Origin of the sequence: Stenotrophomonas sp. OVS01A (assembly GCF_019969775.1) — a bacterium.
GTDB classification, from domain to species: Bacteria; Pseudomonadota; Gammaproteobacteria; order Xanthomonadales; family Xanthomonadaceae; genus Stenotrophomonas; species Stenotrophomonas indicatrix.
This window is the reverse complement of sequence record NZ_JAHXYV010000002.1, coordinates 686,261-801,603: the sequence shown is the minus strand read 5'-3', so window position 1 is coordinate 801,603 and position 115,343 is coordinate 686,261. Positions and strand designations below refer to the sequence as shown.

General features: G+C 66.2%; 100 protein-coding genes (2 of these 100 running past the window's edge). 49 read left to right on the top strand and 51 right to left on the bottom strand.

The window, feature by feature from the left end; genetic code table 11:
- Positions 1–561: the 3' portion of a restriction endonuclease gene (locus LC407_RS12455; RefSeq protein WP_025876983.1), read on the top strand. Its footprint begins 456 nt before the window's first position; only the last 561 of its 1,017 coding nucleotides appear in the window; its start codon lies off the left edge, out of view; the stop codon is at positions 559–561.
- Between the two features lie 131 nt (positions 562–692).
- Here the strand turns inward: LC407_RS12455 and hutC are convergent, their stop codons facing one another.
- Both hutC and LC407_RS12445 read right to left on the bottom strand, forming a co-directional pair.
- Positions 693–1,421, bottom strand: coding sequence for a histidine utilization repressor (gene hutC, locus LC407_RS12450; RefSeq protein WP_059064582.1), 729 nt, complete (start codon positions 1,419–1,421; stop codon positions 693–695).
- 28 nt (positions 1,422–1,449) lie between these two features.
- Positions 1,450–2,820: a formimidoylglutamate deiminase gene (locus LC407_RS12445; protein WP_223482901.1), complete on the bottom strand. Its 1,371-nt coding sequence runs from the start codon at positions 2,818–2,820 to the stop codon at positions 1,450–1,452.
- A 67-nt stretch (positions 2,821–2,887) separates the two neighbouring features.
- Between LC407_RS12445 and hutI the strand changes: the two genes are divergently transcribed.
- From hutI to LC407_RS12410, 7 genes are all read left to right on the top strand, one after another.
- Complete coding sequence (hutI, locus tag LC407_RS12440; protein ID WP_025876976.1) at positions 2,888–4,111, top strand: imidazolonepropionase; 1,224 nt, start codon at positions 2,888–2,890, stop codon at positions 4,109–4,111.
- Positions 4,108–5,649: a histidine ammonia-lyase gene (hutH, locus tag LC407_RS12435; RefSeq protein ID WP_223482900.1), complete on the top strand. Its 1,542-nt coding sequence runs from the start codon at positions 4,108–4,110 to the stop codon at positions 5,647–5,649. Before hutI ends, hutH begins: the two co-directional genes overlap by 4 nt.
- Positions 5,646–6,500 (top strand): N-formylglutamate deformylase, encoded by an 855-nt coding sequence (gene hutG, locus LC407_RS12430; protein ID WP_032976262.1) that lies wholly within the window; start codon positions 5,646–5,648, stop codon positions 6,498–6,500. Before hutH ends, hutG begins: the two co-directional genes overlap by 4 nt.
- The gene (hutU, locus tag LC407_RS12425; protein WP_223482899.1) at positions 6,497–8,164 is read left to right on the top strand and encodes a urocanate hydratase; all 1,668 of its coding nucleotides are present in this window, start codon (positions 6,497–6,499) and stop codon (positions 8,162–8,164) included. The genes hutG and hutU overlap by 4 nt, the downstream gene beginning before the upstream one ends.
- A gap of 151 nt (positions 8,165–8,315) precedes the next feature.
- Positions 8,316–9,752 carry a serine hydrolase domain-containing protein gene (locus LC407_RS12420; RefSeq protein WP_223482898.1) on the top strand — a complete coding sequence of 479 codons (1,437 nt, stop codon included), beginning with the start codon at positions 8,316–8,318 and terminating at the stop codon, positions 9,750–9,752.
- A gap of 96 nt (positions 9,753–9,848) precedes the next feature.
- Positions 9,849–10,649 carry a restriction endonuclease gene (locus tag LC407_RS12415; RefSeq protein ID WP_223482897.1) on the top strand — a complete coding sequence of 267 codons (801 nt, stop codon included), beginning with the start codon at positions 9,849–9,851 and terminating at the stop codon, positions 10,647–10,649.
- Positions 10,650–10,707: 58 nt separating this feature from the next.
- Positions 10,708–12,816 carry a TonB-dependent receptor gene (locus LC407_RS12410; RefSeq protein WP_223482896.1) on the top strand — a complete coding sequence of 703 codons (2,109 nt, stop codon included), beginning with the start codon at positions 10,708–10,710 and terminating at the stop codon, positions 12,814–12,816.
- Between the two features lie 41 nt (positions 12,817–12,857).
- On the opposite strand, the gene LC407_RS12405 is transcribed toward LC407_RS12410, so the two are convergent.
- Genes LC407_RS12405 through LC407_RS12395 form a run of 3 tightly spaced genes read right to left on the bottom strand, consistent with a single transcriptional unit; the run spans position 12,858 to position 14,545 of the window.
- Positions 12,858–13,373 (bottom strand): hypothetical protein, encoded by a 516-nt coding sequence (locus LC407_RS12405; RefSeq protein ID WP_223482895.1) that lies wholly within the window; start codon positions 13,371–13,373, stop codon positions 12,858–12,860.
- A 48-nt stretch (positions 13,374–13,421) separates the two neighbouring features.
- The gene (locus LC407_RS12400; RefSeq protein ID WP_025876966.1) at positions 13,422–14,171 is read right to left on the bottom strand and encodes a hypothetical protein; all 750 of its coding nucleotides are present in this window, start codon (positions 14,169–14,171) and stop codon (positions 13,422–13,424) included.
- Positions 14,168–14,545 carry a VOC family protein gene (locus LC407_RS12395; protein WP_223482894.1) on the bottom strand — a complete coding sequence of 126 codons (378 nt, stop codon included), beginning with the start codon at positions 14,543–14,545 and terminating at the stop codon, positions 14,168–14,170. Before LC407_RS12395 ends, LC407_RS12400 begins: the two co-directional genes overlap by 4 nt.
- A gap of 166 nt (positions 14,546–14,711) precedes the next feature.
- On the opposite strand from LC407_RS12395, the gene LC407_RS12390 reads away from it, so the two are divergent.
- Positions 14,712–15,020, top strand: coding sequence for a hypothetical protein (locus LC407_RS12390; RefSeq protein ID WP_223482893.1), 309 nt, complete (start codon positions 14,712–14,714; stop codon positions 15,018–15,020).
- A gap of 12 nt (positions 15,021–15,032) precedes the next feature.
- Here LC407_RS12390 and LC407_RS12385 read toward each other — a convergent pair whose 3' ends face one another.
- Positions 15,033–15,611: a TetR/AcrR family transcriptional regulator gene (locus LC407_RS12385; RefSeq protein WP_032976272.1), complete on the bottom strand. Its 579-nt coding sequence runs from the start codon at positions 15,609–15,611 to the stop codon at positions 15,033–15,035.
- Between the two features lie 69 nt (positions 15,612–15,680).
- Between LC407_RS12385 and LC407_RS12380 the strand changes: the two genes are divergently transcribed.
- Positions 15,681–16,226, top strand: coding sequence for a thioesterase family protein (locus tag LC407_RS12380; RefSeq protein ID WP_223482892.1), 546 nt, complete (start codon positions 15,681–15,683; stop codon positions 16,224–16,226).
- Between the two features lie 15 nt (positions 16,227–16,241).
- Here LC407_RS12380 and LC407_RS12375 read toward each other — a convergent pair whose 3' ends face one another.
- The 3 genes from LC407_RS12375 to LC407_RS12365 form a co-directional block, all read right to left on the bottom strand.
- Positions 16,242–16,961 (bottom strand): hypothetical protein, encoded by a 720-nt coding sequence (locus LC407_RS12375; RefSeq protein WP_223482891.1) that lies wholly within the window; start codon positions 16,959–16,961, stop codon positions 16,242–16,244.
- 202 nt (positions 16,962–17,163) lie between these two features.
- Positions 17,164–17,910, bottom strand: coding sequence for an SGNH/GDSL hydrolase family protein (locus LC407_RS12370; RefSeq protein ID WP_223482954.1), 747 nt, complete (start codon positions 17,908–17,910; stop codon positions 17,164–17,166).
- Positions 17,911–18,004: 94 nt separating this feature from the next.
- Entirely contained in the window at positions 18,005–18,973 is a 969-nt protein-coding gene (locus LC407_RS12365; protein ID WP_059064593.1) for a DUF2268 domain-containing putative Zn-dependent protease, read from the bottom strand.
- A 140-nt stretch (positions 18,974–19,113) separates the two neighbouring features.
- Between LC407_RS12365 and LC407_RS12360 the strand changes: the two genes are divergently transcribed.
- Complete coding sequence (locus LC407_RS12360; RefSeq protein ID WP_223482890.1) at positions 19,114–20,097, top strand: hypothetical protein; 984 nt, start codon at positions 19,114–19,116, stop codon at positions 20,095–20,097.
- Between the two features lie 13 nt (positions 20,098–20,110).
- On the opposite strand, the gene LC407_RS12355 is transcribed toward LC407_RS12360, so the two are convergent.
- From LC407_RS12355 to LC407_RS12345, 3 genes are all read right to left on the bottom strand, one after another.
- The gene (locus tag LC407_RS12355) at positions 20,111–20,434 is read right to left on the bottom strand and encodes a hypothetical protein (protein ID WP_033831482.1); all 324 of its coding nucleotides are present in this window, start codon (positions 20,432–20,434) and stop codon (positions 20,111–20,113) included.
- A gap of 155 nt (positions 20,435–20,589) precedes the next feature.
- Complete coding sequence (locus LC407_RS12350; protein WP_223482889.1) at positions 20,590–23,052, bottom strand: prolyl oligopeptidase family serine peptidase; 2,463 nt, start codon at positions 23,050–23,052, stop codon at positions 20,590–20,592.
- 155 nt (positions 23,053–23,207) lie between these two features.
- Positions 23,208–23,543: a hypothetical protein gene (locus tag LC407_RS12345; protein WP_025876944.1), complete on the bottom strand. Its 336-nt coding sequence runs from the start codon at positions 23,541–23,543 to the stop codon at positions 23,208–23,210.
- 760 nt (positions 23,544–24,303) lie between these two features.
- On the opposite strand from LC407_RS12345, the gene LC407_RS12340 reads away from it, so the two are divergent.
- From LC407_RS12340 to LC407_RS12325, 4 genes are all read left to right on the top strand, one after another.
- Positions 24,304–24,810 carry a hypothetical protein gene (locus LC407_RS12340; protein WP_223482888.1) on the top strand — a complete coding sequence of 169 codons (507 nt, stop codon included), beginning with the start codon at positions 24,304–24,306 and terminating at the stop codon, positions 24,808–24,810.
- 13 nt (positions 24,811–24,823) lie between these two features.
- Positions 24,824–26,254, top strand: a complete 1,431-nt coding sequence (locus LC407_RS12335; protein WP_154880821.1) for an XVIPCD domain-containing protein — start codon at positions 24,824–24,826, stop codon at positions 26,252–26,254.
- A 64-nt stretch (positions 26,255–26,318) separates the two neighbouring features.
- Positions 26,319–27,095: a HipA family kinase gene (locus tag LC407_RS12330; protein WP_032976287.1), complete on the top strand. Its 777-nt coding sequence runs from the start codon at positions 26,319–26,321 to the stop codon at positions 27,093–27,095.
- Positions 27,073–27,465 (top strand): DUF3037 domain-containing protein, encoded by a 393-nt coding sequence (locus LC407_RS12325; RefSeq protein WP_223482887.1) that lies wholly within the window; start codon positions 27,073–27,075, stop codon positions 27,463–27,465. Before LC407_RS12330 ends, LC407_RS12325 begins: the two co-directional genes overlap by 23 nt.
- 4 nt (positions 27,466–27,469) lie before the next feature.
- Here LC407_RS12325 and LC407_RS12320 read toward each other — a convergent pair whose 3' ends face one another.
- The 11 genes from LC407_RS12320 to ligA all read right to left on the bottom strand — a co-directional run bounded on the left by LC407_RS12320 (position 27,470) and on the right by ligA (position 42,979).
- Positions 27,470–27,853: an energy transducer TonB gene (locus LC407_RS12320; RefSeq protein WP_033831490.1), complete on the bottom strand. Its 384-nt coding sequence runs from the start codon at positions 27,851–27,853 to the stop codon at positions 27,470–27,472.
- 46 nt (positions 27,854–27,899) lie between these two features.
- Positions 27,900–28,523 carry a DUF4952 domain-containing protein gene (locus LC407_RS12315; protein WP_223482886.1) on the bottom strand — a complete coding sequence of 208 codons (624 nt, stop codon included), beginning with the start codon at positions 28,521–28,523 and terminating at the stop codon, positions 27,900–27,902.
- Between the two features lie 24 nt (positions 28,524–28,547).
- Positions 28,548–30,179, bottom strand: coding sequence for a peptidoglycan-binding protein (locus LC407_RS12310; RefSeq protein WP_080148465.1), 1,632 nt, complete (start codon positions 30,177–30,179; stop codon positions 28,548–28,550).
- Positions 30,180–30,226: 47 nt separating this feature from the next.
- Positions 30,227–31,315: a lysozyme inhibitor LprI family protein gene (locus tag LC407_RS12305; RefSeq protein ID WP_223482885.1), complete on the bottom strand. Its 1,089-nt coding sequence runs from the start codon at positions 31,313–31,315 to the stop codon at positions 30,227–30,229.
- A 120-nt stretch (positions 31,316–31,435) separates the two neighbouring features.
- Complete coding sequence (locus LC407_RS12300) at positions 31,436–33,961, bottom strand: membrane-bound PQQ-dependent dehydrogenase, glucose/quinate/shikimate family (RefSeq protein ID WP_223482884.1); 2,526 nt, start codon at positions 33,959–33,961, stop codon at positions 31,436–31,438.
- 130 nt (positions 33,962–34,091) lie between these two features.
- A complete protein-coding gene (gyrA, locus tag LC407_RS12295) occupies positions 34,092–36,806 on the bottom strand; it encodes a DNA gyrase subunit A (protein ID WP_223482883.1) in 2,715 nt (904 codons plus the stop codon).
- 233 nt (positions 36,807–37,039) lie between these two features.
- The gene (gene mtnA, locus LC407_RS12290; protein WP_059064602.1) at positions 37,040–38,104 is read right to left on the bottom strand and encodes an S-methyl-5-thioribose-1-phosphate isomerase; all 1,065 of its coding nucleotides are present in this window, start codon (positions 38,102–38,104) and stop codon (positions 37,040–37,042) included.
- 47 nt (positions 38,105–38,151) lie between these two features.
- On the bottom strand, positions 38,152–38,883 hold the full coding sequence (locus tag LC407_RS12285; protein ID WP_223482953.1) for a DUF3011 domain-containing protein: 732 nt from the start codon (positions 38,881–38,883) through the stop codon (positions 38,152–38,154).
- 134 nt (positions 38,884–39,017) lie between these two features.
- Positions 39,018–39,974: an EF-P lysine aminoacylase EpmA gene (gene epmA, locus LC407_RS12280; protein WP_025876919.1), complete on the bottom strand. Its 957-nt coding sequence runs from the start codon at positions 39,972–39,974 to the stop codon at positions 39,018–39,020.
- Positions 39,971–40,456 carry a GNAT family N-acetyltransferase gene (locus LC407_RS12275; RefSeq protein WP_025876917.1) on the bottom strand — a complete coding sequence of 162 codons (486 nt, stop codon included), beginning with the start codon at positions 40,454–40,456 and terminating at the stop codon, positions 39,971–39,973. The genes epmA and LC407_RS12275 overlap by 4 nt, the downstream gene beginning before the upstream one ends.
- Positions 40,457–40,507: 51 nt before the next feature.
- Positions 40,508–42,979 carry an NAD-dependent DNA ligase LigA gene (gene ligA, locus LC407_RS12270; RefSeq protein ID WP_223482952.1) on the bottom strand — a complete coding sequence of 824 codons (2,472 nt, stop codon included), beginning with the start codon at positions 42,977–42,979 and terminating at the stop codon, positions 40,508–40,510.
- A 180-nt stretch (positions 42,980–43,159) separates the two neighbouring features.
- Here ligA and LC407_RS12265 point away from each other — a divergent pair, with 180 nt between their 5' ends.
- Positions 43,160–44,284 carry a pyridoxal phosphate-dependent aminotransferase gene (locus LC407_RS12265; RefSeq protein WP_223482882.1) on the top strand — a complete coding sequence of 375 codons (1,125 nt, stop codon included), beginning with the start codon at positions 43,160–43,162 and terminating at the stop codon, positions 44,282–44,284.
- A 73-nt stretch (positions 44,285–44,357) separates the two neighbouring features.
- Here LC407_RS12265 and zipA read toward each other — a convergent pair whose 3' ends face one another.
- The 7 genes from zipA to LC407_RS12230 all read right to left on the bottom strand — a co-directional run bounded on the left by zipA (position 44,358) and on the right by LC407_RS12230 (position 51,459).
- Positions 44,358–45,095 (bottom strand): cell division protein ZipA, encoded by a 738-nt coding sequence (zipA, locus tag LC407_RS12260; protein ID WP_025876911.1) that lies wholly within the window; start codon positions 45,093–45,095, stop codon positions 44,358–44,360.
- Positions 45,096–45,141: 46 nt separating this feature from the next.
- A complete protein-coding gene (gene smc / locus LC407_RS12255) occupies positions 45,142–48,645 on the bottom strand; it encodes a chromosome segregation protein SMC (RefSeq protein ID WP_025876909.1) in 3,504 nt (1,167 codons plus the stop codon).
- Between the two features lie 400 nt (positions 48,646–49,045).
- Complete coding sequence (gene rplI / locus LC407_RS12250) at positions 49,046–49,498, bottom strand: 50S ribosomal protein L9 (protein ID WP_025876905.1); 453 nt, start codon at positions 49,496–49,498, stop codon at positions 49,046–49,048.
- Between the two features lie 105 nt (positions 49,499–49,603).
- A complete protein-coding gene (rpsR, locus tag LC407_RS12245; protein ID WP_002804494.1) occupies positions 49,604–49,834 on the bottom strand; it encodes a 30S ribosomal protein S18 in 231 nt (76 codons plus the stop codon).
- Between the two features lie 11 nt (positions 49,835–49,845).
- Positions 49,846–50,283, bottom strand: coding sequence for a 30S ribosomal protein S6 (rpsF, locus tag LC407_RS12240; protein ID WP_025876882.1), 438 nt, complete (start codon positions 50,281–50,283; stop codon positions 49,846–49,848).
- Positions 50,284–50,484: 201 nt separating this feature from the next.
- Positions 50,485–51,027: a CbrC family protein gene (locus tag LC407_RS12235; protein WP_154880831.1), complete on the bottom strand. Its 543-nt coding sequence runs from the start codon at positions 51,025–51,027 to the stop codon at positions 50,485–50,487.
- Between the two features lie 93 nt (positions 51,028–51,120).
- Positions 51,121–51,459: an iron-sulfur cluster assembly accessory protein gene (locus LC407_RS12230; protein ID WP_088101683.1), complete on the bottom strand. Its 339-nt coding sequence runs from the start codon at positions 51,457–51,459 to the stop codon at positions 51,121–51,123.
- A 130-nt stretch (positions 51,460–51,589) separates the two neighbouring features.
- Between LC407_RS12230 and asnS the strand changes: the two genes are divergently transcribed.
- From asnS to LC407_RS12170, 12 genes are all read left to right on the top strand, one after another.
- Complete coding sequence (gene asnS / locus LC407_RS12225; RefSeq protein ID WP_012511556.1) at positions 51,590–52,984, top strand: asparagine--tRNA ligase; 1,395 nt, start codon at positions 51,590–51,592, stop codon at positions 52,982–52,984.
- Between the two features lie 33 nt (positions 52,985–53,017).
- A complete protein-coding gene (locus LC407_RS12220) occupies positions 53,018–53,317 on the top strand; it encodes a hypothetical protein (protein ID WP_006376524.1) in 300 nt (99 codons plus the stop codon).
- A 7-nt stretch (positions 53,318–53,324) separates the two neighbouring features.
- Complete coding sequence (locus tag LC407_RS12215) at positions 53,325–53,639, top strand: hypothetical protein (protein WP_025876872.1); 315 nt, start codon at positions 53,325–53,327, stop codon at positions 53,637–53,639.
- Positions 53,640–53,648: 9 nt separating this feature from the next.
- Positions 53,649–54,287: an FMN-binding negative transcriptional regulator gene (locus tag LC407_RS12210; protein ID WP_223482881.1), complete on the top strand. Its 639-nt coding sequence runs from the start codon at positions 53,649–53,651 to the stop codon at positions 54,285–54,287.
- Positions 54,288–54,360: 73 nt separating this feature from the next.
- Positions 54,361–55,023, top strand: coding sequence for a carbonate dehydratase (gene can / locus LC407_RS12205; RefSeq protein WP_006376530.1), 663 nt, complete (start codon positions 54,361–54,363; stop codon positions 55,021–55,023).
- Between the two features lie 21 nt (positions 55,024–55,044).
- Positions 55,045–55,563, top strand: a complete 519-nt coding sequence (locus LC407_RS12200) for a 3-hydroxyanthranilate 3,4-dioxygenase (protein WP_033831501.1) — start codon at positions 55,045–55,047, stop codon at positions 55,561–55,563.
- A 141-nt stretch (positions 55,564–55,704) separates the two neighbouring features.
- Positions 55,705–56,979 (top strand): kynureninase, encoded by a 1,275-nt coding sequence (gene kynU / locus LC407_RS12195; protein ID WP_093819065.1) that lies wholly within the window; start codon positions 55,705–55,707, stop codon positions 56,977–56,979.
- 29 nt (positions 56,980–57,008) lie between these two features.
- A complete protein-coding gene (locus LC407_RS12190) occupies positions 57,009–58,376 on the top strand; it encodes an NAD(P)/FAD-dependent oxidoreductase (protein WP_105164349.1) in 1,368 nt (455 codons plus the stop codon).
- Complete coding sequence (sbcB, locus tag LC407_RS12185) at positions 58,376–59,815, top strand: exodeoxyribonuclease I (RefSeq protein WP_223482880.1); 1,440 nt, start codon at positions 58,376–58,378, stop codon at positions 59,813–59,815. The genes LC407_RS12190 and sbcB overlap by 1 nt, the downstream gene beginning before the upstream one ends.
- The gene (locus LC407_RS12180; protein WP_223482879.1) at positions 59,812–60,498 is read left to right on the top strand and encodes a DUF2461 domain-containing protein; all 687 of its coding nucleotides are present in this window, start codon (positions 59,812–59,814) and stop codon (positions 60,496–60,498) included. Before sbcB ends, LC407_RS12180 begins: the two co-directional genes overlap by 4 nt.
- The gene (locus LC407_RS12175) at positions 60,498–61,478 is read left to right on the top strand and encodes an aldo/keto reductase (RefSeq protein ID WP_025876856.1); all 981 of its coding nucleotides are present in this window, start codon (positions 60,498–60,500) and stop codon (positions 61,476–61,478) included. Before LC407_RS12180 ends, LC407_RS12175 begins: the two co-directional genes overlap by 1 nt.
- Before the next feature lie 42 nt (positions 61,479–61,520).
- Complete coding sequence (locus tag LC407_RS12170) at positions 61,521–62,072, top strand: DUF2939 domain-containing protein (RefSeq protein ID WP_223482878.1); 552 nt, start codon at positions 61,521–61,523, stop codon at positions 62,070–62,072.
- A gap of 74 nt (positions 62,073–62,146) precedes the next feature.
- Here LC407_RS12170 and LC407_RS12165 read toward each other — a convergent pair whose 3' ends face one another.
- From LC407_RS12165 to LC407_RS12155, 3 genes are all read right to left on the bottom strand, one after another.
- A complete protein-coding gene (locus tag LC407_RS12165) occupies positions 62,147–63,091 on the bottom strand; it encodes a 5'-nucleotidase (protein ID WP_025876852.1) in 945 nt (314 codons plus the stop codon).
- A gap of 46 nt (positions 63,092–63,137) precedes the next feature.
- Complete coding sequence (locus LC407_RS12160) at positions 63,138–63,911, bottom strand: NAD kinase (RefSeq protein ID WP_025876850.1); 774 nt, start codon at positions 63,909–63,911, stop codon at positions 63,138–63,140.
- 199 nt (positions 63,912–64,110) lie between these two features.
- On the bottom strand, positions 64,111–69,087 hold the full coding sequence (locus LC407_RS12155; protein WP_080148452.1) for an NAD-glutamate dehydrogenase domain-containing protein: 4,977 nt from the start codon (positions 69,085–69,087) through the stop codon (positions 64,111–64,113).
- Between the two features lie 250 nt (positions 69,088–69,337).
- On the opposite strand from LC407_RS12155, the gene LC407_RS12150 reads away from it, so the two are divergent.
- Genes LC407_RS12150 through LC407_RS12140 form a run of 3 tightly spaced genes read left to right on the top strand, consistent with a single transcriptional unit; the run spans position 69,338 to position 74,447 of the window.
- The gene (locus tag LC407_RS12150; RefSeq protein WP_223482877.1) at positions 69,338–69,994 is read left to right on the top strand and encodes a TetR/AcrR family transcriptional regulator; all 657 of its coding nucleotides are present in this window, start codon (positions 69,338–69,340) and stop codon (positions 69,992–69,994) included.
- Complete coding sequence (locus LC407_RS12145) at positions 69,994–71,259, top strand: efflux RND transporter periplasmic adaptor subunit (protein WP_025876844.1); 1,266 nt, start codon at positions 69,994–69,996, stop codon at positions 71,257–71,259. The genes LC407_RS12150 and LC407_RS12145 overlap by 1 nt, the downstream gene beginning before the upstream one ends.
- A 14-nt stretch (positions 71,260–71,273) precedes the next feature.
- Positions 71,274–74,447: a multidrug efflux RND transporter permease subunit gene (locus LC407_RS12140; protein WP_025876842.1), complete on the top strand. Its 3,174-nt coding sequence runs from the start codon at positions 71,274–71,276 to the stop codon at positions 74,445–74,447.
- Positions 74,448–74,601: 154 nt separating this feature from the next.
- Here the strand turns inward: LC407_RS12140 and LC407_RS12135 are convergent, their stop codons facing one another.
- Together LC407_RS12135 and LC407_RS12130 are read right to left on the bottom strand one after the other, a co-directional pair.
- On the bottom strand, positions 74,602–74,889 hold the full coding sequence (locus tag LC407_RS12135; protein ID WP_059064613.1) for a hypothetical protein: 288 nt from the start codon (positions 74,887–74,889) through the stop codon (positions 74,602–74,604).
- 144 nt (positions 74,890–75,033) lie between these two features.
- Positions 75,034–76,182: an acyl-CoA dehydrogenase family protein gene (locus tag LC407_RS12130; RefSeq protein ID WP_223482876.1), complete on the bottom strand. Its 1,149-nt coding sequence runs from the start codon at positions 76,180–76,182 to the stop codon at positions 75,034–75,036.
- A gap of 135 nt (positions 76,183–76,317) precedes the next feature.
- On the opposite strand from LC407_RS12130, the gene LC407_RS12125 reads away from it, so the two are divergent.
- From LC407_RS12125 to metH, 3 genes are read left to right on the top strand one after another with little or no spacing between them, the layout of a single operon-like run.
- Positions 76,318–77,247 carry a metalloregulator ArsR/SmtB family transcription factor gene (locus LC407_RS12125; RefSeq protein ID WP_025876836.1) on the top strand — a complete coding sequence of 310 codons (930 nt, stop codon included), beginning with the start codon at positions 76,318–76,320 and terminating at the stop codon, positions 77,245–77,247.
- Between the two features lie 7 nt (positions 77,248–77,254).
- The gene (locus tag LC407_RS12120; RefSeq protein ID WP_059064614.1) at positions 77,255–78,349 is read left to right on the top strand and encodes a homocysteine S-methyltransferase family protein; all 1,095 of its coding nucleotides are present in this window, start codon (positions 77,255–77,257) and stop codon (positions 78,347–78,349) included.
- 54 nt (positions 78,350–78,403) lie between these two features.
- A complete protein-coding gene (gene metH, locus LC407_RS12115) occupies positions 78,404–81,088 on the top strand; it encodes a methionine synthase (RefSeq protein WP_025876832.1) in 2,685 nt (894 codons plus the stop codon).
- Between the two features lie 70 nt (positions 81,089–81,158).
- Here metH and LC407_RS12110 read toward each other — a convergent pair whose 3' ends face one another.
- From LC407_RS12110 to LC407_RS12085, 6 genes are all read right to left on the bottom strand, one after another.
- On the bottom strand, positions 81,159–83,231 hold the full coding sequence (locus LC407_RS12110) for an acyltransferase family protein (RefSeq protein WP_223482875.1): 2,073 nt from the start codon (positions 83,229–83,231) through the stop codon (positions 81,159–81,161).
- Positions 83,232–83,282: 51 nt separating this feature from the next.
- Positions 83,283–83,966 carry a DUF2058 family protein gene (locus tag LC407_RS12105; RefSeq protein WP_025876829.1) on the bottom strand — a complete coding sequence of 228 codons (684 nt, stop codon included), beginning with the start codon at positions 83,964–83,966 and terminating at the stop codon, positions 83,283–83,285.
- 10 nt (positions 83,967–83,976) lie between these two features.
- Positions 83,977–84,216 (bottom strand): SlyX family protein, encoded by a 240-nt coding sequence (locus LC407_RS12100; protein ID WP_025876828.1) that lies wholly within the window; start codon positions 84,214–84,216, stop codon positions 83,977–83,979.
- Positions 84,209–85,558 carry a UDP-glucose/GDP-mannose dehydrogenase family protein gene (locus tag LC407_RS12095; protein WP_025876827.1) on the bottom strand — a complete coding sequence of 450 codons (1,350 nt, stop codon included), beginning with the start codon at positions 85,556–85,558 and terminating at the stop codon, positions 84,209–84,211. Before LC407_RS12095 ends, LC407_RS12100 begins: the two co-directional genes overlap by 8 nt.
- 23 nt (positions 85,559–85,581) lie before the next feature.
- The gene (locus LC407_RS12090; RefSeq protein WP_025876825.1) at positions 85,582–86,559 is read right to left on the bottom strand and encodes an FKBP-type peptidyl-prolyl cis-trans isomerase; all 978 of its coding nucleotides are present in this window, start codon (positions 86,557–86,559) and stop codon (positions 85,582–85,584) included.
- A 96-nt stretch (positions 86,560–86,655) separates the two neighbouring features.
- Positions 86,656–87,243, bottom strand: a complete 588-nt coding sequence (locus LC407_RS12085; protein WP_025876823.1) for a glutathione peroxidase — start codon at positions 87,241–87,243, stop codon at positions 86,656–86,658.
- Between the two features lie 623 nt (positions 87,244–87,866).
- Here LC407_RS12085 and LC407_RS12080 point away from each other — a divergent pair.
- The 6 genes from LC407_RS12080 to LC407_RS12055 all read left to right on the top strand — a co-directional run bounded on the left by LC407_RS12080 (position 87,867) and on the right by LC407_RS12055 (position 92,212).
- A complete protein-coding gene (locus LC407_RS12080) occupies positions 87,867–88,226 on the top strand; it encodes a GntR family transcriptional regulator (protein ID WP_012511573.1) in 360 nt (119 codons plus the stop codon).
- Positions 88,226–89,116 carry an ABC transporter ATP-binding protein gene (locus tag LC407_RS12075; protein WP_025876817.1) on the top strand — a complete coding sequence of 297 codons (891 nt, stop codon included), beginning with the start codon at positions 88,226–88,228 and terminating at the stop codon, positions 89,114–89,116. Before LC407_RS12080 ends, LC407_RS12075 begins: the two co-directional genes overlap by 1 nt.
- A complete protein-coding gene (locus tag LC407_RS12070; protein WP_025876815.1) occupies positions 89,113–90,138 on the top strand; it encodes a hypothetical protein in 1,026 nt (341 codons plus the stop codon). The genes LC407_RS12075 and LC407_RS12070 overlap by 4 nt, the downstream gene beginning before the upstream one ends.
- A gap of 23 nt (positions 90,139–90,161) precedes the next feature.
- Positions 90,162–91,046 (top strand): DUF2807 domain-containing protein, encoded by an 885-nt coding sequence (locus tag LC407_RS12065; RefSeq protein ID WP_223482874.1) that lies wholly within the window; start codon positions 90,162–90,164, stop codon positions 91,044–91,046.
- A 30-nt stretch (positions 91,047–91,076) separates the two neighbouring features.
- Complete coding sequence (locus LC407_RS12060) at positions 91,077–91,679, top strand: DUF2884 family protein (RefSeq protein ID WP_059064617.1); 603 nt, start codon at positions 91,077–91,079, stop codon at positions 91,677–91,679.
- Between the two features lie 107 nt (positions 91,680–91,786).
- Entirely contained in the window at positions 91,787–92,212 is a 426-nt protein-coding gene (locus tag LC407_RS12055; protein WP_032951937.1) for a hypothetical protein, read from the top strand.
- A gap of 81 nt (positions 92,213–92,293) precedes the next feature.
- On the opposite strand, the gene LC407_RS12050 is transcribed toward LC407_RS12055, so the two are convergent.
- Complete coding sequence (locus LC407_RS12050; protein ID WP_080148444.1) at positions 92,294–93,733, bottom strand: class II fumarate hydratase; 1,440 nt, start codon at positions 93,731–93,733, stop codon at positions 92,294–92,296.
- A gap of 289 nt (positions 93,734–94,022) precedes the next feature.
- On the opposite strand from LC407_RS12050, the gene purB reads away from it, so the two are divergent.
- The 7 genes from purB to LC407_RS12015 all read left to right on the top strand — a co-directional run bounded on the left by purB (position 94,023) and on the right by LC407_RS12015 (position 104,688).
- The gene (purB, locus tag LC407_RS12045) at positions 94,023–95,390 is read left to right on the top strand and encodes an adenylosuccinate lyase (RefSeq protein ID WP_080148443.1); all 1,368 of its coding nucleotides are present in this window, start codon (positions 94,023–94,025) and stop codon (positions 95,388–95,390) included.
- A gap of 663 nt (positions 95,391–96,053) precedes the next feature.
- Positions 96,054–97,451 (top strand): cupin domain-containing protein, encoded by a 1,398-nt coding sequence (locus LC407_RS12040; RefSeq protein ID WP_223482873.1) that lies wholly within the window; start codon positions 96,054–96,056, stop codon positions 97,449–97,451.
- A 3-nt stretch (positions 97,452–97,454) separates the two neighbouring features.
- Positions 97,455–98,357 (top strand): GNAT family N-acetyltransferase, encoded by a 903-nt coding sequence (locus LC407_RS12035; RefSeq protein ID WP_223482872.1) that lies wholly within the window; start codon positions 97,455–97,457, stop codon positions 98,355–98,357.
- Between the two features lie 186 nt (positions 98,358–98,543).
- Entirely contained in the window at positions 98,544–101,375 is a 2,832-nt protein-coding gene (locus LC407_RS12030; RefSeq protein ID WP_032978870.1) for a 2-oxoglutarate dehydrogenase E1 component, read from the top strand.
- A gap of 39 nt (positions 101,376–101,414) precedes the next feature.
- Positions 101,415–102,614: a dihydrolipoyllysine-residue succinyltransferase gene (sucB, locus tag LC407_RS12025; RefSeq protein WP_025876796.1), complete on the top strand. Its 1,200-nt coding sequence runs from the start codon at positions 101,415–101,417 to the stop codon at positions 102,612–102,614.
- Between the two features lie 63 nt (positions 102,615–102,677).
- The gene (gene lpdA, locus LC407_RS12020; protein WP_032951934.1) at positions 102,678–104,114 is read left to right on the top strand and encodes a dihydrolipoyl dehydrogenase; all 1,437 of its coding nucleotides are present in this window, start codon (positions 102,678–102,680) and stop codon (positions 104,112–104,114) included.
- A gap of 163 nt (positions 104,115–104,277) precedes the next feature.
- Positions 104,278–104,688, top strand: a complete 411-nt coding sequence (locus LC407_RS12015) for a hypothetical protein (protein ID WP_025876792.1) — start codon at positions 104,278–104,280, stop codon at positions 104,686–104,688.
- 28 nt (positions 104,689–104,716) lie between these two features.
- On the opposite strand, the gene LC407_RS12010 is transcribed toward LC407_RS12015, so the two are convergent.
- From LC407_RS12010 to LC407_RS11970, 9 genes are all read right to left on the bottom strand, one after another.
- Positions 104,717–104,956: a hypothetical protein gene (locus LC407_RS12010; RefSeq protein ID WP_193601113.1), complete on the bottom strand. Its 240-nt coding sequence runs from the start codon at positions 104,954–104,956 to the stop codon at positions 104,717–104,719.
- Between the two features lie 17 nt (positions 104,957–104,973).
- The gene (locus LC407_RS12005) at positions 104,974–105,186 is read right to left on the bottom strand and encodes a hypothetical protein (RefSeq protein ID WP_025876788.1); all 213 of its coding nucleotides are present in this window, start codon (positions 105,184–105,186) and stop codon (positions 104,974–104,976) included.
- A gap of 163 nt (positions 105,187–105,349) precedes the next feature.
- On the bottom strand, positions 105,350–106,780 hold the full coding sequence (locus LC407_RS12000) for a replicative DNA helicase (protein ID WP_025876786.1): 1,431 nt from the start codon (positions 106,778–106,780) through the stop codon (positions 105,350–105,352).
- Between the two features lie 213 nt (positions 106,781–106,993).
- Positions 106,994–107,554 carry an NAD(P)H-dependent oxidoreductase gene (locus tag LC407_RS11995; protein ID WP_033831525.1) on the bottom strand — a complete coding sequence of 187 codons (561 nt, stop codon included), beginning with the start codon at positions 107,552–107,554 and terminating at the stop codon, positions 106,994–106,996.
- 66 nt (positions 107,555–107,620) lie between these two features.
- Positions 107,621–109,564 carry an asparagine synthase (glutamine-hydrolyzing) gene (asnB, locus tag LC407_RS11990; protein ID WP_105164358.1) on the bottom strand — a complete coding sequence of 648 codons (1,944 nt, stop codon included), beginning with the start codon at positions 109,562–109,564 and terminating at the stop codon, positions 107,621–107,623.
- Positions 109,565–109,567: 3 nt separating this feature from the next.
- On the bottom strand, positions 109,568–111,847 hold the full coding sequence (locus LC407_RS11985) for a thiamine pyrophosphate-dependent enzyme (protein ID WP_223482871.1): 2,280 nt from the start codon (positions 111,845–111,847) through the stop codon (positions 109,568–109,570).
- 89 nt (positions 111,848–111,936) lie between these two features.
- Positions 111,937–112,596, bottom strand: coding sequence for a glutathione S-transferase family protein (locus LC407_RS11980; protein ID WP_025876778.1), 660 nt, complete (start codon positions 112,594–112,596; stop codon positions 111,937–111,939).
- Positions 112,597–112,774: 178 nt separating this feature from the next.
- Positions 112,775–113,317, bottom strand: a complete 543-nt coding sequence (locus LC407_RS11975; RefSeq protein ID WP_105164360.1) for a GNAT family N-acetyltransferase — start codon at positions 113,315–113,317, stop codon at positions 112,775–112,777.
- Positions 113,318–113,415: 98 nt separating this feature from the next.
- On the bottom strand, positions 113,416–114,255 hold the full coding sequence (locus LC407_RS11970; protein WP_025876774.1) for a glycine zipper 2TM domain-containing protein: 840 nt from the start codon (positions 114,253–114,255) through the stop codon (positions 113,416–113,418).
- A gap of 163 nt (positions 114,256–114,418) precedes the next feature.
- Here LC407_RS11970 and LC407_RS11965 point away from each other — a divergent pair, with 163 nt between their 5' ends.
- Together LC407_RS11965 and LC407_RS11960 are read left to right on the top strand one after the other, a co-directional pair.
- A complete protein-coding gene (locus tag LC407_RS11965; RefSeq protein ID WP_080148438.1) occupies positions 114,419–114,634 on the top strand; it encodes a DUF6116 family protein in 216 nt (71 codons plus the stop codon).
- Positions 114,631–115,343, top strand: the 5' portion of a protein-coding gene (locus LC407_RS11960; protein ID WP_223482870.1) for a TatD family hydrolase. Its footprint extends 58 nt past the window's final position; 713 of the gene's 771 nt are visible here — the first part of the coding sequence; it begins with the start codon at positions 114,631–114,633; its stop codon lies beyond the right edge, outside the window. Before LC407_RS11965 ends, LC407_RS11960 begins: the two co-directional genes overlap by 4 nt.

Below are 115,343 nucleotides of genomic sequence, written 5' to 3'. Positions count from 1 at the left end.
CAGCCCTACCTGCCGGCCGATGTTGAGACCCGCGTGCGCGCGATCGCCCGCCATGAGGCGCTGCGCCGCATCGCCATTGCCGCACTGGCCTCAGTGACGCTGGGCCTGCTGGTCGGACTTGGCCTGCAGGGCCTGCGCCCGGAACAGGCGGACTCGGTCCCAGCACCGGCCGTTGCACCTGTAGCGCCGCCGGCTGCACGTCCTGTGCCGACGCCCGCCGCGCCGGAAAGCGCCGCGAATGCGCCCGCTCCCATGGTCGCCGCAGCCGCGGCGCAGAATGGCGACGACACGCGCAGCAATCCCAACCCGGACGCTGCCACGCTGGACCGCTACCAGGCCGAACTGGCCCGCGCGCTGGCGGGGCAATCCGGTATCGCCAGCGGCGTCTGGCTGACCCGGCAGACGCTGGCCATCAACCGCACCGGTGAACTGGAAACGGTGTGGCCACGCGTGTGCCAGGAAGTGCTGCGCTACCCCGCCCTGCGCAACGTGCGCGTGCAGCTCAACGCCCGCCCCGGTGTGGATGAGCCGGTGCGCTGGCGGCAGTGCGCGACGTATTGATGGACTGAGGCGTGATGGTGCCGAGCTCGGCTGCTCGGCACCACATCCACGCATGGCGTGGATCTACTCACGGCGATTCATTCCCGCTTGGCTGAAAGCGCCCAGGGAAGAAGCCGAGCGTGGGTTCGCCCCTATCGCGCCCCAGGCGCGAAACGGGCGACCAGGTCCCAGGCATCGCCCAGGAACATCTGTCGCACGCGGGTGATCGGCTGTTCGCCGCGCCAGGTCAGGCGCTCGATCACCAGGCAGGCGGTACCGGGCTTCACGTCCAGCAGCTTGGCGGTGGGCGCATCGGCGCCCCAGGCGCTGATGCGGTGCTGGGCGCGCGTCCACGACACGTTCTGCAGCAGCCAGCTGCCCGGCGCGGTGGTACTGAAATCCACCTCCAGCACCTCGGGCACGCCGACCGGGCTGATCAGGCGATGCTCCAGCGCCAGCGGCCGGCCATCGGCCAGATGCAGGCAGCGCATCGCCAGCAACTGCTCACTGCCGGCCAGTTCCACTTCGCCGGCATTGGCTGCCTCGGCCAGGCGCAGTTCACGCTGCAGCAGCCGGTAGCCGTACTGATGTCCGCGCGATCCGACCTCCATTGCGATGTCAGGGATCTCCAGCGCCACCTGCTCCAGATGCGGTGGCTGCCGAGCCACGAAGGAGCCCGCTCGGCGGCGGCGCTCGATCATGCCGCTCTCGGCCAGCGCCGTCAGCACCTTGTTCACCGTCATCCGCGAGCAACCGTACTGCTCCATCAGTTCGTGCTCGTACGGGATACGGAAGCCCGGCGCCCACTCTCCGCTGAGGATGCGGCTTTCCAGGTCGCTGCGGATGCGCTGGTTGAGCGTGGCGGACTTGCTGGCCTTCACGTGGTGGAGTCTCGATGGTGGGAGGCGATCAGCCCAGCACGCCACGCAGGGCAGCGGCGAAGGCGCTGGTGATGGCCTCGCGCTGCAGGTGGCGGCCCTCGGCCACGTACTGGCGGCCATGGCGCCAGACCGATCGCAGCGCGCCATTACGTGCGGCGAACACCCAGCTGTCAAGCCATGCGTCACCGTGTCGCGCCTGCAACGCGGGGTGCGCGGCGTCCAGTTCAACCATGTCTGCGCTGGCACCTACCTGCAGGCCGGCGGCCACACCCAGCGCCTGGGCACCGCCCTGCAGCGCACCCTCGAACAGGAAGCGCCCGGTGCTGCGGCCGGCATCCGGGGCCAACACGTTGCGACCCCGCAGGGTCAGCCGCTGGCCGTACTCCAGCAGGCGCAGCTCTTCTGCGGCATCGATCAGCACGTTGGAATCGGAGCCCACGCCGAAGCGCCCGCCCTCGCGCGCGAAGGCCTGCATCGGGAACAGGCCGTCGCCCAGGTTGGCCTCGGTGATCGGGCACAGCCCGGCCACGACCTTGCTGGCGACCATCTGCTCGCGCTCGTCGTCGGTGATGTGGGTGGCGTGCACCAGGCACCAGCGCGCATCGACCGGGGCATGCTCGTACAGCCACTGCACCGGTCGCCGGCCACTCCACGCCAGGCAGGCCTCGACCTCGCGCACCTGCTCGGCGATATGGATGTGTATCGGGCCATCGGTCAGCGGCAGCAGTGCGCTCAGCTCCTCGCCCGTCACCGCGCGCAGGCTGTGCGGGGCGATGCCCAGCACCGCATCGGGCAACGTGGCCAGCGCGGTGCGGGCGCCATCAAGCAGCTGCGCGAACCCGTCTACGTCATGGATGAGGCGGCGCTGTGCCGGGTTCGGCGGCGCCCCACCAAAATCGGCGTGGGCGTAGAACACCGGCAGCAGGGTCAGGCCGATGCCGGTCTGCGCGGCCGCAGCAGCGATCTGCACACTCATCTCGGCGCGATCGGCGTAGGGGCGGCCATCGGCATCGTGGTGCAGGTAGTGGAATTCGCCGACACGGGTGAAGCCGCTTTCCAGCATTTCCATGTAGGCCTGGGCGGCGATGGCCTGCACTGCGTCCGGGCGCAGATGGGCCAGGAAGCGGTACATCAGTTCGCGCCAGCTCCAGAAACTGTCGCCGTCGCCGCCACCGATCTCGGTCAGGCCGGCCATGCCGCGCTGGAAGGCGTGGCTGTGCAGGTTCGGCAGGCCCGGCACCAGGATGCCCACGCGGGTATCACCCTGCTGCGCAGCCTGCCCACGCGTGACCTCGGCGATGCGCCCGTCCTGCACCTGCAGGCGGACGTCGGCGGCCCAGCCGTCGGCCAGCAGGGCGTGGGCGGCATGGAAGGAGTGCGCGGAACGCGAATCGGACATGGCTGGACAACCCGAATTGGACGCCTATATTGTATAGACATATAAACACAGCCGCGTTGTGGATGCCATGCACGTCGATACCCTCTGGTCCAACGTCCACCTGATGACCCTCGATGGCGAGGGCCTGGGTGTCCTGCGCGATGCCGTACTGGCCGCCACCGATGGCCGCATCGTGCACGTCGGCCCCGCCGGCAGCGATGCCCATCTGCAGCCGACCACCCGCATCGACGGCGAAGGCCGATGGATCTCGCCTGGTCTGATCGATTGCCACACCCACCTGGTCTACGCCGGCAACCGCGCCAACGAATTCGAGCAGCGCCTGCAGGGCGTGAGCTATGCCGAGATCGCCCGTGCTGGTGGCGGTATCGTCTCTACGGTGCGCGCCACCCGTGCTGCCTCGCCAGAGCAGTTGGCACGCGAGAGCCGGCCGCGCCTGCTGGCGATGCGCGCCGAAGGCGTAACCACCATCGAGATCAAGTCCGGCTACGGCCTGACCCTGCAGGACGAGCGCAAGCAGTTGCAGGTGGCCCGCGCGCTGGGCGAGGAATGCCGGGTGAACGTGGTGCCGACCTTCCTCGGTGCGCACGCGGTGCCGCCCGGTCGCGAGGCGCAGGAATACACCGATGAGGTGTGCGAGGTGATGATTCCGGCCATCGCTGCAGAAGGCCTGGCTGAGGCCGTGGACATCTTCTGCGAGAACATCGCGTTCTCGCCGGCGCAGGCCCGCCAGGTATTCGACGCTGCGCGTGCGCATGGGCTGGCGATCAAGATCCATGCCGAACAGCTGAGCAACCAGCATGGCGCCGAACTGGCGGCCGGTTTCGGTGCGCTGTCGGCCGACCATATCGAACACCTGGACGACGCCGGCATTGCCGCGATGGCCGCCGCCGGTACCGTCGCCGTGCTGCTGCCGGGCGCGTTCTACTTCACCCGCGATACCACCCTGCCGCCGATCGCTGCGCTGCGCGCGGCCGGTGTGCCGTTGGCACTGGCCACCGACAGCAACCCCGGCACTTCACCGCTGACCAGCCCGCTGCTGGCAATGAACATGGGCGCCACCCTGTTCCGCCTGACCGTGGACGAGTGCATCGCCGGCTTCACCCGTGAAGCGGCGCGTGCGCTGGGCCATGGCGAGCGCATCGGCCGCCTGGCCGTCGGCATGGACTGCGACCTGGCGATCTGGGACATCGACGCCCCCGCCGACCTGGTCTATCGCATTGGATTCAACCCGCTGCACGCGCGCGTGGTGCGCGGACAGCCCGACCTGCCTGCCTCCTGGAGCAACACATGAGCAACACCCTGGTTCTTCGCCCCGGTCATGTCACCCTCGCCCAGTGGCGGCAGGCGTATCGCGGTGCGCCGCTGTCGCTTGACCCGGCCGCGTTGCCGGCGGTGCGTGCCAGTGCCGCAACGGTGGCTGCCATCGTCGCCAAGGGCGCACCGGTGTATGGCATCAACACCGGTTTCGGCAAGCTGGCCAGCGTGCGCATCGAACGCGAGGACCTGGCCACCCTGCAGCGGAACATCGTGCTCTCGCATGCCGCGGGCGTGGGCGAGCCGATGCCGGCGAATGTGGTGCGGCTGATGATGGCGTTGAAGCTGGTCAGCCTGGCCCAGGGTGCTTCCGGCGTGCGCGAGGAAACGCTGCTGCTGCTGGAAGCAATGCTGGTGAAGGGCGTGCTGCCGGTGGTGCCGGCGCAGGGCTCGGTCGGTGCCTCGGGCGACCTGGCACCGCTCTCGCATCTGGCCAGCGTGATGATCGGCGTCGGCGAGGCCTTCGTCGGCGAAGAACGCCTGCCCGCCATGGACGCACTGGCTCGCGCCGGCCTGCAGCCGGTGGAACTGGGCGCGAAGGAAGGCCTGGCCCTGCTCAACGGCACCCAGTTCTCCACCGCGTACGCACTGGCCGGCCTGTTTGAGATCGAAACCGTGTTCCAGGCCGCACTGGTCACCGGCGCGCTGTCGGTGGAAGCGGCCAAGGGCTCGGATACGCCGTTCGATCCGCGTATCCATGCGCTGCGTGGCCAGCATGGGCAGATCGCCACCGCCGCCACCCTGCGCACGCTGATGCAGGATTCGGACATCCGCGAATCGCACCGCGACAACGACGTGCGGGTGCAGGACCCGTACTGCCTGCGTTGCCAGCCGCAGGTGATGGGCGCGGCGCTGGACATCCTGCGCCAGGCTGCGACCACGCTGGAAATCGAAGCCAACGGCGTGTCCGACAACCCGCTGGTGTTCACCGATACCGGTGAGGCGCTGTCCGGCGGCAACTTCCACGCCGAGCCGGTGGCCTTCGCCGCCGACATGCTGGCGATGGCCGTGTGCGAGATCGGCTCGATCAGCGAGCGCCGCTTGGCGATGCTGGTCGACCCTGCGCTGTCCGGTCTGCCAGCCTTCCTGACCCCGCGCCCGGGCTTGAACTCCGGCTTCATGATTCCGCAGGTGACCGCCGCTGCGCTGGTCTCGGAAAACAAGCAGCGCGCCTACCCCGCCAGCGTCGATTCGATTCCCACCTCGGCCAACCAGGAAGACCACGTGTCGATGGCCGCGCACGGTGCGCGCCGCCTGATGCAGATGGCCGAGAACGCGGCCAACGTGATCGGCATCGAGCTGCTGGCCGCTGCGCAGGGCTGCGACTTCCATGCGCCGCTGCGCTCCAGCAAGGCACTGGAAAGCGTGCGCGCCACGCTGCGTGCACAGGTGCCGATGCTGCAGGACGATCGCTATTTCCACCCGGACATGGTGATCGCAACCGATCTGGTCCGCAGCGGCGCATTGGCCAAGGGTCTGGCCGAGCTGTTGCCCACGGTGGAACCGCAGGCATGAACGGCCATCCCGAATGGCTGACCGTGCACGAAGGCGACGCGCCGCTGATCGTCAGCTTCCCGCACACCGGCAGCGAGCTGCCGCATGACCTGATCGGCGATTTCCACTCGCCGTGGCTGGCGCGCCGCGATGCCGACTGGTGGGTGCATGAGCTGTACGACTTCGCACGCGGCATGGGCGCGACCACCGTGCGCTCGGCAATCTCGCGTTCGGTGATCGACCTCAACCGCGACCCCAGCGGCGTGTCGCTGTACCCGGGGCAAAACACCACCGGCCTGTGCCCGCTGACCACCTTCGACAACCAGCCGCTGTACCACGCCGGCCGCGAGCCGGACGACGCTGAGATTGCCCGGCGCCGCGACACGTATTTCGCGCCGTACCACAACGCACTGGCCACGCAGATCGCACGCCTGCGTGCACGCCACGGCACCGTGGTGGTGTACGACGCGCATTCGATCCGTTCGCACATCCCGCACCTGTTCGAGGGCGAGTTGCCGCAGTTCAATCTCGGCACCGCCGGGCCGTCCGGTGCACCGGACACCTCCTGCGACAACGCACTGAGCGATGTGGTGGAGAACCTGCTGGCGCTCAGCGGCATGAGCCAGGTGCGCAACGGCCGCTTCAAGGGCGGCTGGATCACCCGCCACTACAGCAGCATTGCCGGTGGTGTGCACAGCCTGCAGATGGAACTGGCCTGCCGCGGCTACATGCACGAACCACTACCCGACCAGGTGGACGAGCACAGCTGGCCCACCCCGCTCGACCCCGAACACGCCGCACCGCTGCGCCACACCCTGGCGCAGGTGCTCAATGCCTGCCTTGAATTCGCTACGAACCGGAGCGCCGCATGACCCGCAACGACCCGTCCCGCACCATTGCCGCACCGACCGGCACCACGCTCACCGCCAAGAGCTGGCTCACCGAAGCGCCGCTGCGCATGCTGATGAACAACCTGCACCCGGACGTGGCCGAGCGGCCGCAGGAGCTGGTGGTGTACGGCGGCATCGGCCGTGCCGCACGCGATTGGGAGAGCTTCGACGCCATCGTCGAAACCCTCAAGCGCCTGGACGATGACCAGACGCTGCTGGTGCAGTCGGGCAAGCCGGTGGGCGTGTTCCGCACCCATGCCGATGCACCGCGCGTGCTGATCGCCAACTCCAACCTGGTGCCGCGCTGGGCCAACTGGGATCACTTCAACGAGCTGGATAAGAAAGGCCTGGCGATGTATGGCCAGATGACTGCCGGCAGCTGGATCTACATCGGCGCGCAGGGCATCGTCCAGGGCACCTACGAAACCTTCGTGGAAATGGGCCGCCAGCATTACAACGGCAGCCTGGCCGGCAAGTGGCTGTTCACCGGCGGGCTGGGCGGCATGGGTGGCGCGCAGCCGCTGGCCGCGGTGATGGCCGGCGCCTCCTGCCTGGCGGTGGAATGCCGCAAGAGCAGCATCGAGATGCGCCTGCGCACCGGCTACCTGGATACCTGGACCGACGATCTGGATGAGGCCCTGCGCCTGATCGAAGAATCGTGCACCGCCAAAAAGCCGCTGTCGGTGGGCCTGCTCGGTAACGTTGCCGACGTGCTGGACGAACTGCTGATCCGCGGCGTGAAGCCGGACCTGCTGACCGACCAGACCTCCGCCCACGACCCGGTGAACGGTTACCTGCCGCAGAGCTGGACGGTGGAAGAATGGGATGCCAAGCGCGTGACCGCTCCGAAGGAAGTGGAAAAGGCCGCGCGTGCGTCGATGGCCAACCACATCCGCGCCATGCTCGGTTTCCACTCGCTGGGCGTGCCTACCGTGGATTACGGCAACAACCTGCGGCAGATGGCGCTGGAAGAAGGTGTCGAGGACGCGTTCGATTTCCCGGGCTTCGTGCCGGCCTACATCCGGCCGCTGTTCTGCCGTGGCATCGGCCCGTTCCGTTGGGCGGCGCTGAGCGGCGACCCGGAAGACATCGCCAAGACCGATGCCAAGGTGAAGGAGCTGATTCCGGACAACCCGCACCTGCACCGCTGGCTGGACATGGCCGCCGAGAAGATCAAGTTCCAGGGCCTGCCGGCGCGCATCTGCTGGGTCGGTCTGGGCGATCGTGATCGACTGGGCCTGGCCTTCAACGAGATGGTGGCCAACGGTGAACTGAAGGCGCCGGTGGTGATCGGCCGCGACCATCTGGACAGCGGCAGCGTGGCCTCGCCGAACCGCGAAACCGAAGCGATGGCCGACGGCTCCGATGCTGTGTCCGACTGGCCGCTGCTGAATGCCCTGCTCAACACCGCCAGTGGCGCGACGTGGGTGTCACTGCACCATGGCGGCGGCGTGGGCATGGGCTTCTCGCAGCACGCCGGCATGGTGATCGTCTGCGATGGCACTGAAGCGGCGGCCAAGCGCATTGCACGCGTGCTGTGGAACGACCCGGCCACCGGCGTGATGCGCCATGCCGATGCGGGGTATGAGATCGCGATTGAGTGCGCGAAGGAGAAGGGTCTGGATCTGCCGGGAATCCTCGGCTGACCCAGCACCCGGGTAGTGCCGGCCGCTGGCCGGCACCGCCCGATGCGCTTTGGCTCTGGTAGATGCCGACCTTGGTCGGCACAACCCTCCTGGCTTGACCCTATCCCCCGCCGTGACCAAGATGCGCCATCGCCGCTGACGGATCACCGCGATGTACCGCACGCTCGCTGCTGCATTGCTCTGCGCCCTGTTCGCCACCCCGTTCGCTTCGGCGCGGGATGTTCCGCCAGATCTTGCTTCCCAGCTCAACAGCCAGCTCCAGGCCAACCGCGAACGCTACGGCATCGCCGGCCAGGCGGTGCTGGTCGCACACAACGGCCAGGTGCTCTACCAAGGCGCCAGCGGTGAGCGCGACCCGGCCACCCACGCGCCCACCACCGTCGATACCATCTTCGCTGCTCAGTCGATGGCCAAGCTTCTGACCAGCACGCTGGTGATGCAGCTGGTCGACCAGGGCAAGGTGGATCTGGATGCCCCCGCCAGTCGTTATGTGCCGGACCTGCCGACCGCGTGGCAGGCCATCCACGTGCGCGACTTCCTCAACCACAGCTCTGGCATCGGCGAATACTACGACCGCGTGGACAACCGCTGGGTGAGCAAAGGCTACCCGGGCGTGGCACCCGATCTTGCTGCTGCGTTGAAGGTGGCCGGTTCGGCGCCGCTGCAGTTCAGAACCGGCAGTCGCGTGCAGTACACGCAGGCCAACTACCTGGTGCTGACTGCGTTGCTGGAGGCGCAGTACCGCCAGCCCTATCCGGTCATTGCACGCGAACGCATCCTGCAGCCGCTGAAAATGACCAATACCTCGTGGGGAGCAGCCAGCGTGCCGGCGCAGCGCGCGGCAATGCCGTACATCGGCAAGGACGGCCAGCTGCAGCCGGCCAATGAAGATCCATGGCCGAACTACGGTTGGGGCCACGCCGATCTGCAGACCACCGTGGGCGACATGAACCGTTTCCTGCAGGCACTGGCGACCGGCAAGCTGGTGCGCACTGCCACGCTGGAAGCGCTGTGGCAGCCACAGACACTGACCGGCGGTGGCAGCAACTTCTTCTCCACCGGCTGGGATACGACCCGCAGCGATGGCTACACACAGGTCGGCCACGACGGTGGCACCCGCGTGCGCGCGCGGCTGGCCTTCAAGGGCACGCTGGCCAGCGGCTACTGGGTGTTCGTGTACCTGACCAATGGCAGCGCCCGCAATGCCTGGTCGAGCACGCTGGTGGAAAGCACGATGGCAGTGGCTGCGCCAGGCGAGTTTCCGCATGCAGCACTGTCCGAACGTTTGATCGGCTATGCCTTGACCGGCGACAGCAGCAGTGAAAGCAGCCTGCGTGCGTGGCTGAGCGAAAGCAGTGGCATTGCATCCGACGAACTGGAGCGGGCCATCAATGCAACCGGCTACGCGATCCGCAACAATCTGGGCAACCGGCCCGCGCTCAAGGTCTTCGCCCTCAATACTGCCCTGTATCCCACCTCGGCCAATGCCTGGGACAGCCTTGCCGAATGCCATGCTGCGCTCGGTAACGCTGAGATGGCCAAAACGCTATACGCCAAATCAAAAGCACTGGTGAAATCCGCTTTGTAGAGTCGAGCCTCTTCTACTGGAATTTGCTGTGGGGCACACCGGAAAACCAATCGGAAGGCTCGACTGAACAATGGCGAGCACGTCGGAGAAAAATGCATGGGACGCAGGCGCAACAGTCTTCTGGATGTCATGGCCACATGGCCGTGGTACATCAACGCAGCGGTGGGCGGGCTCGGCTTCGCCACTCTGCGCTGGTTGTTACCGGCTTGGCGCCAACCTGTCACTGCCGCCACTGGCGACATCCTCCTTCAGGTTCTTGCCCAACCGGTATTTGCCGGGGCCTGGTTGGCGATCTGCATGCTTGCCACCTTGTTTTCCTTGGCTGGCGCCTATAAGCGACGCCAGCTGCTGGATACCCGAACCGGGTTGGAAAGCCTGGCCACGACGGGCTGGCGAAACTTCGAGCTTCTTGTCGGCGAAGCCTTCCGGCGCCAAGGCTATGCAGTCGAAGAAACCGGACTGGGCGGCGCGGACGGTGGCATCGACCTGATCCTGCGACGCAACGGCAAGCGCACGCTGGTGCAATGCAAGCAATGGCGACGGCAGCAGGTAGGCGTGGCGGTCGTGCGCGAGATGTACGGGCTGCTCGCGCACCACAAGGCGGACGCGGCAATGGTTGTCAGCTCGGGCAAGTTCAGCCGTGATGCCCAAGCCTTCGTGGCGGGCAAACCCGTCGCATTGGTGCCCGGCGCCGAGCTACTGCGGATGATCCGCGAAGTGCAGACTCGGCCGATCACCGAACCGTTGGAACGGCTGGAGCCAACCCTGGCAACGCCCACGGAAGCCGCAACTGCCGCAACCTGCCGGAAGTGCGCTGCGCCGCTGGTTGAGCGCAAGAACCGGACTACTGGCGAGTTGTTCATGGGATGTAGCCGATTCCCGGCCTGCCGGGGGTGACGTACGGCATCTGACCTGTTAACTTTCGCGCCTGTTTTGTGGTTTACAGACTCTCCGCATGCCCTTCCTGCCGCACCGCCCCGCCCCCTCCCTGCTGTCGCTGGCCATCCTGCTTGGCCTTTCCACCACCGCCCACGCCGCCCCACAGGCCACCACGCTGGACGCGGTGCAGGTCACTGCCGCCGACGCCAGCATGCAGGCGCGCGAGGCGCTGAAGCGCGTGCCGGGCGCCAGCAACGTGATCGACGTGGCCAAGGCGGACAGCCGCCTGTCCAGCAGCGCCGACGTGTTGGCCTACCAGCCCGGCATCAGCGCGCAGTCGCCGGGCAACGAAGGCACCAAGGTGTCGATTCGCGGCTCGGGCATCAACCGCGGCCCGGGTGCACACGCTTCCGGCATCGCGGTGTCGATCGACGGCCTTCCACTGACCGGCCCGGGCGGCACACCTTACGAACTGCTGGAACCGTTGTGGCTGTCGCGCGTGGAAGTGCTGCGCGGTGCCAACGGCTTCGAACGCGGCGCGCTGGCACTGGGCGGAGCCATCGACTACATCAGCCGCAGCGGTCGCGACTCGGCGGGCGTGCAGCTGCACTACGAAGCCGGCAGCCGCGGTTACCAGAAGCGCGGGATCAGCTGGGGCGGCGTCAGCGGCGATGTCGATTACTTCCTGGCCTATACCGATACCGAATTCGATGGCTACCAGCGCCATGCGGCCGGCGATGGCAAGGGCGCGATGGCCAACATCGGCTGGCAGATCACCCCCGATCTGCAGACCCGCTTCTTCGTGCGCTATCGCGAAACCAACCACGAGACACCCGGGCGCCTGACCCGCGAGCAGATCCGCAATGATCCGCGCGCCGCGAACGCGGCCAACCTGGCCATCGATGCGCGCCGCCCGCAGCCGGGCAGCACCTGGGTGGGCAATCTCACCACCCTGCAGATCGACGAGGATTCCTCGCTGCAGGCCGGGCTGGTCTATCACAAATACCCGATGGACTTGAACGAGAGCCTGTACCGCCAGCAGCTGGACTACGCCAATCTCAATGCCACGCTGGACTACCGTCGCCGGCACACGCTGTTCGGTTTGGACAGCGAGACCACCATCGGGCTGCGCATTACCCACGACCTGGATGCCGATGTGCGCGAGTCGCTGCGCTTTGCCAACAACGGTTATGCCGCCGGCACCCGCACGCGCGACTTCCGCCACCACGGCACCGACAGCACGCTGCACATCGGCAACAACTTGGCCGTGAATGATCGCCTGCGCGTACAGACCGGTTTTGCACTGATCAACACCCGCCGCGATGTGCAGGTCACGTGGCCGAGCAGCGGCGGCCGCCTGCGCGACCACGACTGGGATTACGCGCCGCGGCTGGGCTTCACCTGGCAGCAGACGCCGCAGACGCAGTGGTTCGGCAACCTCAGCCGCTCGGTGGAAGCGCCACATCCGTGGTCGATGATCTGGGGCTCGAACCAGTACTTCGGCGCGGGCAATGGTCCGTCCACCGGCCGCCAGCGCGCGCCGGTGCCGATGCAGAACCAGACCGCCACCACGCTGGAACTGGGTGCACGCGGTGAAGCGGCCCTGGGTCATTGGGAATTGACCGGCTACTACGCGCACGTGAACCACGAGCTGCTGAGCGTGGAACTACAGCCGGTGCCGAACCTGTTCATCGCCGAGAACAACGCCAGCCCCACCGTGCACCGTGGCATCGAGGCCGGGTTGGACAGCACCTTGTGGCATGCCGCACCGGGTCGTTTGTCGCTGCGCCAGGCGTATACCTTCAGCGACTTCCGCTACCGCCACGATGCACGTTTTGGCAGCAACCGCCTGCCCGGCCTGCCGCGCCACGCTTACCAAGCCGAACTGCGCTTCGACCACGCCTCGGGCCTGTATGCCGCACTGAACACCGGGTACGCCTCACGCATCGCGGTGGACTACGCCAACAGCTATTGGGCGGACAGCCACGTCATCTTCGGCAGTCGCATTGGTTACGACGCACCGGGCGGCCGCTGGCAGCTGTGGGCGGAGATGCGCAACATCGCTGACCGCCATTACGCCGCCACCGTCACCCCCGGTTACAACGATGCCGGCAAGGACGTGGCGCGCTCGACGCCCGGTGAAGGCCGCGGCGTGTATGCAGGCGTGCGCTGGCGCTTCGACTGATTGATAAGGGGAGCGCCGGGCATCGCCCGGCGCCCCATGGATCATGCAATGCGCCAGGACGGCAGGCGCTCGCTGCGCCGCCACACGGTTGGCGCGAAACCAATCATCAACAGCCCTGCCAGCCACTTCGGCGACGTGCTGAGCAGGGTAGAGGCCAACGCGGCATCCAGCGGAGCGGCGTGCTCCTGCCACGGGTTATAGCCCAGGTAGATGATGCTGCCCGCCCACCACAGCAGGGCCACCCCGATGCCCACCAGCAGCAGGGCCATCGTGCGGCAGGTCCAGCGCTGCGAGGTCGTCCCCCATTCGCGGGAAATGGCCACCAGCAGGCCGACCACCAGCAGCGACACCAAGGCCACCAGGCCGATGTCGACCTTGTGCCCGATGCGTTCATAGGTGCAGGCGCGGCACTGGGCTTCTTCGGCGGCCGCATCTGTTGTAGGCGGGGTGGCCGTAGGCCCGGACTGGGCCAGCACCGCGAAGGGCATCAACAGGGCGAACATCGCCACCATCAGCCAACGAACGAACTTCCTGTTCCTGCGTGCAGCGACATCCATGCGCTTCTCCTTGCGTGTGATTGATATTAAACGTCGTGGCAGATCCTGTTACAACGCCTTGAATACCTGCATCAGGCTGACCGCATCCGGCGCCAACTGCTGCGCAAGCCAGCCCAGCCCGGCGAAAAACACCAGCAGGCCCAGCAGCGGCCAGATCGTATGGGACAGGCACAGCCGCCACCACCCCTGCGCCTGCATGCCCTGCATCCGCTTGTACAGCCCCCCGGCGATGGCCGCATCCACCAGCAGCTCGGCCATCAGCACCGGCGCCGACCAGACCACCCAGGCACTGGCCACGAGCACTGTAGCCACCAGCGCCATGATGCCGAGAATGGCCAGCAACGGCAGGCCTGCCTCGCCGTCGGCCACGTCCAGCAACGATGCGCTGTCGGCGCTCGCGCTGGAGGACGCTGCGGCTTCACCCCAGGAAGCGGACGCGCCACCACCGCCGGAATGCCCGCCGCTGCCGGTCCACGGCGATGCCTGGCTGTCACCGCCGCCGGGCGCGGAACCCAAGCCATCGGCCACCGCATCCCAGCGCCACCGGATCCAGACCCACATCAGCAGCAGGAACACGCCATAGGCGATCAGCACGGCCAGCGGATAGCGCAGCAGCATCGCGTCCATGCCTGCCAGGCGCAGCACGTGCGAGGCGAGGAATCCGGCGGCACCGGTCAGCACGACAATCACGGCCATCTGCAGCCGCGGCCAGCCACGATGCTGCAGCTGCCGACGTGCACGCATCGCTTCGCTGCTGCGGCTGCCCGTCATCGAAACGCGCTGGCGTGCGTGTTTCATTCCGCCGCCTTGGTCACCGCCTCGATGCGATGGCCATCTGGATCGATCACGAACGCAGCGTAGTAGCGCTCGCCATAGTCCGGGCGCAGACCGGCAGGTCCGTTGTCCTGGCCTCCGGTGGCCAAGGCAGCACGATGGAAGGTATCAACGGCCGCACGCGTAGTTGCCGTCAACGCCAGATGGAAGCCAGGTCCCGGCGCAACCGCATCGTCGCGCAGTTTCAGGCACAACAGGTCTTCATCCTCGACCAGGCCATAGCCGATCGCGGTGTCGTCTTCGAAAACGCGGCGGTAACCGAGTGCTGCAAGAACGGCATCGTAAAAGCGACCTGCACGCTCGAGATCGCGGACACCCAACGAGAGGTGGTGCAGCATGCAGACATCCTTGCCAAGCACGCGCGGGCTGCGCTGGCCGGATTCTACCCTGCCGTGGCGCCGCGTCTACAGGTCACGTCCCGTCCAGTTCCCGGCCGATCCACGGCAACCGCAGTCCGGTGTGGATCCTATATTCTGGGCAGCCACGGAACGGATCGGCTCCTGCATGCAAGCGTCCCAGTTCACCCGCCCTGTTGCCATCGTCATGTTCCTGCCGATGATCGGCCTGGCAGGCTGGGGGTCGTGGTTCGCGACCTATTGCATGAGTGACGGCTGCCTGGGCGTGTTTGCGCTTTGGCTTGGCGCAATGGCGGCCTTGTTCCTGCAGGCCCTGCTGGTCTTGCCTCTGCATGCCTGGACACTGAAACGGCAAGGGGCCGATGCGGCCAGCCGCTATGTACGCTGGCTGGTGGCATCCAGTATCGCTGTGATGGTGCCCATGTTTGCCGGGTGGGTCTACATGTTCTTCAAGTAGTCCGCGCGCCGCTCAAGCAGGCGGTGCGGCTGCCTTCAACAGCTGCGCAGCCACCTGGTCGAACGGGGCGATGTCCTGCAGTGCGCGGCTCATCGCCACTGCGCCTTCCACACTGGCAATCACCAGGCTGGCCAGGCCGGTCGCCTGGGCAGGCGCGTGCCCATCGGCGACGAACGCCTCAGCCAGGTGCCCCTGCCAGCGGGCAAACACCTCGGCGGCCGCCGCACGTGGCTGGCTCGGCAGGGCCTCCACCGGCTCCTCGACGGCTGCCGCCAGCACCGGGCAGCCGGCACGAAAACCGGTGCGCAGCAGGCGCTCGCGCCACAGCGCCAGGAACTGCTGCAACCCCTGCACCGCGCCGCCCTTCAGCAGTTCGATCAGCAGCGCCTCCACCTTGTCGCCGGCCATCGTGGTGGCCCGTGCCAACAATTCCTGCTTGCCGCCCGGGAAGTGGTGATACGTGGACCCGAGCGGCGCATCAGCCAGTTTGGTCACTTCGCGGATGCTGGTCGCGTTGAGGCCCACCCGCGCGAGCATCTGCGCTGCGGCATCGATCACACGCTGGGGGGCATCGGACGATCGCGGGCTCACGGCCGGCTCCTTGCTAAGACAGTCGTCATAGACTAGCGTATCGCCCGTTCTATAACAGTCGTCATAACCATGAATCTCTGGTTCCGCCTGCTCCACCTGCTGCTGTGCAGCCTGTTCCGGCTGAAGCTGGACGCCCCGTTCGGCGTCTCCCGCCTGCAGTTCCGGGTGCTGCCCAACGACCTGGACAGCAACCTGCACATGACCAACGGCCGCTACTGGAACATCTTCGACCTGGGCCGGCTGGACCTGATCCTGCGCATGGGCCTGGGCAAGGTGGCGCTGCGTGAGAAGTGGGCGCCGATTGTTGGCGCCGGCACCATCCAGTTCCGGCGCGAGCTGAAGCCGTTCCAGCGCTTCACCCTGGAAACGCGACTGGTCGGCTGGGTCGGCACACGCGGCATCATGGAGCAGCGCGTACTGATCGGCCCGGAGCAGAAAACCGCCACGCGTGCACTGCTGATCACCGGCATCTACGATCGCCGCGCACGTCAGTTCGTCGGCATGCCACAGATGATGGAATCGATCGGCGTGGTTGCTCCGCCCTCGCCGGCCCTGAGTGCGGCAGCCGAGGCGCTGCTGGCTGCCGATCTGGCGTTGAAGCAGGACCATGATTGACCCCTGCCACGCAGATCAGGGGGCAGACGCCTCCACCATCATGGGGGTCACGAAGGTGATCTGCGTGCGGCCACCCACATGCAGCACATACTCGAAGGTCTGCCGCATCTGGCTGTACGCGCCACCTTCGGGCGCGCCATAGTTGGCGCCGACGCTCACGGTGTGCCGACCGGGCGTCAGTGGCTTGAGCATCAGCCAGTAGCCGTCGGCTGCAGCCAATCTCGAGTCGTCGTCATCCGGATCCATGCGGAAGCAACCTTCGCTCTTCACCCGGTGCAGGCGCATGTCACCCAACGGCTGCCCGTCCAGCAGCACCACAGCGCTGACAAGATGGTCGTTGTTGATCGCCGCGCCGGCCTGCAGCTCCTCGCAGGAGACGTCTTCCCCGGTCTGGTAGCTGGCCATGTTGATGATGGGCAGCAACAGGTGCCTGCCTTCGGGCACCACGCACTGCCTGCGTGGCTGGAAGCGGCCATTGGTTCCTGCCAGGTTCCAGACCGGCCCCTCCTGGCCCAGTTCGCACAGGCGACCATCGGGATCCAGGTAAGGCGCAACTCTCTGCTCGTCAGCCCAGCGCCACCAACGCGCTGTCCATTCGCTCAGGGAAATGCCGGCCACCGCCTCACGTGTGACCGGTGACGCTGCAGGCGCGGCAATGGCGCTCGCCTGACCTGCAAACATCAGTACCGTGGCCACGCCGGCCAAGCGCAGCCTGCTGCCGATTCCGTTCTGCATTCCCTGCCTCGTCGTCCCTGGCGGCCACCGTGCGCGGCCGGCTCGGTGGACACTCTATCGCAGCGGCGCCGCGTCCGTTGGTGATGCGTTTCTGTGAGTGGCTTCTGGCGGAACTGGCGATAGGGTAGTGCCGGCCGCTGGCCGGCAATCCGTTCGGCATGCAGATCGAGGTTGCCGGCCAGCGGCCGGCACTAACCCAATCTCAGCGCTTGGGCGCGTTCGCCTGCGCGCGCTTGATCGCCGCCTCGGCCAGCGGCGCCATCAGCGCATAACCCTTCGCCGTCGGATGCACGCCATCGGTTGCCAACTGCGCATCCAGTCCGCCGGCACGGTTGGCCATCGGCGTGTGGTAGTCCAGATAGACCAGCCCGCGCGCATCGGCCTGCCGCTTCAACGCAGCATTCAATGCACGCACCTTGGGCGCAGGTGCTATGCCCGGGATCCACGGGTACTCGCTGACCGGCAACACCGACGCCAGCACCACCGCAATGCCATGCGCTTTGGCCAGATCCAGCATGGCCCGCAGGTTGTCCTCGATCATCGCCTGCGTGGTCGGGCCGGTGTTCCCGGCGATGTCATTGGTGCCGGCCAGGATCACCACCACATTCGGGCGCAGCGCCAGCACATCCTGCGAAAAGCGCACCAGCATCTGTGCGGTGGTCTGCCCGCTGATGCCGCGATTGAGGTAACCCTTGCCGGGGAAGAACGTGCTGCTGCCTTCCTTGCCCCAACCTTCGGTGATCGAATCGCCGAAGAACACCACACGTGACTGGCCGGCCCGTGGCGCGGGCAAAGCAGCATTGGCTGCGCGGTACTTCTGCAGTTGCGGCCAATCGGACAGACGCTGCTGCATGAAGCGCACTTCGTCTGGCTGCACCTGCTCCACTGGCTTGGTCAGCAATGGATTGCTGGCCGCCTGCACCAACACTGGCGTGGCCAGCCCCGCCATGAGCGATCCGGCCAGCAGCCAGGCCAGTGAAGTCCTCCTGCGCATGAGCATCCTCCGTTGTCGACCTGGGCAGTCTAGCGCGGCCTGCCAATGGTCACTTGGCCGATGCAGCCGCCCTTGCCGCCACACCCGTCACCTTCGCCGGCATCCACATCCCTGGCGTCCAGCCGCTGGCCTGCAGGATCGCCTTCGGGTTGTCCTGCTGGATCAGTGCGCGCACGGCATCGCGCTTGTTGCCGGCCTGCAGGTAATACGCCTTGGCGATGCGGTAGCCCACCCAGTAACCCAGATCGTAGGGCTCCTGCGACCCCGGCGTGTAGTTGTACAGCCAGGGCGTCAGATCGGTGCTGTCCACGTCCAGCGCGAAGGCACTTTCGATATGCACTTCCCTGCCCCGCGTCCAGCCGGCATGCCGGCCATTGCCAACGTTGCCGGAAATCAGCTCGGCGATGAACTCGGCGATCCCCTCGCCCAGCGACTCGCGGAGCACCGTCGCCCGCGGGTCGCCTGCTTCGTACTCGCTCACGCCGGTCTGCTGGATATGCACGTACTCATGCGCGATCACGTGCACGAAGCGGTCCTGCGCGTTGGCGTTCATGAAATCGGCCGCGCACAGTGCTTCCAGGCCGATCACCACGCCATCGGGGTACGTCATGCCCACCGGCTTGCCGCGCCCCACCACGATCGCCACCGGCGGAAACTTCGCCTGCGGATAGATCGCCTGCAGATTAGCGAACACCTGCACCAGTCGCTGCCGCACCGCCGGCAACTCCGCCAGGCAGGCCCGTCCATTGGCGTACAGCGCAGGGTCGCGCGCCATCGCTTCGGCCATGCGCTGGGCGGTCACCCGGCGCAGCTTGGCGAACTGGGCCAGGCTCGGCGTGCCCTGTGCCAGGTACTGCTCAAGCTGGGCCACGCTGGGCTTGCCGCCAGCGGCCTCGTACAGCGCGTAGAAACGGGTGGCATCAGCGGTCAGGATTTCCGGTCCCGGCGCGGCCGCCTGGGCAGTGCCGATCACCCCGCCGAGGGCCAGGACAAGCAGGCAACGCAATGACACGAACATGGCTCCGTCCTTGGTGGAGTGCACGCGAAGCGCGCAATCTACCACCGCGTCGGCGCATGCGCTGCCGTATCGTGCAACGCACTCTGCGGCTGTGCCAGACTCGTGCCGACCGGCTGCCAGGGAAGCGAGGGGAATACAGGATGATGATCGTTCCAGCGTACTGGGCCGAAGCCCGCCTGCAGGACAGGTACAAGGGACGCCCGCTGGTGGTACGCCGGTTCGGCTGGTCCGACGACGACCAGGACGCCGCGCAGGCCCACGCCGATGCACGTGCACGCGAAGCGCTTGATGCCATCCTCAGTGGCCAGTCCGTGCCGCGTCGCGAGCGACGGACCAACTACGGTGTCGAAGGCATCCCGATCCGCGAGCAGATCGTGCAGCGCAGCGATGACGTCATCGTTACCCGCAACAGCTACGGCGCGCTGTGCCTGAACACCCCGGACGTACTGTTTGCGGATATCGACCACGTGTCCACTCCGTCAGGCTGCGCATTGCCGCTGCTCGGTGCGCTGGGGCTGCTGGCGGCCGGTGCGCTGATCGGCGGTGCGCTGGGCAACTTCAACATCGGCCTGGCCGCCGGCGGCATTACGATGGTGGTGGTCAACCAGGTCCTGTCGTGGCGGCGCAATCGACGGCTGGCCCGGTCCGGCGGCGTCGAAGGCATCGCACTGCAGCGCGTGCAGGCATTCGTCGAGCACCACCCCGACTGGCACCTGCGCGCTTACCGCACCCCGGCCGGGCTGCGCATACTGGCGATGCATGCCACGTTCGAACCACAGGATGCGCAGGTGCATGCCTTCTTCAAGGCATTGGGCACCGACACGTTGTATGCACGCATGTGCACGCTGCAGCATTGCTTCCGTGCGCGGCTGACACCCAAACCGTGGCGGCTTGGCATCATCACGCACATCCGTCCGCCGGTGGCGGCCTGGTCGGCCGAGCAGGCCAGCAACCCCGACCGCCTGGCGTGGGTCGCCGACTACGAAAGGGAAAGCGCCGGCTTCGCTGCATGCGCCTATGTCCGCAGCTTCGGCGATGAGCGCCGCGTGCATGCCAAGGCCGAACGCGTGCGCGACCTGCATGATCGGATGTCGCGTGCGCTGGAGAACCTGCCGCTGGGCTGAGTGCCCGTCGTGCTCAGCGGCCGCCCTGCACGAAGGGTTGGCCCGCCAGCGTGGTTCCCACCTGCAGAGCGACCTGCTGCCCATCCTTGGCGAAAGTGCTGCTGCAATTGTTGCCGCCCTTTTGGCAGCCCACTTCCGGAAAACCGTCCAACACTTCCGGCGCATCGCGTGGCGGGCTGGCCTGCCACCCTGCGGCATCAAGAAGGCGCTTGGCCTTGCTGTAGGGCATGCCGGCAGTGATGCCCAACGCTGCCAGCTCGGCCGGCAGCGGCTGGGCGAATGCAATGCCCGGGACAACGGAAATCGACAGCGATACGGCGAGGATGAAGGCCTTCATGGAGCGAACCCGTAGCGGACATCAGATGCGCAGCGTACCGCAGCTTTGTGGCCGATCCATGCCTGCATCACAGATGGTTACGCAACACCCACAAGGGGATACCTGGACTGGATGCCTGAACCAGAAAGGCCGCCCCGGAGGGCGGCCTTGCCGGATTACTTCGCGTTCTTCACGTAGGTGTCGAACCAGTTGAGCATTTCCGACACCAGCTGCTCGTTCGATTCCAGCGCGGTATACCAGTGCGGTTCGTTGGGCAGCATCACCAGGCGGGTGGTACCACCATTGCCGCGGATCGCCTGGTACAGCTTGCGCGACTGGAACGGCTCGGTGCCCGGGTTGGCGTCGTCCTCGCCGTGGACCAGCAGCAGCGGCAGCTTGATCTTGTCGGCGTAGAAGAACGGCGAGGCCTTCAGGTACACATCCTGCGCCTGCCATACCGAGCGACGCTCGTTCTGGAAGCCGAACGGGGTGAAGGTCTTGTTGTACGAGCCACTGGTCGCCACGCCGGCCTTGAACAGGTTGGTGTGGGCGATCAGGTTGGCGGTCATCAGGCCACCATGGCTGTGGCCGGTCACGCCGATACGGTTGCGGTCGACCACGCCCAGCTCCACGGCCTTGTCCACCGCCGCCTTGGCGTCGGCTTCCAGCTGTTCCAGATAGGTGTCGTAGGCGTTCTTCGGGTCACCCACAATCGGGAACGAGGCGTTGTCGATGATCGCGTAGCCGGCCAGCAGCATCAGGCGGTACGGCTGCAGACGGGTGAACGTCTGCTGCGAACCGGAGACTTGGCCGGCCTGTGCGGCATTGGCGAAGTCGGCTGGGTAGGCATACAGGATCGCCGGCACGCGCTGGCCTTCCTTGTAGCCCGGCGGCGTGTACAGGGTGAACGACAGGTCCACGCCATCGGCGCGCTTGTAGGTCACCAGGCGCTTCTGGATCTGCCGCACTTCCGGGGCCGGGTCGACCAGCTTGGTCAACGCAGCAGGCTTGGACTGGAACTGTGCCTCGCCGGCCTTGGCATCGTTGATGCGCTCACCGAGCAGACGCACGAATGCGTTCGGCGGGTCCATCACCGACTGGTGCCAGGTCAGGAAGCGACCCGGTGTATTGCTGAACCCCAGGAACTGCTCGTACGCATCGGCATCACTGCGGAACAGGCGTTCGCTCTTCAACGTAGCCAGATCGAGCGCATCCAGGAACGGACGGTCGCCCTGCGGCGACGCCCCCTGCCCGCGCAGGAACACGGTGTTGCCCTCCTGGCGCACCACCGGCGCACCGCTGGGCAGGCGCTTGAACACCAGGTTGCCCGGGTTGCCGTACAGCTCATCGCTGGACATGTCCCACAGCAGGCGACCTTCCTTCTTCGGCTGGTCCACATCGACGATGCGGGCCTGCATCCAGTGGCGGTTCTCGTCGTTCTCGAACTGGAACGACACGGCCGGGTCGGCCGACCACGCAAACCCCTCGAAGCGCTGTGCAGTGCGGGCGATTTCCACCGGCTTGCCGGTGAACGGGGCCTTCAGCATCAGCACGCGATCGCGATGCGGGACGCTCACCTTCCAGTCGCCCTTGTCCAGCGCTTCGGCATAGACCAGGGTGGCCGGATCGGTGGAGCGCCAGTCGTAACCCCGCGGACCTTCCGGCACACCGTGTACCGGCACGCGATCGGCCAGCGGCAGGCTCGCCAGAACCGTATTGCGGCCATTGGCCAAGTCCAGCACCGCCACATCATTGGCGAAGCGCTGGTAGGTCACCGCATGCGAGAACGGCGCCTTCAGGGTCTCGGTCAGCACATGCACGCCATCGGGTGCGGCGTTGACGTCGTTGTACAGCGCCGGCTGGCCAACCGGGCGCACGCTGCCGACAGCGGCATCGACCACCGCCAGCTGCGAGGCACCGTAATAGGCGAACAGCTTTTCATCGTGCACGCTGGTCAGCGTGTCACGCGCTTCATAGGTGCTGCTCTCGCCACTGCTGCCCAGCGACTCCTGCGCGTCCGGACCGGTGGGCGTACCGCCGTTGGACGGCGCCGGCCCCTGGTTGGCCGGCACCAGCTTCACCAGCAGGTTCTGGCTGCCGCCCAGCCACTGTACCGTGCTGCCGAAGATGGGGTTCAACTGCACGTTCGGCACCTGCTTCACCTGGCCGGTGGCGGCGTCGCCCACCCACAGCTGCACGCTGGTATCGACGGCATTCTGGAAGGCGAAACGGCTGCCATCGGCTGACCACTGTGCGCCACCTGCGCACCCCTGCGGCAGGTTCACCTTGGTGCTCTTGCCGCTGACGATCTCGACCAGGGTGAAGTCGGCCACACAGGCCGGAATGCCATAGCCACCGGGGGTGTCGTGGCGGCTGCGGTTCTTCGGTTCCAGGCGCACGCCAGCCAGCTTCAGGTACGGCTGGGCGACGCGGGTGATGGACGGATAGGTCTGTGCGGTGGTCAGCAGCAGGCGCTGGCCGCTGGGGTCGATGTTCGGTGCCGGCGGCGGCGGCGCCTTGAGCACCTTGAGCAGGTGTTCCGGCGGCTTGGCGTAGTCGGCGAAGGCCGGGCCGGCGGCCAACAGGCCGAGCGTGGCAACGGCAACGGCCGCCGCCAGAGAGGTACGACGGATGAGCATCCTTTTCCCCTGGGGTGTGAGTTGGGTACCCGCACGGCGGGCATGGGCCGAATCTAACACCCCCTGCGCACCGGGAAATGGGCCGGAAGGGCTAGTCGCCCCATCCTGCAAAGCGTGGCTCTGCCTGGACCGGCCCCTCTCTGGATGCCCTTCGCCTACTGCCGCGCGTGCAGTTCCCAGGTGGACAGATAATCGGGATCGATCACCGTCACCCCGCTGGACCGCAACTGGTACTCGCCTGGCGCGGCCGGCAGATACTGGTCCAGCATGGGCGGCAGGTAGCGCTCATGGCCGTCATCGCCATCGGCCAGCACCAGTCCTTCTTCGGCACTGACTCTCAGCACGGTGCCGGCAAACTGCTCCAGCCCCTGCACCTGGCCATCGCCACCAAAACGGGTAACGCCCACCAGCACCAGCTTGCCAATCATCTGCGCGGCCTTGGCATCATCCAGATCCAGGGGCGGCAGGGCTCCTCTCGATTCGTTGCTCATCGTGCACCTCGGAAGCCTGCGTGGACATCGTGGACGAGATGCGCGCCCAGTGCTGCGAACGAAGCAGCGCCATGGGGCGACTCGCATGCATGTAGTGGCTCTGCGCATTGCGGGATGCAGAGCCAACCATCGGTGCTCAACTCACGGAAGAATTCTGTCTGAGGCTGCATGAACCGCAGCAACGTCTTCAGCATGTCTGCCAACACCAGCGCACGCTGCCTGCGCGATAGGCTGGTTGCTGATGCGGTAGGTATACGCGTGAACAGGACTGTGCATCGCGGGCCTCCTTGCCGAGGGGAGTGGCCTCGCAGGACCACGTTCAACGCTGCGCAAATGTGCCGGAAACAAGCTGGCGGGTGTCGGTCGCGGGAAAACGGCAGGGAGGCCCGCAATTCAAGGCCACGCCAGTGCTTGATCGACTCACGGCTGGATGCTGCCACCTCTCAAGGAATGAGGAAGTGAAGAAAATTCCATGGCATCCAGAGCCGACTGCGCGCCGCCAGGGAGAGCCCGGCGGTGGCAACTCCGCTTGCAGCAAACACCTGAGGTCCGAAGCGCCCGGCCCCGGTGCCAGCAATCGTCAATTGCATTTAACCTGTGATTCACCTGGCCCACTTTAGGGTCAGCGCTCAACATGCAGGGAACGCTTATGCTTGGGTACGCATTCACACGGCCGTGGACAATCGTCCTAAGTGCGGCCTCGCTCTGCGCCTGCGCACACGCGACTGACCATTCGTCGACTTCTCAAGGACCCGCTCCCATGGCATCGACTGCCTCCGACGCCGCAACGCCGTCTGCGCTCACCGCAGATCAGCTTCTTTTGCGCCTGCTGGATCTGATCAAGGACACCACCTCCACCCGTGAACTGACCCTTGAACGGGTATCGCAGGCCATGCAGGCGCCCGCGCAGAGTTTCGGCCCGGGTCATTTCGGCTACGGCGGCACGCTGACGCCGGAATGGAGCTACGGCCTCGAAATCAAGACGGCTGGCGCTGCCGATACGCGTCTCGATCTCAATTTCATCGACACCACTGCCGAGCGCAAAGCCAACGCATCGGCGATCTGCCAGGTCGACTTCGATCAGTTCGCCTCGGGTCTGCAGGCCGCGGGCTTCAAGCGTGAAACCATCCGCGGCGAGCACGGCCGCGTCATCCATGACCGTTTCGATCGCCCGAACCTGAGCATCAAGGTCGACACGATGGCTGAGAATCCGACCCCGTCTGGCGAGCCGGCACATGCCTGCGTCCGCCTTGTCACCGTGCAGTAAGGAGCAGCGCACCATGCCTACGCTTTCAGCGGATACGGAACGCCTGCTGACCGAATTTGCAGGAAAACCCGATGTAACGACCGATCAGGTCGACAACCTTCGCAGGGCCATCGCCAACTCTCCGGCGCTGGCAACCCAGGTCGACTCGGCCATCGCTGCCGGTCATCTGCAGCGCTTTGAGCTGCTGCCTGCCGACAGCAGTGTGGGCGGCGAGTACGACGGCGGCGCAAAGACGATCAGCCTGCCGGCATCCAGTCTGTCCACACCAGCGGGGGACAGGCACGACGCTGCAGAGCTGACCTTCGTACTGGGCCATGAGCTGCAGCATGGGTTCAATGATGCAGCGACCGAACGGGCCTATAAGCAGTTTGATTCCGATATTGCAGACATTGCCGCACGCGATTCGACCCACGACTACACCCAGGCCATCGGCACCCTGCTCGCAGCCAACCGGCGCGACGAGGCATCGGCGAACATCGAGGGCTGGAATGCGCTGGTCGGCATGGTCAAGACCGCCAAACCGGACGCCACGCTGGAAGATCTCTACAAAGCAAGTACCCGTGCAGAGGAGTTCGTGCGCGTGCAGCCCGGCCCGCCGATGACCTATGCCGCGCATCCGGACCTGACGCTCAATGCAGACCTGAGCATGACCGCCACTGCCGCCAACATCGAGGGCATGGGCAAGCACTACTACGACGAAGGTGTGTCGTCGCGGCTGGGTCCCAACGGCAATTCGGATTACCAGAACTACTACGCCACCGATGCCATCGGCCGCGCCTGCAAGGAAGAAGCCAAGAACCCCGCACCCGATGGCATCAGCCGGATGTCGGTGAACATGGCACAGCTCGGCCTGCAGGAAAGCCTGCTGGAACAGAACGGTCTCTCTCTGGGTAAAGGCACGCCACCACGGCAGCCCTACTTCGATACCAGCACCTCGCCGTCCACGCTGCACTATTTCGACCACACCGAGGGCACCTACGCCCACGTGCCCATCACTGCACAGGCAACCACACCCGTGCCGACCGAAGCGCAGGCTGCGCCGTTGGCGGGTGGCAACGACCGTGCCCTGCACGATCAGATCCGCGGCAAGGTGGCAGAGCTGGATGCCGCCAACGGCCGCAGCTTCGACGCCTCCAGTGAACGACTGAGCGCAAGCCTGCTGGTACTGGCCCGCGAGAACGGCCTGGACCGCGTGGATCATGTGGTGCTCAGCCGGCAGGCAGGCGATGTCGCTGCGGCGCAGAACGTGTTCGTGGTGAAGGGCGCGCTGGATGATCCTGCGTCGCTGCGTGCATCGGCAGCCACGGCCGAAGCCGCGCAGCGGCCGGTGCAGGAAAGCCTGGACAGCCTCGCTATCGTCAACCAGCGCCAGGCCGACCACGCCTCGCAGGAACAGACGCGCCAGCAGGTGCAGGAACAGCAGCGCAGCGCGTTGTCGCACTGACGTCAGGGACAGCGCCGGGCACCACCCGGCGCAACCCAAGCATGGGCCACGCTAGAATGCACCCATGCGTACCGTCCATGCCCTCCGTTATATAACCCCCTTGCGGGAAGGTGGCTCGCTGCCTGCCGTGGTCGAGACCGACGACGACGGTATGGCGGTGCTCAAGTTCCGGGGCGCTGGCCAGGGGCCCAAGGCGCTGATCGCCGAGCTGATCGCAGGCGAGATGGCACGCGCGGTGGGCCTGCCGATTCCGGAGATCCTGTTCGTCGAGCTGGACAGCGAGTTCGCGCGGACCGAGCCGGACCCGGAGATCCAGGACCTGATCCGCGCCAGCGAGGGCCTGAACCTGGGTCTGGATTACCTGCCCGGCGCGATCAACTACGACCCGGCGGCGATGCCGGTGGACGCTGACCTGGCCTCGCGCATCGTCTGGTTCGATGCGTTCACCAGCAACGTCGACCGCACCACGCGCAATCCGAACCTGATGGTGTGGCATCGCAAGCTGTATCTGATCGACCACGGTGCGGCGATGTACTTCCATCACGACTGGGCCAACGCCGGCGATGCCTGCGAGAAGCCGTTCGTGTTGATCCGTGACCACGTGCTGCTGTCATTCGCCAGCCGCATCGCCGAGGTGGATGCCGAGCTGGCCGCGCGCCTGCCTGATGCGGAGATCGAGCGCATCGTCGGCCTGGTGCCGGACAGCTGGCTGGTCGATGAGCCGGCCTTCGACAGCCCGCAGGCTTACCGGCAGGGCTACATCAACTACCTGAAGCATCGCCTGAAGGTGCGTGCGGTGTTCGTGCAGGAGGCCATCCGTGCCCACGCTGCACACGTATGACTATGCCGTCATCCGCGTAGTACCGCGCGTGGAGCGCGAGGAGTTCATCAACGTCGGTGTGATCGTGTCCTGCCCGGGTGCACGGCACCTGGAAGCGGCAATCGAGATCGATGCCGCGCGCCTGCACGCCTTCGCGCCGGCGCTGGATATTGAAGCGCTGCAGCCGTGGCTGGATGCCATCGTGGCGATCTGCCGGGGCGATGCCGGCGCCGGCCCGATCGCGCAGCTGCCTGCGCGCGCGCGCTTCCATTTCCTGACCGCCAAGCGCAGCTCGGTGGTGCAGATGTCCAGCACACACGTAGGCCGCACGGCGGACCCGGCGGGCGTGGTCGAACACCTGATGGCAAAGATGGTTCGGGTACCTACCTAGCGCACTACTTGCCACCGCCCCAGCGTGCAGTCATTTCGCTGCGGATCGGCGTGCGCTCGGTGTTGCTGTCCGTTGCCGTGAAGCGCATCGCCTTGACCGCATTCAACGCCCAGCCACTGAAGGCCGTCGACGGCTTGGCCTCCACCACCTTTACGTCATACGTCCGGCCGCGCTTGTTGACCGAATAGGCCACGGTCACCTCCTCCGCGAACGGCACACGGCCGGGGTCGACATTGAGTTGTGGGCGGAAGGTTCCCTCCACCGGCTTCCAGTACGTCAACGCTTCGGCCTGCGGCAGCTGCAGCGGCTCGGGAGATGCGGCGGCGGCGGCCTGGCTCAGTGCCAGGGCAAGCGTGATGGCAGCAACACGGAGCAGCATCGGGGGCATGGTTGTCATTCCTTGTACGCCAGTGGTTGGTTTCAAGCGTACGCCATCAAGGGCCTTTGCGGTTCACCGCAACGGTTACCGTGAAGTAGGGAATCGCGCTCCACTGCGTGCGCGGATGGTGCAGCGATTCCACGCCCATGCCGATCTGGTACTTCACGCTGCCCGGCTGCTCATGCCAGAAATAGGGCGCGCCGCTGCTCCAGCCACAACATACATATGTCAATGACGGCATGCCAAAGGTCTGCTGCAGATAGGCTTCGATCTTCGCCGCCGAGGCGCCGCTGACGCGATACCGCGCTTCCATCGGCTGGATGTAGGAATCGTCGTCCTGCGTGCAGCCCACGTATTCCAGCTCGGCTGGTTTTCGTCCCATCGCCTGCAGGAAGTCCTGGCAGACGGTGTCGGGGCGGGCCAGGCCTTCGGAGCGGCCGTGCAGTTCCCATTCTGCGATCGCACTGGTAGGCGCCTGCGCGCTGGCAGTGACGGCGCTGCCGATCAGAAGCAGCAGCCCAGCACTGCTTCCGAGGCGGACGAAACAGGAGGCAGACAGACGCAACAGGGTGATGGCAGATCCTCCGTGGGCGTGACGACATGCCATCGTAATCGACTGGCGCAGCCACCCGGTGCGAACGCTTCGATCAACGCTCCCCCACAGCAGCGACGGACCCACAACGGGCACGTCGCTGTTGTCGGCTCAGGCCAATGAAGGCCCGCGGTTCTCGTGCTGGCGGCTGTCGAGGGCGAGTTGCTGCTCACGCTGCCGATGGTCACCGGCCAGATCGCGCACCATGTCGTCCATCGAGCGCGCGGGCTGCGCCGTATCCACACTGGCGCGCTCACCGGGAATCAAGCCGGCGACCCACAGGCGATCTCCGGCCATCATGACCCGGTCGACGCGCCCGGCATCGTCGATACCGTTGCGCTTGGACTCCAGCACGGCCTGCATGACGTGCTCATCGCCGATGGTTCCGGGTACTCCCTGGCGGATGCGCTCGAACAGCGCTGCATCCCTGGGCGACAGCGAATCCACGCCACTGTGCTGTGGCAGCGGTTCCTGCGTGGCCGGGCCAGCGACCGGTGAATTCGCCGCAGCCTGCTGCCGCGCCTGTACCTGCTCCGGCTGGAACTCCGCCCGCGTATAGGGCGGACGCTGTGGCGGCCAGTTCTCTGCTCGGTCGAATTCGGTGGTGGGGGCAAACTCGCGCGCCACCGCTGCATCGTTCAACTGCCGGCGCGCATCTTCATCGATGGTGTTGCCCGGGCGCAGGGGCAGGCCGTAGTCCTGCTGGAAACTGCGCATGGCCGCCTGCATGCCGGCATCAAACGTGCGCGCCTCGCGCTCGGCACGTGGGTTCGGTTCGGCAAGGTACCCCAGCTCCTCCAGCTGGCGGCGCATCTCGAACACCGGCTCGCCCTTCTCACCTGGGCGCAGGTTACCGTCGGCCAGCGGCCCGGTCAGATCGGTCACCGTCCGGCGCTTGAAGTCCGGATCGACCGCCAGCGTGTCGGTGCGCATGCGCTCCAGCAATGCATCGTCGATGCGACCATTGGCCGGACTGATGCCCCGCTCGGTCTGGAAGCGGCGCACGGCCTGCTCGGTGGAAGAACCGAAGTCCCCATCGGGCTTGATCGCGGCATTGGCGTTGTTGCGGATGTCCAGCCGCTGCAGGTACTGCTGTGCTTCCAGCACCTTCTGGTTGGCATCACCACGGTGCAGGTCCATCGTCCCAGCGGGCCCCTGCTGGATCGGCACCGGCATCTGGAAGCCCGGCTGCTGAACGCGCTGGACCAGGCCGGCGACCTGCGATTCCCATCCGGTGGCCAGCGTGGCGATGGCGTCCGGATAGGGACTGTCGTTGTTCAACTCACCTCCATTGACCGAGGCTCTCGCCTGTCGGTAGTCGACATGGCTGGCGTTGACGTTGTCGGACAGCCGCGCGCCGAACATGCCATCGCGCATCCCCACCACCAGCACCTTGGTGGCGATTTCCGCTTCGGCCGCCCGCTCCGGGTGCTCGACCAGCTCGCGGCCCATTCCCAGCGCCTCGCCCAGCCGCTCGTAGTTGTTGACGTGGGTAAGGTGGGCAAAACCCCGGCCGAAATACTCTTCACCGCCGAAGTAGCGCAGATCCACCGCCTGCTTCCTGCCCCAGTCTTCCTCGGGCGCGGCGAAATTGCGCGATTCGTGCTGCGCCGTGGCCAGCACGTAAGCAATCTGCCGGTGGTCGGTAACGCCATTGTCGATACAGGTGCGGACGATCATCTCGACCGACTGGTCCCGGGTCAGGCCGAAGCCTGACCCACCCTTTCCATAGCCTTCGCTCATCCTTCAGCTCTCCAGTTCCGGAACGCATCCATTCGTCAGGGAAGGACCTACTTCAGCAGGTCCGATTCAGTAGGGACCTGACCCTTGCAGGTGTCATAGCGGCGCATCAGCAACGTGCGTGGTTCGGTTCCGCGCAGTTGGATGACCTTGTCTTCCCGCTCGCACGGGCTTGCCTTGCCGCGCAGTACGAACCGGCCGTTGTCGATATGGTCGATGTCACGTCCACCGATGGCCGCTTCCAATGCCTTGGCACGCACATAGCGGTTGCCCTTGGCATCAAACAGGTAGAACGCGTGGACGGGAGCGTTGTAGACACCGTTGTTGTCCTGCCATACCTGCAGGTCTGGCAAGCCATCGCCGTTGAAGTCGGAAGCGGTCAGCAGCACGGCGGCCGCAGCATGGGCATTGGCACCGGCGCGGGTCAGGCGTGGCTGCACGTCCGTGACGGCCACCTTGCGGCCGCCACGGGTCACGCCCATGCTCCGCACCTGACAGGTCATCACGTTATCGGTGCCGCTGCAGTCGGCCACCTGGAAGACCACCTGCAGCGCAGGCGTGATCCTGCCCTCGCCGGGCTGCAGGACGATCCTGCCCTGCCTATCGGGTTCGCCATCTGCGGTATGAGCGGCGACCTGCGTGGGTGCCGGGGCCGCCTTGGCTTCAGCAACCAGGGCCGCCGCACCACCGCCCTGCAGCTGGCGGGCACGCAGCAGAGTCATGTGTGTACGGCACTGCTGCGAATCCAGTTGGGCAGCGGCATTGCCACCTTCCGGGCAACGACGGTCACGCTGGCGCAGCCATTGCCGCTGCAGATCGCGCAGTACCTGCTGATCATTGGCCGTCATCGTGGAGCGCGCCGCGCTGTAGGCGGCGTTGAGCGCATCGTCGTGCGCCTTGAATTCAGCGTCGACACAGCGACGACGAGCGTCCAGCGCCGTGCCCGCATTGGCCATGCACGGCGCATAGGCGGGGCTCAGGTAACGCACATCGCCGGCGATCAGTTCGGCACCGCTGGGCAGCTTGCGTACGGTGGGCGGGGGCGAGGCCTGTGCCGATGCCCACAGGCAAGGGCCAAGCAGAAGCAGCCCAGCCAGCAACCGGGTGGCACGCCCCGGCAGGCGTTCTGAGTTCAGCATGCGATTCCTTCCGTGGGGCTTGGCCAGCCCCGTCCTGTTCCGATGATGGATCCTGCACGCTCACCCACGCAACTTCAGCGACAGCGGTCACATCCCGCATGCCGGCCTCGGAGCCGGACGCTATTCCGGCAACGCATACGCCATCACGTAATCCCCGGCCGGCGTCTCCATGAAATGGTGCCCGCCAGCCATGATGACCACGTATTGCCGCCCGCCCTGCTCGTACACCATCGGGTTGGCCTGGCCACCGGCTGGCAGTTTGGTGTGCCACAGCTCCTTGCCGGTCTTCAGGTCGATGGCACGCAGCAGGTCGTCGGTCGCTGCGGCGATGAAGATCAGGCCGCTGGCAGTCACCACCGAACCGCCATTGTTCGGCGTGCCGATTTCAATGGGCAGGCCGGAGCGGATGCCGAAGGGGCCGTTGCCACGCGCGCTGCCGAACGGCCGGTCCCACAGCAGCTTGCCGCTGCGCAGGTCGATCGCACGGATACCGCCATAGGGCGGCTGCTTGCACAGCAAGCCAGTGAACGGCAGCCGCCAACCGGCGTTGACGTCGATGCCATAGGGCGTGCCGACCTGCGGATCCCCTGCGCCTTCGGCACCGCCCTTGTCGGCGCGCATCTGCTCGCGCGGCAGCCAGCCCTTGCGGTCGGCTTCGGCGCGCGGCACCAGCCGGTTGTAGTTGGGCATGTCGTTGTAGTTGGCCACGATCACGCCACGCCGCGTATCGATGGCCACGCTGCCCCAGTCCGAGCCACCGTTGTAGCCGGGGTATTCGATGGAGTGGTGATCGCTGCTGGGCGGTGTGTAGAACCCTTCGTAATGTGCCTTGCGGAACTGGATTCGGCAGACCAGCTGGTCGATGGGGGTGATGCCCCACATGTCGCGCTCGGTCAGCGCGTCGTCGCGCCGCAGCGTGTGGTACAGCGAGAACAGCTGGGTGGCGGCACGCTGCTCGGGCTCCACGCCGCCCTGTGGCACCTTGCGCTCCTCGGCCGGGGTCAGCAGCTGGCCATTGCGACGGTCGAGGATGTACATGTCGCCCTGCTTGGTGGGCAGCAGGATCGCCGGCACCTTTCCCGATGCCGTCGGGTAGTCGATCAGGCTGGCCTGCGAACCCAGGTCGTAGTCCCAGACGTCATTGCGCACGGCCTGGAAGTGCCAGACCGGCTTGCCGGTAGCCACATCGATGGCGACCAGCGAGGTCGCGTACCTGTTCTGGTTTTCGGTGCGCGAGCCACTCCAGTAGTCGCCTGCGGAATTGCCCATCGGCAGGTACACCAGGCCCAGTGCTTCATCGCCGGTAGCGGTGGTCCACATGTTCGGTGTGCCACGTGTATAGGTCTGCTCGCGCGGTGGCAGGCCGCTGCGCTCGGGCTGGTCCATGTCCCACGCCCAGCGCAGCTTGCCGCTGATCGCGTCGTAGGCCTGGATGACGCCGGAGGGCGCGTCGCGGCGCTGGCCGTCCAGTACCTGGTGGCCGGTGACGATGACACCGCGGACGATCGCCGGCGGCGAGGTGATCGATACGTAACCCGGCGGCACCTCGCCCATGCCCAGGGTGATGTCGACCTGGCCGTTGTTGCCGAAATTCGCGCAGGGGCGACCGCTGTCGGCGTCCACCGCGATCAGGCGGCCGTCCAGCGTGCCTTCGATGATGCGTGCGCTGCAGGCTGAGCGGCTCCCTGGCGCCGCGCTCTGGTGGGTGCGGGTCGGCGGCGGTGCGGGCAGCGCGAGATCGGCAGCCACGTCAGCCAGTGCGGCATCGGCAAGGGTGGGCGCGCTGCGCAGCTCGTAATAGGACACGCCACGGCAGGCGGCCGTGTACGGGATCGACGCATCCTTCACCTTCGGGTCGAAACGCCATAGCTCCTTGCCGCTGCCGGCATCGAGGGCGATCAACTGATTGCGTGCGGTGCACAGGTACAACCGATCACCGATCTTCAGTGGCGTGGTTTCCGCACCCCAGCGCTTCTTCGGCAGGTCGCCCGTGCGGAACTGCCACGCCAGTTGCAGGGTTCCCACGTTTTCCGGGGTGACCTGCTGCAGGGGCGAATAACGGGTGGCGGCATTGCTGCGCCCCCATGCCGGCCAGTCACCCTCGGCCGGCTGGTCGGCAGGCTGCAGGCCGGTGGTGTCACGGGTGGGATCAAGCCCGGCGCTGACCGCCGGCTCGGGGAACGGCTGATGCCCGTCGACCACGCCATGCGGGGTGAACGCGAGGCCGAAGGCGGCCACGAAGACCAGCATCAGTACAGCGGCCACGCTGCGCGACAGCCGCCTGGGCACCGGCGCCTGCAGGGTCGGCGCCAGCAATGCCAGGACGATGCCGAGGGCGGTCACTAGGCCCAGCCGCGGTACCCAGCGCCAGTAATCGCTGCCCGACTCCCACCAGGTCCACAGCAGGCTGCCGATGAACACCAGTGCGTACAGCAGTGCACCGCTACGCCGATTGCCCCACAACAGGATGCCGCAGACCAGCAGGCCCAAGCCGGCGATGGCGTAGTACCAGGAGCCACCGAGGCTGAGCAGCCACGCACCAAGGCCGCCGATGACCAGGCCGAGCACGATCAGCAACAGGGCCAGCACGGTAACCAGAGGATGGCGGGGCGGAGGCGCGGAAGCAGACTGCGGCGTGGCGGACATCGTCGATCTCCGGGGGCAGCATGCGCCCTTATGCCACCGTCACCGTGAAGTGCGTGCGTATTTTCGACTGCAGGCACGACGACGCCGGCACAAGGCCGGCGTCGTCGGGTACCTCAGCATCGCGGCAGGATCACTCCTGCGCGGCGTCCTCGCTGCTGGCAGCAGCCGGTGCGCCGTCGGTCGCGGCCGGGGCGGCGGCGGCCACCTCGTCCTCGTCCTCGTCGATCGAGGCATCCATGCGCTCCACCGCCTGCAGCTTCTCGTCCTTGGACAGGCGGATCAGGGTCACGCCCTGGGTGTTGCGGCCGACGCGGCTGATTTCCGAGCCACGGGTACGCACCAGGGTGCCGCCGTCGGAGATCAGCAGGACTTCATCGTCGGTACCCATCAGCACCGCGGCAACCAGCTTGCCATTGCGCTCGGTGGTCTGGATGCCGATGACGCCCTGCGTGCCACGACCCTTGCGCGGGTAGTCCGGCAGCGGGGTGCGCTTGCCGTAGCCGTTTTCGGTGGCGGTGAGGATGTAACGCAGGTTGGCGTCGTCGGCACCTTCGATCAGCGCATCGCCCGTGGCGATGGCCTCCTCGACACCGTTGTCGTCCTCGTTCTCGTCCTCGATGCCGCCAGCACTCTCGGCCACGATCAGGCTGACCACTTCCTCGCCGGCCGGCATCCTGATGCCGCGCACGCCGGTAGCGGTACGACCCATTGAGCGGACCTTGTCTTCACCGAAGCGCACGGTCTTGCCGTTGGAGGCGAACAGCAGGATGTCGCGCTCGCCATCGGTCAGGCCGACGCCGACCAGGGCATCGCCCTCGTCAAGGTTGATCGCGATCTTGCCGCGGGCCAGACGGAAGGCGAACTCGCCCAGCGGGGTCTTCTTGACCGTACCGCTCTTGGTGGCGAAGAACACGAACTGGCCATCGGCGTACTCGCGCACCGGCAGCACGGCCTGCACGCGTTCGCCCGGCTCCAGCGGGATCCAGTTGATGATCGGACGACCGCGGGCATTGGAACCGGCTTCAGGCAGCTGGTACACCGGCAGCCAGAACACCTTGCCCGAACTGGTGAAGGTCAGCAGCGTGTCGTGCGTGTTGACCAGCCACAGCTGCTCGATGAAATCCTCTTCCTTGGTCGACGCCGCGCTGCGGCCACGGCCGCCTCGACGCTGGGCGCGATAGGCGCTGACCGGCTGGCGCTTCACGTAACCGGCATGCGACAGGGTGACCACCACGTCTTCCGGGGCGATCAGGTCGAGGATGTCCAGGTCTTCTTCGCTGTGGCGGATCTCGGTACGGCGCTCGTCACCGAACTCTGCGCGCACGTTGATCAGCTCTTCGCGGATCACCTGCAGCAGGCGATCGGGATCTTCCAGGATATGGATGAGCCCGGCGATCAATTCCAGCAGCTGCTTGTATTCCTCGGTCAAGCGGTCCTGCTCCAGCCCGGTCAGGCGATGCAGGCGCATTTCCAGGATCTGCGTCGCCTGGATCTCGGTCAGCTGGTAGCCGCCTTCGATCAGGCCCACGCCCTTGGGCAGGTCATCGGGACGCGAGGCTTCGGCACCGGCGGCGCCGAGCATCGAACCGACCAGGCCCGGTTCCCACAGGCGCGCAAGCATGCGCTCGCGTGCCTCGGTGGGGTTCGGCGAGGTCTTGATCAGTTCGATCATCTCGTCGATGTTGGCCAGCGCAACGGTCAGGCCTTCCAGCACGTGGGCACGGGCGCGCGCCTTGCGCAGCTCGAACACGGTGCGGCGGGTAACCACTTCGCGGCGGTGGCGGACGAAGGCCTCCAGCATCTGCTTGAGGTTCATCAACTGCGGGCGGCCGTCGACCAGCGCCACCATGTTGATGCCGAACACCGACTCCATCTGGGTCTGCTGGTAGAGGTTGTTGAGCACAACCTCGGCCGACTCGCCGCGCTTGATTTCGATGTAGATGCGCATGCCGTCCTTGTCGGACTCATCGCGCAGCTCGCTGATGCCTTCGATCTTCTTTTCCTTGACCAGCTCGGCGATCTTCTCGATCAGACGCGCCTTGTTCACCTGGTAAGGAATTTCAGTGACGATGATCGATTCGCGGCCGTTGTCGGCCACTTCGACATCCGCCTTGGCACGGATGCGCACGCGGCCACGGCCGGTGCGGTAACCGGCGATGATGCCGGCGGTGCCGTTGATGATGCCCGCAGTCGGGAAATCCGGGCCCGGGATGAACTCCATCAGGCCGTCGATATCGATTTCCGGATTGTCGATCAGCGCAATGCAGGCATTGATCGATTCGGTGAGGTTGTGCGGCGGAATGTTGGTCGCCATGCCCACCGCGATACCGGCCGAACCATTGACCAGCAGGTTCGGGAACCGGGTCGGCATGACCGTCGGCTCCAGTTCCTTTTCGTCGTAGTTGGGCTGGAAATCGACGGTTTCCTTGTCGATGTCCGCCATCAGCTCATGCGCGAGCCGCGACATGCGCGCCTCGGTGTATCGCATCGCCGCGGCGGAGTCGCCGTCGACCGAACCGAAGTTACCCTGGCCATCGACCAGCATGTAGCGCAGCGAGAACGGCTGTGCCAATCGCACCAGCGTGTCGTACACCGACTGGTCGCCATGCGGGTGGTACTTACCGATGACGTCACCGACGATACGTGCCGACTTGAAGTAGGGCTTGTTGCTGTGCGCGTTGAGTTCATTCATCGCAAACAGCACACGACGATGCACCGGCTTGAGGCCATCGCGCGCATCTGGCAGCGCGCGCCCCACGATCACGCTCATGGCGTAATCGAGGTAGCTCTTGCGCATCTCGTCTTCCAGGTTGACCTGGATGATTTCCTTGGCGGTTTCTGCCATTCGGGTTCCGTTGTCTGGTAGCGGTCCAGTCCGGCGCATCCACCCGGGGGTGGTCGTGCCGGAACCTCGATTCAACCGCTGAATTCTACCACACGGGGCCGTTTTCCGCCTGCCTTTACGGTGATTTTACCGGCACAAATCAGGAACTTAGGGGGTTGCCGGCCAGCGGCCGGCACTACCGGACGCCGGGGTCGGAGCCCTTTCCAGCGGAAAGGCACCCGCCCCTGCCCGCGTCAACCGCCGAAGGCGGTACGCATGTTCTCCGCGGTCGGGTTCAGGATCACCCCCCGCTCGGTCACGATGGCATCGATCAGCTCGCCCGGGGTGACATCGAACACCGGGTTCCAGGCGGCGATGCCCTCGGCCACGGTGCGGGTGCCGCCCACGCCGTATAGTTCGCCCGGGTCGCGCTGCTCGATCTCGATCTGGCTGCCGTCCACGGTATCCATGTCCACCGTCGAGGACGGCGCCACGACCATGAACTTCACCCCGTGGTGGCGGGCCGCGATGGCCAGCTGGTAGGTGCCGATCTTGTTGGCCGTATCGCCATTGGCGCAGATGCGGTCAGCGCCTACGATCACCCACTGCACCGCACCGGTCTTCATCAGGTGCGAGGCGGCCGAGTCGGCGATCAGCGTCGCGTCGATGCCGTCCTGCTGCAGCTCCCACACGGTCAGGCGCGCACCCTGCAACCACGGCCGGGTCTCACCTGCAAACACACGGGCGATGCGGTCCTGGGCCATGCCGGCGCGGATCACGCCCAGCGCCGTACCGAAGCCGGCGGTGGCCAGCGAGCCGGTATTGCAATGGGTCAACACGCCGCTGCCGGCCTCGATCAGGCCGGCACCGAGTGCGCCCATGTGGCGGTTCGCGGCCAGGTCTTCTTCGGCGATCGCTTGCGCTTCAGCCTCCAGCAGCGCCTTCCAGTCGGCACCGGCAGCGCTCAGGCAACGTCGCATGCGTGCCAGCGCCCAGGCCAGGTTCACCGCGGTCGGGCGAGAGGCATTCAACCGCTGCAGCGCCGGTTCCAGCTGCTGCAGGGCATGCGCGCCATCGGCCGCCTGCACATCACGCGCGGCCAGCACCACACCCCAGGCGGCAGCGATGCCAATGGCCGGCGCACCGCGCACGGTCAGGGCGTGGATGGCCGCGGCCACCTCATCGCTGTCATGGCAGGCCACATGCTCGACCACGAACGGCAGCTTGCGCTGGTCGAGCAGTTGCAGGGCATCGCCGGTCCACAGGATCGGGCGGATGTGGTCGTAGCGGGCGTAGTCGAGGTCGGTGGCGGTATTCATGGCCCCATTGTAGGGCCACGCCACGCACGGATGGACCCCGTCCGGGATCAGTTCACCGAGAATTCTGCGCGGCAGCCGCCGTCGACCCAGATGCCGTTGCGATTCCAGCCCCAGGTGCTGCCTTCCTCGCACGGGGTGCTGGAAAGCTGGTTGGACAGGGTGGCGTTGGTGGAGATGCTGGCGCCACAGAAGCGGCGCTTTTTGGACTTGGATTCGCAGGTCAGCCGGCGCGGCATGTCGACGAAACGGCCCTGCTCGTCGGCCACCTCGAAGTCACCCTGGCAACCCCGGGTGGTCCACACCTCATTGCGCTTGTAGCCCCAGCCCTGCCCTTCCCGGCACGGCAGCACCGACAGCTGCCGCAGCAACCGTACCGGCGCGCCGTCCAGGCGTACCGGGCAGCTCTGCGGGCGGCCATTGGACTCACAGCGCACTACCCGCCGCACCAGTCGCTTGCGGCCCTCGGCCGAGGGCACGGCATCAGTCTCTGCACCGCGCGCGCGGAACTCGGCGCGGCAGCCCAAGGTCACCCACACGCCACTGCGGTCGGTGCCCCACTCGCTGCCACGGATGCAGCTGTTGCTGGACAACTGGCGGATCAGGTCAACGCCGTTGCTGACATCGATGTCGCAATGCACCCAACCCATGTCGCGGGATTCGCAGGTCACCACTTCGCTGTCATAGCCAAGCGACTGCGCCGATGCGGTCGACGGAAGCAGGCCACCCCATATCGCCACGGAGTACATCGGTGCCGCTACGACCGCAAACCACTTGACCAAAGCCTTCCCCATGAATGGATGAACCACGACGCAAGTGTGCGGTATCGGCTGTGATAAGAGCATCATCGTGCTTGCTGAATCAAGCGCGCAGACGCGTGTTTTCGTTCAGCCTGCCAGGTGCAGGGGAAATCGGCTCATGCGTGGGCGAAATCGAATGCAAGCACGTCGGCGATGCGCGGTGTGCGGTGCATCGCCATCAGCAGGCGATCAATGCCAACGGCAACACCGGCACAGGCGGGCATTGCAGGCAGTGCATGCAACAACGCTTCATCCAGCGCGGGCTGTACCTGCCCCCGTGCATGGCGACGCTGCAGGTCATGCTGGAAACGCGCGCGCTGTTCAGCCGCATCGTTCAGTTCGTTATAGCCATTGGCCAGCTCCACCGCGCCCAGGTACAGCTCGAAACGCTCGGCCAGCGGCGGTGTGCCGGGGCGGATGCGCGCCAGTGCCGCCTGGCTGGCGGGCCAGTCGTGGACCACGGTCATGACCGTGTCATCGAAGTGCGGTTGGATACGGTGGGTCATCAACAGATCCAGCCAATCATCGCGGGTCAGGCCTACCGGATCGATGTGCACCTCGCCCAGCGCAGCGCGCAGTTGGCCCTCATCGGCATCGAACGGGTCCACGCCGGCCTGTTGCTGGAACAGTTCGCGATAGCTCAGCACGCGCAGCGTCGCGCTGCGGCCAACCAGCGCCAACGCCTGCCCCACCAGTTCCGCGGTTTCCTGCAGCAACCGATGGTGGTCCCAGCCAACCCGATACCACTCCAGCATGGTGAACTCGGGATTGTGGCGGCCACCGGCTTCGCCATTGCGGAACACCCGGCCCAGCTCATAGCAGTCGCCCACGCCGGCAGCGAGCAGGCGCTTGAGCGGGAACTCCGGCGAGGTGCGCAGCCAGCGGCGGCGTCCGCCCGCATCGACGTGGCCGCTGAAATCGGTGTGGAAGCTGTCGATGTTCGGCTCGGTGTTGCCGGCCACGGAAAGGATCGGCGTTTCCACTTCCAGCACGCCACGCTCGGCAAAGAAGCGTCGCACCAGCGCATTGAGGCTGGCGCGCTGTTGAAGGCTGCGCAGCAGTGCCTCGCTCACAGGATGCCCTCCGGGCGCGGATGGTCCAGCGGCAGGGTCAGCAGATCGCGCGTGTCATCGATGTAGCCACTGGCCAGGTACAGGCGGCGCGCCAGTTCGTTGTGATGGTTCACCTCCAGCCGCAGCCGGCTGACCCCGCGCCCGCGCGCGCGTTGTTCGCAGATGGCCAGTGCCCGCTTGCCACGGCCACGGCCACGCGCGCGGTGGCTGAGGTAGAGCTCGTCGAGCAGCATGAAATGGCCGCCCTGCTCCAGGCTGAAGCCCATCGCGATGACCGCATAGCCAACGACGGCCGCGGCCTCGTCCAGCCACAGCAGCACTTCCCCGTTGCGCGGATCGGCCAGCAGCGCATCGACACCACGGCGCACGCGCGCATCGTCGAATTCGATCTTGTCTTCGGCGTAGAAATCGCGCATCAGCGCGATCAGCAGTTCCTCGTCGGCACGGGTGGCCAGGCGGAAATCCAGCGGAGCGGTCTGCATCAGTGTTCCTTTGCGGTTGCGTGCCGGGTGCCTGCGCACCCGGCCGGTTCATCACTCGTGTTCGGCCAGGTAGGCCAGCAGGCGCTCTTCATCCCACACCGGAACGCCCAGCGATTGCGCCTTGTCCAGCTTTGAACCCGCTTCGGTGCCGGCCACCACGAAACTGGTCTTCTTCGACACGCTGCCCGACACCTTGGCGCCCAGCGCCTCCAGGCGCTCCTTGGCGGTATCGCGATTGAGCTGGGCCAGCGTGCCGGTAAGCACCACCGTCTGCCCGTCCAGCGGGCCGGCCACCACTTCGGCCAGGGCCGGCGCACTGGACAGGATGTGCTTCATCTCCACTTCGGCGGCCAGCAACATCGCGCCATGGCCCTCGCTGTCCAGCCAGTCAGCGACGCCGCGCGCAGTGTCATCGGGCAGGCCGGCGTTGACGAACTGGCCGTGCTCGGCGTCCAGCACCGCCTGCGCGCTGGGCAGTACTGCGACCAGTTTTTCGGCGCGCAGGCGGGTAATGCCGGGAATCTCCGCTTCGACCAGCAGCTGGGCAAGGTCCAGCCCCTCGCGCAGCTTCGCACTTGGCGGGTGCACGTCGCTGATGCGCACCTGCCCCACCTGCAGCAGCGCGTCGATGGCCTGCTGGTTGCCTTCCTGTTCGAAGAAGTGGCCCAGCGAGCGCGCCACTTCGCCACCGATATCCGGCACGCGCTTGAACAACGGCCACGGCAGGCGGCGGATCAACGCCAGATCGCCAAACCACTGTGCCAGTGCCTTGGCGGTGCTCTCGCCGACGTGCTCGATGCCCAGTGCGAACAGCAGTCGCTCCAGCGTCGCATCACGGCTGGCATCGATCGCTGCGATCAGGTTGTCAGCCCACTTGGTGGCGATCTTCTTCGTGTTCCATTCGAAGGCTGCCGGCTGCGCCAATGCCTGCGCGCGCCACCCCGCATCGTTGCCATCCAGTTTCAACACAGCGTTGAGCACCGCGCCGCTGCCTTCGGCCGGCAGGTGCAGTTTCAGGCTGGCCGCGAGCGCGGAAGGATCTTCTGCGTCCAACACCAGCTTCAGGTGCAGCAGCTGGTCGCGGGTGAGGCGGTACAGATCAGCCACGCTCCTGACGATGCCGGCGTCCACCAGGGTTTCGATGTACTTGTCGCCGAGACCGTCGATATCCATCGCCCGTCGCGAGGCGAAGTGGGCGATGGCCTCCTTGCGCTGCGCCGGGCAGGACAGCTCACCGGAACAACGCCAGGCAGCAGCCCCTTCCTCGCGCACGATTTCCGAGCCGCACACCGGGCAGCTCGTCGGCATCTGCCAGGGTGTGGTGCCGGCGGGACGACGGTCGAGAATGACGCTGACCACTTCCGGAATCACATCGCCGGCACGGCGCACGATCACGCTGTCGCCCACGCGCACATCCAGGCGCGCGATCTGGTCGGCGTTGTGCAGGGTGGCATTGGAGACGATCACACCGGCCACCGCGACCGGCGCAAGGCGCGCCACCGGGGTGGCAGCACCGGTGCGGCCGATCTGGATTTCGATGGCCTCCAGCGTAGTGCTCTGTTCCTGCGCCGGGAACTTGTGCGCGATGGCCCAGCGTGGTGCGCGCGACACGAAGCCCATGGCCTGCTGGCCGGCGCGGTCATCGAGCTTGTAGACCACGCCATCAATGTCGAATGCCAGGCCGTCGCGACGCTCGCCGATGTCACGGTAGTACGCCAGCAGGCCGTCGCTGCCTTCCACCACCTTGCACAGGTCGCTGACCGGGAAACCCCAGTCGCGCAGCTGCGCCAGCGTGCCCGAGTGCGTATCGGGCAGCTCACCGCCCTGCACTTCACCGGTACCGTAGGTGAAGAAACTGAGCCTGCGCTGCGCGCTGATCTTCGGGTCAAGCTGGCGCAGCGAACCGGCCGCGGCATTGCGCGGATTGGCCAGCACCTTGCCACCGTGCAGGCGCGCGCGCTCGTTGTAGGCCTCGAAGTCGGCGCGGGCCATGTAGACCTCACCGCGCACTTCCAGCACATCCGGCCAGTCCCTGCCTTTCAGGCGCTTGGGAATGTCGCCGATCTCGCGCAGGTTGGCAGTCACGTCCTCACCGGTGCTGCCATCGCCCCGGGTGGCGCCCAGCACGAAATGACCGTCCTCATAACGCAGGCTGATCGCCAGGCCGTCCATCTTCGGTTCGGCGGAAAAACGCAGGGTGCCGCGGCGCAGGCGCTCATCGATGCGGCGCACGAAGTCGGCCACTTCCTCATCGCTGAAGGCGTTGGACAGCGACAGCATCGGTACCGCATGGGTGACTTCGGCGAAGCGGCCGGACGGGCGTGCCCCGACCTGCTGGGTCGGGCTGTCGGCACGGGCGAGCTCCGGATGCTCGCGCTCCAGCGCCTCCAGCTCGCGCACCAGGCGGTCGTAGTCGACGTCAGGGATCTCCGGCGCATCCAGCTCGTGATAGGCGCGATTGGCCTGGGCGATCTGCCGGCGCAGGTCTTCGGCACGTTCGGCGGGGCTGGGGCTCATCGGAATCCGCGGGTTCTGGGATGGCCGTGAATTCTACCGCGCCTGCGCGCAGCACCTTGTAGAGCCGGGCCATGCGGGACTGGCGGCGAGCAACGGTCGCGCATGATTGGAGACGCTGCGCACCCCCTTGCCCGCGCTGACCACCAGCGCTAGCGTGCGTCGGTCGCCCTTCCGGAACCGCCCCCTGTGACCTTGCCTGCCTCCCGTCGCCACTTCCTGCAGCTGGCCGGTGCCGGTCTCGCCCTCGCCAGCAGCGGCCTGCCCCGGTCGGCCCAGGCACAGCCGGCGACCATTGCGCCGCCACCCGCCGATGCGGGCGCGGTGCTACTGAACTTCAACGAATGCCCCTATGGCCCCTCGCCGGCCGCCCAGCAGGCGGCGCGCGACAGCATCGCCAGCTGCGGCCGTTACCGCTTCGCCCTGGCCGGTGAGGTGCGCGACGCATTCATCGCCCAGGCCGGCATTCCCGCCGACCACGTGCGCCTGTATCCGGGCTCCAGCGAACCGCTGAACCGTGCGGCGACACTGTGGACCGGCCCGCAGGCGGGCCTGGTGGTGGCCGACCCGACCTTCGAGACGCTGGGCGAGATGGCAGCTGCGCGCGGCGCCCATGTGCAGAAGGTACCGCTGCGCGGCGATGGAGCGCACGACCTGCGCGCGATGGCGGCCGCCGCGCACGCGCGACCGACCGGCCTGCTGTACGTGTGCAATCCCAACAACCCCACCGGCTCGATCAGCCCGGCCAACGAGCTGGCCTGGCTGCTGGCCAACAAGCCCGCAGGTACCCGGGTGCTGCTGGACGAGGCCTATCTGCAGTACAGCGAACAGCCCAGCCTGATTGCACAGGTGGCCCAGCGCGATGACCTGATCGTGCTGCGCACCTTCTCCAAGCTGTACGGCATGGCCGGCCTGCGTCTTGGCGTGGCTGCAGCGCATCCGGAGCGCCTGCGCGAGCTGGCGAGCCTGGGCGAGAACCCGCTGCCGGTGCCCGCCCTTGCAGCGGCACTGGCCAGCCTGCGCGACCCGCAGTTGATCCCGCAGCGACGTCTGCAGAACGCCAAGGTCCGGCAGGCCACCATCGCCTGGCTGGGCAAGCGTGGTTTCGACTGCCTGCCGACCGAAGCGAACTGCTTCGTGGTGGATGTGCAGCGCGACGGCGCGGCCTTTGCCAAGGCGATGGCGGACAACGGCGTGGTGATCGGCCGCAGCTGGCCGATCTGGCCGCAGCGCGTGCGCGTGACCGTGGGCACCGAGGAAGAGATGGCGCGCTTCCGCAGCGCGTTCGCGAAGGTAGCCGGCGTACCGGCCTGACCCTATCCACGCATGGCGTGGATCTACTGTTGTGGGTGCCGACCGTTGGTCGGCACGCCAGGACCTGCCGCGCTTACCAGCGCGGGGTCTTGGTCAGCGGCGGCGCCTGGTGCTGGCGGTCATAGGCGCGCAGCTCATCACGGATGTGGGCGATGCGCTGGCGGCCGAGCGCGTTGCGGCTGTCATCCAGCACCACGCCATCGAGCAGTTCAGCCATGCGCTGCACGGTCGGCAGCATCTTCTCCCAGGCGTCCAGCGCGGTCAGCGGTGCCGGCAGGGTCAGGAAGAAGGCGATGGCCGGGGTTTCCATGGCGCGGATGTTGCCCATGTCGAAACTGCCCGGCTTCATGATGCTGGCCATCGAGAAAATCGGGCCTCGTTCGGGATGCCCCTCCACCAGCCGGTGGAAGACATTCATGTGGCCAAACACCAGGCCGGTCTTCTCCGCTGCCACGACGATGTCTTCGCCGCGCAGCTGCTCACCGGCGCGGGCGGCCACGAACAGCGAAACGATCTTGTCGAAATCCTGCGTCGCGCGCTTGCCCAGGTCGCTGGCCGCGCCATCGACATCGGGCAACCCCAGTTCGGCCTGCTCGACCGTCTCGCCCATGCCAGGCTCGACGCGGTCGCCGGCCACAGGCACGCCATCCTCGCCCAGCACCGGCTCGCGACGCTCGCCGCTGGTCGGTTCGGCGCTATCGAGGCGACGGCCCTGGGGCTTCTTTTTCGGGCGGCCAAACAGGAAGATCGCAGCGACCAACAGCAGGCCGGCGGCCAGGATGCCGATGCGCAACAGTGCCGTGTCGGACATTCGTTAGGTTCTCCGGCTAGTTCATTCAGGTAACTAGGATGGCACGTCAGGCCGCGCCCGCCAATCGCGCGGCTTCTTCCAGGTCCACGCTGACCAGGCGGCTGACTCCCGGCTCGCGCATCGTCACGCCCGACAACTGGTGCGCCGCTTCCATCGTGGCCTTGTTGTGGCTGACGAACAGGAACTGCACCTTCTCGCTCATTTCCTTGACCATGTTGGCCAGGCGGCCGACGTTGGCTTCATCCAGCGGCGCGTCCACCTCGTCCAGCAGGCAGAACGGTGCCGGGTTGAGCTGGAAGATCGCAAACACCAGCGCCACGGCGGTCATCGCCTTTTCGCCGCCGGACAGCAGCGAGATGCTCGACACGCGCTTGCCCGGGGGACGGGCCATGATGGTCACGCCGGTATCGAGAAGGTCTTCGCCGGTCAGCTCCAGGTAGGCGTGGCCGCCACCGAACAGGCGCGGATACAGCGCCTGCACACCGGCGTTGACACGGTCGAAGGTGTCCTTGAAGCGGCCCCGGGTTTCGCGGTCGATCTTGCGGATCGCATCTTCCAGGGTCTCCAGCGCGGTGGTCAGGTCCACGTGCTGCGCATCCAGATACTCCGAGCGCTGCGAGGCTTCGCCATACTCGTGGATCGCGGCCAGGTTGACCGGCTCCAGCCGGCGCATGCGACCGTCGATCTGGTGCACCGCCTGCTCCCAGTCGCCCAGGCGGGCCTCTTCGGGCAGCGCGTTGATTACATCCTGCAGCACGAAACCGGCCTTCTCCACTGCGCCCTGCAGGGTTTCGGCACTGAGTACCAGCGCCTGCTGGTCCAGCTTGCGCTGCGAGATGCGCTCGCGCTGGGACAGCGCCTGCTCGTCGCGCTGGTGGCGGGTCTGCTCGTAGTTGCGCAGTTCGGCATCGATGCCATCCAGCAACGTGCGCGCTTCGGTCAGCACGCGATCGGCACGGACACGCTCTTCCAGCGCGTTCTGGTGCTCGGCCTGCAGCGATTCGACCGGGGTATCGCCTTCGTCCAGCTGCGAATGCAGTTCGCCCAGGCGTGCATCAAGCTGGCCACGCTGCGTACTCATGCGTTCCAGCGCCTGGCTCAACGACGCCACCTGGGCGCGCTGTGATTCCAGGGTCAGGGCCAACGCGTGCGAGCGCTCGCGCACCGCACGGGCGGCGTCGCGGGCCAGATCACGCGCCTCGGTCAACTGACGGCGTTCGCCCTCCAGGCCCTGCCGGTTCGACTCCAGGTCACCCATGCTGTTGACCGCATTCTCCAACCGCGCACGCGCTTCACGCGCCTGCTCGCGATTGATGTCCAAGGTCTCCAGCAACTGGCTGAGCTCGCCTTCGATACGGTCGATGCGCGTACGTGCCGCCTCCACCTTGCCCTGCTGGCCCTGCAGCTGGCCGGCCAGTTCGGACACCGCGCGGTGCGCCAGGTACAGCGCACGCTGCGCATCCTCGCGCTGCTGTTCGGCGGCCAACAGGTGCTCGCGGAAACCGGCCAGCTGTTCTTCCAGTTCGGCTTCGCGCGATTGCAGCTGCTCGATCTGCTCGCGCAGTTCGTTGATTTCGCGTTCGCGCAGCAGCGCGCCCTGCTTGGCGGCGCCGGAGCGCGACACGCGCACCCAGCCCTCGCCCAGGCGTTCACCGCCCTGGGTGATGATGGAATCGCCCTCGGGCAGGCTGGCCTGCAGTGCATTGGCTTCGGCAAGGTCACGCGCGCCGTGCAGGCGCGCAAGCAGGCGCCGGATCGGCGCTGGTCCACGCACACGTGCAGCCAGCGAGGTCGGCGCGACCTTCAGGTCCGCACCGTCATTGGCAACCAGCGCGATGCGGCCTTCGCCCAGCTCACCCAACGCATCGACCAGGCTGGCCGGGTCGTCGACCAGCACGCCTTCGATCAATTGACCGAGCGCGCTTTCCACTGCGTTTTCCCAACCCGCATCAACATCCAGGCGCTCACCTACGCGCGCGGCCGAATCCAGCCCACGCGACTTCAGCCACGCCACCGCCGCGCCCTGCTCCTGGCCGAGTGCAGCCTGCTGCAGGGTTTCCAGCGAAGACAGGCGCCCGCGCAGGCCATTGACCTGCTTGCGCAGCTCGGCCAGCTCGTTCTGCCCGTTGCGCTGCTGCTCCTGCACGGCGGCGACACCGTGCTTGCGCTCCTCGACCTGCTCGGTCAGCTCATCCAGCGCGGTCTTCTGCGTATCGTGCTGCAGGTGCAGCTGCTCGAAGACTTCATCCAGTGCATCCACGTCCAGCCCGGCACGTTCGGCCGCCAGCGCTTCGCGGCGGCGATCGGCATCAAGGATCTGCTTGTCCAGGTAGTCCACGCGGGTGCGCTCGACCTCGCCGGCGCGCGAGGCTTCCGAGCTCTGCGAGGTGTGCTGCTCCCAACGCTGCTGCCAATCGGACAATCGCGCTTCAGCCTCACGCAGGCCTTCCTGCTTGATCTCGTTTTCTTCCTGCAGCGCTTCCAGCTGCGGGGTGGCCGCATCGACCGCTTCGCGCAGCACCATCAGCTTGGCCTCGTCGCCGCTGATGTGCTGGCCCAGTTCGGCCAGTGCCTGGCGGGTTTCATCGCGCGCCTTGTGCAGGCGCTGCGACAGTTCGCGCTGGTGCTGGATCTGCTGTTCGAGGCGGGCCAGCGTGCTGCCCACCTGGTAGACCTCGGCCTGCGCGGCATTGAGCGCGTCGGCAGCCTCCTCGCGGCGCACGCGGGAAGTCTCGATCCGCGCCTCAGCGTCGCGCTGGTCGGCAATCAGCTGCTGCAGCTTGGTTTCTTCCTGCGACAGCCCTTCGCGCAGCTTGGACAGGCGACCATCCAGGCCACGGTATTCCAGCGCCTTCCACTCCGCATCCTTGACCCGCCGCTCTTCCTGCAACGCCTGGTACTGCTCGGCCTGCTTGGCCTGCCGCTTGAGGTGCTCGAGCTGCTTGGTGATTTCCTCGCGCAGGTCGCCAAGGCGGTCCAGGTTCTCGCGGGTGTGGCGGATGCGGGTCTCGGTTTCCTTGCGGCGCTCCTTGTACTTGGAGATGCCGGCGGCCTCTTCCAGGTACACGCGCAGGTCTTCCGGGCGCGCTTCGATGATCTGGCTGATCATGCCCTGCTCGATGATCGAGTAGCTGCGCGGGCCCAGGCCGGTGCCGAGGAACAGGTCGGTGATGTCGCGACGGCGGCACTTGGTGCCGTTGAGGTAATAGTTGCTGCTGCCGTCACGGCTGACGGTACGCTTGACCGAGATCTCGTTGAACGAGGCGTACTCGCCGGAGATCGTGTGGTCGGAGTTGTCGAAGATCAGCTCGACGGTGGCCTGCGAGACCGGCTTGCGGGCATTGGAACCGGAGAAGATCACGTCGGTGAGCGAGTCACCACGCAGGCGGCTGGCCGAACTTTCGCCCATGACCCAACGCACCGCGTCGATGATGTTCGACTTGCCGCAGCCATTGGGGCCCACCACGCCGGTCATGTTGGTCGGCAGGTGCAGGGTGGTCGGATCGACGAAGGACTTGAAGCCGGACAGCTTGATCGTGGAAAGACGCATGGCGTGATTGGGTTCCGGGCAAGGGCCTTACGGCCGCCACCATAGTGGATGTCAGGTCAGCCAGCACCTCAAGCCCTTGATTTCAAAAGAATTCAACAAGGACAAGGGTGACGCAATGGAATGAGTATAGCGGGGCCAATGTTCCACGGGCGGGATGACCGTGGGAGGAGGCTCAGCGCTCACGCCCGCTCGTGCTTCCCGGCTCTGCCGGGGGCCGCCCCGTAAACCGACCCGGGTCCGGAAAATGAGGCCAACGCATTGATCTTCATGGATTCATCCAGGATCTGTCGGCACGGGCGCAGCAGGCCAAGCACCGGCCCGGCCGGACGGGCCGCCCCAAAACAAAACGGGCACCCTTGCGGGCGCCCGTTCTGGTGATACCAGGCCTTGCGGCGTGGGATCAGGCCTTTTCGGCTTCAACCACGACCTTGACGGTGGTCTCGACGTCCGCGTGCAGGTGCACCAGGACTTCGTACTCGCCAATGTTGCGGAAGGCGCCTTCGCCCAGGATGACTTCGCTCTTGCTCAGCGCCAGACCGGCAGCGGTGAAGGCATCGGCGATTTCGCGCGCGCCGACCGAGCCGTACAGCTTGCCTTCGGTCGAAGCGTTGGCGGCGACGGTCACGCTCGCGCCTTCCAGCTTGGCCTTGCGGGCTTCGGCTTCAGCGTGGATGGACTGGGCCTTGGCTTCGTAATCAGCGCGCTTGGCTTCGAACTCGGCCTTGTTGCTCTCGGTGGCCGGAACGGCCTTGCCCTGCGGCACGAGGAAGTTACGGCCGTAGCCCGGCTTCACGTCGACCAGGTCGCCCAGGTTGCCGAGGTTGGTGACTTTCTGCAGGAGGATCAGCTGCATGGTATTGCTCCAGATAAGTTATTCGTTAGCGAGGCGCGGGCCCCGCAACAAAGGCTGTCCGAATAGCTGGCACAGCGGGGGCAGCGCGAAGCTGCCCCGCCGGCATCAGACGTCGTGGTTGTCGGTGTACGGAATCAGGGCCAGGAAGCGAGCGCGCTTGACGGCGGTCGCCAGCTGACGCTGGTACTTCGACTTGGTACCGGTGACGCGGCTCGGCACGATCTTGCCGTTCTCGGTCAGGTACTGGCGCAGGGTGTTGAGATCCTTGTAGTCGATCTCCTTGACACCTTCGGCCGTGAACTTGCAGAACTTGCGGCGACGGAAGAACTTGGACATGTCAGTGCTCCTTAGGCGGCCGAAGCGGCGTCGTCGCCGGCATCGTTGTCAGCGGCGGGGGTGGTTTCGCCTTCTTCGTCATCACGACGACGACGCTCACCACGCTCGGGCTTGTCGCCCTTCTCGTCCTTGCTCTTCATGATCAGCGACTGCTCGGTGTCAGCCTCGTCACGCTTGATGACCAGGTTGCGCAGGACGGCGTCGTTGAAGCGGAAGCTTTCGGTCAGCTCGGTCAGCACGGCCTGGTCGACTTCGATGTTCAGCAGCACGTAGTGCGCCTTCACCAGGTTCTGGATCGGGTACGCCAGCTGGCGGCGGCCCCAGTCTTCCAGACGGTGGATGGTGCCGTTGCCGTTCTCGACCAGCGACTTGTAGCGCTCGATCATGGCCGGGACCTGCTCGCTCTGGTCCGGGTGGACCATGAACACGATTTCGTAATGACGACTCATGTTTTTCTACCTTTCGGATGTGGCCTTGCGGCCGGACAGCCCCCCGCCGTTGATACCGCGGTGGGGCAAGGGATCCTGCCAGGGAGGCAGGAAGCCGCGCATTATGGCGCAGATGGGGCTGCCGGGCAACCGGCGAGCCGCAGAGCGACCTGAACCTGGTAGCGCCGGGCCATGCCCGGCGAACGCGGAAACCGCCCCGGGCTACCCCAGGTCCACATGCAGGCGGTGCTGGCCGCATTGCAGGCACTGGAACAGGCAGCCAACCATCTCCCCGTCCCGGCTCAGGTGTTCCAGCAACCAGTCGGCGTCGCGCGGGTTGACCTCGGCCACGTCCGGCCGGACCTGGTCGAGGATGGGCAGGAGGTCCTCGCTGCCGGCAAAGCCGAGGAAGGCGCAGGGCCGTTCACAATGGCTCAGCCAGACCGATTGCTGCCAGGACGAGTAACCCGGGGTGCGCTCGCAGATCTCCAGCAACTGCCCGCGGGGAATGGTCGGTGGCGGATCGGCCGGGTCCGGCGACACCCCCTCGATATCGCTCCAGCCGGTGAATTCACCCTCGTAACTGGCCGCTGCCCTGCCATCGGCGATACACCAGGGGCACAGGTAATCGGGACGCAGAGGTGTGTAGAACGGCCCCCGGTAACGAAGCGTCCGCGACTGACCGCAGCAGTCACAGATCCCGTCGACCTCTTCGAAGGAGAGGGCGTAGGCGTTGGGGTGATAAATGAAAAGCGGTCGTTCCATCCGTGGATCCCTTCCCTGCCGACCAAGGTCGGCATCTACCAGAGCAGGTTCCGATAGCGCCGGACCACGTCCGGCGGACGCCAGAACCGGCCGTCAGGCCTTGTCGGCGTCGGTGGTGAAGCTCTCGCCGCAGCCGCACTCGGCGGTGGCATTCGGGTTGCTGAACGTGAAGGTCTCGCTCAGGCCGTGCTTGCCGAAGTCGATCACGGTGCCGTCCACCAGGGCCAGGCTCTTGGCATCGACATAGATCTTTACCCCGTCCTGGTCGAACACGGTGTCGTCCACGCGCTCCTCGCGGGCCAGGTCGGTGATGTGGCCCCAGCCCGAGCAGCCGGTCTTGGTCACGCCAAAACGCAGGCCCAGCGCGCCGGGGGTCTGGGCGACGAAGCGCTGCACGCGCTCGAAGGCAATAGGGGTCAGGCTGACAGCCATGGTGGATCACTCCAGAGGTACCGGGACATTATAGGGAGCCGATGACCGCAGAAATGCCTCGCAAGCAGAACGCTGCAACCGGTAAACTCCCGTGTTCATAGATCGAGTCGATCAGCAGAGGATTCAAGTCATGACGGTGGTCAGCGTTGAACATGCGCTTGCCGGGAAGATCCCGGAAGGTGGCGAAGTCACGGTACGCGGTTGGGTGCGCACGGTGCGCGGTTCAGCAAATCTGGCTTTCGTGAATGTGACCGACGGCTCCTGCTTCGCCCCGATCCAGGTCGTGGCCGGCGACGCGCTGGCCAACTTCGACGAGATCAAGCGCCTGACCACCGGCTGCTCGCTGGTGGCCACCGGCACGCTGGTGAAGTCGCAGGGCAAGGGCCAGTCGTTCGAGATCCAGGCCAGCGCGGTCGAGGTGGTCGGCTGGGTCGAAGACCCGCTCACCTACCCGATCCAGCCCAAGCCGATGACGCCGGAGTTCCTGCGTGAAGTGGCGCACCTGCGCCCGCGCACCAACCTGTTCGGCGCGGTCACCCGCATCCGCAACTGCCTGGCCCAGGCTGTGCACCGCTTCTTCCACGAGAACGGCTTCAACTGGATCAGCACCCCGATCATCACCACCTCCGACGCCGAAGGCGCCGGCCAGATGTTCCGCGTATCCACCCTGGACATGGTGAACCTGCCGCGTGACGCCCAGGGCGGGATCGACTTCAGCCGCGACTTCTTCGGCAAGGAAACCTTCCTGACCGTGTCCGGCCAGCTGAACGTCGAGGCCTACTGCCTGGCGCTGAGCAAGGTGTACACCTTCGGCCCGACCTTCCGCGCCGAGAACAGCCACACCACCCGCCACCTGGCGGAGTTCTGGATGATCGAGCCGGAAATCGCCTTCGCCGACCTGGCCGAAGACGCACGCCTGGCCGAGGAATTCCTGAAGTACCTGTTCCGCGCGGTGCTCAACGAGCGCGGCGACGACCTGGCCTTCATCGCCGAGCGCGTGGACAAGAACGCGATCACCAAGCTGGAAGACTTCATCAACGCGCCGTTCGAACGCATCGATTACACCGATGCGGTCAGCCTGCTGCAGAAGTCCGGAAAGAAGTTCGACTTCCCGGTCGAATGGGGCCTGGACCTGCAGACCGAGCACGAGCGCTGGCTGACCGAGGAACACGTCGGTCGCCCGGTGGTGGTGACCAACTACCCCGAGCACATCAAGGCCTTCTACATGCGCCTGAACGATGACGGCAAGACCGTCGCGGCAATGGACGTGCTGGCCCCGGGCATCGGCGAGATCATCGGTGGCAGCCAGCGCGAAGAGCGCCTGGACGTGCTGGATGCACGCATGGCGCAGTTCGGCCTGGATCGCGAGCACTACAGCTGGTACCGCGATTTCCGCCGCTACGGCTCGGTACCGCACGCTGGCTTCGGCCTGGGCTTCGAGCGCCTGGTGGTGTACGTCTGCGGTCTGTCCAACATCCGCGATGCGATCCCCTACCCGCGCGCCCCGGGCAGCGCGGACTTCTAAGCCCACACGCACGACCACGGAGGTACTGCCCCCATGACCCTGTTCTTCGCCCTGTGTTTCGTCGGCGTTGCAGTGGCCGGGTTCAGTGCCTTCGTGATTTTCTGGCCGCTGACCCTGGTGCATGTGCGCGATCGCCATCCGGCGCTGGCGCAGCGCTTCGGCAGTGGCGCCTTCCTCAAGCCCGATGCGCTGGGCTGGCTGCTGCGGCGCGAATACCGCACCCAGCCGGACCGCTCGCTGTCCGGGCTGGCGACGCCCGCCTGGGTATCGCTGCTGACCCTGCTGGCCGGACTGGGCATGGCTGCCCTGCTCTGGCTGGCCTCGCTCTGGTAAGACACACATGAACGACCTTTCCCACGTCCGCGACAGCTGGTGGCTGGCCAGCCTCGGCAACACCCTGATCTGGGCACGCCTGCGCATCCGCGAGGCCGGCACTGCCGAAGTGCTGGACAGCGATGGCAATACGCTGAGCTACGACAGCGAAGACACTGCACGCTCGCAGCTGTTCGATGCCGAGTTCGTCGAGTACGACGGCCTGGATGAAGAAGATGCGCTGGTGCGCGGCTTCTCGCTGCATGAAGTGCAGCCACCGCAGGCAGGCAGCGACGAAGGCCTGCGCGGGCGCATGGTGCAGTCGCTTGGCAGCCGCGCCTGAGGCCAACCGATGTTCACCCCGCGCGCTTTCGCCGAGACCGACCTGCTGTGGCTGGATCGCCTGCTGGCGCGTGATCCGTTCGTCACCGTGCTGACCGCCGGTGGCGATGGCCTGCCGGAACTGACCCGGCTGCCGGTGCTGTACCAGCGCAACGGCGACCACATCGAGCTGCGCGGCCACTGGGCCCGTGCCAACCCGCAGGCATGCCACAGCGGTGCGGCCAAGGTGCTGGTGGACGGGCCGCATGGCTATGTATCGGCCAGCTGGTACCCGGACAAGGAACCGATGGCACGGGTGCCCACCTGGAACTACGCCGCCGCCGAGCTGCGCGGCCAGTTGCAGCCCTTCGACGATACCGATGCCCTGGCCCAGCTGGTCAGCGATACCGGCGACCACTTCGAAGCCAGCGTCGGCCAGGACTGGCGGTTCGAACCCGAGCGTGACGACCACCGCCGCCAGCTGCGCGGCATCGTCGGCTTCCGTTTTACCGTCGAACAGGTGCAGCTGACGCTGAAGCTGAGCCAGAACCACCCCGAGGCCAACCAGCAGGCGGTGATGGCCGAACTGGAACGCCTGGACAATCCCCATTCCACCGAACTGGCGCAGTGGATGCGCCGGTATCGCGACGAAGCCGCCGCAGGCAGCTGAGCGCTCTGTTTCCCGCGACGACGCGACCAGAACGGCCGCGCCTTGCCCCCACCCGACGTCAGGGACCCCGAACATGAAAGACATCCACAAGCTGCTGCAGAACAACCGCGAATGGGCTGACCGGATCGAGAAGGAAGATCCTGACTTCTTCCATCAGCTGGCCAAGCAGCAGCATCCGGAATACCTGTGGATCGGCTGTTCCGATTCGCGCGTGCCGGCCAACCAGATCATCGGCATGGCCCCGGGTGAGGTGTTCGTGCATCGCAACGTGGCCAATGTGGTGGTGCATACCGACCTGAACTGCCTCAGCGTGATCCAGTACGCCGTGGACCAGCTGAAGGTGAAGCACATCCTGATCGTTGGCCATTACGGCTGCGGCGGCGTGCACGCCAGCCTGAACAACACGCGGGTGGGCCTGGCCGACAACTGGCTGCGCCATGTCGGTGACGTGGCACAGAAGCACGCCGCGATCATGGATGCGATCGAGGAGCCGGAGCTGAAGCATGCCCGCCTGTGCGAACTGAACGTGATCGAGCAGGTGGTCAACGCCTGCCGCTCGACGATCGTGCAGGACGCTTGGGCCCGCGGCCAGAAGCTGATGGTGCACGGCTGGGTGTACAGCCTGAAGGACGGCCGCGTGCGCGAAATGGGCATCGACGTGGGCGCACCGGAAGAACTGCAGCCGGCCTACGAGAAGGCCCTGTCCTACGTTCCGCGCCGCGGCCGGCGCGACTGACCCTCCCTTACGGATACCCCCATGCTTGCCTCCCCCATCAACCTGCTGGGCTGGATCGAGGAAAACCGGCATCTGTTGAAGCCGCCGGTCGGCAACAAGATGATCGACAACGGCGATTTCATCGTGATGGTGGTCGGCGGGCCGAACAGCCGCACCGATTTCCACTACGACGAAGGCCCGGAGTGGTTCTACCAGCTGGAAGGCGAGATGGTGCTGAAGGTGCAGGAGGATGGCGCGGTGCGCGATATCCCGATCCGTGCCGGCGAAATCTTCCTGCTGCCGGGCAAGGTGCCGCACTCACCGCGGCGCCCGCCCGGTGGCATCGGCCTGGTGGTCGAGCGCAAGCGCCTGCCGCATGAACGCGATGGCGTGATCTGGCATTGCGAGCGCTGCAACCACAAGCTGTACGAAGAGTACTTCACGCTGCAGAACATCGAGACCGACCTGCCGAAGGTGTTCGCGCACTACCAGGCCAGCCTGGAACTGCGCACCTGCAGCGCGTGCGGCCACGTGGATCCGTTGCCGGCGCCAGTGGATTGAACGTTCGCCGGGCATGGCCCGGCGCTACCCAAGCACGCGACCTCCGGGTAGCGCCGGGCCATGCCCGGCGAGCGTACCGCGAGGCATCATGCATGCCCCAGGCGCTACACTGGCAACCCCGTTGCAGCCTGTTGCCCGACCATGTCCGACCTGCTCAGCCGCACACACGCCATTGCCCTTGATGCCGCCGATCCGCTGCGGCCGTTGCGGCAGGAATTCCTGATTCCGCGCCACGGTGGCGGTGAGCAGACCTACTTCGTCGGCAACTCGTTGGGCCTGCAGCCGCGCGGCGCACAGGCTGCAGTGCAGGAAGTGATGAAGCAGTGGGGCGAACTGGCGGTGGAAGGCCACTTCACCGGGCCGACCCAATGGCTGTCATACCACCGCCTGGTCAGCGCACAGCTGGCCCGCGTGGTCGGTGCGCTGCCCAGCGAAGTGGTGGCAATGAACACGCTGAGCGTGAACCTGCACCTGATGATGGTCAGCTTCTACCGGCCCACGGCCGAACGCCCGGTGATCCTGATGGAAGCCGGCGCGTTCCCGACCGACCGCCATGCGGTGGAAGCACAGATCCGCTTCCATGGCTTCGACCCGGCCGACTGCCTGGTGGAAGTGCAACCGGATGAAGCCAACGGCACGATCTCGATGGCCGCCATCGAACGCGCGATCGCCGCGCACGGTCCGCGCCTGGCGCTGGTGCTGTGGCCCGGCGTGCAATACCGCAGCGGCCAGGCCTTCGACCTCGATGCGATCACCCGCGCAGCGCGTCTGCAGGGCGCGCGCATCGGCTTCGACCTGGCGCACTCGGTCGGCAACCTGCCGCTGCGCCTGCATGACGTCGCCCCGGATTTTGCCGTGTGGTGCCACTACAAGTACCTCAACAGCGGTCCCGGCGCAGTAGCCGGTGCCTTCGTGCACGAGCGCCATCATCGCGACACCACGCTGCCGCGCTTTGCCGGCTGGTGGGGCCACGACGAAGCCACCCGCTTCCAGATGGCACCGCAGTTCACGCCGGCGGTCGGTGCCGAGGGCTGGCAGCTGAGTAACCCGCCGATCCTCGGCCTGGCGCCACTGCGGGCATCGCTGGACCTGTTCGAACGCGCTGGCATGGAATCGCTGCGCAGCAAGTCGCTGGCACTGACCGGCATGCTCGACGCACTGGTACGCGCGCGCCTGCCGCAGGTGCTGGAGATCGTCACCCCGGCCGAGCCGGAGCGCCGCGGCTGCCAGCTGTCGCTGCGGGTGATCGGCGGCCGCGAGCGTGGACGCGCCCTGTTCGAACACCTGCGCGCCATCGGCGTGCTGGGTGACTGGCGCGAACCGGACGTGATCCGCATCTCGCCCACCCCGCTCTACAACCGCTACCTCGACGTGCACCACTTCGTCGAGGAAGTGGAAGCCTGGGCTGGCCTGTAAGCCGCCCTCCCCTACTGCTGGACAGTTCGTTGATCGCACATGCATCCCGCTCGCTGAGCATTGTCGGCGCCGGCCTGGCCGGATCCCTGCTGGCCATCCTGCTGTCACGGCAGGGCTGGCGCATCACCCTGTACGAACGCCGTGGCGATCCGCGCATCGCCGATTACGAAAGCGGCCGTTCGATCAACCTGGCCCTGGCCGAGCGCGGGCGCAACGCGTTGCGCCAGGCCGGCGTGGAAGACGAAGTGATGGCGCGTGCGGTGATGATGCGCGGGCGCATGGTGCATCCGCGCGAGGGCGAGCCGCAGCTGCAGCGTTATGGTCGCGACGACAGCGAAGTGATCTGGTCGATCCATCGCAGCGACCTGAATACCACGCTGCTGGAACTGGCCGAGCAGGCCGGCGCCACCGTGCATTTCCACCGCCGCCTGCACACCGTCGATTTCGATGCCGGCTACGCACGCTTCATCGATGATCGTGACGACAGCCCGCACGATATCCGCTTCGATACGCTGGTGGGTGCCGACGGCGCCGGCTCGGCGCTGCGTGCGGCGATGAACCGGCGCGAACCGCTGGGCGAGGACATTGCCTTCCTCGACCATTCCTACAAGGAACTGGAGATTCCGCCGAGCGACGATGGCGGCTTCCGCATCGAGCGCAATGCCCTGCATATCTGGCCGCGTGGCCACTACATGTGCATCGCCCTGCCCAACCACGAGGGCACGTTCACCGTCACCCTGTTCCTGCCCAACGATGGCGATCCGAGCTTCGCCACGGTCACCACCGGCGCCCAGGCCGAAGCGCTGTTCGCGCGTGAGTTCGCCGATACCCTGCCGCTGATTCCCAACCTGCGTGCAGACTGGGAGCAGCATCCGCCCGGCCTGCTCGGCACCCTCACCCTGCAACGCTGGCACCAGCAGGCACGTGCCGTGCTGATCGGTGACGCCGCGCATGCGATGGTGCCGTTCCACGGCCAGGGCATGAACTGCGCGTTCGAGGACTGCGTGGCGCTGGCCCGCCATCTGATGGAGGCGGATGACCTGCAAAGTGCGTTCGCCGCATTCGAGGCCGAGCGCAAGCCGAACGCGCGTGCGATCCAGCAGATGGCGCTGGAAAACTATCTGGAGATGCGTGACAGGGTGGCCGATCCGGCCTTCCTGCTGCAGCGTGAGCTGGAACAGGAACTGCAGCGGCGCTGGCCCACGCGTTTCGTCCCGCACTACACGATGGTGACGTTCCTGCACACGCCCTATGCCGAGGCACTGCGCCGCACCGACCTCCAGCGCGCGATGCTGATCGCCGCCACCGCAGGCCACGACACCCTGGACAACATCGACTGGAACGCACTGCAGGCGCAGATCCATGCGCAGCTGCCGGTGCTGGAGGGCGCGCACTGATGGCCGACAGCTTCCTGTTCTACGACCTGGAAACCTTCGGCCAGGATCCACGTCGTACCCGTATCTCCCAGTACGCGGCAATCCGTACCGACAGCGACCTCAATGAGATCGATACGCCGGTCAGCTTCTTCGTTCGCCCAGCCGATGATCTGCTGCCCTCGCCGATGGCGACGATGGTCACCGGCATCACTCCGCAGCAGGCGCTGGCTGAAGGCATCAGCGAAGCCGACGCGTTCGATCGCATCAACGAGCAGCTCTCGCGTCCCGGTACCTGCGCACTGGGCTACAACACCCTGCGCTTCGACGACGAGTTCATCCGCTACGGCCTGTTCCGCAACTTCCACGACCCGTACGAACGCGAGTGGCGCAACGGCAACTCGCGCTGGGACCTGCTGGACATGCTGCGGCTGATGCATGCCATCCGCCCGGACGGCATCCACTGGCCCAAGCGCGAGGACGGCGCCACCTCGTTCAAGCTGGAGCATCTGGCCGAGGCCAACGGCGTGCGCGAGGGCGATGCCCACGAAGCGCTGTCGGACGTGCGCGCGACGATCGGCATGGCGCGCCTGTTCAAGCAGTCGCAGCCGCGCCTGTGGGACTACGCGCTGAAGCTGCGCGACAAGCGTTTCGTCGGCAGCCTGCTCGACATCACTGCATTGAAGCCGGTGCTGCATATCTCGATGCGCTACCCGGCCAGCCGCCTGTGCGCGGCACCGGTGTTGCCGCTGGCGGTACATCCGACCATCAACAACCGGGTGATCGTGTTCGATCTCGACGGCGACATCGATGACCTGCTGGAACTGCCCGCCGAAGTGATCGCCCAGCGCCTGTACCTGCGCGCCAGCGAACTGCCCGAAGGCGTGGCCCGGGTGCCGTTGAAGGAAGTGCACCTGAACAAGGTGCCGGCGCTGGTGGCCTGGAACCACCTGCGCGCTGATGACCACGCACGACTCGGGCTGGACGTGGCGGCGATCGAAGCCAAGGCCGAACGCCTGCGCGCGTTCGCGCCGCAGTTGGCCGAGAAGGCGCGCCAGGTCTACAACCAGCCGCGCGCGGCGAGCGTTTCCGATGTGGATGCATCGCTGTACGACGGCTTCCTCGGCGCCGGCGACAAGCCGCTGCTGGCACTGGCACGGACCACGCCCGCCGAGCAGCTGGCCGCACTGGAAGGTCGCTTCCGCGATCCGCGCCTGCCGGAACTGCTGTTCCGCTATCGCGCCCGCAATCATCCCGACAGCCTCGCACCGGAAGAACGCGAGCGCTGGAAAGCCTATCGCCGCCAGCGCCTGTTCGGCGAGGAAGGCATGGGCGAACTCAACCTGGCCCAGTTCCAGCAGCAGCTCGACGCGCTGGCAGCCGAGGCGCCCGACGATGCCCGCCGCGCCGCGCTGCTGCAATCGCTGCGTGACTGGGGCCAGCACCTGCAGGAGGACCTGTGAGCACCTATTTTTCCGATGCCAGTTTCAAGTTCCTGCTCAGCCTGGCGCTGCACAACGACAAGACCTGGTTCAACGACCATCGCCAGCAGTACGAAGACCACGTGCGGCAGCCGTTCCTGCGCCTGCTGGGCGACCTGCAGCCGGCCCTGGCCGAGGTCAGCGGACACTTCCGCGCAGACACGCGTGGCGTGGGCGGCTCGTTGTTCCGCATCCACCGCGACGCGCGTTTCTCCAACGATAAATCGCCCTACAAGACCTGGCAGGGTGCGCGCCTGTTCCATGAGCGCCGCCGTGAAGTGGCCGCGCCCTCGTTCTACGTGCATCTGCAGCCGGGCGAGAGCTTCGTCGGTGCCGGGCTGTGGCATCCCGAACCGGAAACCCAGCGCCGCGTCCGCCACTTCATCCTCGACAACCCCGGCAGCTGGAAGGCGGCTGCGCACGCACCGGCGCTGCGCAGGCGTTTCGACTTCGAGGAAACCGAGAAGCTGGTGCGCCCACCGCGCGGCTTCCCGGCCGACTTCGAGTTCATCGATGACCTCAAGCACCGCAACTGGGTGATGTGGCGTTCGCTGGACGATGCCACGATGACCGGCCCGCGCCTGCTGTCCACGCTCGGCAAGGACCTGGCGGCGCTGGGCCCGTTCGTGGACTACCTGTGTGCCGCGCTGGATCTGGAGTTCTGATGGCACTGGCGCGACAACGCCGCACGCTGGGCCGCACGAACCTGGCCGTTTCGCCGATCGGTCTGGGCTGTTCCGGTTTCTGGGGACACCACCGTTTCCCCGAGGCAGCGGCGGCCGAGGTGGTCGAGCACGCCCTGGCGCATGGCGTGAACCTGCTCGATACGGGCCATAACTACTCGGGCTTCCACGCCGAACCACGTCTGGGCCGGATCCTGCGTCCCCTGCTCGCGCGCTACCCGCGGCATTCACTGGTCATCTCCAGCAAGGGCGGCACGCTGACCGGCCAGGCCGGCATCAGCGGCGCCGAGCAGCGCAACTTCTCGGCCGCAGCGATCACCACCAGTTGCGAAGCCTCGCTGCGCAATCTCGGCCTGGACTACCTCGATATCTACCAGTTGCACGGCGCCAGCGAGCACGACATCAACGATGACCTGCTGGCCGCCCTGCAGCGCTTGCGGCAACGCGGCCTGATCCGACACACCGGCATCAATACACATTCCGCATCGACATTGCGCTGGATGATCGCCAATCCGACGCTCTTCGACGTGGTTCTACTGGACTACAACGCCCTCCAGCAGGACCGCGAGCCCCTGATCGACCAGCTGCAGGCAGCCGGCATCGGTGTGCTGGCTGGCACGGTACTGGCACAGGGCCATCTGCTGCCCGCGCGACCACGGCTGCCGCGCCTGGCCGACGCCTGGTACCTGGCCCGCGCCTGGCTCAAGCCGAGCAGCCGGCAATTGATGCGCAGCGCACGCCAGATGCGCAGGGCTGTCGCCGCCATCCACAGCCAGCGTCCCGCCCAGACCGCCTTCGCCTATGCACTGGGCCACCCTGGCGTGGCCAGCGGCATTCTCGGCACCACCCGCACCCAGAGCCTGGACGAAGTACTGGCGACGCGACTGGACGCGTTGACCGTGGCAGAGCGCCAGCTGCTGATCGACGCATTCGGAGATGGCCGCGGCTCGCCCAGTCATTGAGCCTTCACCCCTTACTGCGGCGGTTGCGGCAGTCTGGGCCTCATGAAGAAACTTACTGCACTCGCAATCCTGCTGGTCATGGCCTTGGCGGCCTGGTGGTTCGGCGGCCCCTACCTGACCGTGCATGGCCTGTCCAAGGCCATCGAACAACGGGACACCGCCCGTCTGGAGCGCTACGTGGATTTCCCACGCGTGCGTACCAGCCTGCGCGCCCAGCTCAATGACTACCTGGTGCGCCAGGCCGGCCCCGAGGTGGCTGCCAGTCCCTTCGGTGCCCTGCTGTACGGGCTGGGTGATCAGTTGGGTGGCGCCGCGGTGGACACGATGGTCACGCCCACCGGCATCGGCGCGATGTTGCAGGGCCACGTCCTGTGGAAGCGCGGCCGCAACGAACTGCAGGGCGGCGAGGCCTTGGGTGCAACCGAGCCGGCGCGACCGCTGAAGAACGCCGAACACCACTTCGAAGCCCTGGACCGCTTCGTGGTCGACGTCGATCGCGGGCCCGGCCAGCAACCGTTGAAGGTAGTGCTGGAACCGCAGGGCCTGCGCTGGAAGGTGGTGGACCTGCAGCTGGGGATGTCAGGCAGCCCGTAACCGGTAGCGCCGGGCCATGCCCGGCGTTTCCATGGGCGCCGCTGCGCTCGCCGGGCATGGCCGGCGCTGCCACCTCACCCTTCGTTGGCGACACCATGCGGCACGTGGCCGGCGGCTACGTGTTCACGCGCACTGTCGATGTTGTGCTGCGAATCGTCAAAGAAGATGTCGGCACCGAACGCCTGCAGGAACGGTCCCTTGTGTCGACCGCCCAGGAACAGCGCCTCGTCCAGGCGCACGCCCCATTCGCGCAGGGTGCGGATCACCCGCTCATGCGCCGGTGCAGAACGTGCGGTCACCAGCGCCGTGCGGATGGGCGCGCTGTCGCCGGCCGGGAATACTTCCTGCAGCGTGTGCAGCGCAGAGAGGAAACCGCGGAATGGACCGCCACTGAGTGGCTCGCGTGCACGCTCGCGTTCGTGCCGGCCAAAGGCTTCCACGCCCTGCTCGCGCGAAATGCGCTCGCTCTCGTCCCCGAAGATCACCGCATCACCGTCGAAGGCGATGCGCAGCTGCCCGGCCGGGCGGGTGATGTCGATCTGGTCGGCGGCAGCGGCAGCGGTCTCACCCGGCGGCTTGGGCAGGATGGTCGCCGCGGCGATGCCATGGCGAAGCGCGCTGCGCACCGATTCCGGATTGGCCGACAGGAACAGGTCGGTGCCGAACGGCTTCACGTACGGCCAGGTCGGCTCTCCGGCGGTGAAGGTCGCGCGGATGATGCCCAGCCCGTAGTGCTGGATGGAATTGAAGATGCGCAGGCCGGTATCGGCCGAGTTGCGTGACAGCAGGATCACTTCCACGCGCGGGTTCTCGGGACTGGCGCCCTGGTTCAGTGCCAGCAGCTTGCGCACCACCGGGAAGGCCACGCCCGGCCCGAGGACGTCGTCCTCGTGCTGGCGCTGGTACTCGGCATAGGCGGCCACGCCATCGCTCTCGAACAGCGCATGGCTTTCTTCCAGGTCGAACAGCGCACGCGAGGTCACCGCGACGGTCAGCAAACGGGGGGAGTTGTCGCCCATCGGTGGGGTCCTTCAAGCGGTCGGCAGTGCCGGCCGCCTATTGTCGTCAAAAAACGAACTGTTCGCTCAGGATCCGGTCTTCGAGGTTGTGCTCCGGGTCGAACAGCAGGGTCACCCGGTGCTCGCGCGACTCACGGATCGTCACTTCGACCACATCGCGGGTCTCGTGCGAATCGGCGGTGACGCTGACCGGACGCTTGTAGGGATCGAGCACGCGGAAGCGCACTTCGGTGTCGGCCTTGAGGATGGCGCCGCGCCAGCGCCGCGGGCGATACGGGGCCAGCGGCGTCAGGGCGATGGTGTGCGAGCCCAACGGCAGCACCGGCCCATGTGCGGAATAGTTGTAGGCGGTGCTTCCGGCCGGGGTGGCCACCAGCACGCCATCGCCGATCAGTTCGCCCACCCGCTCCTGGCCATTGAGGTCGATGCCGATATGCGCCGCCTGCCGGGTCTGGCGCAGCAGCGAGACGTCGTTGTAGGCCAGCGACCCGGTGGTGGTACCCGATTCGGTCAGCGCCATCATTTCCAGCGGGCGCAGGTGGGCCGGCTCGGCACGGGCGATACGCGCATGCACGTCGTCGTCGCCGCGGTACTGGTTCATCAGGAAACCCACCGTGCCCAGCTTCATCCCGAATACCGGCCTGCCCAGGTGTCCGTGACGATGCAGGGTCTGCAGCATGAAGCCATCGCCGCCGAGCGGGCACAGCACGTCGGCCTGATCCGGGGCGTGGTCGCCGTAGCGCGAGACCATCGCCGCACGGGCCATCTGTGCAGGTTCGGTGGTACTGGCCAGGAAAGCGATGCGGGGGGTGTCGCTCATCGGTGGATCCGGGGGAAGGCTCGGTGGAGAGCATAACCGAGCGCCGCTGCGCTCGCCGGGCATGGCCTGGCGCTACCTGCTCCGCCGTACATCGGTAGCGCCGGGCCATGCCCGGCGGTCGTCCGCAAGAAAAAACGGCCCCGCTTTCGCGGGGCCGTTCCGGTTCACGCATGCCAGGCGTGGCCTGGCACTACATCACTTACGCGCCGTGGGCAGCGAGCTGACCCAGGCGCTGCACCGCGACCGAAACGGTCGGGTAGTCCAGGGTCTTCTGCTCGGCCAGTTCGGCCAGCATCGCCAGGGTGAAGCGCAGGCTGCTGTCGTCTCGACCGATCCACGCGGCCACCTTGGCTTCAGCGGTGCTGCCCTTGGTGGCCAGCACCTGGCCGGCCAGGCTGCGGTGGTGTGCGGCCAGTTCGTCGCGCAGCACGCCACGTGCCACCGCGTGCCAGCGGCCGTTGACCTCCAGCGCGTCGATCTGCTCGAACAGCCACGGCAGCTGCAGGGCGTCGCCCAGGCGGAAGTGGATCTTGGAGACATCCACCGGCTTCAGCTTGCGGGTACGGGCCAGTTCGATGATGTCGAACGCCGGTTCCAGGAAGTGCAGTTCGGCCAGCTGCTGTGCCAGCGCCGACGGCAGGCCCTTTTCCTTCCACTCGGCCACCAGGGCTTCGTAGGTCGGACGCTGCGAATCCGGCAGCACACCCGAAGCAACACGGATGTCGTTGAACGGACCCTGGTAGCGGTTGACCGCCTCGGTGATGCCCGGCATCGGGCCCGGGCGCGACAGCAGCCAGCGTACGAACGAACGCTGCAGCTTCCAGATCACTTCCAGCGCGTCGATCTGCACCGACTCCGGCAGCGTGCCATCAAGAGCGTCGATCTGTGCCCACAGCGCGCGTGCGTCCAGCGTTTCGCGGCTGATGGTGTAGGCCTTGGCTACCTCGGCAATGGAGCGGCCGGTGTCTTCCTGCATGCGCATCAGGAAGGTGGCGCCCATGCGGTTGATGGTCTGGTTGGTCACGGCCGTGGCGATGATTTCGCGCTTCAGGCGGTGACGCTCCATCGCGTCGGCGTACTTCTTCTGCAGCGGCGTCGGGAAGTAGCGCTGCAGTTCCTTGGACAGGTACGGATCTTCCGGGATGTCCGAATCCAGCAGCTGCGCGAACGCCACCAGCTTGGAATAGGACAGCAGCACCGACAGTTCCGGACGGGTCAGGCCCTGGCCGCGTGCCTTGCGCTGGGACAGCTCGGCGTCGGACGGCAGGAACTCGATCTGGCGATCCAGCAGGCCCTGCTGTTCCAGGGTGCGGATGAAGTGCTGCTTGGAACCCAGGCGCTTGACCGCCATCCGCTCCATCAGGCTCAGGGCCTGGTTCTGGCGGTAGTTGTCGTTGAGCACCAGCGCGGCGACTTCGTCGGTCATCGACGCCAGCAGCTTGTTGCGCTGCTCGACGGTCAGCTTCTTGGCCCGCACCACATCGTTGAGCAGGATCTTGATGTTGACTTCGTGGTCGGAGGTATCCACACCGGCCGAGTTGTCGATGAAGTCGGTGTTGAGCAGCACGCCGGCCTGGGCAGCTTCGATGCGGCCCAGCTGGGTCATGCCCAGGTTGCCGCCCTCGCCCACCACCTTGCAGCGCAGCTCGCCACCATTCACGCGCAGGGCGTTGTTGGCGCGGTCGCCGACATCGCTGTGCTGCTCGCTGGCGGCCTTGACGTAGGTACCGATGCCGCCGTTCCACAGCAGGTCGACCGGTGCCTTCAGGATCGCGCTCATCAGATCGTTCGGCGACAGCGCCTTGACGTTCTCGTCCAGGCCCAGCGCTTCACGCACCTGCGGGGTGATCTCGATCGACTTCAGGCTGCGCGGATACACGCCGCCGCCCTTGCTGATCAGCTTGGCATCGTAGTCCGCCCAGCTCGAACGCGGCACGGTGAACAGACGCTCACGTTCGACGAACGTGGTCGCTGCATCCGGGTTCGGGTCCAGGAAGATGTGGCGGTGGTCGAACGCAGCGACCAGGCGGATGTGGCGCGACAGCAGCATGCCGTTGCCGAACACGTCGCCGGACATGTCGCCGACGCCAACCGCGGTGAAGTCCTGGGTCTGGCTGTCACGGCCCAGTGCACGGAAGTGGCGCTTGACCGACTCCCATGCGCCGCGCGCGGTGATGCCCATGCCCTTGTGGTCGTAACCGACCGAACCGCCGGAGGCGAACGCATCGCCCATCCAGAAGCCGTGCGCGATGGCCAGGCCGTTGGCGATGTCGGAGAAGGTCGCGGTGCCCTTGTCGGCGGCCACCACCAGGTACGGATCGTCCATGTCATGGCGCACGACATCCACCGGCGGCACGATCTTGTTGTTGACGATGTTGTCGGTGATGTCCAGCAGGCCCTGGATGAACAGCTTGTAGCAGGCCACGCCGTTGGCGAAGATCGCATCGCGATCGCCGTTCACCGGCGGCATCTTGGCGAAGAAGCCGCCCTTCGCGCCGACCGGCACGATGACGGTGTTCTTGACCATCTGCGCCTTGACCAGGCCCAGCACTTCGGTACGGAAGTCTTCGCGGCGATCCGACCAGCGCAGGCCGCCACGGGCGACGGCACCGAAGCGTAGGTGGGTACCTTCCACGCGCGGGCCATACACGAAGATTTCGCGGTACGGGCGCGGCTTGGGCAGGTCCGGCACCAGGGCCGAATCGAACTTGAAGCTGATGACATGGCCGTGCTGGCCATTGGCATCGGTCTGGTAGTAGCTGGTGCGCAGGGTCGCATCGATCACGCCCATGAAGGAACGCAGGATACGGTCCTCGTCCAGGCTCGACACGCGGTCCATCAGCTTAAGCAGCGCTTCGCGCGCGGCCTGCATCTGCGCATCGCGGTCACCCTTGCGGGCGTCGACCACGGTCTTGAGCACTTTCAGGGTGGCCTCGTCGCCGGCAGCCAGCACCTCGAGGTGGGCTTTCAGCTGCGCTTGGCCGGCGGCGATGTCTTCCTTGCTTTCATGGCCGGTGGCCGGATCGAAGCGGGCTTCGAACAGTTCCACCAGCAGGCGTGCCAGCAACGGGTAGCGGGTGAAGGTGCCTTCGACGTAAGCCTGCGAGAACGGCACGCCGGTCTGCAGCAGGTACTTGCAGTAGCCACGCAGCATGGCGACCTGGCGCCAGTGCAGGCCGGCAGCCAGCACCAGGCGGTTGAAGCCATCGTTCTCGGCATCGCCGTGCCAGACGCGGGCAAAGGTCTCACCGAAGGCTTCATCGACGCTGGCCGCATCGATCGCACCAGCGGTCGACTCGACCTCGAAGTCCTGCACGTACACCGGCGCGTTGTCCACCGACAGGCGGTACGGACGCTCGGCGATCACGCGCAGGCCCATGTTTTCCATCATCGGCAGCGCGTCCGACAGCGGGATGTCATCCAGCTGGCGATACAGCTTCAGGCGCAGGCCATCGCCGGATTCGCGCGGCACGGCCTGCAGGCTCAGGCGCAGGTCGTCCGGGCCGGTCAGCGCATCGAGCTGGCTGACATCGTTGGCGGCAACGGCGGTGCTGTTGTCTTCGATGTAACCGGCCGGCAGCGCCTTGCCGATACGCGCAGCAATGCGCAGGCCTTCGGCTTCGCCATGGCGGGTGACCAGCGCTTCGCGCAGGTCGTCCTGCCAGTTGCGCAGCACCTGGGCCAGCTTCTGCTCCAGTTCGGCGGTGTCGACGTCGAGCATTTCGCCCGGCTTCGGACGCACGATCAGGTGCACCTGGGCCAACGGCGATTCACCCAGCACCACCGAGCTGTCCACGTACTCGCCGTGCAGCGCTTCCTTGAGCATCGCTTCGATGCGCAGGCGCACGTCGGTGTTGAAACGCTCGCGCGGCAGGTAGACCAGCGCGGAAATGAAACGGCTGTATTTGTCGCGACGCAGGAACAGGCGGCTGCGCACGCGCTCCTGCAGACCCAGCACGCCCATCGCGGTGCGGAACAGTTCATCCTCGCTGGACTGGAACAGTTCTTCGCGCGGCAGGGTTTCCAGGATGTGGCGCAGGGCCTTGCCGCTATGGCTGGAGCCGGCCAGGCCGGACTGCTTCATCACGTGTTCGTAGCGCTGGCGCACCAGCGGGATTTCCCACGGGCGGCGGTTGTAGGCGCTGGAGGTGAACAGGCCGAGGAAGCGCTGTTCGCCGATGATCCTGCCCTTGGCGTCGAATTCCAGCACGCCGATGTAATCCATGTAACCGGCACGATGCACGCGCGAACGGGCATTGGTCTTGGTCAGGATCAGCGCGTCCTTCAGCCCGGACGTGGTGTTCAGGCCCTGCGCGGCCAGGGTCTTGACCGGACGTGCAGCGGACTTGTCCTTGCCGCGCATCAGGCCCAGGCCAGTGTCGTTCAGCGGCGCCAGCACGTCTTCCTTGCCCTGCTTCTCGACGCGGTACTCGCGGTAGCCGAAGAAGGTGAAGTGGTTGTCGGCGGCCCAGCGCAGGAATTCCTGTGCTTCCTTGCGCGAGGCAGCGTCGACCGGCAGCTGGCGGCTGCCAAGGTCGTCGGCCAGCGCCAGCGCCTTGTCCTGCATCGGCTGCCAGTCGCGCACGATGGCGCGCACTTCATCCAGCGCCTTGTTGATGGCCTGCTCGATGTCTGCCATGGCTTCGGCCGGCTGGCGGTCGATCTCCAGCAGCATCACCGATTCCAGCTGGCCCTCGCCGACCTTGGTCAGCTTGCCGGCCTTGTCACGGGTGAAATGCAGCACCGGGTGGCCCAGCACATGCACGCCAACGCCATGCTCGGCCAGCGACATGGTCACGGTGTCGACCAGGAACGGCATGTCGTCGTTGATGATCTGCAGCACGGTGTGCGGCGATTCCCAACCGTTGGCCTTCGCCGTCGGATTGAACACGCGGACATTGGCCTTGCCGGCCTTGCGGGCACGGGCGAATTCCAGCGTTTCGGCTGCGAGCGCGGCCCACTCCTCAGCGCTGTGATGGGGGAACTCGTCGGCCTCCATGCGCTTGTAGAAATCGGCTGCGAATGCCACTGCCTCGGCCTGGGCGGCCGCGGGGTAACGCTTGCGCAAGGCCGTGTACACCGGCTCCAGGGAGAAACCAGCGGTCACTGCGACCTCCGACTCAACTGGTTTGCTTTTGTTTTTCACGGTCTTGGCTGCGGTTTTTTGCGGTTTCATGGCAGAGCGGCGCGCTTGCTCAGTTGGGAAAATGAAATTGTAGCCCTACCGCACGAAAAGGCCTTGCTGCAGGACGGAATAACCAGATTCGGGTTTGCTGCGGTTTAGACGCCCTATTCAGTTCGCACCGGTATGGGCATCGCAGTGGCGCAGCGTTGCCGACAGGATCGGCAAAACGTGTTACCGGAAGACACATGCGGCAACATCGGCGCGATTCCACAATCCTGAACTGGACGGTATAGTCCACCGCGTGAATCCGGCCTACCTTCCTGTCGCCCTCGACGCGCGTGATGAGCGCGTGTTCGACGCCGTGCGCGAACTGCTTGCCCGACAGGGCATGCAGATGAGCATGGACGCGGTCGCCCAGCATGCAGGCTGCTCGAAGCAGACCCTGTACTCGCGCTACGGCAACAAGCAGGCCCTGCTGCGGCGGGTGATGCAGCGCCACGTCGACCACGCCACCGGGGCCATGCTGCGTGCACTCCGCGGTGACGACCTGCGTGGCAGCCTGCTGCAGTTCGCCACCGACTTCCTGGAGCACTTCAACCAGCCCCACGTCGGCCAGGCCTGCCGCCTGATCGCCGCCGATGCAGCACAGTTTCCCGAAGAGGCGCGTACGCTGTACCGGCATGGCGCCGGCGCGTTGACACTTCATCTTGCTGAATGGATTGAAACCGTTTGCAGTCGCGGGCTGCTGCGGCATGACGACCCGCACTTCATGGCCGAACTGCTGCTGAGCATGATTGCCGGTCAGGATTTCGACAAACAGCGCTTCCATACCCCCCATCGTGATGACGCTGCATTGCGTCGGCGCTGGGCAGAGTTCTCCGTCGATGGCTTCCTGCGCGCGTTCGCGCCGCAGCCCTCGCCGGCCCCGTCTTCAAACCAACCCCGGAGTTCCTCCTGATGACCGCCCCACTCCGCACCCTTGCCTTGACGTGCGCCGTTGCTGTCGCCGTAGCTGCCTGCAAGAAGCCGGAACAGCCGACGCCCCCACCGCCGGAGGTGGGCGTGATCGACGCCAAGCCGCAGACCCTGCCGCTGCAGCGCGAGCTGGTCGGTCGCCTGTCGCCGTTCCGCAGCGCCGATGTGCGCGCCCGCGTGCCCGGCGTGCTGCTCAAGCGCGTCTATCAGGAAGGCAGCGAGGTCAAGCAGGGCCAGACCCTGTTCCTGATCGACCCGGCGCCCCTGCGCGCCTCGCTCAACGCCTCCGAGGCCCAGCTGGCTTCGGCCCGCGCGACCTACGCCAACGCCAAGGTCGCCGCTGACCGCGCCCGTTCGCTGGCGCCGCAGAAGTTCGTGTCCAAGGCCGACCTGGACAATGCCGAGTCGGCCGAGCGCACCGCGCTGGCCGCGGTCAAGCAGGCCGAAGCCACCGTTACGTCCTCACGCATCAGCCTGGGCTACACCGAAGTCACCGCCCCGATCAGTGGCGTGGCCAACAAGCAGCAGGTCACCGAAGGCGCGCTGGTCGGCCAGGGCGATGTGACCCTGCTGACCACCGTGGACCAGCTCGACCCGCTGTACGTGAACTTCTCGCTGAGCGTGGATGAACTGACCCAGCTGCGTGCGCAGCAGGCCAAGGGCACCCTGGCCCTGTCCGGCGACGGCAAGGCCACGGTCAACGTCAAGCTGGCCGACGGCAGCACCTACAGCGAGCCGGGCACGCTGGACTTCTCCTCGACCACGGTCGACCCGGCCACCGGCGCGGTGTCGCTGCGCGCGGTGCTGCCGAACCCGCAGAAGATCCTGCTGCCGGGCGCCTTCGTCAGCTTCCAGGCCAACCTGGGCGAGCGCAACAATGCCTACCTGGTGCCGCAGCAGGCCCTGCTGCGTGACACCAACGGCGGCTATGTGATGGTGGTGGGTGCCGACGGCAAGGTCGTCCGCAAGAACGTCAAGACCGACGGCGCGCAGAACGGCAACTGGCTGGTCAGCGAGGGCCTGGCCGCGGGTGACAAGGTGGTCGTCGCCGGCGTGCAGAAGGTCAAGGAAGGTACGCCGGCCACGGCCAAGCCGTGGACCCCGGGCCAGGACGCCAACGGCAAGCCTGCCGCCGGCGGTGCTGCTCCGGGCGCGCCTGCCGCAGCTCCGGCCGACGCCAAGGCACCGGCCAAGGCTGACCAGGCCGACAAGGCCGAGCCGGCCGCCACCGAATCGAACAAGCAGTAACGGGACCTTCCGTCATGCCTAAATTTTTCATCGAACATCCAGTCTTCGCCTGGGTGGTGGCGATCCTGATCTCGCTCAGCGGCGTGATCGCGATCCTCAACCTCGGCGTGGAGTCCTACCCCAACATCGCCCCGCCGCAGGTGACCGTCTCGGCCACCTACCCGGGTGCAAGTGCGGATACCACGGAGAAATCGGTCACCCAGGTGATCGAGCAGCAGCTGACCGGCATCGATCACCTGCTGTACTTCAGCTCCTCATCGGCCTCCAACGGCCGCGCCTCGATCACCCTGACCTTCGAGACCGGTACCGATCCGGACATCGCCCAGGTGCAGGTGCAGAACAAGGTCTCGCTGGCCACGCCGCGACTGCCTTCGGAAGTCACCCAGCAGGGTGTGGTGGTGGCCAAGGCCAACGCCGGCTTCCTGATGGTGGTGGCGCTGCAGTCCGATACGCCGACGATCAACCGTGACGCACTGAACGACATCGTCGGTTCGCGCGTGCTCGACCAGGTCTCGCGCATCCCCGGCGTCGGCAGCACCCAGCAGTTCGGTTCCGAGTACGCCATGAACATCTGGCTCAACCCGGAAAAGATGCAGGGTTATGGCCTGTCGGCCAGCCAGGTGCTGGCGGCGGTACGCGCGCAGAACGTGCAGTTCGCCGCCGGTGCGCTGGGCTCCGACCCGTCGCCGGAAGGCCAGCACTTCACCGCCACGGTGTCGGCCGAAGGCCGCTTCAGCTCGCCGCAGGAGTTCGAGAACATCATCCTGCGCGCCAATGCCGATGGCTCGCGCGTGCTGTTGAAGGACATCGCCCGCGTCGCCTTCGGTGCCAACAACTACGGCTTCGATACCCAGTACAACGGCAAGCCCACCGGCGCCTTCGCCATCCAGCTGCTGCCGGGCGCCAACGCCCTGAACGTGGCCGAGGCGGTGCGCGGCAAGATGGACGAGCTGCAGCCCAGCTTCCCGGCCGGCGTCACCTGGTTCTCGCCGTACGACAGCACCACCTTCGTCAAGATCTCGATCCAGGAAGTGGTCAAGACCCTGTTCGAAGCGGTGTTGCTGGTGTTCCTGGTGATGCTGATCTTCCTGCAGAACTTCCGCGCCACCCTGATCCCGACCCTGGTCATCCCGGTGGCCCTGCTGGGTACGTTCCTGGGCATGTGGATGATCGGCTTCACGATCAACCAGCTGACCCTGTTTGCGATGGTGCTGGCGATCGGCATCGTGGTCGATGACGCGATCGTGGTGATCGAGAACGTCGAACGCATCATGACCGAGGAAGGCCTGGCGCCGAAGCCGGCCACGCAGAAGGCGATGACCCAGATCACCGGCGCGGTGGTGGCCATCACCGTCGTGCTGGCGGCGGTGTTCATCCCCTCCGCCCTGCAGGGCGGTGCGGCCGGTGAGATCTACAAGCAGTTCGCCCTGACCATCGCCATCTCGATGGCGTTCTCGGCGTTCCTGGCGCTGGGCTTCACCCCGGCACTGTGCGCGACGTTCCTCAAGCCGACGCACAACGACAACCCGAACATCGTCTACCGCACCTTCAACAAGTACTACGACAAGATCAGCCACACCTATGTGGGCCACATCACCTCGGCGGTGCGCCATGCACCACGCTGGATGATCCTGTTCGTGGTGCTGACCGCGCTGTGCGGTTTCCTGTTCACCCGCATGCCGGGCAGCTTCCTGCCTGAGGAAGACCAGGGCTATGCACTGGCGATCGTGCAGTTGCCGCCGGGCTCGACCAAGAGCCAGACCAACGAAGCGTTCGCACAGATGCGCGGCATCCTGGAAAAGCAGGATGGCTATGAAGGCATGCTGCAGGTGGCCGGCTTCAGCTTCGTCGGTTCCGGCGAGAACGTGGGCATGGGCTTCATCCGCCTGAAGCCGTGGGAAGAGCGCAAGTTCACTGCTCCGGAATTCATCCAGAACATGAACGGCGCGTTCTACGGCATCAAGGAAGCGCAGATCTTCGTGGTCAACCTGCCGACCGTGCAGGGCCTTGGCCAGTTCGGTGGCTTCGACATGTGGCTGCAGGACCGCAGCGGTGCCGGTTACGAGCAGCTGACCCAGGCCCGCAACATCCTGCTCGGCCAGGCCGCGCAGAAGCCGGACCACCTGGTGGGCGTGCGCCCGAACGGCCTGGAAAACGCCCCGCAGCTGCAGTTGCACGTGGACCGCGTGCAGGCGCAGTCGATGGGCATGTCGGTGTCGGACGTGTACAGCACCATCCAGCTGATGCTGGCCCCGGTGTACGTCAACGACTTCTTCTACGAAGGCCGCATCAAGCGCGTGACCATGCAGGCTGATGGTCCATACCGCACTGGCCAGGAGTCGCTGAAGAGCTTCTACAGCCCGTCCAGCCTGACCACCAATGCCGATGGCACCAACGCGATGATTCCGTTGAGCACGGTGGTCAAGTCCGAATGGGTCTCGGCACCGCCGTCGCTGAGCCGCTACAACGGCTACTCGGCGATCAACATCGTCGGCTCGCAGGCACCGGGCACCAGCTCGGGTGAAGCGATGCAGACCATGGAAGGCATCGTCAACGACGACCTGCCGGCGGGCTTCGGCTACGACTGGTCCGGCCTGTCCTACCAGGAAATCCTGGCAGGCAACGCCGCGACGCTGCTGCTGGTGCTGTCCATCGTGGTGGTGTTCCTGTGCCTGGCCGCGCTGTATGAAAGCTGGTCGATCCCGGTGGCGGTGCTGCTGGTGGTACCGCTTGGCGTTCTGGGCGCACTCGCCCTGTCGATGATGCGTGGCCTGCCGAACGATCTGTTCTTCAAGATCGGCCTGATCACGGTGATCGGCCTGGCCGCGAAGAACGCGATCCTGATCGTGGAGTTCGCGGTGGAGCAGCGTGCGGCGGGCAAGACCCTGCGCGATGCCACCATCGAAGCGGCGCGCCTGCGATTCCGCCCGATCCTGATGACGTCCTTCGCGTTCATCATGGGCGTCATCCCGATGGCGATCTCCACCGGTGCCGGCGCCAACTCGCGCCACGCCATCGGTACCGGCGTGATCGGCGGCATGCTGTTCGCCACCCTGCTCGGCCTGCTGATGATCCCGGTGTTCTTCGTGGTCGTGCGCCGCATGCTGGGCGACAAGCTGGATGAACCGTCGAAGGAATTCCTCGGCCGCCAGCGTGATGCGGAAAGCGCCCACCGCCCGGATCGTTGATCCGACGGTAAGTTGAAATGAGAAAGGCCCCGGAGCGATCCGGGGCCTTTTTCTTTGCTGCTTTTGAATCCATGCCAACCAAGGATGGCATCTACCAAAGCAGCGGCATGCCCGGTAGCCGCCAACCTTGGTTGGCGCTCTCCAAGGCGACGTGTCAGCGCAGCAGCGAGATCATCACGCACACTGCAACGATCACCAATGCGACCCACTGCATCGGCACGAAGAAGAAATGATGGGGTGCGGCCTCCCCCTTCAGCCGCGGCGCACGGTTGAGCCACAGGCCCAGCAGCACGTTCACTGCCGCACCGATGCCACCACCCAGCAGCACCTGCTGCAGCGGGATGTTGCCCTTGGCGCCGTCGTGCGGGAAGAAGTACGCCAGCAACAGGATGCCTGCGATCGGCGTCACCAGCGTCATGAAGCCCCAGCCGCGGTAGATCATGCGGTATCTCCAGAAAAAACGATCCGCATTGCAGCAGCATGCATCCTGGAAAGCCAGAGGGGCATGCCATCTGGGCACAACGCCATCCACGCATGGCGTGGATCTACTGCCGCGCCGCCATTGCAGCGGCGCGGCGCAGGAAAATCAACGCAGCCCGGTTTCGTTGCGGGCAATCACCAGGCGCTGGATTTCAGAGGTGCCTTCGTAGATCTCGGTGATCTTGGCATCACGGAAGTAGCGCTCCAGCGGCATTTCCTTGGAATAGCCCATGCCGCCATGGATCTGTACGGCCTGGTGGGTGATCCACATTGCAGCTTCCGAAGCGGTCAGCTTGGCGATGGCGGCCTCGTTGCTGAAGCGCTTGCCCTCGCCCTTCACCCATGCCGCACGCAGGGTCAGCAGCAGCGCCGCATCCAGCTTGCACTTCATGTCGGCAATCTTCGCCTGGGTCATCTGGAACGTACCGATGGCCGCACCGAAGGCCTTGCGGTCCTTCACGTACTCCAGGGTCGCTTCATAGGCGGCACGGGCAATACCGATCGCCTGCGAGGCAATGCCGATGCGGCCGGCGTCAAGCACGCCCATGGCGATCTTGAAGCCCTCGCCTTCCTGCCCCAGCACGTCTTCTGGCTGCGCCACGTAATCGTTGAACTCGATCTCGCAGGTAGCCGAGGCACGGATGCCCAGCTTCGGTTCGGTCTTGCCGCGGCCGAAACCGGCCTTGTCGGTGTCGATCATGAACGCGGTGATGCCACGCGCGCCCTTGTCCGGCTCGCTCATCGCGAACAGCACGATGTACTTGGCCACCGGGCCGGAAGTGATCCAGCTCTTCTTGCCATTGATGACATAGCTGCCGTCGGCCTGCTTGACCGCGCGGCAACGCATGGCAGTTGCGTCCGAGCCCGACTGTGGCTCGGTCAGCGCGAATGCACCGATGGCCTCGCCTTCGGCGATGGCGCGCACGTACTTCTGCTTCTGCGCTTCGCTGCCATGGGTCAGGATGCCGTTGCAGAACAGCGAATTGTTGACCGACATGATGGTCGAATGCGCAGCATCACCGGCGGCGACCTCCACCATCGCCAGCACGTACGCGATCGGGTCCATGCCCGCGCCACCGTATTCGGTCGGCACTTCGATGCCCATCAGGCCGTTCTCGCCCAGCAGGCGGATGTTGTCCAGCGGGAACTCACCGGTACGGTCATGGTGCTCCGCGCTCGGGGCGATCTTTTCCTGCGCGATCCGGTGCGCAACGTCCTGCAGCATCAACTGCTCTTCGGTAAAGCTGAAATCCACAACACCCTCCCGGGAAAATGGTTCGCCGATTGTACCGGGGGCGGGGCATTGGCGGCTGACTCGACCCTGGCGGCGGCTTGACCGGGCAGCCCCCCGTCAGCGAATATATCTCTATATCGCGATAGGTAGATGTTTATGGATCTGGAAGACTGGTCGACCCGCCTGAAGGTGTTCGCCGATGCTACCCGCGTGCGCCTGCTGGCGCTGCTGGAGCAGGAAGAGCTGACCGTGGCCGAGCTTTCGGCCATCACCCGGTTGGCGCAGCCGCGGGTATCGACTCATCTGGCGCGCCTGAAGGAAGCCGGCCTTGTGCGCGACCGCCGTGCGGGCGTGTCGGCCTACTACCGCTTCGACGAAGCCCAGCTGGACCCGGCGCAGCGTGCATTGTGGCATGCCCTGAGCAACGGAAGCGATGACCCGTTGCTGCGCCAGGATGCTGAACGCGTAGCGGCGGTGCTCGCCCACCGCGCGGCTGACCAGAACTGGGCCGACAGCGTGGCCGGCGACATGGAGCGCCACTACTCCCCGGGCCGCACCTGGGAAGCGCTGGCGCGCACCGCGCTGCCATTGCTGGAAACCGGCGACGTGCTGGATATCGCCTCCGGCGACGGTGTGCTGGCCGAACTGGTCGCCCCGCACGCCAGGCGTTACGTCTGCATCGATACCAGTGCGCGCGTGGTGGCCGCCGCCAGCGAACGCCTGCGCCGCCTGCCGAACGTGGAAGTCCGCGAGGGCGACATGCATGCCCTGCCCTTCAAGGACCGCAGCTTCGACCTTGTGGTGCTGATGCACGCCCTGACCTACGCCAGCAAGCCGGCGCAGGCGGTCACCGAAGCCGCGCGCGTACTGCGCCCGGGCGGTCGCCTTCTGCTGTGCAGCCTGGCCCGCCACGAGCACAAAGCCGCGGTCGATGCCTATGGCCATGTCAACCTCGGCTTCAGCGACAAGGAGCTGAAGAAGTTCGTCGACAAGGCCGGCCTGCAGGTCTCCAACCTGGAAACGGTCACCCGCGAAAAGCGCCCGCCGCATTTCGAAGTGATCTCGCTGATCGCCAACAAACCCTGAGGTCGACATGCCCGCATTGCCCTGGCTGCACCCGGAACGCGTGGAATCGCTGCTCGCTGCCCTGCGTGATCGGATCCTGATCATCGACGGCGCGATGGGCACGATGATCCAGCGCCACGGGCTGCAGGAAGAGGATTACCGGGGCGAGCGCTTCGCCGGCGGTTACGACCACGCCCATGGGCCCGGCTGCGACCACGGCGGCACACCCGAAGGCCACGACCTGAAGGGCAACAACGACCTGTTGCTGCTGACCCGGCCGGAGGTCATCGCCGGCATCCACACCGCCTACCTGGAAGCGGGCGCGGACCTGGTGGAAACCAACACCTTCAACGCCACCTCCGTCAGCCAGGCCGACTACCACCTCGAACACCTGGTGTACGAGCTGAACAAGGCGGGTGCGGCCGTCGCACGTGCCTGCTGCGATGCGGTGGCGGCCACCACACCGGACAAGCCGCGCTTCGTCATCGGCGTGCTCGGCCCGACCAGCCGCACCGCTTCGATCAGTCCGGACGTCAATGATCCCGGCTTCCGCAACACCAGTTTCGATGAGCTGCGCGGCACCTACCGCGAAGCCATCGATGGCCTGATCGATGGTGGCGCCGACACGATCATGGTCGAGACCATCTTCGATACGCTCAACGCCAAGGCTGCGCTGTACGCCATCGAGGAGGCCTTCGATGCACGTGGCGCGCGGCTGCCGATCATGATTTCCGGCACCATCACCGATGCTTCCGGGCGCACCCTGTCCGGACAGACCGCCGAGGCGTTCCAGGCGTCACTCGCGCATGCACGGCCGTTGTCGATCGGCCTGAACTGCGCACTCGGCGCCGATGCCATGCGTCCGCACGTGGAAACCCTGTCGCAGGTGTCGGACTGCTACGTCAGTGCCCATCCCAACGCCGGCCTGCCCAATGCATTCGGTGAGTACGACGAAACACCCGAGGAAATGGCCGCCACCCTGCGTGGCTTTGCCGAAGATGGCCTGCTCAATCTGGTCGGCGGCTGCTGTGGCTCCACCCCGGACCACATCCGCGCGATCGCGCTGGCGGTGGCCGGGCTACCGCCCCGCGCCCTGCCTGCCGCCCAGGTGCAGGCGGCATGAACACCTCCACCCCCTCCCGCACGTCCCCCTGTTGCCGCTGAGTTGCCGCCGATCATGACGCCTGTCCGCCCTACCCGCCTGTCCGGCCTGGAACCGCTGGTCATCACCCCGGATCTGCTGTTCGTCAATGTCGGCGAACGCACCAACGTCACCGGCAGCGCGCAGTTCCGCAAACTGATCAAGGAAGGCCGTTACGAAGAAGCGGTGGACGTGGCCCGGCAGCAGGTGGCCAGCGGCGCACAGATCCTCGACGTCAACATGGACGAGGGCCTGATCGATTCGGAAGCGGCGATGACCCGCTACCTCAACCTGATCATGTCCGAGCCGGACATCGCCCGCATCCCGGTAATGGTCGATTCCTCCAAGTGGAGCGTGATCGAGGCTGGCCTGAAGTGCCTGCAGGGCAAGAGCGTGGTCAATTCGATTTCGCTGAAGGAAGGCGAGGACCTGTTCCGCGAGCACGCGCGCAAAGTGCTGCGCTACGGTGCGGCCGCAGTGGTGATGGCCTTCGATGAGAGCGGGCAGGCCGACACCTGCGCACGCAAGGTTGAAATCTGCACCCGCGCCTATCGCCTGCTGGTCGATGAAATCGGCTTCCCGCCACAGGACATCATCTTCGACCCGAACATCTTCGCCGTCGCCACCGGCATTGAAGAGCATGACAACTACGCGGTCGACTTCATCGAAGCCACCCGCATCATCAAGCAGACGCTGCCGCACTGCCATGTGTCCGGCGGCGTGTCCAACGTTTCGTTCTCGTTCCGTGGCAACGAGACCGTGCGCCAGGCGATCCACTCGGTGTTCCTGTACCACGCGATCGCCGCAGGCATGGACATGGGCATCGTCAACGCCGGCGCCATGCCGATCTACGACGAGCTGGAGCCGGAACTGCGCGAGCGCGTGGAGGACGTGATCCTCAACCGCCGCTCTGATGCCACCGAGCGCCTGCTTGAAATCGCCGAGCGCTACAAGGGCAGCAAGGGCGCGGCGAAGACCGAAGACCTGGCCTGGCGCGAGAAGCCGGTGGACGCACGGTTGGCGCATGCACTGGTGCATGGCCTGGATGCCTGGGTCGACGCCGATACCGAAGAAGCCCGGCAACGTTCCAGCCGCCCGCTGGACGTCATTGAAGGCCCGCTGATGGCCGGCATGAACGTGGTCGGCGACCTGTTCGGTGCCGGCAAGATGTTCCTGCCGCAGGTGGTGAAATCGGCACGTGTGATGAAGAAGGCAGTGGCCTACCTGCTGCCCTACATCGAAGCCGAAAAGGCCCGCAGCGGCGACACCGCCAAGAGCAACGGCAAGATCATCATGGCCACGGTGAAGGGCGATGTGCACGACATCGGCAAGAACATCGTCGGCGTGGTCCTGGCCTGCAACAACTTCGAGGTGATCGATCTGGGCGTGATGGTGCCGGCGCAGAAGATCCTCGATGCCGCCCGCGAGCACCAGGCCGACATCATCGGCCTGTCCGGCCTGATCACGCCGTCGCTGGAAGAAATGAGCCATGTCGCCCGTGAAATGCAGCGGCAGGGCTTTGACCTGCCACTGATGATCGGCGGCGCGACCACCTCGCGTGCGCACACCGCGCTGAAGATCGACCCGCACTACAAAGCCCCGACGGTCTGGGTGAAGGACGCCTCGCGCGCCGTGGGCGTGGCGCAGTCGCTGATCTCGCGCGAGCTGCGGGATGCGTTCGTCGCCGCCAACGAGGCGGACTACGCCGAGATCCGCACCCGCCACCGCAACCGCGGTGACGCCAAGCGCCTGGTGTCGCTGGAGCATGCACGTGGCCAGAAGTTCCAGTGCGACTGGCAGGCGTACACGCCACCCGCACCGAAGCAGCCGGGCCTGCATGTATTCGATGACTACCCACTGGCCGAGCTGGTGCCCTACATCGACTGGACGCCGTTCTTCCAGGCGTGGGAGCTGGCCGGCAAGTACCCGGCCATCCTCACCGATGAAATCGTCGGCACCCAGGCCAGCGAGCTGTACCAGGACGCGCGCGCGATGCTCGACCGCATCGTCAACGAGAAGTGGCTGCGGGCCAAGGCCGTGTTCGGCCTGTGGCCTGCCAACAGCATCGGCGACGACGTACGCGTGCAGCATCCCGATGGCGAGGCCACCCTGCACTTCCTGCGGCAACAGGTGGACAAGCCCGCCGAACGCCCGGATTTCTGCCTGGCCGATTTCATCGCTCCGGCCGACAGCGGCAAGCAGGACTGGATCGGCGCCTTCGCGGTGACCGCCGGGATCGGCATCGACGCGCACGTGGCCCGTTTCGAGGCCGACCACGACGACTACAACGCAATCCTGCTGAAGGCGCTCGCCGACCGCTTTGCCGAAGCCCTGGCCGAACGCCTGCACCAGCGCGTACGCACCGGGTTCTGGGGGTACGACCACGCCGAAACGCTCGACAACGAAGCGCTGATCGACGAAAAGTACCGCGGCATCCGCCCCGCGCCCGGTTACCCCGCCTGCCCCGAGCACAGCGAAAAACGCCGGTTGTTCGACCTGCTGGGCGCGGAAACCAACGCAGGCATGCAACTGACCGAGAGCTTCGCGATGCTGCCGACCGCGGCGGTGTCGGGCTACTACTTCAGCCACCCGCAGAGCCAGTATTTCGTGGTCGGCCGCCTCGGTCGCGAGCAGGTCACCGACTACGCACGCCGCAAGGGCGTGGACCGTGCCCAGGCCGAACGCTGGCTGGCCTCGAACCTGGATTACGATCCGGAATGATCCGCCGACAGGGTTGGCCCGGTGCCAGCCCTGCCCGCGATTGCTCAGGAAGGCAGGGTCATGTCCGGTTTCACGGTTGCAGAAGCACCTGCTGCAGCGACGGCAACAACATGCGATTGCCGTATGCGCTGAGGTGGTCGCCATCGAAGTACAGCGGCCTGCCCTCCCGCTGCGCCGGGCACTTGGCGGCATCGCACAGCACCGGCAATGGGTCCCACAGCACCGCACCGGGCAGGCCATCGACCACCTGCCGCAGGCTGCCCAGCATGGGGGCACGCAGGGTATCCATGGCCACGCGGGTGCTGTCCATGCCGTTGCGGCAGACCTCGTTGCGGGCATTGAAGCGGTCCGAGCAGCGATAGGGTGGCGCCGGCAGGACTGGCTTGGGTGCTTCCAGCACGATCCGCACACCGCGCTCGGCCAACGGCGTCCACTGCGTGATCGACTCAGCCACTTCCGCCTCGCGTCCGGCGGCGGCTTCCGGCGTCAGTTCACCGGCCAGCTGCGCCTGCGCATCGAACAATACAAACTGGTCGGACAGGCGCGGGATCCGCAATGACACCAGCACCACCACATCACCGGGCTGCGCCCGCTGCGTGATGTCGGCCAGCACGGCCGCATCGAACGCAGCACAGCCAGCGCCGGCGCCTCGCCACTTCTGCAGGCTGATCTGCGGGCAACCGCCACGTCCATACAGCGATACCTGCGTCCCGGTATCCAGGGCCAGGCGCTGCAGCAGTTCGATATAGGCCATGGCGTGTGAATCACCGGCAACGAATACCTGCGCCGGCGCGCCTGCGACCACCGGACGGCTGCATTGGCCGCGGGCGAAGGTGCGTGCACTGCCTCCTTCGAAACGGTGCTTGCCGACGTCCAGCTCGCAGTCCGGGTAGTCGCGGGCCACGCTCTTGCCATTGGGGTACCAATCGGCCGGATGTCGACTCACCGTACTCAACGACAGCAGCGGCGCCTGCGCGTACAGCAGCATCTGCATGCCCCCTGCCAACAGCAGCACCACCCCACCGGTGACTACCCAGCGTGCGGACGTCAGGTGCTGCGCGAGTGGTCCACGGAAGGGGCGTTCCACCCAGCGCCAGGACAGCCAGGACAACACCACCACCAGTCCGACGGCGGCAGCCATCTGCGCAGGCGTCTGCAAGCCGACGGTCCAGCGCATCAGCACGAACACCGGCCAATGCCACAGGTACAGCGAATAGGAAAGCAGACCGATGCGGCGCATCGGCGAACTGGCCAGAAGACGGCCGATCCACGCCTGCGGGTGATGATGGAGGGACCACAGCAGGCCGGCGGTGGCGAAAGCCGGCAGCAGACCGTCGGGCCACGGCGAGTGCCCCGCGCGCGCGGACCACAGGGCCCACCCCAGCAGCGCCAGCGACAACATGGCCAGCAGCGAGAACAATGGCGCACTGCGTTTCGCGGGCAGACCGGTCAACGCAATGTGCGGTTCGCGCACATGAAGCAGTTGGAACAGCAGCACGCCCACGCCCAGCTGCCACAGACGGGTACTGGTGGCATAGAACGCCCACGGCGGCGGCGCCTCGCGCGTGCCCAGCGCGGCGGCATGCGAGAGCGACGCCACGCTGACCAGCGCGAACAGGCCCAGGCTGATCCAGCGCCCGTGCCGGCCGCGCGCCCAAGCCAGGAACAGCAGCGGGAACAACAGGTAGAACTGCTCTTCCACGCCCAGCGACCAGGTATGGGTATACGGATTGAACTCGGCCCTGGGCGCGAAATAGTCGTTGCCGATGGCCGCCAGCACCCAGTTGCTGAAACCGAAGAAGGCCATCAATCCGGTCTTGTCGCTGGCCTCGCTGAGCCAGGATTCGGGGATGAACAGAACGCTTGCCACGGCGGTCGCCAGCAGGCAGGTCAGCAGTGCCGGTGCGATGCGGCGGATGCGGCGCGCATAGAAGCGCAGCATCGACTGCCCCAGCGAAAGCGCCGGCAACCGATGTACGGAGGCACTGACCACGAAGCCGGAGATGACGAAGAACACGTCAACGCCGGTGAACCCGCCCGGCAGCCAGACCGGGTCCAGGTGGAACACGATGACGGCCAGCACGGCAATCGCACGCAGGCCGTCGATGTGCGGCACGTAGCCGCGGCTTGGATCAACGGTCATCCCTTCCCTCGCGGCCGCGATGACACTGGGCCCGCCGCGGCCATCCTGTGCTTACCAGACCAGGTCGTCGGGCACCTGGTACTGCGGGTCGGCGTAGGGATCGTCCTCGGCCGGTGCATTCGGGTCGACCTTCAACGCCACCGAAGCGGCGAACACCGCTTCAGACTGGGCCAGGACTTCAGCCGTCACCAGCAGGTAGCGACCGTTGAGCTGGACCACGCCCAGTTCACCGGCATTGAGTGCCTTGAGCTGCTCGGCGGTGACGTAGATGCGCTTGATCTTGCCGCCGTACGGGAAGTGGCGCGCGATATCGGCCGCTTCGGCATTGAGGCTCTTGTCCTTCAGCAGTTCCTCCAGCTTCACCTTGGCCTCACGGCGCTGGCGGGCTTCTTCCTGCTTCAGGCGCTCGGTCTCGATGCGCTCTTCCTTCTCCCGCTGCGCACGGATCGCGTAAGCCTTGGCCAGATCCATTTCCTCGGCGGTACGCGGCTTGCGCGGCCCCTGCCCGTGGCCCTGGCCACGCTGCTGGCCAGGCCTGCCCGGGCCGCCATTGCCATGCGCCCGCCGCTCGCCGGGTTTGTGTTCGCCCTTGCCAGCGTGCTGCGGCTTTCCATTGCCAGCGCCACCCTTGCCCTGCGGGCGGCCATCACGGCGGGGGGCATCATTCTTGCGCTCGGGCTTGGGCGCGGGCTTGAAGCCCAGGCCCATCAGCTGGTCGCGGAGGGTATCGCTCATAGGATATGGATCAGTAGTGCGGCGGCGGCGGTTCGCTCGCCGGATCAGAAGAATTCAATGCATTGCGGACCTTGCCCAGGTCTTCCAGCAGCACGCGCAGGATGCCGGCATTGCGGCTGCCTTCCATGCGCGCGTCTGCAAGTGCATCGCTCAGTTCGGCCAGCGCGTGTTCCTGGAAGGACACGCGCATCTCCAGCTCGACCAGGCGCGCTTCCAGCGCCTGCTCACGTTCGGTCGGTACTTCAGACATGCAGCGAACGCCCCCGGCCAATGCCGTAATACGCAAGGCCGGCGGCCTCGACTTCAGCCGGCTCGTACAGATTGCGGCCGTCGAACACCACCGCATCCTTCAGCCGCTCGCGCAGCATCTGGAAATCGGGGCTGCGGAACTGCTTCCACTCGGTCACCACGACCAGTGCATCGGCGCCCTGCAGCGCATCGTCGGCGCTGTCACAGAACACCAGATCGTCGCGCTCGCCGAAGATCCGCTGCGATTCATGCATCGCCTCCGGATCGTAGGCGCGCACTGTCGCACCGCCTTCCCACAACTGGGCCAGCAGGCGGCGGCTGGAGGCCTCGCGCATGTCATCGGTGTTCGGCTTGAACGCCAGGCCCCACACGGCGAATGTCCTGCCGCGCACGCCTTCGTCTTCGCCCTTGTCGTAGTGGCGCTGGATCAGGGCAAACAGGTGCCCCTTCTGCGATTCATTGACCGCCTCCACCGCGTTCAGCAGCTTCGGCTCCAGGCCGGCCTGCTGCGCGGTGCGCGCCAGTGCCTGCACGTCCTTGGGGAAACACGAACCGCCATAACCGGCACCCGGATAGATGAAGTGCCAGCCAATACGCGGATCCGAACCGATGCCCTGGCGGACCTGCTCGACGTCGGCGCCCACGCGCTCGGCGATGTTGGCGATTTCATTCATGAACGAAATCTTGGTTGCCAGCATTGCATTGGCGGCGTACTTGGTCAGCTCGGCCGAACGCACGTCCATCTCCACCACGCGATCGTGGTTGCGATTGAACGGTGCGTACAGGCGACGCATCACTGCGACCGACTCGGCGCTGGTCGCACCGATGATGATGCGGTCAGGCCGCATGCAGTCGGCAACGGCGTCGCCTTCCTTCAGGAATTCGGGGTTCGACACCACATCGAAGGCGATATCCGCCCCACGCGCCGCCAGCTCCTCGGCAATGGCCGCACGCACTTTGTCGGCGGTGCCTACCGGCACCGTCGACTTGTTGACCACCACGGTCGGCACCGAAATGTACCGACCGATGGTGCGGGCCACGGCCAGCACGTACTGCAGATCGGCGCTGCCATCCTCGTCCGGCGGCGTGCCCACGGCGATGAACACCACCTGGCCGTGGCCGATGGCGGTCGCCGCGTCGGTGGTGAACACCAACCGCGACGCGGCGTGGTTGGCCTTCACCATCGGCTCCAGGCCGGGTTCGTAGATCGGGATGATGCCCCGGTTGAGGCCATCCACCTTGGCCTGGTCGATATCGACGCAGACCACCTGGTGGCCAACGTCGGCCAAGCAGGTGCCGGTCACCAGACCTACGTAGCCGGTACCAAAAATCGCAACGCGCATATCCGTGCTGACTCCGTGTTGGCTTACGGCAGAACGCCCAGCAGTTCGACGTCGAAGGTCAGGGTGGAGTTCGGACCGATCGGACCACCCGGGGTGCCGTTCTCGCCGTATGCCAGTTCACCCGGGATCCAGAAGCGGTACTTCGAGCCGACCGGCATCAGGGCCACGCCCTCGGTCCAGCCCTTGATGACCTGGTCCAGACCGAATTCGGCCGGGCCACGGCCCGCGGAACTGTCGAACACCGTGCCGTTGAGCAGCTTGCCTTCGTAGTTCACGCGCACCTTGCTGGAGGGCAACGGACGCTCGCCACTGCCCGGACGGATCACCTGGTACTGCAGGCCCGACGGGGTGGTCACCACGCCCGGCTGGGTCTTGTTCTTGGCCAGGAACGCGTTGCCTTCCTGACGGTTGGTCTGCGCTGCCTGTGCGGCCTTTGCCTGCATCTCGGCCTGCTTGGCACCCATGAACGACTGGATGGTGGCAGTGGCATCGGCTTCGCTCATCTTCGGCTGGCCCTTGCTCAGGCCAGTGTTGATTGCGTCAAACAGCGAAGCGGTATCGATATCGTCCTTCAGCTGTGCCAGCGACGGACCCACCGAATAAGCACCGATCATCTGCGCGACCTTGACCCGATCAACCTTCGCCGGCTGCGAGCCCGGCGCGACGCCCGGCACCTGCTGGCCGCTGCGGGCCATCACCACCTGGCGCAGGGCGGCATCGGTCGCCTTGGCCTGTTCCTGGGTGATCTGCGGCTGCAGGCCTTCGAAGGAACGCTCCACGGCAGTGCGCAGCGCGGCTGCATCGATTTCATCGGCGATCGGCGCGAACGACTTGGCCACATCCAGACCAATGGCGTAGCCGAGCTTCTGCTTGGGGGAATTCAAGGGTGCGGTCTCCTTGGCGGCCGAAGGAGCGGCCGGTTGTTGCGACAGGGCGACACCGGAGGTGCCCATCGCCAGAATCAGAACCGACGCCGCGGCGCCGCGCATTCCCATTTTCATTCGCTGCATTCCTGGAAGTGACTGGACGCCGACGTCGGCGCGAAAACACGTATTGTCGCACGCATGCCGTCGATGTCGAGGCATCCGTGCCGGCATTCAATGTGCGGCCGGTGCCGCCAGCGCCTTGTCGATGGCCGCTTTCAGCTGCGGATCATCCGGGGTGACCTTGCTGGCGAACTGGGCAATGACCGTGCCATCGCGTCCGACCAGATACTTGTGGAAATTCCAGGCCGGCGCCACGCCGGTGGCGGCGGTCAAGCGCTGATACAGCGGCGTAGCCTGCGCGCCGGTCACGTGCACCTTTTCGAACATCGGGAACTTCACACCATAGGTAAGCGTGCAGAAATCCTGGATCTGTTTTTCATCACCCGGCTCCTGCCCCTTGAAATCGTTGGACGGGAAGCCGAGCACGGCAAATCCCTTGCCGGCGTACTGCTTCTGCAGCGCTTCCAGACCCTCGTACTGCGGGGTATAGCCGCACTTGCTTGCCGTATTGACCACCAGCAGCACCTGCCCGTGGTAACGCTGCTGCAGGTTGACCTGCTGCTTGCCCGCCAGCGGCCGGTACGACAGATCCAGCAGATCGGCGGCCGAAGCGGCGGCCGACGTGGCCAGGCCTGCGGCCAGCAGGGTCAACAGGGACAGGCCGCGAAGGCGGCGCGAGGAGGCAGTCGACAAAGGCATGGGAGACGGTCCGCGGTAGCCATTCCAGGGGTCCGGCCGTGACCGGCCGGGAATCGGCCGAACTATAGCACCGGGGTCTGCACGTCTCTGGAGCGCATGCGTTGTCGCGCTTTGCACGGCGTGGCGGAAGCAGTCTGCCGCGCGTCCCAGCCCGCTGCTGATGACATAGCATGGACATGGCTGAATGGGAGGCCGACTGAAAACGCCCCTCCGCAGTTTCTCTTTTTCGATGCATATCAAGCGGTTGAACGAATATTGCGGTGCCGTGACCACCCCTGCCATCAGTTGGGTGGGGGCAGGACTTGCACACAGGCGTGCCGGTGTTATAGTTGCATACAACACCAGTCACCTGAGACAGGGGGAATCATGAACAGCCGGATGCGTCGCAGCCTTGCCGCCCCCGCGGTCACCGCGGTATCAACCCTGTTCGTACTGGTCTGGCTGGCCATGCCGGCACCGCCGGCCGCGTCCTCCCCCACCCTCTCCGAAGACAGTACGCAGGACGCAGCAGCACCCACGGCAGGGAATGCCGCTCCCTCCCCCTCCCCCCCGCGTCGGCTGCACAGCTCCCTGTCCATGCCGTATTTCTCGTTCGCACAGCCGCTGACCCCACGGAGCTGAATATGAGCGACATCCAGTGGAGCGACGGCGCTCCCATCTACCGCCAGCTGAAGGAACGCGTGATCGCCATGATGCTTGACGGAATCCTCAAGCCGGGCGATGCCCTTCCTTCGGTGCGCCAGGTGGCCGCCGATTACCAGCTCAACCCCATCACCGTTTCGCGCGCCTACCAGGAGCTGGCCGATGAAGGCCTGGTCGAGAAGCGCCGCGGGCTGGGCATGTTCATGACCGAACAGGCGGCCACGCAGCTGCGCAGCAGCGAGCGCGAACGCTTCCTCAATGAAGAATGGCCGGCCGTACTGGAGCGCATCCAGCGACTGGGCCTGAGTCTCGACGAATTGTTGCCCCAGGGGAAATTCTGATGAATGCCAGTCCCACTACCGCTGTGCCAAGCGACGCTGTCATTACCGCCCGTGGCCTTCGCAAGGCTTACAAGAACACGCTCGCGCTCGACAACGCCAGCTTCTCCATTCCGGCAGGCCGCATCATCGGCCTGATCGGCCCCAATGGTGCCGGCAAGACCACCGCGCTGAAGGCGGTGCTCGGCCTGACCTCGGTGGAAGGCGAGCTGAGCGTGCTCGGCCGCGACCCGCGCGTGCACCGCGACGATCTGATGAACGACATCTGCTTCATCGCCGATGTCGCCGTGCTGCCGCGCTGGCTGAAGGTGCGTGAGGCGATCGACTTCGTCGCCGGCGTGCACCCCCGCTTCGATCGCGCCCGTTGCGAACGCTTCCTGGCCAACACCAAGCTGCAGCCGAAGCAGCGCGTGCGTGAACTGTCCAAGGGCATGATCGTGCAGCTGCACCTGGCACTGGTGATGGCCATCGACGCCAAGGTGCTGGTGCTGGACGAACCCACGCTCGGCCTGGACATCCTGTACCGCAAGGAGTTCTACCAGCGCCTGCTGGAAGACTACTTCGACGAGCAGAAGACGATCATCGTCACCACCCACCAGGTGGAAGAGATCGAACACATCCTCACCGACGTGATGTTCATCCGCGATGGTCGCATCGTCCTCAATGCGGAAATGGACGAAGTTGGCGAGCGCTATACCGAACTGCTGGTCGGTGCCGACCAGCTTGAAACCGCCCGCGCACTGAAGCCCATCGACGAGCGCAGCCAGGCCTTCGGCAAGACCGTCCTGCTGTTCGACGGGGTGCCACGCAGCCAGCTGGCCAGCCTGGGTGAAACCCGCAACGCCGGCCTTGCCGATCTGTTCGTCGCTGTCATGAAGGGGACCTACGCATGAATGCCGTCAACCATCCTGTCAGTCCCGCAGGCACCCTGCGCTGGCTGCTCAAGCGCGAATACTGGGAGAACCGCGGTGGTTTCCTGTACGCCCCGGTGATCGCCGGCATCGTCTCGCTGCTGATGAGCGGCATCGGCATCGGCCTGGGCCTGTTCGCCCTGCATCGTGCCGCCCGCGACGGCGGCCTGCACATCGACGGCGAGAGCGTGAACATCAACGGCCTGGATCTGGCCGTGCTGACCCGCGACATCAGCGCCAAGGACATGGCCGACCTGGGCAACGGCCTGGACCTGGCGATGGTATTGACCTCGTCCTGGCCACTGATCGTGCTTGCCTTTGTGGTGTTCTTCTATTGCCTGGGCGCCCTGTATGACGATCGCCGCGACCGCAGCATCCTGTTCTGGAAGTCGCTGCCGCTGTCGGACACCCAGACCGTACTGTCCAAGGTGCTCAGTGCACTGATCGTCGCACCGCTCATCGCCATCATCGCTTCCAGCCTGACCCTGCTCGTTTTCATGCTGATACTGTGCCTGGTGGTGGTCTCCCACGGCGGCGACGCGATGCAGTTGATCGTGGGACCTGCCAATCCGATGAGCCTGGTCATGGGCATGTTCGTGTCCATCCCGGTGTACGCCCTGTGGGCGCTGCCCACTGCGGGCTGGCTGCTGCTGTGCTCGGCCTGGGCACGGAGCAAGCCGTTCCTTTGGGCAGTAATGCTGCCGCTGTTCGCCGGCATCATCGTCAGCACCACCAAGCTGATGCACCTGTTCGACCTGACCACCGGCTGGTTCTGGCAACACATCGTCGGCCGTCTGCTGCTGGGTGCGATGCCGGGAATGGATCTGCTGTACCGCGCCGGTGGCGGTGAATCCAGGCAGGATCTGGACTCGATCGTGGCGCTGATGGCGCCCTCTGCCCAGCTCAAGTCGCTGGCGATGCCCGACCTGTGGATCGGCGCGGCCTTCGGCGTGGCCTTCATCTTCATCGCCATCCGCCTGCGCAAGCGCGCTGGTGAAATCTGATCGTCAACCTGGAGGCACCACCCATGCGTTCCTTGATTGCCTGTACTGCACTGTTGCTGTTGCCGCTGTCGGCGCTGGCCGCCGATGCACCGAACTGCAAGTTCTCCGCGCCGCGCGCGTTGAAGATCGACGCGGCCGGTGCCAAAGCGGTGGTGTTCGAGATCAACCAGCATGACCTGAAAGTGGTCGCCAGCGCCGGTGGCGGCCAGCTCGAAGGCCGCGCGTGCGCGTCCAACAAGGACTGGCTGGACCAGCTGGTGCTGGACCAGCGCCGCGTGGGCGACAAGCTGGTGGTGAGCCTGCGCCGCGACAGCCGCGACGCGCTGTCGATGGGTAACAGCTACGCCTGGCTGGACATCCGTGGCAGCGTGCCGGACAACCTGCCGCTGCAGTTCAAGATCGGCTCGGGCGATGGCAGCATCGAGAACGCGCAGTCGCTGAGCATGGACGTGGGCTCCGGTGATGGCATCGCCCGCGGCACCCGTGGCAGCGTGCATGCCGCCGTGGGTTCGGGCGACCTGGACGTCGATGGCGCCGCATCGTTCAACCTGCTCTCGCTGGGGTCGGGCGACGTCAACGCCCGCAACATCGGCGGTGATGCCAGCGTCGGCACGGTCGGTTCCGGTGACCTGAAGGTGACCGACGTGCGTGGCAACGCACGGCTGGATACCGTCGGTTCGGGCGACATCGGCTTCAAGCAGGTGCAAGGCAACGTCGAGGTCGGCGTGGTCGGCTCCGGCAACGTCGATATCGAGCAGGTCGGCGGCAACGTCCGCGTGCGCAGCCACGGCTCGGGCGACATCGATGTCGACGGCGTGCGCGGCAACCTCACCGTCGAGCACAGCGGCAGCGGCGATGTCCAGCATCGCAACGTGTCCGGCACCATCACCCTGCCGCGCGGCAAGTAACGTCCAACCATCCGATCCGAGGGGAATGCCATGAGTCTGCTGCGCCTGCTGCCTGCTGCCCTGCTGTGCCTGCCGCTGATCGCCTGTGGCGACACGTCCAGCCCCGACAAGACCGCCGGCAAGGCGGTGGCCGAGACCGCGGGCGGCGTCGGCCAGACCGTCAAGGAGGCGATGGATGACGCCCGCAGGGAAATTGCCGAAGGCAACATCAAGATCTCGGCCGACAACCAGCCACGCGCGGAGATCACCCCGCAGGGACAGCTGCTGATCGGTGGCAAGCCGGTTGCGCTGGACGATGGCCAGCGTCGCCAGCTGCTTGATTACCGTGGCCACGTGGTGGCGGTGGCGATGGACGGCATGGACGTCGGCCTGGCAGGTGCCAAGCTCGGCGCCAACGCTGCCGGTGAAGCACTGAAGGGCATCTTCAGCGGTGACAGCGAAGGCATCGAGAAACGGATCAACGCCGAGGCCGCCAAGATCGAAGCGCAGGCCAAGCGCATCTGCGACCGCATGCCGGCCATGCTGGCCAGCCAGCAGGCCCTGGCTGCCTCGCTGCCGGCGTTCAAGCCCTACGCCACGATGGACCAGAGCGATGTGGACGACTGCGGCAAGGACACCGTCGTCAACCGCTGACCCCTGTGACAGATCAGCGCACCCGGCCGGCCGCGCAACTGCGTTGCCGGCCGCTGCGCCCCGGCGGGCTTACAATGGCAGCCCCGGATGCACTTCATCGAACCGCCATGAAAAAGCTGTTTCTGCTGCTGGCCGCCCTGCTCTGCCTGGGCCTGGTCGGCTGTGACCAGGACTACCGCAACCACCGCGCCGAGCGTGGCAAACCCAAGATCTCGGTCAGCGAGAGCATCGTGACCGTTCGCCGCCAGCCGGCACCGAACATCATCATCCTGCCCGACGGGCAGATGAAGATCGACGAGATCCTGATCCCGCTCAACGCCGAACAGAAGCAGATGCTGCAGACGATGTTCGGCAAGCTTCAGGTGCTGCGCCAGAACACGCTGGTGGCCGCACCGGCCGACCCAAACATGCAGCCGGTGAAGATCGTGCCGCCGGAGGGCATGCAGGTGATTCCGCCGGACCTGGTGCAGACCATTCCCGAGTTCAAGGATTACACCGAGACCTTCGGCAACATCGTCGCCGACCGTCGCTGAAACGAACAACGCCGCCCTTCCGGGCGGCGTTCTTCCTTCTCGCCTGTGGTGGCTGCGGACCTCGGCCCGCACACCGTTCGATCAGCCGCCGGCACCACCGCCACCGGCTTGGATGCCGCCGGCCGTCAACGCGGCCGGATCCAGCAGGCGGCGCAGCTCGGCTTCGGCCAGGCCACTGTCTTCCAGCGCCACGTCCAGCACCGGGCGCTGCTCCTTGTAGGCACGCTTGGCGATCGCTGCGGCCTTCTCGTAACCGATGATCGGGTTCAGCGCGGTCACCAGGATCGGATTGCGCGCCAGCGCCTCGGCCACACGGTCCTCGCGCACCTTCAGGCCGGCAATGGCGCTGTCGGCCAGCAGGGTCGACACATTGGCCAGCAGGCCGATGCCATCGAGCAGGTTCACCGCGATCAGCGGCAGCGTCACGTTGAGCTGGAAATTGCCGGTCTGGCCGGCCACGGTGATCGCCGTGTGGTGGCCGATCACCTGCGCGCAGGCCATCACCGTCGCCTCCGGGATCACCGGATTGACCTTGCCCGGCATGATCGAGGACCCCGGCTGCAGTGCCGGCAGTTCGATCTCGCCCAGGCCCGCCAGCGGGCCGGCGTTCATCCAGCGCAGGTCGTTGGCGATCTTGATCAGGGCCACCGCCAGCGCATTGAGCTGGCCCGAAAGTTCCACCGCATCGTCCTGCGCGGCCAGCCCTTCGAACTTGTTCTCGGCGCTGTCGAACTTGAAGCCGGTCTGCTGCTTCAGCGCCTTGGCAACCTGCGCACCAAAGCGCGGGTCGGCATTGATGCCGGTGCCGATGGCGGTACCGCCCAGCGGCAGGCGGCGCACGCGCTTGAGGCTGTCCTCGATGCGCTCCTGGGCCGAGGCCAGCTGCGCCGACCATGCACCGAATTCCTGTTCGAAGGTCAGCGGCATCGCATCCATCAGGTGGGTGCGGCCGGTCTTGACCACCTTGCGCAGGCTGCGGCCCTTCTTGTCCAGCGTCCGGCGCAGGTGCACCAGCGCCGGCAGCAGCTGCTCATGGGTGGCCAGCACGGCCGACACGCGCAGCGCCGTTGGAATCACGTCGTTGGAGCTCTGCCCCTGGTTGACGTGATCGTTCGGGTGCACCGTGGTCTTGCCGGCCTTGCCGGCGCGATTGGCCAGGGTGGCGATGACCTCGTTGGCATTCATGTTCGAGGACGTACCCGAGCCGGTCTGGTAGACGTCGATCGGGAACTGCGCGTCCCACGTGCCGTCCGCCACTTCAGCCGCGGCAGACTGGATGGCCTTGGCCACGGTCTTCGGCAGATGGCCCAGCTCGGCATTGACGCCGGCGGCAGCGCCCTTGACCAGGCCCAGCGCACGGATGAAACCGCGCGGCATGCGCTGGCCCGACACCGGGAAATTCTGTACAGCGCGCTGGGTCTGCGCGCCCCACAGGGCGTCGGCAGGCACCTGCAGCTCACCCATGCTGTCGTGCTCGATCCGGAATCCCTTGGGGGCACTCTTGCTTGCAGCTTTGCTCATTGCATCAACTCCGCACTACTTCAGTTGGGGAAAGGAAAGCGGCGGCTGGCAGGGTGTCGCTTCCCGGGCTGGCGGCTGCGACAACGATACTCCCTTGTCCGCAGCGTGGGATGGCGAGGACGGGCCAGATCGTTTCATCCGCAGGGCCGATTGAACGGGCCGCGCCGGGCCGCGCCCGGCGAGCGCGCAGCGCGGCCACCATCCGCCGGGCATAGCCCGGCGCTACCGAGCATGCGAAGGCCACGCGTCGTAGAATATCGGCCCCGCCGCTCGTCCCAGCCCTGCCGACATGTCCGAATCCGCCCTGCTCGCCCTGTCCCCGCTCGATGGCCGCTATGCCGGCAAGGTCGACGCCCTGCGCCCGATCTTCTCCGAGTACGGCCTGATCAAGGCCCGTGTCACGGTCGAAGTGGAGTGGCTGCTGGCCCTGGCCGCCGAGCCGGGCATCGTCGAGCTGGCCGCGTTCTCCGACGCTGCCATCGTCCGCCTGCGTGCACTGTCCAACGACTTCAGCCCGGCCCAGGCCGCGCGCGTGAAGGAGATCGAGCGCACCACCAACCATGACGTCAAGGCGGTGGAGTACTTCATCAAGGAACAGCTGAAGGACGATGCCGAGCTGGCGCCGGCGCTGGAGTTCGTGCATTTCGCCTGCACCAGCGAAGACATCAACAACCTCAGCTACGGCCTGATGCTGGAACAGGCCCGTCGCGAGGTGCTGCTGCCGACGCTGGACGGCATCGCCACTGCACTGCGCACGCTGGCCCATGCCCAGGCCGGCCAGCCGATGCTGTCGCGCACCCACGGCCAGACCGCCTCGCCGACCACGCTGGGCAAGGAGCTGGCCAACGTGGTCGCCCGCCTGGAACGCCAGCGCCGGCAGATCGCCGCGGTTGAACTGACCGGCAAGATCAACGGCGCCGTCGGCAACTACAACGCGCACATCGCCAGCTACCCGGATGTGGACTGGCCGGCCTTCGCCGAGCGCTTCGTGACCGGGCTGGGCCTGGTGTTCAACCCGTACACCACCCAGATCGAGCCGCACGACAACATCGCCGAGATCGGTGATGCCGCCCGCCGCGCCAACATCATCCTGATCGACCTGGCCCGCGACATCTGGGGCTACGTCTCGCTGGGCTATTTCAAGCAGCGCCTGAAGGAAGGCGAAGTCGGTTCGTCGACGATGCCGCACAAGGTCAACCCGATCGATTTCGAGAACGCCGAAGGCAACTTCGGCATCGCCAACGCGCTGTTCGAGCATTTCAGCGCGAAGCTGCCGATCAGCCGCTGGCAGCGTGACCTGACCGATTCCACCGTGCTGCGCGCGCTGGGCACCGCGTTCGGCCACAGCCAGGTGGCGCTGGATTCGCTGGCCAAGGGCCTGGGCAAGCTGGAAGTGAACCCGCAGCGCCTGGACGCCGATCTGGATGCGGCGTGGGAAGTGCTGGCCGAGGCCGTGCAGACGGTGATGCGCCGCCATGGGCTGCCGAACCCGTACGAGCAGCTGAAGGCGCTCACCCGTGGCCAGGGCATCACGGCCGAGTCCATGCGCACCTTCGTGCAGGGGCTGGAGCTGCCGGCCGATGCCAAGCAGCGTCTGCTGGAGATGACCCCGGGCAGCTACACCGGCCTGGCCGAGTCGCTGGCGAAGAAGATTTAAGGGTTTTCCTTGCGGCGGCGGCCGCGGGCGCTGCCTGCGGCAGGCAACAGCAACGGCAACAGCAACGTCAAAAGCGGCTCTGGGTTTTTGCCGTGTTTGGCGGGGCGGGTTGGGTTCGCGGGACACGCCGTAAACCCGTCCCTGGGGGCTCGATGGCGCCATCCATGGCGCCAACGGTCCCGCGAACCCAACCCGCCCCACCTCTGACAGATTCCCGGTGACGGATCGAAGAGCGTTGGGTTGTCGGGACGGAATTTTGAAAGAGGGACGCGGCTTCGCCGCGTCCCTCTTTTTATGGCGAAGGCAGGGCGAAGCAAGCGCAGCGCGCGACCCGCTGTTGCCTTTGATTTTCTTCTTCCATTCCATGGCGGACCCCGCAGGAAACTGTCAGGGGCCGGGCGGGTGGGCTGCGCGGGGGTGTCCGCGGCATGGATGCCGCGGCCAAGCCCCCAGGGACGGGTTCACGGCGTCCCCCGCGCAGCCCACCCGCCCGGCCAAGCGCAGCTTTTGCTTTGAACTCGACCGCCACGAGGGGCTCCGCCGTTGGCCGGACACCCCGCGACAAACCAGCACACGTGCGCAATCCCATCGAACGTCGGACAATGGAGCCCTTGGCGGCCCGCCACGCCGCCCCTCCCGCTTTCCGCTGCAAGGAACTCCCCCATGGCCGCCCGCAAGTCCTCCTCCCCCCTGATCGAAGTCACCGCCCGCCGCGGCCAGCCGCTGGGCATGGCACCGGCCACCTTCCTGCGTGACTTCTGGCAGAAACGCCCGCTGCTGATCCGCAATGCCTTCCCGGATTTCCAGACCCCGGTACAGCCGGAAGACCTGGCCGGCCTGGCCTGCGAAGAGGGCGTGCTGGCCCGCCTGATCGAGCACGACAAGGCCCAGGACAGCTGGCGCGTGCGCAGCGGCCCGTTCCAGGAAGACATCTTCCCCGCCCTGCCCGACCACGACTGGACCCTGCTGGTGCAGGACGTGGACAAATGGGACAAGGACGTGCGCGCCCTGATCGAACACTTCAGCTTCCTGCCGCGCTGGCGCATGGACGATGTGATGATCAGCTTCGCCGCTACCGGGGGCTCGGTCGGTGCCCATGTCGACCAGTACGACGTGTTCCTGCTGCAGGCCCACGGCCACCGCCGCTGGCAGATCGATGCCAGTGAATCGATCAAGGGCAAGCGCCCGCCGCTGGGCTTCCGCCCCGACGTGGAACTGAAGCTGCTGGAAGTGTTCAAGCCGACCCACGACTGGGTGCTGGCGCCGGGCGACATGCTGTACCTGCCGCCGAACGTGCCGCATCACGGCGTTGCCGAAGACCCGTGCCTGACGTTCTCGTTCGGCATGCGCGCACCGTCTTCGGCCGAGCTGATCAGTGACTACCTGGACACGTTGATCGCCGAAGCCGACGAGAACATCCGCTACCAGGACGCCGACCTGAAGGCGCCGGCCGACCCGAACGAAATCGACACCGTGGCGATGGCGCGGGTGATCACCGCGCTCAACGCCATCCGCATGAACGATCCGGACAAGCTGGGTGACTGGTTCGGCCGCTTCATCACTACCTACCGCGCCGCCGGCGAGGTGATGGCCCACCAGGCCGCGCCGCCGCAGGAAGAAGTGCTGGAGGCCCTGCAGTCGGGCCTGCTGCTGCAGCGCCACCCGTGGGCGCGCCTGGCCTGGCGCCGGGCCAAGCGCGGTGCCAGCCTGTATGTCAGTGGCCAGGACTTCGCCCTGCCGGTCAAGGACGCGCAGCGCCTGGCAGGTGCCGAGCAGCTCGACGCCGCCGCCTACCGCGGTCTGTCCGACAAGGGCCGTGCGGTGGTCCAGCAGTTGCTGGTCGGCGGCGTGTTCCAGCTGATCGATCCGAACGAGGTGTACGCCGACGAGGAGGAAGAGGTGCTGGGTGAAGTGATCGAGGGCCACGAGCAGGTCGAGGTGATCGAGGCTGACTCGATGTCCGATGACGTCCATCTGGTGACCGTGCACGACGACGGTATTGAAGTGATCGTCAACTTCGATGACCACGATGAAGACGACAGCGACGCCGGCCGCGGCTGAGCCATGAGCCCGCTGCGGGTCCTGCAGGTCAGTCACGCCGAGGCCCACGTCGCCATCCACGACGTGCGCCAGCGGGTGTTCGTGCAGGAACAGGGCATCGACGCCGCCCTGGAGCGCGATGCCCTGGACCCGGTCTGTGCCCACGTGCTGGCGCTGGATGCCGACGGGCATCCGGTCGGCACCGGGCGGCTGGCGCCCGATGGCCGCATCGGCCGCATGGCGGTGCTGGCGGCGTATCGCGGCCACGGCATTGGCGAGGCCCTGCTTGAGGCACTGGTGCAGGCCGGGCGCCAGCTCGGCCTGGCCGAGCTGCACCTGCATGCGCAGCTGCCGGCACGCGACTTCTACGCCCGCCAGGGCTTCCTTCCGGAGGGCCCCGAATTCGAAGAAGCCGGCATTGGCCACCAGCAGATGCGGCGCCGCCTGCAGGCCGTTTCCGCCATCGACAGCCGCGCTGAAGCGGTGGCGATCACCACGGCGATCATCCACCGCGCCCGCCGTCGATTGTGGCTGCACAGCCGGCAGCTGGACCCCGGCCTGCTGGATGCGCCACCGGTACAGGCGGCCCTGCGCCGCTTCGTCACCGCCCGCCACGACAAGCAGCTGCGGGTGATCGTGCATGACGCCGCAGCCATCGCCAGTGCCGGTGCGCCGCTGCTGGCGCTGTTCCAGCGCCTTCCCAGTGTGATCCAGTTCCGCGAGGTCGCCGATCCGATCGATCGCGCCCTGGCCTCGGCCTGCCTGCTCAACGATGCAGGCGACTTCTACTTTCGTCTCATCGGCCATCGCCTCGACGGCGAATCGGCAATCGCGCTGCCGGCACGTTCGCAGCCGTTCGAGCAGCAATTGCAGCGTGTCTGGGACCGTTCGCGCGAATGCAGCGAATTGCGCGCACTCGGCATCTGACCGCGACCGGTGCGCTCAACCTGTCTGGGACCGACACCGGGGGACGCCCGATGCCCTCGTCGCTGCCCCTTCGTGTCCGGATGGGGGTACAATTTGGCCGTTTGAACGCGCCCGTGCATGGCTATTCATCTTCGTGCCGGGTCCTTCTGAAGCCATACCCCACAAAGCGAATCAGCACCCTCCATCGTGGACAATCAACTGAAGCAGTTTGCGCAATCTTCGCAACTCGCCGGCGGCAACGCCTCCTATGTCGAGGACCTGTACGAGCAGTACCTGGTCTCCCCGGATAGTGTCGATCCCAAATGGAAAACCTACTTCGACGGCTTCAAGGGCCGCGAAGCGGGCGACATTCCGCACTCGGCCGTCATTTCCCACATCGCGGACGCGGCCAAGGATGCGCTGAAAGCAGGCACCGGCACCGGTGCAGGCGATGAGCGCGAGCGCAATGTCGGTCGTCTGATCACCGCCTACCGTTCGCGTGGTCATCTGGACGCCCGCCTGGACCCGCTGGGCCTGGCCTCTCCGGTCAACACCCCGGACCTCGGCCTGCCCTTCCACAACCTGTCCGATGCTGACCTCAACAGCGAGTTCAGCACCGGCGGCGTGGGTGGCCAGCCGCGCATGAAGCTGCGTGACCTGCTGGCGCGCCTGAAGGCGACCTACACCGGTTCGATCGGTGCGGAGTTCATGCACATCTCCGAGGTCGAGCAGCGCCAGTGGATCTACAAGAAGCTGGAACTGGCCGGTGGCAACTACCAGCTGGACGCTGACACCCAGCGCCGCACGCTGGAGCGCCTGACCGCCGCCGAAGGCCTCGAGCGCTACCTGCACACCAAGTACGTCGGCCAGAAGCGCTTCTCGCTGGAAGGCGGCGACTCGCTGATCCCGATGATGGACACCATCATCCGCAGCGCCGGCAAGGATGGCGTCAAGGACGTGGTGATCGGCATGGCCCACCGCGGCCGCCTGAACGTGCTGGTCAACACCCTCGGCAAGAACCCGCGCAAGCTGTTCGACGAATTCGAAGGCAAGTTCGAGCACGACGAGCACGCTTCGGCCGGCGATGTGAAGTACCACATGGGCTTCTCCGCCGACGTGGCCACCGAGGGTGGCCCGGTGCATCTGGCGCTGGCGTTCAACCCGTCGCACCTGGAAATCGCCGACCCGGTAGTTGCCGGCTCGGTGCGTTCGCGCCAGGAACGCCGCAAGGACACCGCGCGCAAGCAGGTGATGCCGATCCTGATCCACGGCGACGCGGCCTTCTCCGGCCAGGGCGTGGTCATGGAGCTGTTCCAGATGTCGCAGGCCCGCGGCTTCGCCGTTGGCGGCACCGTGCACATCGTGGTCAACAACCAGGTCGGCTTCACCACCTCCAATCCGCAGGACACGCGCTCCACGCGCTATGCCACCGACGTGGCGAAGATGATTGCCGCCCCGGTGCTGCACGTGAACGGCGATGATCCCGAAGCGGTGGTGTTCGCCGCGCAGCTGGCGTTCGAGTTCCGCCAGAAGTTCGCCAAGGACGTGGTCATCGACCTGATGTGCTACCGCCGTTGGGGCCACAACGAGGCCGACGAGCCGGCGATCACCCAGCCGCTGATGTACCAGGTGATCCGCAAGCACGCCACCACCCGCGAGATGTACGCCGAGCAGCTGGAAAAGGCAGGCGTGATCGCCGCCGGCGCCGGCAAGGCGATGGTCGATGCGTACCGCGAGAAGCTCGATGCCGGTGAAGTGACCACCGAGCTGGCCAAGGTCGAAAAGACCCCGCCGACCAGCCCGCTGTTCGTTGATTGGCCGAAGCTGCTGGAAGGCAAGCTGTCCGATCCGGTGTCGACGAAGGTCGACAAGGACAAGCTGGTCGCGCTGGCCAAGCTGATCAACACCGTGCCCGAAGAAGTGCAGCTGCACTCGCGCGTGTCCAAGGTGTACGACGATCGCCGCAAGATGGCTGCCGGCGAGATCCCGGGCGACTGGGGCTTTGCCGAGAACCTGGCCTACGCCACCCTGCTGGATGAAGGCAGTGCGCTGCGCCTGGTCGGCCAGGACGTCGGCCGCGGCACGTTCACCCACCGCCACGCGATCCTGCACGACCAGAAGACCGACAACTACTACCTGCCGCTGCGGCAGCTGGTGGATTCGCCGGAGAAGGCCACCGTCATCGATTCGCTGCTCAGCGAAGAAGCAGTGATGGCCTACGAGTACGGTTTCTCGACCACCGATCCGAACACCCTGTGCATCTGGGAAGGCCAGTTCGGCGACTTCGCCAACGGCGCCCAGGTGGTGATCGACCAGTTCATCGCCGCCGGCGAAGCAAAGTGGGGCCGCATCTCCGGCCTGACCCTGCTGCTGCCGCATGGCTATGAAGGTCAGGGCCCGGAACACAGCTCGGCGCGCCTGGAGCGCTTCCTGCAGCTGTGCGCGCTGGAGAACATGCTGGTGGTGGTGCCGTCGACCCCGGCGCAGGCCTTCCACATGCTGCGTCGCCAGCAGCACCTGACCACCCGCAAGCCGCTGGTGGTGATGTCGCCCAAGTCGCTGCTGCGCCACAAGCTGGCCGTGTCGACCCTGGACGAGCTGGCCAATGGCGAGTTCCAGCACCTGATCGGCGATGCCAATGCAGATGCCAAGAAGGTCAAGCGCGTGGTGCTGTGCTCGGGCAAGGTCTACTACGACCTGCTGGAAGACCAGACCAAGCGTGGCCAGGACGACGTGGCGATCATCCGCGTGGAGCAGCTGTACCCGTTCCCGCGTGCGCTGCTGGCTGCCGAACTGAAGAAGTACGGCAAGGCCACCGACGTGGTGTGGACGCAGGAAGAACCGCAGAACCAGGGCGCGTGGTACCAGATCCGCCACCACCTGCAGTTCTGCCTGGCCGATGGCCAGAGCCTGCACTACGCCGGTCGCGCACGTTCGGCTTCGCCGGCTGCCGGTCACATGGCTGACCATGTCCGCGAACAGCAGCAGCTGGTCGCCGATGCACTGGTCAACCCGTTCAACGACTCGTTCGCTGAATAACTCTCCCCCTATTTAGAAGACAAACCAGGAAGCTCCCGCATGGCCACCGAAGTCAAAGCCCCGGTACTGCCCGAATCCGTCGCCGACGGCACCATCGCCACCTGGCACAAGAAGGTGGGCGACGCCGTCAAGCGCGACGAAAACCTGCTTGACCTGGAAACCGACAAGGTCGTCCTGGAAGTGCCGTCGCCGGTCGATGGCGTGATCAAGGAAATCAAGTTCAAGGAAGGCGACACCGTCACTTCCAGCCAGGTCGTGGCGATCATCGAAGAAGGCGCCGTGGCTGCTGCACCGGCCCCGGCTGCCGAAGAGAAGAAGGCTGAGGCCGCTCCGGCCGCTGCTGCTCCGGCCGCCGCCGCTGCTCCGGCCCCGGCTGCCAAGTCGGCTGCCGACGCGCTGCCGCCGGGCGCCCGCTTCACCGCCATCACCGAAGGCGTGAACCCGGCCGACGTCGACGGCACCGGCCGTCGTGGCGCCGTCACCAAGGAAGACATCGTCAACTTCGCCCGCAACGGCGGCGCCGGCAAGGCCGGTGGCGCACGTCCGGAAGAACGCGTGCCGATGACCCGCATCCGCAAGCGCATCGCCGAGCGCCTGATGGAGTCGAAGAACTCCACCGCCATGCTGACCACCTTCAACGAAGTCGACCTGTCCAAGGTGTCGGCGGCGCGCAAGGAACTGCAGGACGAGTTCGTCAAGGCACACGGCATCAAGCTCGGCTTCATGAGCTTCTTCGTGAAGGCCGCCGCCAACGCGCTGCAGCGCTTCCCGCTGGTCAATGCCTCCATCGACGGCGACGACATCATCTACCACGGCTACTCGGACATCTCCATCGCCGTGTCGACCGAGAAGGGCCTGGTCACGCCGGTGCTGCGCAACGTCGAGCGCATGTCGTTCGCCGACATCGAAAAGACCATCGCCGACTACGCCAAGAAGGCCCGTGACGGCAAGCTGAGCCTGGAAGAACTGCAGGGCGGCACCTTCACCGTGACCAACGGCGGCACCTTCGGTTCGCTGCTGTCGACCCCGATCATCAACCCGCCGCAGAGCGCCATCCTCGGCATGCACGCCATCAAGGAGCGCCCGATCGCCCAGAACGGCCAGGTCGTGATCGCGCCGATGATGTACCTGGCGCTGTCCTACGATCACCGCATCATCGACGGCAAGGACTCGGTGCAGTTCCTGGTGGACATCAAGAACCAGCTGGAAAACCCGGGCCGCATGCTGTTCGGCCTGTAAGAGACCTCCCGCCCCTCCGCGCCTGCGCGGAGGGGTTCTGGTAATGCAACAAGGACTATTTCAATGGCTGAACAATTCGACGTCGTCGTCATCGGTGCCGGCCCGGCCGGTTACCACGCTGCCATCCGCGCGGCCCAGCTTGGCCTGAAGACCGCCTGCATCGACGCAGCGCTGGGCAAGGACGGCAAGCCGGCCCTGGGTGGCACCTGCCTGCGCGTGGGCTGCATCCCGTCCAAGGCGCTGCTGGATTCCTCGCGCCAGTTCTGGAACATGGGCCACATCTTTGGCGACCACGGCATCAGCTTCAAGGATGCCAAGATGGACGTCGAAGCGATGGTTGGCCGCAAGGACAAGATCGTCAAGCAGTTCACCGGCGGCATCGCCATGCTGTTCAAGGCCAACAAGGTCGCCGCCTATTACGGCTTCGGCGAACTGCAGCCGGGCAACGTGGTCAAGGTCACCCAGCATGACGGCTCGGTCGTCGAGCTGAAGGGCACCAACGTCATCATCGCCGCCGGTTCGGATTCGATCGAACTGCCGTTCGCCAAGTTCGACGGCGAAACCATCGTCGACAACGTCGGCGGCCTGGACTTCACCGAAGTGCCGGCGCGCCTGGCCGTGATCGGCGCCGGTGTGATCGGCCTGGAACTGGGCAGCGTGTGGAAGCGCCTGGGTTCGGAAGTGACCATCCTGGAAGCGCTGCCGGACTTCCTGGCTGCGGCCGATACCGAAGTGGCCAAGACCGCCGCCAAGGAATTCAAGAAGCAGGGCCTGGACATCCGCCTGGGTGCCAAGGTCTCCAAGGCCGAAGTGACCGGCAAGGGCAAGAAGAAGGAAGTCGCCCTGACCTACACCGACGCCGAAGGCGAGAAGTCGCTGGTGGTGGACAAGCTGCTGGTGGCCGTTGGCCGTCGCGCCGCCACCAAGGGCCTGCTGGCCGAAGGTACCGGCGTCAAGATCAACGAGCGTGGCCAGATCGAAGTCGACGCGCACTGCCACACCGGCGTCAATGGCGTCTGGGCGGTCGGTGACTGCGTGCGCGGCCCGATGCTGGCGCACAAGGGCTTCGAGGAAGGCATCGCGGTTGCCGAACTGATCGCCGGCCTGCCGGGCCACGTCAACTTCGACACCATTCCGTGGGTCATCTACACCGAGCCGGAGCTGGCCTGGGTCGGCAAGACCGAGCAGCAGCTGAAGGCCGAGGGCATCCCGTACAAGGCCGGCAGCTTCCCGTTCGCCGCCAACGGCCGCGCCGTGGCGATGATCGAGCCGGCAGGCTTCGTGAAGGTTCTGGCCCACGCCGAAACCGATCGCATCCTGGGCATGCACCTGGTCGGCGCCAACGTGTCCGAGCTGGTGCACGAAGGCGTGCTGACCATGGAGTTCAGCGGTTCGGCCGACGACCTGGCGCGGATCTGCCACGCTCACCCGTCGCTGTCGGAAGTGGTGCACGACGCGGCGATGGCCGTGAGCAAGCGCGCGATCCACAAGGCGAACTGAGCCATCGGGTAGTGCCGGCCACTGGCCCGCGTTGCTGGATACAAAAAACCCCGCCTCGGCGGGGTTTTTTGTTGGCCGCTTGACCGCCCGCCTGCAACCCGGCCCAATGCAACCGGCCAGGGAATGCTGTGGCCGCCGCCGATTTCCATGGAGCCGTACGATCATGCACCTGTCCCGCTTCTACCGCCTGCCATTGCTGCTCGGCTTCGCCTTGGCCGGGTGCACTGCCACCCCAGCCAGAACCGACTACCGCGCAGCCGAGGTGCAGCCGGTCGAAGTGATGCCGCAACGCGATGGCGACGTGCTGATCCGCTACCACGTACCTGCCGAGACGCTCTTCCACTCACCCGGCGCAGATGTGCGCACGGCCAGCGATGGCAGCCTGGAAGTATCCCTGCGGCGCTGTGGGATCAAGCAGCCCTGCACGGTGACCCATCCGGCGGCAGCCACCGCCGGCGCGCCGCTGCAGGTTGAATTCGTAGTGCGCCCGCGTGGCCGCATCATCATGGTCTACCGCGATCTGCGCGAACAGGTGTTCCCGGCACCGCCGGCCGCCGCGGCGCCCTCATCCTGAAACCACCGCCGTACCGGCAGATGGCGGATCAACGCTGCACCGGCCGCGGCGCCGGCTTGGCGGCAGCCCTCTTCGGCGGATCGTCACAGATGCGGTGCTGGACGACCGTTTCCCCTGCCTTCCACTCCTTCACCACCCGGCAGGATTCCTTGGGCGCATCCTCTGCAGTCGCGGCGGTGGCGGCCAAAGCAGGATCATGCCCGCGCTCCAGGTAGGCCGACGGCGGTTCCTTGGCGGACGCGGGCGCCGCCACCAGCAGCGCCACCATCGCAATGACGAGCGCCCTCACGCGGTCACCGGGCCGCCGCCCAGCAGGCGTGCCGGCAGCATGAACAGCGCGCGCAGGAAGGCGAACAGTGCCGAGAAGGTGATGCCGAGCAGGCGGAACGGCAGGCTCAGCAGCCACACGAACGGCCAGGCGACCAGCGCCAGGATCGCCAACGGCCAGCACAGCACGAACAGCAGGCACCAGACACCAAGCGCAAACAAGGTCTTCATCAGAGGCTCCCTCGGCGGCACCCCGCCGCCTGCAACCACGTTGCTGCCCCGCCCTGTCGCCCGCAAACGGTTTGCGACGAAACCCGGTTGGGGGGCGATGAAACCTGCCGCTGGGGAGCAGATCCGCCGGGCATGGCCCGGCGCTACCGTAACGCCGTCGGCGCTATTCGAACGAACCGACCGAGTCGTGGGCCAGGTTGTCGAAACGGGTGTATTCGCCGAAGAACTTCAGCTTGCACGAGCCGGTGGGGCCACCGCGGTGCTTGCCGATGATGATCTCGGCCAGGCCCTTGTCCGGCGAATTTTCCTTGTTGTAGTAATCGTCGCGGTAGATGAAGACGATCATGTCCGCATCCTGCTCGATTGCGCCCGATTCGCGAAGGTCGGCCATCACCGGGCGCTTGTCGGTACGTGTTTCCAGCGAGCGGTTGAGCTGGGACAGTGCAATGACCGGCACGTGCAGCTCCTTGGCCAGGCCCTTCAGCGAACGCGAGATCTCGGAAATTTCGGTCGCGCGGTTCTCGCTGTTGCCCGGCACGCTCATCAGCTGCAGGTAGTCGATCACGATCAGGCCCAGGTCGTGCTCGCGCTTGAGGCGGCGGCACTTGGAACGCAGGATCTCCGGCGACACGCCCGGCGTATCGTCGATGAAGATCTTGGTTTCCTTCAACATCTTGATCGCACCGGTTACCCGGCTCCAGTCCTCGTCCTCCAGCTGGCCGGTACGCAGGCGCTGCGCGTTGATGCGGCCATTGGACGAGATCAGGCGCATCGCCAGCTGCGATGCGGACATTTCCATCGAGAACACCGCCACGCCCTTCTTCGACTTGATCGCCGCGTACTCGGCGATGTTCAGGGCGAAGGTGGTCTTGCCCATCGCAGGACGCGCAGCAAGGATGATCAGATCGGTCGGCTGCAGGCCGGCGGTCATCGCATCGAAATCGGTATAGCCGGTCGGCAGGCCGGTGATGTTGCCGCCATTCTCGAAGCGGTTGCGCAGCTCTTCGAACGCGTCCTTCAACGCACCGGGCATGGCCACGAAGTCGGTACGGCCGCGCGCGCCCTGTTCGGCAATGGCAAACACGCTCTTTTCCGCAGCGGACAGAAGCTCGCTGCTGTCGCGACCCTCGGGCTGGAAACCATCGTTGACGATGTCGGTGCCGACCTGGATCAGCTGCCGCAGCACCGCCTTGTCGCGCACGATCTCGGCATAGGCCACGATGTTGGCCGCCGACGGCGTGGTGCTGGCCAGTTCGATCAGATAGGCGCCATCGCCCACCAGCTCCATCTTGCCCTGTGATTCGAACCACTCGCCCAGGGTCACCGCATCGAAGGGGCGCTCGCGCTCGGACAGCTCGCGGATCGCCCGGTAGATCATCTGGTGGTCGCGGCGGTAGAAGTCGCCCTCGGTCAACTGGTCGTTGACCCGATCGTAGGCCTCCGGTGCCAGCATCAGGCCACCCAGCACCGCCTGTTCAGCCTCCACCGAGTGCGGCGGCACGCGCAACTGGTCGATACGCGATTCATCGCGATCGCGATCGAAGCCATCGCCGCGCTCTCTGCGGTTGGAACGGAAGCCGGAACGGGCGGACATGCTGCGGTGTTTCCTGCAAAAGGGGCCAGACGAGTGTAGGCATGCGCCGAGCCCGGCGGCCATGGACAAACCTGTGGATAAGCCGTGGAAGAACGGGGGATATCCGCCTGAGCCTGTCCAGACTGGCGCGAGGGCGTCGCATTGCCTGCGACGGGCGTCGTTGCGACGCCCGAAGCGGACCATTATCGCAGATGGGAACCGCCGCTGCCGGCGTCAATCGCCCTTGGCATGTACCGCGATCAGGGCCAGGAACCGGTCCACATAGCCCTGCAGGAACGTCTGCGTGCCCTCGTTGTGGATCGTGCCGTCGGCATCGATCAGGCCATCCTTGAAGTGGATGAACGCCTCGGGCTGGCCAAGCACGTGCATGTCCAGGAAGGCCAGGCTGTTGCGCAGGTGCTGCTGGGCCACCGCCGTGCCGATCTGGCCGATGGAAGCACCGATCACCGCCGCTGGCTTGCCCGCAAAAGCGCTGTCGCCGTAGGGGCGCGAGCCGATGTCGATGGCATTCTTCAACACGCCCGGCACGGAACGGTTGTACTCGGGGGTCACGAACAGCACGGCGTCAGCCGCGCGTACCTGGTCCTTCAGGCGCGTGCCCTGCGCGGGGTAGCTGGCGTCGAAATCCTGGTCGTACAGCGGCAGGTCGCCGATCTGCACGTACTGGAAGCGCGCCTTGTCACCCGCAAGTTTCTCCAGCGCGCGGGCCAGCTTGCGGTTGCATGAGTCCTTGCGCAGGCTGCCGACGAATACAGCAATGGTGGGGACGGACATCAGGACATACTCCTCACGGTGCGGGAGGGCCAGCCTAGCCGCCGCGCCCTTCCCCGCCGGTGAAGATCAAGCGCGCTTCACGCCTGCACGCACCTGCCGCCAATGGTCCTGCCAGGCCTGGAACATCAGCACGTTCCACAGGTGCGTGTGCCACTTGCGCTGGCCGCCCAGGAACTGCTGCCACAGTGGCTGCACGGCGGCGGCCGACAGCACGCCTTCGCGTTCCAGTCGCGCCGGCTGCAACAGTTCGTCCGCCCAGGGCTTCAGATCGCCCTTCAGCCAATCACTGACCGGGGCGCCGAATCCACGCTTGGGCCGGTGCACCATCGACTGCGGCACGTACCGCCCCAGCACGCGCTTGAGCAGCACCTTGCTGGTCGACTCACTGCGCTTGAAGCCCAGCGGCAGTGACCAGGCGAACTCGGCCACGCGCCAGTCCAGCAAGGGCGCACGTGCCTCCAGGCTGACCGCCATCGAGGTGCGGTCGACCTTGCACAGCAGGTCGTCGGGCAGATAGCTGACGAAGTCGGCCAGCATCATCGCGTCGGCCGGCGTACCGGCACCATGCAGCGGATCGGCCAGATCGTAGAAGCTGCCCGCCTCGCGTGCACCGATCACCGCGGCCGCCGGATCGCGCCAGCGCGAGATGCGGTTGCGATACACATCGCCGATGCCACGTGCGCCGGTTTCAGCCAGCAACGCGGCCAGCCCGCCGGTGCGCGACGCCTCGCCCTGCTGGTGCGCACGCGCGCCCATCCAGCGCCGCAGCGGCGCGGGCACCCGTCCCAGCATCTGCCAGTTGCGCAGCGCACGCACATAGCGGGTATAGCCGAAAAACAGCTCATCGCCGCCATCGCCGGACAGTGCGACGGTCACGCCCTGGCGGGCGAGGCGGGCGACCAGCGCGGTCGGCACCTGCGAGGCATCGGCAAAGGGTTCGTCGAACATCGCCGGCAACTGCGGCACCACCGCCAGCGCATCGGCGCCACTGACATACAGCTCGGTGTGATCACAGCCAAGGTGGGTAGCCAGTTCCCTGGCCAACGGTGCCTCGTCGTGGTGCGAGCCGCTGAAGCCGATGCTGAAGCTGTGCACCGGCTGCCCGCTCTGCGCCTGCATCAGCGCCGCCACCAGCGACGAATCGGTGCCGCCGGACAGGAACACGCCCACCGGCACATCGGCAACCATGCGCAGCGCCACGGCATCGCGCAGCAGGCCATCCAGCTGCTCCTCGGCCTCCTCGATGCGGCCCTGGAACGGTGCGGCCAGTGCCGCCTGCATGCGCGCGCGCGCGTCCCAGTACGGACGCTGCGCCTGCTCAGGGCGATGTGCGCTGGCCCCGGCCGCCACCGCCGCCGCATCCAGCCGCAGCACGCGCCCGGGCATCAGCTTGTAGCAGCGCTGGTGGATGCTGTGCGGTGCCGGGATGTAATCCAGCCGCAGCAGCAGCGTCAGCGCATCGCGGTCGATGTCGTTGTCGAAATCCGGGTGCTGCCACAGCGCCTTCAGCTCCGAGCCGAAAACCAGGGCATCACCGGCCCAGCCGTAGTACAGCGGCTTCTTGCCGACCCGGTCGCGGGCCAGCCACAGGCACTGTTCCTGGCGGTCCCACAGGGCGATGGCGAACATGCCGTTGGCGCGCTGCAGGGTGTCCTCGACGCCCCACTGCAGGATCGCGGCCAACAGCACCTCGGTATCGGAATGGCCACGGAACGCATGCCCCAGCGGCTCCAGTTCGGCGCGCAGCGTGGCGAAGTTGTAGACCTCGCCGTTGTAAGCCATCACATAGCGGCCGTCGGCGGAGGCCATCGGCTGGTGGCCCAGCGGTGAAAGATCGAGGATGCTCAGGCGCCGGTGGGCCAGGGCAATGCCAGCAGCGGCATCGACCCAGGTACCGCCGTCATCCGGCCCGCGATGGTGCAGCGCCTGGCCCATGGCCAGCGCCTGCGCCTGCAGGACCTCGGCCGGCGTCTGTGCCGCCGGCAACAACATACCTGCCAATCCACACATGCATCAGGGTTCCTGCGCCAGGTCGAGGGCGGCGCCAATCACCGCATTGTCGCTTGGAAGCCCGAACATTGCTGCCCCCGCCAGCGGCGTATAGGTATCGGCACCGCAGACCCGGCGCACGGGCAGGTGGCCATGGCCGGCCTCGACCAGCGCGGTGATCACGCCCTCGCCGACGCCGCCACTCTGGCGCCCTTCATCCAGCACCAGCACCCGTTGCGCGGTGGCGGCCTGGGCGCCGATGAAGGCCGCATTCAACGGCACCAGCCAGCGCAGGTCGACCACACGCACCTGCCAGCCCAGCTGCTGCTCGATGGCGATCGCTGCGCGCAGCGCCATCGGCACACCATTGCCATAGGTGAAGATCACCAGATCGCTGGCATCCGGCGCGTACACCCTGCCCTCGCCCAGCACCAGCGCGTGCCCGGGCGCGGGGTAGTCGAACAACCACTGGCCGTCGCCGACCGCGTGCAGATCCTTGGTCATGTAGAGGGCGATCGGTTCAAGGAACACCGCTACCCGGCCATCCACGCGGGCCAATGCCGCCAATGTGCGCAGCATCATCACCGCATCATCGCCACGCGACGGACAGCCCACCACCAGCCCCGGAATGTCACGCAGCGCCGTGATCGAATTGTCGTTGTGGAAATGGCCGCCGAACCCCTTCTGGTAGCCCAGCCCGGCCACCCGTACCAGCATCGGGTTGCGGAACTGGTCGTTGGAGAAGAACTGCAGCGAGCAGGCCTCGCCACGTACCTGGTCGATGGCGTTGTGCAGGTAGGCCAGGTACTGGATTTCCGGAATCGGCAGCATGCCCATGTTGGCCAGCCCCTGGGCCATGCCCAGGATCATGGTCTCGTCCAGCAGCGTGTTGAACACCCGGCGCGGGCCGAAACGGCGCAGCAGGTCGCGCGTCACCGTGTAGACGCCGCCTTTCTGCGCCACGTCCTCGCCAAACAACAGCGCCTGCGGGTACTTGCCCAGCAGCTCCTGCAGCGCATGGTTGATCTGTATCGCCAGATGCCGCGGTGGTTGCCGTTCGGGCAGCGCATCGGCGCCGCCGTACAGTGCCTGCCGGGCCTCGATGGGCGCCACGCGCTCGGCCTCGGCCTGCACCGCTGCGGGCGTATAGGGTGCCAACGGCGTGACCACTTCCTGCAATGTCTGCAGCTTCGGCCGCGAATCGGCATCAATGGCGGCGGCCATGCAGCGCGCGCGCAGGGTTTCATAGGCGGCCTCGACGCCCGCCGCATCCATCCAGCCCGATTCCAGCGCGATCTGCGCCGAGCGCAGCAGCGGGTCCTGCGCCTCGGCCGCACACAGCTCGGCCAATGCGCGCCATTCCACTTCGAAGTCGGTACCGGCGTGGCCCATCAACCGCGTGGTGCGCAGGTGCAGGAAGGTGGGCCGACGCATGCGCCGGCAATGCTCGACCGCCGCCTGCACCTGCGCGTGTCCGGCCGCCAGGTCCAGGCCATCGGCAAAGAAATAGTCCAGGCCCGGTTGCCGGCTGAAGCGCTCTGCGATCCATCCTTCAGGGGTCTTCACCGAAATACCCAGGCCATTATCCTCGCAGACGAACAGGATCGGCACCGGCAGCTTCTGGTAGGCCGACCACATCGCGGTATTGAACGCAGTCTGCGCGGTGGCATGGTTGGCCGAAGCGTCGCCGAAGGAGCACATCACGATGCTGTCGGCGGGAATCGGCAGCGGCTGGCTCAGGCGCCTGCCACTCTCGATCGCCAGCGCGGTACCCACCGCCTTGGGCAGGTGCGAGGCGATGGTCGAGGTCTGCGGCAGCACCCACAGCGGCTTGCTGCCCCACACTTTGTGACGGCCGCCGCTGGCCGGATCATCGGCACTGGCGGCGAAGGACAGCGCGGCGTCGCGCACCGGATCCATGCCGGGCACCAGCCGCGCACGCTCGGCCATGAACGCGCCGGAACGGTAGTGCAGGAAGGCGGGGTCGGTGTGGCGGCAGGCGCGCGCAAGCAGCGCGTTGCCTTCATGACCGGACGAGCCGATGGTGTAGAAGACCTTGTTCTGCACGCGCAGCACACGCGCCATCAGGTCCAGCTGGCGACTGAGCAGCTGCGATTCGAACAGTTCGCCGAAGGCGGCGGCGGTGAGGGTGCTGCCCGGCAGGATCGGCGCATCCGGCGCCGGGCGCGACCGCGGGATGCCGCGCCAGGCGCGTACGGCCTCGAGGAAATTGACGTCACAGACCTCGGCGCGGTTGAGACCGCGCATGCGTGCGGGAATGGGATCAGGAACCACAGCGAACATCGAACACCCTCCGTGTCGTTGTTGCGAACCATGGCGCCGGGCCTGCGCGACCCTTCCGCTGGTCGAGCACGCCCGACGCTGCAGGGGAATCAATCCGGTGCGTTGAACCGCGCGCGCACCTCGGCGGTCACCGCAGGCATGGGCACGAACCGAGGCTGCGCTCGCACCCGCTGCAACCAGGCCCGCACCTGCGGGAATGGATCCAGTGCGATGCCACCGTCGGCGGCGACATCGGAATAGGCAAACAAGGCGATATCGGCGATACCGTAGTCATCGCCGGTGAACCACTGCGCCTGGCGCAGATGTTGCTCCATCACCGCCAGCGCGCTGGCAGCGCGCTCATGCAGGCGCGGCAGTTCAGCACGGCGTGGCGAGTCGGCCGGTGTCCAACCGCGGATGAAGCGTGCCACCGCCACGCAGGGTTCATGCGTGTACTGCTCGAAGAACATCCAGCTCAATGCCTGCGCACGCTGCCAACCGTCAGCGGGAAGATACGGCGTCCCCTCGGCCAGCCAGAACAGGATCGCATTGGACTCGGTCAGCACGCGGCCATCGTCGCGCACGATCAACGGCACCTTGGCATTGGGGTTGAGAGCGAGAAATTCCGCGGTATGGGTCTGGCCGTGGGCACTGTCCACCTCCACCCAGCGGTAGCGGCTGCCAAGCTGTTCCAGCAGCAGGCGCACCTTGTGGCAATTGCCCGAGACCGACATGCCATGCACCGTCAACGCAATGCGTTCTTCCACCATTGCCTGCTCCAGGGAGGTCCCGGCCTGCAGCCGGCTGTCCGCAGTCTGGCAAGCAGCTTGGCGATTGCCAAGCGCGGGTGCAGCATGGCGATTCGGTCGTGCCGGCCGCTGGCCGGCAACCTTGATGCAGCTGGATTCGTGCGATTGCCGGCCAGCGGCCGACACTACCGAACAGCGCTCAGCGTGCGCGCTGCTGCCACTGCCCGCGCGATTGCCCCCAGATTTCCAGCGGCTTGCCTTCATAGGGCGGTGGCAACTGCCCCATGCGCAGCAGCGTACTGCCGAGCTTGCGTGCAACCACCTTCGAATTTTCGTTGTCTTCGGCGATGGTGTGGATCACCTCATCCCAGTCCAACGTATCGAACGCCCAGTCGATGGCTGCGATCGCCGCCTCCGGTGCGTAGCCCTTGCCCCAGCTGGCCCGGCGGATGCTCCAGCCGACCTCGGTGCCGGGCCAGTCCTGCGGCTGCCACGGCCCCATGCGGCCGATCCATTCACCGCTGGATTTCTCGATCACGCTGAACATCGAGAAGCCGAACAGCTGCCATGCGCCGGCCAGGCTGCAGAAGCTGCGCCATGCCACCGAGGGTGCCTGCACACCGCCCAGCGTGCGCATCACCTCCTCATCAGCGCAGAACGCCAGATAGGGGGCGTAGTCCTGCCGCTGCGGCGGACGCAGGATCAGGCGTTCGGTTTCGATGCGCAGGTCGAAGATGCTCATGGCGTCATGGTAGAGCCACACCACGCGTGGATGAACCCCACCCATAAAAAAACAGGCCAGCAGCGGCTGGCCTGTTCGTTACCGATGTTGCCGGAGAATTACTGACGGTTCGCGGTCGCGTCGCCGGCTGCAGCCGTCTGGGTGACCAGCTGCCCATCCACCACCGGCAGGCGATCGCTGGCCGGCTTGTTGTCCATACGCACGGTCTTCTCTGCGCCGTCGTAGCGGTAGGTCACGTTGTAGCCCTTGACCACGTCACTGGTGCCCATGGCAATGCGGTTGCCCGGCTTGCTGCCCATGCGCATGGTGCCGGTGGTGCCGTCTTCATTGCGGTAGGTCACGTTGTAGCCGGTGACACGGCTCGACTCGGAGGTCGCCGTTTCGGTGTGGCACTGGCGCTCGGTGCGGTTGACCACACGGCCACCCACATGGCGCTTGTCGACCTGGTTGCCGATGAAGCCACCGGCCACGGCACCGGCAGCGGTCGCGGCCTTCTTGCCATTGCCGCCACCCACCTGGTTGCCCAGCAGGCCACCGACCACGGCACCGACCACGGTGCCACCGACGTTGCCATCACGCTCGGGCAGGCGTTCCTGCACCACCACGTCCTGGCAGACCTCATGCGGGGTCTGGGTGGTGGACGTCTCGCGTACCGGATCGGTGCCGATCACGGTGGCATAGGCCTTCTGCTTCTCGGTGATCGGATCGACCTTCAGCACATCGGCGTATTCCAGGCCACGCGGCGCACTGGCGTCCACTGCGTCGCCACGTGCGCCATCGTCGGTGGCATTGCCATCGACCAGGCGCGATTCACTCGGGTTTCCGGCGCTCAGCTGCTCCGGCGACTTGTCGCCGCTCTTCATGAAGGCGGCGGTGGCGATACCACCGACCAGCAGCGCGCCCGCTGCGACCAGGACAGTTGTAGTTGTGCTTTTCATGACCTGCTCCTTGCGGACCGTCCGCAACGTTCTCAGGCCAGATTGCAGCATGCGGTGCCTGAACGGAATCTCCACATTTCCTGCTCACCGCCGTAACCCATTCAGCATCTGGAAATGCTGGGCCCGTGGTAGCGTTTGCACATTCCCCAGGAGGACCTCCGCCATGGCCAACCCGATGCTGCTGCCGGTCCTGCAATGGGCGCGCCGGCTGCGCTACCCCACCCTGTTCAAGCTGACCGCCGGCCTGTTCGCGCTGACCCTGTTCATCCCCGACCCGATTCCGTTCGTCGACGAACTGATGCTGGGCTTGGGCACCCTGCTGCTGGCCAACTGGAAGAACCGCAGCGCGACCACGCCACCGCCCCTGGAGCAGCGTTGAACCTGCTGGTCGACAGCCACTGCCATCTGGATGCCAGCGAATTCGATGGCGACCGCGCGGCGGTCATCGACCGCGCGCGCGCTGCCGGCGTGCAGTGGCAGGTGGTTCCGGCGGTCACTGCGGCCAGCTGGCCAAAGCTGCGCGAGGTCTGCCAGCAGGCGACGGGGCTCTATCCCGCCTATGGCCTGCACCCGATGTTCCTGGACCAGCACCGGCCCGAACACCTGCCGCAGCTGCGTGAATGGATCGAACAGGAGCGGCCCTGCGCGATCGGCGAATGCGGGCTGGACTTCTTCGTCGAGAGCCTGGATGCCGAGGTCCAGCATGAGTATTTCCTCGGCCAGCTGACGCTGGCGCGCGAGTTTGACCTGCCGGTGATCGTGCATGCCCGCCGTGCAGTGGATGCGGTGATCAGCGCGATCCGTCGCATCGGTGGCCTGCGCGGGGTGGTGCACAGTTTTTCCGGCAGCCCGGAACAGGCCGCACAACTGCACAAGCTGGGATTCCTGCTTGGCCTGGGCGGACCGTTGACCTACGAGCGTGCGCAGCGCCTGCAGCGGCTTGTCCGCGAGATGCCACTGGAGCAGTTGCTGCTGGAGACCGATGCGCCGGACCAGCCCGACGCGGGTATCCGTGGCCAGCGCAACGAGCCGGCGCGGCTGGCGGTCATCGCCCGCCACATCGCCGCACTGCGCGGGATGGAACTGGA

Coding starts and splice junctions, on each gene's coding strand:
- LC407_RS12155 (WP_080148452.1), bottom strand. CDS start 69,087: ATGAAACCGCAAAAAACCGCAGCCAAGACCGTGAAAAACAAAAGCAAA.
- LC407_RS12050 (WP_080148444.1), bottom strand. CDS start 93,733: ATGAGCAAAGCTGCAAGCAAGAGTGCCCCCAAGGGATTCCGGATCGAG.
- gyrA (WP_223482883.1), bottom strand. CDS start 36,806: ATGGCAGAAACCGCCAAGGAAATCATCCAGGTCAACCTGGAAGACGAG.
- rpsR (WP_002804494.1), bottom strand. CDS start 49,834: ATGTCCAAGTTCTTCCGTCGCCGCAAGTTCTGCAAGTTCACGGCCGAA.
- LC407_RS12400 (WP_025876966.1), bottom strand. CDS start 14,171: ATGAAACACGCACGCCAGCGCGTTTCGATGACGGGCAGCCGCAGCAGC.
- LC407_RS12005 (WP_025876788.1), bottom strand. CDS start 105,186: ATGAAGACCTTGTTTGCGCTTGGTGTCTGGTGCCTGCTGTTCGTGCTG.
- rplI (WP_025876905.1), bottom strand. CDS start 49,498: ATGCAGCTGATCCTCCTGCAGAAAGTCACCAACCTCGGCAACCTGGGC.
- LC407_RS12405 (WP_223482895.1), bottom strand. CDS start 13,373: ATGGATGTCGCTGCACGCAGGAACAGGAAGTTCGTTCGTTGGCTGATG.
- LC407_RS12310 (WP_080148465.1), bottom strand. CDS start 30,179: ATGAGCGAAGGCTATGGAAAGGGTGGGTCAGGCTTCGGCCTGACCCGG.
- hutU (WP_223482899.1), top strand. CDS start 6,497: ATGACCCGCAACGACCCGTCCCGCACCATTGCCGCACCGACCGGCACC.
- can (WP_006376530.1), top strand. CDS start 54,361: ATGAAAGACATCCACAAGCTGCTGCAGAACAACCGCGAATGGGCTGAC.
- LC407_RS12040 (WP_223482873.1), top strand. CDS start 96,054: ATGGCCGCCCGCAAGTCCTCCTCCCCCCTGATCGAAGTCACCGCCCGC.
- zipA (WP_025876911.1), bottom strand. CDS start 45,095: ATGTCCGACACGGCACTGTTGCGCATCGGCATCCTGGCCGCCGGCCTG.
- sbcB (WP_223482880.1), top strand. CDS start 58,376: ATGGCCGACAGCTTCCTGTTCTACGACCTGGAAACCTTCGGCCAGGAT.
- LC407_RS12145 (WP_025876844.1), top strand. CDS start 69,994: ATGACCGCCCCACTCCGCACCCTTGCCTTGACGTGCGCCGTTGCTGTC.
- LC407_RS12085 (WP_025876823.1), bottom strand. CDS start 87,243: ATGCCTTTGTCGACTGCCTCCTCGCGCCGCCTTCGCGGCCTGTCCCTG.
- LC407_RS12410 (WP_223482896.1), top strand. CDS start 10,708: ATGCCCTTCCTGCCGCACCGCCCCGCCCCCTCCCTGCTGTCGCTGGCC.
- LC407_RS12350 (WP_223482889.1), bottom strand. CDS start 23,052: ATGCTCATCCGTCGTACCTCTCTGGCGGCGGCCGTTGCCGTTGCCACG.
- LC407_RS12275 (WP_025876917.1), bottom strand. CDS start 40,456: ATGCAGACCGCTCCGCTGGATTTCCGCCTGGCCACCCGTGCCGACGAG.
- metH (WP_025876832.1), top strand. CDS start 78,404: ATGACGCCTGTCCGCCCTACCCGCCTGTCCGGCCTGGAACCGCTGGTC.
- LC407_RS12220 (WP_006376524.1), top strand. CDS start 53,018: ATGACCCTGTTCTTCGCCCTGTGTTTCGTCGGCGTTGCAGTGGCCGGG.
- LC407_RS12000 (WP_025876786.1), bottom strand. CDS start 106,780: ATGTCCGCCCGTTCCGGCTTCCGTTCCAACCGCAGAGAGCGCGGCGAT.
- LC407_RS12100 (WP_025876828.1), bottom strand. CDS start 84,216: ATGTCTGAAGTACCGACCGAACGTGAGCAGGCGCTGGAAGCGCGCCTG.
- LC407_RS12095 (WP_025876827.1), bottom strand. CDS start 85,558: ATGCGCGTTGCGATTTTTGGTACCGGCTACGTAGGTCTGGTGACCGGC.
- lpdA (WP_032951934.1), top strand. CDS start 102,678: ATGGCTGAACAATTCGACGTCGTCGTCATCGGTGCCGGCCCGGCCGGT.
- hutI (WP_025876976.1), top strand. CDS start 2,888: ATGCACGTCGATACCCTCTGGTCCAACGTCCACCTGATGACCCTCGAT.
- LC407_RS12010 (WP_193601113.1), bottom strand. CDS start 104,956: ATGGTGGCGCTGCTGGTGGCGGCGCCCGCGTCCGCCAAGGAACCGCCG.
- LC407_RS12420 (WP_223482898.1), top strand. CDS start 8,316: ATGTACCGCACGCTCGCTGCTGCATTGCTCTGCGCCCTGTTCGCCACC.
- LC407_RS12345 (WP_025876944.1), bottom strand. CDS start 23,543: ATGAGCAACGAATCGAGAGGAGCCCTGCCGCCCCTGGATCTGGATGAT.
- LC407_RS12300 (WP_223482884.1), bottom strand. CDS start 33,961: ATGTCCGCCACGCCGCAGTCTGCTTCCGCGCCTCCGCCCCGCCATCCT.
- LC407_RS11995 (WP_033831525.1), bottom strand. CDS start 107,554: ATGTCCGTCCCCACCATTGCTGTATTCGTCGGCAGCCTGCGCAAGGAC.
- asnS (WP_012511556.1), top strand. CDS start 51,590: ATGACGGTGGTCAGCGTTGAACATGCGCTTGCCGGGAAGATCCCGGAA.
- LC407_RS12370 (WP_223482954.1), bottom strand. CDS start 17,910: ATGGCGGGGCTGGCCACGCCAGTGTTGGTGCAGGCGGCCAGCAATCCA.
- LC407_RS12075 (WP_025876817.1), top strand. CDS start 88,226: ATGAATGCCAGTCCCACTACCGCTGTGCCAAGCGACGCTGTCATTACC.
- LC407_RS12415 (WP_223482897.1), top strand. CDS start 9,849: ATGGGACGCAGGCGCAACAGTCTTCTGGATGTCATGGCCACATGGCCG.
- LC407_RS12080 (WP_012511573.1), top strand. CDS start 87,867: ATGAGCGACATCCAGTGGAGCGACGGCGCTCCCATCTACCGCCAGCTG.
- LC407_RS12200 (WP_033831501.1), top strand. CDS start 55,045: ATGCTTGCCTCCCCCATCAACCTGCTGGGCTGGATCGAGGAAAACCGG.
- LC407_RS12070 (WP_025876815.1), top strand. CDS start 89,113: ATGAATGCCGTCAACCATCCTGTCAGTCCCGCAGGCACCCTGCGCTGG.
- LC407_RS12365 (WP_059064593.1), bottom strand. CDS start 18,973: ATGTTCGTGTCATTGCGTTGCCTGCTTGTCCTGGCCCTCGGCGGGGTG.
- LC407_RS12445 (WP_223482901.1), bottom strand. CDS start 2,820: ATGTCCGATTCGCGTTCCGCGCACTCCTTCCATGCCGCCCACGCCCTG.
- LC407_RS12120 (WP_059064614.1), top strand. CDS start 77,255: ATGCCCGCATTGCCCTGGCTGCACCCGGAACGCGTGGAATCGCTGCTC.
- kynU (WP_093819065.1), top strand. CDS start 55,705: ATGTCCGACCTGCTCAGCCGCACACACGCCATTGCCCTTGATGCCGCC.
- LC407_RS12140 (WP_025876842.1), top strand. CDS start 71,274: ATGCCTAAATTTTTCATCGAACATCCAGTCTTCGCCTGGGTGGTGGCG.
- LC407_RS12175 (WP_025876856.1), top strand. CDS start 60,498: ATGGCACTGGCGCGACAACGCCGCACGCTGGGCCGCACGAACCTGGCC.
- LC407_RS12340 (WP_223482888.1), top strand. CDS start 24,304: ATGGCATCGACTGCCTCCGACGCCGCAACGCCGTCTGCGCTCACCGCA.
- LC407_RS12320 (WP_033831490.1), bottom strand. CDS start 27,853: ATGCCCCCGATGCTGCTCCGTGTTGCTGCCATCACGCTTGCCCTGGCA.
- LC407_RS12210 (WP_223482881.1), top strand. CDS start 53,649: ATGTTCACCCCGCGCGCTTTCGCCGAGACCGACCTGCTGTGGCTGGAT.
- LC407_RS12060 (WP_059064617.1), top strand. CDS start 91,077: ATGAGTCTGCTGCGCCTGCTGCCTGCTGCCCTGCTGTGCCTGCCGCTG.
- LC407_RS12090 (WP_025876825.1), bottom strand. CDS start 86,559: ATGAAAATGGGAATGCGCGGCGCCGCGGCGTCGGTTCTGATTCTGGCG.
- LC407_RS11975 (WP_105164360.1), bottom strand. CDS start 113,317: ATGAGCATCTTCGACCTGCGCATCGAAACCGAACGCCTGATCCTGCGT.
- LC407_RS12035 (WP_223482872.1), top strand. CDS start 97,455: ATGAGCCCGCTGCGGGTCCTGCAGGTCAGTCACGCCGAGGCCCACGTC.
- LC407_RS12360 (WP_223482890.1), top strand. CDS start 19,114: ATGATGATCGTTCCAGCGTACTGGGCCGAAGCCCGCCTGCAGGACAGG.
- LC407_RS12395 (WP_223482894.1), bottom strand. CDS start 14,545: ATGCTGCACCACCTCTCGTTGGGTGTCCGCGATCTCGAGCGTGCAGGT.
- LC407_RS12355 (WP_033831482.1), bottom strand. CDS start 20,434: ATGAAGGCCTTCATCCTCGCCGTATCGCTGTCGATTTCCGTTGTCCCG.
- LC407_RS11965 (WP_080148438.1), top strand. CDS start 114,419: ATGGCCAACCCGATGCTGCTGCCGGTCCTGCAATGGGCGCGCCGGCTG.
- LC407_RS12125 (WP_025876836.1), top strand. CDS start 76,318: ATGGATCTGGAAGACTGGTCGACCCGCCTGAAGGTGTTCGCCGATGCT.
- smc (WP_025876909.1), bottom strand. CDS start 48,645: ATGCGTCTTTCCACGATCAAGCTGTCCGGCTTCAAGTCCTTCGTCGAT.
- sucB (WP_025876796.1), top strand. CDS start 101,415: ATGGCCACCGAAGTCAAAGCCCCGGTACTGCCCGAATCCGTCGCCGAC.
- LC407_RS12390 (WP_223482893.1), top strand. CDS start 14,712: ATGCAAGCGTCCCAGTTCACCCGCCCTGTTGCCATCGTCATGTTCCTG.
- LC407_RS12230 (WP_088101683.1), bottom strand. CDS start 51,459: ATGGCTGTCAGCCTGACCCCTATTGCCTTCGAGCGCGTGCAGCGCTTC.
- LC407_RS12135 (WP_059064613.1), bottom strand. CDS start 74,889: ATGATCTACCGCGGCTGGGGCTTCATGACGCTGGTGACGCCGATCGCA.
- LC407_RS12335 (WP_154880821.1), top strand. CDS start 24,824: ATGCCTACGCTTTCAGCGGATACGGAACGCCTGCTGACCGAATTTGCA.
- LC407_RS11970 (WP_025876774.1), bottom strand. CDS start 114,255: ATGAAAAGCACAACTACAACTGTCCTGGTCGCAGCGGGCGCGCTGCTG.
- LC407_RS12065 (WP_223482874.1), top strand. CDS start 90,162: ATGCGTTCCTTGATTGCCTGTACTGCACTGTTGCTGTTGCCGCTGTCG.
- hutH (WP_223482900.1), top strand. CDS start 4,108: ATGAGCAACACCCTGGTTCTTCGCCCCGGTCATGTCACCCTCGCCCAG.
- LC407_RS12305 (WP_223482885.1), bottom strand. CDS start 31,315: ATGCTGAACTCAGAACGCCTGCCGGGGCGTGCCACCCGGTTGCTGGCT.
- asnB (WP_105164358.1), bottom strand. CDS start 109,564: ATGTGTGGATTGGCAGGTATGTTGTTGCCGGCGGCACAGACGCCGGCC.
- LC407_RS11985 (WP_223482871.1), bottom strand. CDS start 111,847: ATGTTCGCTGTGGTTCCTGATCCCATTCCCGCACGCATGCGCGGTCTC.
- LC407_RS12375 (WP_223482891.1), bottom strand. CDS start 16,961: ATGCAGAACGGAATCGGCAGCAGGCTGCGCTTGGCCGGCGTGGCCACG.
- LC407_RS12160 (WP_025876850.1), bottom strand. CDS start 63,911: ATGAGCGACACCCCCCGCATCGCTTTCCTGGCCAGTACCACCGAACCT.
- LC407_RS12015 (WP_025876792.1), top strand. CDS start 104,278: ATGCACCTGTCCCGCTTCTACCGCCTGCCATTGCTGCTCGGCTTCGCC.
- mtnA (WP_059064602.1), bottom strand. CDS start 38,104: ATGAATACCGCCACCGACCTCGACTACGCCCGCTACGACCACATCCGC.
- purB (WP_080148443.1), top strand. CDS start 94,023: ATGTCCGAATCCGCCCTGCTCGCCCTGTCCCCGCTCGATGGCCGCTAT.
- LC407_RS12110 (WP_223482875.1), bottom strand. CDS start 83,231: ATGACCGTTGATCCAAGCCGCGGCTACGTGCCGCACATCGACGGCCTG.
- LC407_RS11980 (WP_025876778.1), bottom strand. CDS start 112,596: ATGGTGGAAGAACGCATTGCGTTGACGGTGCATGGCATGTCGGTCTCG.
- LC407_RS12055 (WP_032951937.1), top strand. CDS start 91,787: ATGAAAAAGCTGTTTCTGCTGCTGGCCGCCCTGCTCTGCCTGGGCCTG.
- hutG (WP_032976262.1), top strand. CDS start 5,646: ATGAACGGCCATCCCGAATGGCTGACCGTGCACGAAGGCGACGCGCCG.
- LC407_RS12235 (WP_154880831.1), bottom strand. CDS start 51,027: ATGGAACGACCGCTTTTCATTTATCACCCCAACGCCTACGCCCTCTCC.
- rpsF (WP_025876882.1), bottom strand. CDS start 50,283: ATGAGTCGTCATTACGAAATCGTGTTCATGGTCCACCCGGACCAGAGC.
- LC407_RS12215 (WP_025876872.1), top strand. CDS start 53,325: ATGAACGACCTTTCCCACGTCCGCGACAGCTGGTGGCTGGCCAGCCTC.
- LC407_RS12165 (WP_025876852.1), bottom strand. CDS start 63,091: ATGGGCGACAACTCCCCCCGTTTGCTGACCGTCGCGGTGACCTCGCGT.
- LC407_RS12105 (WP_025876829.1), bottom strand. CDS start 83,966: ATGAGCGATACCCTCCGCGACCAGCTGATGGGCCTGGGCTTCAAGCCC.
- LC407_RS12170 (WP_223482878.1), top strand. CDS start 61,521: ATGAAGAAACTTACTGCACTCGCAATCCTGCTGGTCATGGCCTTGGCG.
- LC407_RS12380 (WP_223482892.1), top strand. CDS start 15,681: ATGAATCTCTGGTTCCGCCTGCTCCACCTGCTGCTGTGCAGCCTGTTC.
- LC407_RS12330 (WP_032976287.1), top strand. CDS start 26,319: ATGCGTACCGTCCATGCCCTCCGTTATATAACCCCCTTGCGGGAAGGT.